Here is a 112809-nt window from a genome sequence, read left to right as displayed (position 1 = left end):
CTGCTGTTGCGCGGCTTCACGGCTCAAGCTGCCGGCAGCTTCCAGGCCCTGGTAATAGTTGAGTACCCCGCTGGCCGCTTGTACCACGTGCCGGGTTTTCTGGGCTTTACCTTCATACAAATCGTCATGTATCTGTTTTAGCATCAGCAATCCCAACGCCAGCAGCATGGCCATGGCCACAATCAAGATAAGCCATAAACGTCGGCTGATGGATAACCCGCGCAGGGTATTCATAAAGGCTCACTCCTGGTTTTTCTTCTTGTGGTGATTCACAGAACAACTTTTTTCAGACTTGCCTGTCAGACTTGCCTGTCAGACGAGACCGAGCTCATGTCATAGCAGCGAAAGTGGAACGTGTCTGATAGGATCTCGGCCGAAATTGGCAAAGCTTCATCTTTATTGATTTCTGACAGTTTTTTCACAGCGCGTCGGGGCGCATGTCGCACTTTTGTCCTGCTCCGGAGCCGTGGCTGCAACACCTTAATCAAGACTAATCAGCTCTGCATGAGGCAGGGCTTTATGGGGGAATAATGGATCTTTGGACTGCCGCTCAGGCGTTGATTTTGGGCGTCGTTGAAGGCTTGACGGAGTTTTTGCCGATCTCGAGTACGGGCCACCAGATTATTGTGGCCGACTTGCTCAACTTTGGCGGCGAGCGGGCGATGGCATTCAACATCATCATCCAGCTGGGTGCGATTTTGGCTGTGGTCTGGGAGTTTCGCCGCAAGATCATCGATGTTGTCGTTGGTTTGCCCACCAAGCCCGAGGCACGTCGTTTCACCACCAACCTGATTATCGCGGTGATGCCGGCGGTGGTGCTGGGGGTGATTTTTGCCGATGTGATCCACGAGTACCTGTTCAACCCGATTACCGTGGCCACGGCCCTGGTGATTGGCGGTGTGATCATGCTGTGGGCCGAGCGCCGCCAGCATGTGATTCGCGCCGAAACCGTGGACGACATGACCTGGAAAGACGCAGTTAAAATCGGCTTTGCCCAGTGTCTGGCGATGATTCCCGGCACTTCGCGCTCGGGTTCGACCATTATCGGCGGCCTGCTGTTTGGTCTGTCGCGCAAGGCGGCCACCGAGTTCTCATTCTTCCTGGCCATGCCGACCATGGTCGGTGCTGCGGTTTACTCCGGCTACAAGTACCGTCATCTGTTCCAGCCTGACGACCTGCCGGTCTTCGCGATCGGTTTTGTCACCTCGTTTATCTTCGCCATGATCGCAGTACGCGCCTTGCTGAAGTTTATTTCCAATCACAGCTATGCCGCTTTTGCCTGGTATCGTATTGGTTTTGGCCTGTTGATCCTGGCCACCTGGCAGTTCGGCTGGATTGACTGGACGGCAGCTGCAGCGTGAGGAATGGGCATAACGGCGCACCGGTGCGTGGCTTGAAGCTCAAGTTGCTGGTATTGCTAGTGCTGTGCGCCTTGCCGATGGGTGGCTCGGTGAGCGTGTTGCTCACCGGGGGCAGCCCGCTGCCGTTGCTGGCCTATGCAGTGGCCAGCCTGCTGGCGTTCGGCCTGTACCGCTACGACAAGCAACAGGCCGCGGCTGGCCAGTGGCGCACGCCGGAGAAAGTCTTGCACGGGGTTGAGCTGCTGGGCGGTTGGCCAGGGGCACTGGTGGCGCAACAAATGTTTCGCCACAAAACCCGCAAATTGTCTTATCAGCTGTTGTTCTGGTTGATTGTGGCTGTGCATCAGGTGGTATGGATCGACGTCCTGTTCCTGAACAGGTCGTTTCTCCAGTTGTTGCGGTTACAGCAGTAAACCGATCTGACGTTTTTTCGCCAGTTTTCCCACCACCAGTTGGTGGGAACGGCGCAACAGGTCCTGCAGTTCTTCAGCGCCCATCGGATAAGGTGCTTGCATATTGATCCAGTACGCTCGCGCCAGATAAGGCGACGGGCGTATACCCGGCCGATCGATGTAGCCCAGAAACAGTTCTTTCTCGACCTTGAACGAAAGCCCGTTGCTGTTGAGGTTGAACAGGGCAAACATCTTGCTGTCGTCGATAAAAAAAACCTCGACCCCACCCCATTTCACTGCTTCCTGAGCGCCCGGCAGGTTTCGGCAGAATTTGGCTACATCCTGTTTGGTCATTGCGGTCATAGCAGTTTGTCTCCACAGCTTTCGAATGACTCAACCAGGTGGTCGATCCAGGCCCGCACGGCCGGTATCACCCCGCGTCTGTGGGGATACACTGCGTGCAGCCAGCCACCCGGCAGGGTCCATTTGGGCAATAGTTGAACAAGCTGGCCGTCTTGCAGCTCCTGCTCGCAATACATCATGGGCAACACGGTGAAACCCAGGCCGGCCAAGGTGCAAGCTTTGCGCACGATAAAATCGTCAACCCCCAGGCGTGCTTCAAGCACCAGGTTGCAACCCTTGCCGTGCTCGTCGAGCATGCGCAAGTGAACCATGCGATCGGCCTCGAGCGCGCCCAGCAGCGGGATTTTTTTCAGGTCTTCAGGGCTATCAACCGGCCAATTACGGGCAAACTCGGGGGTGGCTACCATCACGGTGCGGGCCTGACGCAGGCGCCGCGTGACCAGCGACGGGTCTTCATCGCCTTCTTCGCGCACCCGCAAGGCCACATCGATGCCGTCGGTGACCAGATCGACGCGACGGTTGAGCAGGTTGACCTCCAGCTGCACCAGGGGATAGGCCTGCAGAAAGGAACTGATCACCCCGGGCATAAATTCATGGGCCAGCCCCACGGGGCACGACACACGCAAGGGGCCGCGTGGCTCACTGGACATGCTGGCAACGGCTTCGTCGGCCATTTCGGCTTCCAGCAACATGGCCTGGCAATGGCGCAGATAACGCTCGCCCACAGCGGTCAGCTTGAGCTGACGTGTGGTGCGCTGCAGCAAGCGGGCGCCCAGACGCTCTTCAAGTTCCGCCACGCGCCGTGACAGGCGTGACTTGGGGATGCCCAGCAATCGTCCGGCAGCAGCGAAGCCACCGGATTCGACCACCTTGGCGAAATAGTAAAGGTCGTTAAGGTCTTGCATGGCGTGCTCACTGTCCTGCAGGTGGGACGAACTATCGCATAATGGCCAACTTATCGTCGATTGCTTTCATTGGTAGTATCCCCTCCATCGAGATCGCCCAGAGGCGGTCATCATCTGGAGATCACCATGAAACTGTTGCATATCGATTCGAGCATTCTGGGCGACAACTCGGCATCCCGTCAGTTGAGCAGCGAAGTGGTCAAGGCATGGCAGGCTGCTGATCCACAAGTAGAGGTCAGCTACCGCGACCTGGCCGCTGAAGCCATTGAGCATTTCTCGGCCGCTACCCTGGTGGCTGCCGGTACTCCGGCCGAGCTGCGTGATGCGGCACAAAAACACGAAGCCCAGTTGAGTGCTGACACCCTGGCCCAGTTTCTCGCGGCTGACGCGGTGGTGATTGCAGCGCCGATGTACAATTTCACCATTCCAACCCAGCTCAAGGCCTGGATTGACCGCATCGCAGTTGCTGGCCAGACCTTTCGTTATACCGAAGCCGGCCCTGTAGGGCTGTGCGGCAACAAGAAAGTAGTAGTGGTATCGACCTCCGGTGGCCTGCATGCGGGTCAGGAAACCGGCGTAGCTCACGAAGATTACTTGAAAGTGATGCTGGGCTTCATGGGCATTACCGACGTCGAATTTGTCCGCGCCCACGGCCTGGCCTATGGCGACGAGGTACGCAGCAAAGCCATGAGCGATGCACATGCGCATATCAAGCAGGATCTGTTCAGCGCAGCGTAAGCAATCTCAGGCGCAGCACTGTCTAAACTCTGTATTCTGGTCTTTGTAAAAGGATCGGGGTACGGAGTTTTTTGCGTCTGGCCCGGGTTGTGCAGAGTGTGATGCTGTCGAGCAATGCACCGTTGAAGGTGAGCCTCCATGATGCGTCTGTGTGCGGTACTGGTGTTGTTGATCGCAGGTTGCCCTGTCATGGTGCAAGCTGAGCCCGGATACCACTGGAGCGTGGGTTTTCATCGCCTGAGCTTTCTCGATCCGCTGGACGATCAGCCCATGCGCGCCATTGCCTTTTATCCTTCCACGGATCCCGAAGGCGTCAGCAAGATGGGCAGCTACGAAGTGCAAGCCACCGAAGACGCGAAAATCGCCATGGGCCGTTATCCGCTGCTGATGCTGTCCCATGGAAACACCGGCACGCCACTGGCGTTGCATGACCTGGCCACTTCGCTGGCGCGCAAGGGCTTCGTGGTGGTAGCGGTGCTGCACCCCGGCGACAACTACAAGGATCACAGTCGCCTGGGCACCTTGAGCAACCTTTATGGACGGCCAATGCAGATATCGGCGGCCATCAGCGCAACCCTGGCCGACCCTGAGCTTTCACCCTATGTGCATGACGACCAGGTGGGGGTGATCGGCTATTCGGCCGGCGGCGAAACCGCGCTGATCCTGGCAGGCGCCCAGCCCGACCTGGATCGCCTGCGCCGCTACTGCCAGGAACGCCCTGAAGACCGTGATGCCTGCACCACAAAGGGGGAGCTGATCGCCGATCGCGATGACCTTGAGCCTGCTGCCGACCCTCGCGTACACGCACTGCTGCTGATGGCGCCATTAAGCCTGATGTTTGGTCGCCAGACCCTGGCTGATGTGCATGTGCCCGTACTGCTGTACAGCGGCGAAAACGACAGGCTGGTATTCCCCGACAAAAATGCTGACGCGCTGGCCCGCAAGCTGCCGGTGGAGCCTGAGTTCAAGGTGATACCGGGTGCCGGGCACTTTGTGTTTATGGCCCCATGCAATGATGAGCAAATGGCGGCCATGCCCGGTTTATGCACGGATGCACAAGGGGTCGATCGGGAGAATATCCATCGCGACCTGTTTGACGAGGCCGGGCGGTTTTTCGGCAAGACGCTGCAAGCCCACACCCGGGCCGGTTTGCGCACTGCCGAGCATTTTAACTAAATGCGCGGCCGTCGCGACAGGCTCAAGCTCAGTATCAACCCCATGCAGCACATCACCGCTGCACTGAAGAATATCCACGGGTACCCCATGTTCAGCGCAATAACCCCCATGATCGGCCCCGCGATGGCCAGTGCCAGGTCAAAAAACACGGCATAGGCACTTAACCCGGCGCCGCGGCTGGCAACAGGCACTTGCTTGACCGCTTCGACACCCAGGGCCGGGTACACCAGGGACAAGCCAAAGCCGGTCAACCCTGCCCCTGCCAGGGCAAATGCGGTGCTGGGTGCCAGCCACAGCATGACCAGCCCCAGCGTTTCGATGCTCATGCAGGCAATCGCCACGTTGTAGCCACCAAAGCGGCTGATGCTGTTGGTAAAGATCAGGCGGCCCAGGATAAAACACACACCAAATACTGACAGGCAATACGCAGCCCCGTCCCAGCCCTGGTCAATATAAAACAGGGTGATAAAGGTGGTCAGCGTGCCATAGCCAATAGAGGCCAGGGTCAGGCTGATGCCATAGGGAGCAATCAGGCCAAACACTGACCAAAAAGGCAGGCGCACGCCAGCGACCGCCGGGATTGCCGGTTTTTTGCGAATCAGCCCCAAGGCTGCCAGCGCCAGCAGCAACAGGGTTACACCCAGCATGGCAAAGCCCAGCCGGTCGACCATCACCACGCCCAGAGGCGCGCCAATGGCGATCGCGCCATAGGACGCAATGCCATTCCAGCCGATAGCCCTGGCGGTATGTTGAGATCCCACCTGGGCAATGCCCCAGGTGATGGTGCCGACACCGATCAGGCCCTGGGCAATGCCGAGAAATACCCGGCCGACAATCAAAACGCCCAGGCTCAGCAGTGGCCAGTCTTGCAGCGCTACGGCCAGGGACGTGAGCACGCCGCTGATGGCGATGCCGGTCAAGCCATACACGATGGCGGGCTTGGTGCCGATGCTGTCGACCAGTCGCCCGGCTGAGGGGCGGCTCAGCAGGGTGGCCAGATACTGCGACGCAATGGCCAGCCCTGCGACGATCGCACTGAAGCCCAGTTGGTCATGCACATAGCTCGGCAAAACGGCTATCGGCAAGCCAATACAGATAAAGGCAATAAAGGTGTAGAACACGATCGACAGGATCTGCAGGGTGATCGACAGGGAGCTTGCAGGGGAAGGGTGTTGCGCGGGCATTAGCGGGGAGTCCGGCTGGCGATCGGTAACCGACATGATGGCGCGGCCCCGGGATAAAAGAAAGCAGGCTAACGGTAATATTGGCCCACGCACACAGCCTGTGGGAGCGGGCTTGCTCGCGATAAAGGCGCTGCGCTGTATCAGGCCTCACGCGAGTGGCTAAAGGCCAGAAACGAAAAACCCCATCACCAGGACGGGGTTTTCGTTATAGCTGATCAGGCAGTGCCTGAATCAGAACGTAACGCCCTGGCTGCGCAGGTAGTCATCGTAGGTGCCGCTGAAGTCGATCACGCCGCTTGGGCTCAGCTCGATAATACGAGTGGCCAGGGAGGATACGAACTCACGGTCATGGCTGACGAACACCAGGGTGCCCGGATAGTTCTCGAGTGCCAGGTTCAGCGCCTCGATGGATTCCATGTCCAAGTGGTTGGTCGGTTCGTCCATGACCAGCACGTTGGCCTTTTGCAGGATCAACTTGCCGAACAGCATGCGACCTTGCTCACCACCGGAAATAACCTTGACCGACTTGAGGATGTCATCGTTGGAAAACAGCATGCGGCCCAAAGTACCGCGCACCATTTGTTCGCCCTGGGTCCATTGGCCCATCCAGTCGAACAGGGTCATGTCGTCTTCGAAATCGTGAGCGTGATCCTGGGCGTAGTAGCCCAGTTCGGCGGCTTCAGTCCACTTCACCGTACCGGCATCCGGGGTCAGTTCGTTGACCAGGGTGCGCAGCAGGGTGGTTTTGCCAATACCGTTCGGGCCAATGATCGCAACGCGCTCGCCGGCTTCAACGGTGAAGCTGAAGTCCTTGAACAGAGTCTTGCCATCAAAGCCTTTGGCCATTTGCTCGACAATCACAGCCTGACGGTGCAGCTTCTTGTTCTGCTCGAAGCGAATGAACGGGCTGACACGGCTCGAAGGCTTGACCTCGGCCAGGGTGATCTTGTCGATTGCCTTGGCGCGGGAGCTGGCCTGCTTGGATTTCGAGGCGTTGGCCGAGAAGCGGCTGACGAACGCTTGCAGTTCGTTGATCTGCGCTTTCTTCTTGGCGTTTTCCGACAGCAGTTGCTCGCGCGACTGGGTCGCGACGGTCATGTACTCGTCATAGTTGCCCGGGAACAGACGCAACTCGCCGTAGTCCAGGTCAGCCATGTGGGTGCACACGCTGTTCAGGAAGTGACGGTCGTGGGAGATGATGATCATCAGGCTGTTGCGCTGGGTCAGAATGTTTTCCAGCCAGCGGATGGTGTTGATATCCAGGTGGTTGGTGGGTTCGTCGAGCAGCAGTACTTCAGGATCGGAGAACAGCGCCTGAGCCAGCAATACGCGCAGTTTCCAGCCTGGCGACACTTCGCTCATCGGGCCGAAATGCTGCTCGATACCGATACCCAGGCCCAGCAACAGCTCGCCGGCACGGGATTCGGCGGTGTAACCGTCCATTTCAGCGAACTCGGTTTCGAGTTCGGCTACGGCCATGCCGTCTTCTTCAGTCATTTCCGGCAGCGAATAAATGCGATCGCGCTCGGCCTTGACCTTCCACAGCTCTTCGTGACCCATGATCACGGTATCGATCACGGTGAATTCTTCGTAGGCGAACTGGTCCTGGCGCAATTTACCCAGACGCACGTTCGGCTCCAGCATGACCTGGCCGCCGGACGGCTCAAGGTCATCACCGAGGATCTTCATGAAGGTGGACTTGCCGCAACCGTTGGCACCGATCAGGCCGTAGCGGTTACCGGCGCCAAATTTTACTGAAACGTTCTCGAATAGCGGCTTTGCGCCGAACTGCATCGTGATATTTGCTGTGGAGATCAATTACTTTACCTATCAATAGCTTAGAGTTCGCTGGTTTCAGCCGGTACCCATATGGGACCAATTTGGAGCTTTTCCAGCTCGCTCCAATCTGAGCTTGAGTCGAACCAATGCGCATACGTTGACAGCAACATTTGGACGCTATGGCCAAGCTGCTGGGAAATGAAGGCGGGATTCAAACCGGACATTGAGCGTATTGTCTCATAGGTATGGCTACAGTTGTATGGCACCGGGCATCTGATTCAGTGTGTTTGCTGGCTGACTGCACAAAACCCTGGTTTGGTATGACAGGTACCTCTCTTTGAAGCGCAAGCGGCCCAAGGATTTCGCCGTGCCCGTGAGAAGCCTGCTTTTAATGGAGGCTATGAGAAGCCGTCAGCGGCAAATACGAATTTGCATAGGGTTTTTTTGCAGGCCAATCTGCCGGTATTTCCGCGTATGGCCTACAGGGTTGCCCTGTAGAAAGCCGATGTGAATGAGCGGCGCATCTTGCGAAAGGCCCATTTTCAATCATGGTGGGCAGCGTCACTCATAGGGTGCTTTATGCACACCTTGGAACTGCAAGCCCCGGTAGTCGGGCGAAGTTCGTGCAGAGGTCAATCATTCAAAGAGACAATCAATGCCTTTGATTTGTAGGGATGAACAATTTAAAAGCCACGCCCTGAATTGCAGTGTTAGTAAGCAATGCTGCAAGTTTATAAAGTGGGCAGCATCAGCGGCTGATGCGGATTTTTTTACGGGTGAGTTCACACATAAAGGTCCCCGTATCGCCGCGCAGTACGTACAAGGTCGCTCGGTAGAAGGCCGAAGGCCGCGTGCAGTGCAGGTCGCGCATCTTGCGATAAGCCCATTTCCAGCCGCGCTTAGTTGCAGTACTCATCTTATTCATCCTTGAAAGATTTTATATTTTGAGTGTATCAGCACTTTTGGATAAATGGACTACTCCGTATGAGGGTGTTTTTCTGGCAAGGAATGTCGCCATGCTCAAGTTTTAGCTGCACTAAATTGTTTCGAATGTATTAAATTTAGATGGTCATCTAAACGAGTTTTGCACTTTTTTAGTGCGCAGCTGAAAGTGAGTGCAAGTTGGCGGTTGTTATTGGGGTGGTGGCACTAAGCCATCTCTTGTCCAGGTTCTCCGTCAAATAATCCATGAACGCTTTGACCTTGGCCGTCAGGGCAGAGCGATCCTGTACGCAGGCATAAATATCCAGTGGCTCGACGCAGGACTGGCTCGAGTCGTGACTGTGTTTGAGCAGTGCAATCAGCCGGCCTGAATCGACATGGGGGGCAGCCACGAACTCTGCCAGGCGGGCAATCCCGGCACCGTAAATGGCCATTTGGGTCAGTGCGTCGATATCGTCACTGATAGCCGTGAAGTTCAGCGCTACATAGTAATGCTCCCCCTCGCGGAAAAACCCCCAGCGCAACAAGCGCCCGTCAAGCGGGTAGCGAAAGGCCAGGCAGGCATGCCTCTGAAGATCTTCAGGGCTGCGCGGGATACCGGCCCGCTCCAGATAGGCAGGGGAGGCGCACACCACAAAAGGTACTGAAGCGATCTTTCGCGCAACAATGCCTTCTTCCAGCTGCGGCTTGATCCGCAGGCTCAGGTCAATGCCGTCCTGGATATGGTTTATTTTGCCGTCAGTGGTGCACAGTTCAAGGCGCAGGCGCGGGTGGCGTGCCGCAAAACCGGCAATCAAGGGAGCCAGTACATGGCGGCCGAACGCGGAGGTCGATGCAATGCACAAACGCCCTTGCAGTTCTGTCTCGCCAGCGCTGATGGCCATTTGTGCAGACTCAAGGTCTGCAGCGACGCGTCTGACTCTTGCGTAGTACAACGCACCGCTTTCTGTCAGCGCCATACTGCGCGTGGTGCGGTGCAGCAACCGAGCGCCAAGGTGCTCCTCCAGGCGGTTGATGGTCTGGCTGACGGCGGCGGCACTGAGCCCCAGATTTTTTGCCGCGCCCACGATGGACCCCGTTTCGACCACTTTAATAAAGCTGGCAATCGCCGCGAGCAGATTCATGAGGGGCTCTACAGGTTATTCGTAAGATTTTCTTTATAAAGTAAGTGCTCTAGAACGTCTAGTTGACCGTTTTTGATCTTGCTAAGGTGCGTCATCTCTTTATTACATGCTCAAAAAAGGCCTTTTATGACCTCCAAAACATCCAGCGCCGTACTTTCGTCGAAGCGCATGAAGCTCTCCGCGCGGGCTACGCCTTATGTCTTTGCTTTCTACATGTCGACGATCATGGCCTTTCTGATGTCGTTGGTAATCACCGCAGCCAACTCCGGCATTGAGGAAGATTACCTGAGCAATGCGCTGCATGCTTATCAGCTGGCAATGCCGGTTGCGTTCCTGTGCATCCTGGTGGTGCGGCCCATTGTAGTGAAGCTGGTGTCATTTACCGTGCACCCGCACCGTTAGTCCGAAAACCCTTTTTGTGACCTGTGGCAAGGGCGCAGCAGAAAAAGGCTGCTTAACTGCATCAGTGATTTTGGCGGCTGCCAGACAGGGGTACCTGAGTGGCAGCCACGGATGATTTTTGATCAGGTAAAGGAAGGCCATCATGAAAGCGCTCACCTACCAGGGGCCCGGCGAAAAAGCCTGGGCCGAGATCCCCGATCCGGTCATCGACAAGCCGACCGATGCCATTGTGCGCATCCTGCACACCACCATTTGCGGCACCGACCTGCACATTCTCAAAGGCGATGTTCCCGAAGTGACCCGCGGCACGGTTTTGGGGCATGAAGGTGTGGGGGTGGTTGAAGCGGTCGGCTCGGCCGTGCGCAATTTCAAGCCCGGCGATCATGTATTGATATCCTGCATCACCTCGTGTGGCAGCTGCGCCAATTGTCGACGTCAGATGTATTCCCACTGTGCGGATGGCGGCTGGATTCTGGGGCACTTGATTAACGGAACCCAGGCCGAAAAAGTACGCATTCCCCACGCAGATAACAGTCTGTACCCGGTTCCCGCCGGGGCGGATGAAGAAGCCCTGGTGATGCTCAGTGACATCTTGCCCACCGGTTTTGAAATTGGCGTGCTCGCGGGCAAGGTCAAGCCCGGCGACAGTGTAGTGATCGTGGGGGCAGGGCCGGTTGGTATGGCAGCGCTGTTGACCGCGCAATTTTACTCGCCGGCCCAATTGATCATGGTGGATGGTGATACAAACCGGCTTGAGGTCGCCAAGCGTTTTGGGGCCACGGATATCATCGATATCAATACGCAAAACGCGGTTGAACGTATTTTTGAGCTGACCCATGGCGTCGGGGTGGATGTTGCGATTGAAGCGGTGGGTATTCCTGCCTCGTTTGACACCTGCCAATCAGTGATAGCCCCGGGCGGCAGCATCGCCAACGTGGGCGTACATGGCAAAAGTGTCGAGTTGCACCTTGAAAAATTGTGGATCCAGAACGTCACCATTTCAACCGGGCTGGTCAATACCAATACCACCCCTCTGCTCCTGAAAACCGTGCAGTCCGGAAAAATCGATGCGGGCAAGCTGATTACGCACCGCTTTGCGCTCACAGACATCCTCCAGGCTTACGAGGTGTTCGGGAACGCAGCCAAGGAGAAGGCAATGAAGGTGATTCTGTCGCAACAATAGACAGATACACCATCCACTACTATGTTGTTTGCGGCAGAACTAATGTTACTTAATCGTTGATAATAGGGATATTGGCATATGAAAAAGCACATTTTGTTAGTTGGCGTTGTGGGTTTGGCGGCACTTTCCACACTTGCACAAGCTGAAACCAAACAACCCGTCGCAAAATGGACGTGCGCGGATTTCCTGGCCGTGGATGAGAGCTTCCAGCCGACCGCCGTTGGCCTGGGCGAAGCCATCAACAAACAGGGCAAAGTTGAAGATGCGGTGCTGGATGTAGACGGTATCGCCAAAATCACTCCTTTGGTGGTGACGGCCTGCAAGGAAACCCCTAAAGAATCCTTCGTCTCCAAGCTCAAGGCTGAGTGGGCAAAAGTCAAAAAAGACGTTTAACCCAAACCCGGCCTGTACTTCACGCGAGTACAGGCCTCTGCGGTGCAATCCTGGCCCGTATGCGGCCAATAACCTCCTCGCCGTTGTGAATTTCCTGCGCTGTAACCCCTCTACATAAAGACAGGCCTGCCTTACTGGTCAAAAGGGCGTAGTAGACTAGGCTTTTTTTATCTCTATCTGTCGGGGAACCCTATGTTAATCAAGTCATTAGCCGAGCTTGACCGTATTCGTGACGAGTGCCGTTCCATGGTCACCAAGCGTTCGGCCGTCTCGGCAGGTGCGGCTGCGATCCCCATCCCGGGGCTTGATATCGGTACGGATGTCGCGTTGCTGGTTGAAATGCTGCCGGCCATCAACAGCAAGTTCGGCCTTACCCCACATCAGATCGAACAGATGGACTCACGTTCCAAGCGTCTGATCGTGGTGGCTGTCAGTGGTATTGGCAGTGAAGTGATCGGCAAATTCATCAGCCGTACGCTGGTCATGTCCCTGGTCCGCAAGATGGGCACCAAAATTGCGACCAAATCCGTGGTTCGCTTTGTCCCTTTTGTGGGGCAGGCCGTGGCGGCAACCATCAGTTTTGGTGTGATGAAACTGGTGGGCAATGGCCATATCGAAGATTGTTATCAGGTTTGCCGCGAGGCATTGCTGGCGCAAGCCAGAGACTCGACGGTGATTGTGATCGGCCCTGAAACCGATAGCTGACACGTTTTGTACACCTTGCAATCGAACCTGTTACGCGCAGGGCCCTCAAAGGTTCAAGGTCGATCAAAAACGGAGGGCGTGATGAACACGTTCAGAACCAGTTTTGCATTCCTGCTGCTGGGGGGTGTACTCGCCACCCAGCTACAGGCGCAACCCCTTTCAGAACCTTTGCGGGCTCAGTATCAGCAGCTGGCGCAAAACATCCCGATCACCAACACCCCGCCGGTTAACAACCCCATCCGCCGTATCAACCCCAACAGCCGTCAGGGCACCGGTGCTTCCGTGCCGGGGGCAAGTGGCCAGGGTATTGCGCCTGCGGTGCAACCCCAGGGCATTGATAGCGGCAAAATAGGCAATGGTTACCCGCGTAACCCGCCAGTGCCACCGACAATCAAGCCGACCGCACCCTCATTGCAGCCGCGGGACAAACCTTAAACGAACAAGGAATAGTTGATGTTGAGAAAAACCCTGCTGGCCACAATGTGTGCCACTTCGCTGCTCGGTATGGCGTTCACGGCCCATGCCGATGGGCAGAATACGTTTGTTTCCGAGTCCGGGGCCGTTACCGTCACGCCGGTGGTCGAAGGGCTCGATCATCCCTGGGCACTGGCCTTTTTGCCCGACAGGCAAGGCATGCTGATTACCGAGCGGGCGGGCAATCTGCGAGTTGTGAGCCCTGACGGTAAATTGTCCGCACCGCTTTCAGGTGTGCCGCAAGTGTGGGCCAAGGGGCAGGGTGGCCTGCTCGATGTGGTGTTATCGCCCAGCTTCGGTGAAGACCGGTTGGTGTATCTGTCGTACGCCGAAGGTGGTGCAGACGGCAAGGCCGGTACCACGGTGGGCCGTGGGCGCTTGTCGGATGATTTGACCCGATTGAGCAATTTTGAAGTGATCTTTCGCCAGCAACCGAAGCTCTCTACCGGTAACCACTTCGGCTCACGGCTGGTGTTCGATCGCGATGGCTACTTGTTTATCGCCCTTGGGGAAAACAACCAGCGTCCGACCTCACAGGATCTGGACAAGCTGCAAGGCAAGATTGCGCGCATTTACCCTGATGGGCGTGTGCCCAAGGACAACCCTTTCACAGGGCAGCAGGGGGTAAGGCCGGAAATCTGGTCATACGGCCATCGCAATCAGCAAGGCGCGGCGCTGAATCCCTGGACCGGGACCCTGTGGACCCACGAACACGGGCCAAAGGGGGGCGATGAAATCAACCTGATCGAGCGCGGTAAAAACTACGGTTGGCCGCTGGCAACCCACGGGATTGACTACTCTTCCAAGCCGATTCCAGAAGCTCAGGGCAAAATCGTCGAAGGCACTGTGGTTCCGCACCACATATGGGAAAAATCCCCGGGTATTAGCGGCATGGCTTTTTATGATTCAGATCGCTTCAAACCCTGGCAGCACAGTCTGTTTATTGGCGCCCTGGCAGACAAGGACCTGATACGCCTGCAACTGAGCGGTGACAAGGTGGTGCATGAAGAGCGCATACTCGGCGATCTCAATGCCCGTATCCGCGATGTGCGCCAAGGCCCTGATGGCTATTTATATGTATTGACCGATGAGGATGACGGCGTGCTGTATCGCGTGGGGTTGCAATAACACTCATCAATGTGGGAGCGGGCTTGCCCGCGATGGCATCAACGCGGTCTGACCGTTCAGCCGCGTCGTCTGCATCGCAGGCAAGCCAGCTCTCACAATGAAAAATAAAAGCGCTTACTCGCTCACAGCCTGCTTGATCTGCTTGGAGGCCGACCAGATACGGTAGCGCACTTCAATATCCTTGGGCACATACACCACGATCGGCAGTTTGCTGTTGTAACGCAGCATAAAGCCTTCACCGACCACCGGCACGAATTCGGGATGCGCCTTGCCTTCAGGGCAGGCCATCATTGTGCTCATGGGCCCGCTGACCTTGTTCAGGCGATACATCGGGTAGCCCCAACCCTTGAGGGTTTTTTCTTCCAGCTTACCGCCAAGACGCTGCTGGTTGCAGTCAACCTGCAGGGTCTTGCCCGCGATGATCTGTACCTTGTAGTCGTCTTCGTTCTTTTGCTTTGGCAAATGAATGACCTGACGGCTAAAGCCTGCTTCGGCTTTTGGATAGGGAGCGACATCTTCCAGTTTGGCGGCGTTGGCCACGCTGCACAGCGTACTCAAAGACAGTAATACGGCTGCGCTGATCACCAGTGATTTCATGGTGCTTTCCTTATTTCAGAGCTAAAAATATACCTACAGTTGAATTAAACAACCTGCCCGGGATCAACTTCAGACAACTAACAGTCGATTAAAGTGCCCGTTCGGCCACCGGGTACGGATAGATTACTTCGCACCAGGGTCGAACAGCCAGTAAACTGCTTTTTTTCCTGCGAATCATTAATTTACCGAGGTTTTGCATGACACTCAGTCCTCTTGCGGGCAAGCCGGCCCCGGCTCAGTTGCTGGTCGATATTCCGCGACTGGTGACCGCTTATTACACCGGTCAACCCGATGCAGCCATTACGACCCAGCGTGTCGCCTTTGGTACTTCAGGGCACCGCGGCAGTTCATTTGAACTGAGCTTCAATGAGTGGCATGTACTTGCTATCAGCCAGGCCATTTGCCTGTATCGTCAAATGAAGGGAATCAACGGGCCGCTGTTTGTCGGTATCGACACCCATGCGCTGTCTACCCCTGCCGGCGCCAGTGCTCTGGAAGTATTTGCCGCCAATGGCGTCGAAACCATGATAGCCGCTGACGACGAATACACCCCGACGCCAGCGATTTCCCACGCAATCATTTGCTACAACCGTGGCCGCACCAGCGGGCTGGCTGATGGCGTGGTGATTACGCCTTCACACAACCCGCCAGAAAGCGGCGGTTTCAAGTACAACCCGCCCAATGGCGGCCCGGCTGATACCGATGTCACCAAGTGGATTGAAGCCAAGGCCAATGAACTGCTCGCGGCCCGGCTGGCCGGGGTCAAGCGCATCAGCTACGAGCAGGCCCTTAAAGCCAGCACTACCCATCGTCATGATTACTTGAATACCTATGTTGCCGATCTGAAAAACGTGATCGACATGGACACCCTGCGCGGCGCCAATCTGCGCCTGGGCGTAGATCCGCTGGGTGGCGCAGGTGTGCGCTACTGGTCGGCGATCGGCGAACACTACGGCCTTGATCTGGACGTGGTGAACACCTCGGTCGACCCGACGTTCCGCTTTATGTGCGTGGACTGGGATGGCCGGATCCGCATGGACCCGTCTTCCAGCTACGCCATGCAGGGCCTGATCGGCCTGAAAGAACGCTTTGACGTGGCGTTTGCCTGTGACCCGGATCACGACCGTCACGGCATTGTTACGCCATCGGGCGGTCTTTTGGCCCCGAACAACTACCTGGCTGTGTCCATCGACTACCTGTTCCGCAACCGGCCGCAATGGCGCGCCGATGCCGCCGTGGGCAAAACCGTGGTTAGCAGCGGCTTGATTGACCGGGTAGCCGCGCGTCTGGATCGTCGCCTGTATGAAGTGCCGGTAGGCTTCAAGTGGTTTGCCGATGGTCTGTTTGAAGGCTCGCTGGGGTTTGGCGGCGAAGAAAGTGCCGGCGCCTCGTTCTTGCGTCTGGACGGCAGCGTCTGGTCGACCGACAAGGACGGCCTGATTCCGTCGTTGCTGGCTGCTGAAATGACGGCGCGTACCGGTCGCGACCCTTCCCAGCTGTACCAGAAAATGACCGAAGAGCTGGGCCAGCCATTCTCCACCCGTGTCGATGCCAAGGCCACCCCGCAGCAAAAAGCGCTGTTGGGCAAGCTGTCGCCCGGGCAGGTCAAGTCGACCACGCTGGCAGGTGAGCCGATCACTCAAATCCTCAGCCATGCACCGGGCAACAATCAGGCCATCGGCGGGCTCAAGGTCATGACTGAAAACGGCTGGTTTGCTGCACGCCCTTCGGGCACTGAAGATATCTACAAGATCTACGCCGAGAGCTTTATCGGCGACGAGCACCTCAGCCGTCTGGTTGAGGAAGCGCAGGTACTGGTCGATACCGCCATCGCCTAAGCCAATAAAAAGCCCGACCCCGCAATGGGGTCGGGCTTTTTTGTGGCTCAGCGCAAAGCACTCAGCTGCGGGTGACCAGTTGCACCACTTGCTGCATGTTTTCGTTGCAGGCACGGGCTTGCTGGAGCATTGCTTCGAATGGCGCGCTCATGATTTCGTCATGGCTCAACCAGCTGTGCTTTTGCGTCATGGAGTACAGGTAACGGTACTCCTCCTTGCTGCGCTTGCTGCTCAGCTCCATATCAAACCACGGCGAGTTCACCTTGCAGGTCTTGATCTCCTTGCCAACCTCGGCCCCTGACAGGGTGATGTCGTAGGTGACTGTCTCCGGATCGGCCATGTACAAATCCGCCAGCTGACCGGTGCGGCGATAGTTCATCAGGCTGTCCCAGCGCTCGCTCGCAAAGGCGGGTTTGTATACCTGCTGCCCGGAGAGGTTTTCCAGTGGCCGAAGGTTGGTCAGCGTGGCCTGCACCTTGTAACGCTCGGGTACGACAAAGCCGGTTTTCTCGCGACTGATCTTGCAGTCGCCGATTTCCTTGCCGAAATGGTTGCACAGGTTCAGGTCGGTGGCACTAACCCCGGAGTCTGTGTCGGCGTAGCTGAGCTGCATCAGCGTCATTTGCCCCATCTGTACTTCAGCCGTGGTGCGGGCCTGGCCATCACGATTGAAGTGTTCGAACTTCTTCACGCCCATGCTCAGGCTCGGCTGTTCTTCCGGAATATGATCCTGGTACACCTTGCCTTCGGCATCGATGACCAGTGCCCAGCGATTCTGGATATCGGGCATGCTGCGCCCCGGCATAAACACCGGGTTGGTAGGGTCCAGCCACCAGACCTGGCCGTTGACTTGAGCCTTGACGATGGCGTGATTGGCTGCGCCTGTGCCAGGCAGCAACAGGCCAAGCGGGTTGCTGCCACGGCTGACCCAGGCGGTTTGCGCGTTTATGTCGCTGGCCTTCAACATCGCAGTCAGCAATACTGACAGGTCTTTGCAATCGCCGTAACCGCGCTCTTCGATCTCGCTCAAGGTAAAGGGTACATAGCCACGATCTGTGGCGCGCCAGTCACCCATATAACGGTATTGCTCGTGGATGTACTGCATCACGCCTGACACTCGCCCGGCGGCAGGCAAACCCTTGAGGCCCGAAACAACCTTGGCGGCGCCCGCAGGCAGGCTGGCGCCGAGGATTTGCTGATACCGCGCGGCGAGGTTGCCGAAGTGATCCTGCACCTGGCTGGAACTGGCGATTTCAACCCGTGGGATCTGGCGGATATAGGCGTTGCCGGCTTCGTTGATGTAATTCACGAAGCGCGGTTTTTGCTGCTCGATCACCAGGGTCTTGTTGTCGGAAGAGGGGTTGAAGGTAAAGTCCTCCATCAACTCACTGCGCCAGACCATCGGCTGCTCAGCGGTGAACGTGCTTTTGAAGGCATCCGAGCGCACGGGGGCAGGGCCGAACATCATCGGGTAGTGGAAGTGCTCCATCAGCGGTTTCGCCACCGTATGTTCACGCACGGTGTACATGATACGGGTGCCGATGCGCAGGTTGGGGAAAGCGATCGATGTTTGCCGCGCTCGCTGAAAACCCTGGTCGGGGTTGGGGGCCATGCGCGTATCGATTTGCGAGGGGGCCAGCGCGACCGGTTTGCCACCGGGTTGTGTCGACTGGGCGTCAATGATCTCCAGCCGATCCGTTTCGGGGAAGCTGAAGTCGATGCGCGACAGCATCTCGCGGCCATTGTTGGTCAGGATGGTATAGCGGTACGTGGTAGTGCAGTCGGTGCTGGTGTCTTTGTTGAAATGGCAGTTTTTTGCTGTTTCGCCAGCCAGAGCAGCCTCTGACGCCGGTTGCAATGCCGCGTAAGACGGCAGGCTGACGATCCCCAGTGTTGCGCAAATCAATGATTTGCTGAAAGTAAAGCGGTGCATGAGCGCCTCAGGTCGTTCCCTTGAAACAGCACCCTGCGACGTTTTAGTTATGTTGATAGACGGTTGCAGGATGCTGCGCGAACAGCGGATGATAATCGATCGCAACTGTATTTTCTACATTGTCAGACAATCAACCTCGCGCAGATGCCCGTTCCAGAGCCTTTTCCTGGAATTCAGGCGGCAGGTAGGGGCTGACACACATCGACCCATTGCGCGTTAACCAGATCCGCCATGCGTGTCGGGCAAATTTTCACCGCCGTATGCGTGGCCCCGGCTGCAGGCATGACTTCGCTAAAGCTTTGCAGGGAAATATCGCAGTACACGGCAAGATCGGTGGCCAAGCCGAATGGGCAAACACCCCCCACCGGATGGCTGGTCAAGGCAACGACGGTTTCGGCATCGAGCATTTTGGCTTTGCTGCCCAGGGCATCCTTGATTTTTTTGTTATCGATACGTGCATCGCCGCGGGCCACCAGCAGAACGTTGCGTTCGCCGACGCGAAAGGCCAGGGTTTTGGCGATTTGACCAGGTTCCACCCCATGGGCCTCGGCCGCCAGAGCGACCGTCGCGGTGCTGGTGGCCAATTCGATAATGTGCAGGTCAGGGGCGTTGGCGTGAAAAAATGCGCGTACGGATTCAAGGCTCATCAGACTCGGCTCTCTGGGCAAAAGCCTGAATCTAGAGAAGCCGATGACGCACTGTCAATGCGCCATCGGCGATGTCGCGGTTAGATGTCCAGAATGATCTTGCCGAAATGCTGGTTGGTTTCCTGGTACTTGAAAGCCTCGACAATGTCCGTCAGGGGGAAGTGGCGATCTATTACAGGGCGCATGCCGTTGGCATTGATGGCGCGAATCATGTCTTGCTGCTGGCTGCGGCTACCGACCAGCACGCCTTGCAGGCGGGCTTGCTTGACCAGCATCGGGACAAAGTTCATTGCGCCGCTAACGCCGCTGAGGATGCCGATGATCGAGATATGCCCGGCCACACGGATGGCAATCATCGACTGTTCAAGTGTCGCAGGGCCGCCGACTTCAATAATGTGGTCAACACCGCGCCCGCCGGTGAGGGCCAGGGCGGTTTCACCCCAGTGGGTGTCCTTGCGGTAGTTGATCACGTGGTCTGCGCCCAGCGCTTTGAGGCGCTCCAGTTTTTCATCGCTGGAGGAGGTGGCAATGACCGTTGCACCGGCCATCTTGGCGAACTGCAGGGCGAAAATCGAAACACCGCCGGTGCCTTGCACCAATACCGTGTCGCCCGGCTTGAGCGAATCGTCGGCCATCAATGCGCGCCATGCGGTCAGGCCGGCTGTAGTCAGGGTTGACGCTTCGGCATGGCTCCAGCGGGTGGGTGCCAGGGTGAAGGACGTGGCTTTGGCGGTTACCTGCTCGCGGGCATAACCGTCGATGCCATCACCGGGTACGGTAACAAAACCTTCAACCAGAGGGGTGCCGTCGATCCAGTCCGGGAAGAAGGTGCTGACCACCGAATCTCCCACCTTGAATTCGCTGACATCGGCGCCAACGGCAATTACTTCGCCTGCGCCATCGGCCATGGGGATGCGATTTTCGCTCGGACCCCACATGCCGCTTACGACAGCAAAATCATGGTAGTTCAGTGAGTTGGCGTGCAAACGTACAGTGATTTCGCCGTTTCCGGGGGCGCGCGCTTCACTGCTGCCAACCACTACATTGTCATAACCGCCGCCAGGTTGGACGAAAATTGCTTTGGTGCTCATGGGGCTTCCTCATATTTTTACATTGCGCGAAATAACGAAATGTATAATTAAAAATTACAACTCGATTTTCAGCCTAGCCGCAAAGTCATCGATCGCCTGTTCATTGCGTCGGTAGTAGGTCCACTTGCCGATGCGGGTGGTCAGGACGAAGCCGGCGCGCTGCAAGATAGCCAAATGCGCCGAAGCAGTAGAAGGCGACAACCCGGCCTTGTGCTGCAGATGGGTCACGCACACGCCGATGGCAGGATCACCGTGATCCTGAGGCGGGAAATTGCTGAGCGGGTCTTTGAGCCACTCCATCATTTGCATGCGAGTGTCATTGCCCAGGGCTTTGAGCTGTTCGAGTATCATGGTCGGCAATGTTACGCTTTTTAACGAAATGTTCAAGCATATGACCGATTGCCCTGGCCTGTGCGCGGGCTTGCTCGCGATACAGGTAATGAGGTGTAGCTGTCAGCCCCGGCATTTCCCTCAAGAAACACCCCGCGACCACCGGCCGCAGGCCGGGCGGATGTTTTGCAATTGCAGGATCAATCCTGTATTTGTTGCGCCATTGAGCCAAGGCTCGTCTGTTTTTTGAATCTGCCCATCAGGAACCATGATGCCTAACCAGTTCCCCGCTGTACGTCCGCGCCGCCTGCGCCGCTCCCAGACCCTTCGCGACATGTTTCAGGAAACCGAATTCAGCCTGAATGATCTGGTGCTGCCGATTTTTGTCGAAGAAGAAATCGACGATTTTGTGCCGATCACCAGCATGCCCGGTGTAATGCGTATTCCCGAGTCAAAACTGGCCGGTGAAATCGAGCGTTACGCCCGTGCGGGTATCAAGTCGGTGATGCTGTTCGGTGTTTCCCATCATCTGGACGCAACCGGCAGCGATGCCATGCGTGAAGATGGCCTGGTGTCGCGCATGGTGCGTATCAGCAAGGATGCCGCGCCGGACATGGTGGTGATGAGCGACACCTGCTTTTGTGAATACACCTCCCACGGCCATTGCGGCGTGATGCATGACCACGGCGTCGACAATGACGCGACCCTGATCAACCTGGGCAAGCAGGCAGTTGCCGCCGCAGCGGCCGGTGCCGACTTTATCTCGCCATCAGCGGCCATGGACGGCCAGGTGCAGGCCATCCGCAGCGCCCTGGACGGTGCAGGGTTTACCGACACCTCGATCATGGCGTACTCCACCAAGTTTGCCTCGGCCCTCTATGGCCCGTTCCGTGAAGCTGGGGGCAGCGCGCTCAAGGGCGACCGCAAGTCTTATCAGATGAACCCGATGAACCGCCGTGAAGCAATCCGTGAGTCATTGCTGGACGAGCAGGAAGGCGCAGATGTGCTGATGGTCAAGCCTGCCGGTGCCTATCTGGACATTATTCGCGATATCCGCCAGGCCTCGCATCTGCCATTGGCGGCTTACCAGGTGAGCGGCGAATACGCGATGATCAAGTTTGGCGCCCAGGCCGGGGCCATCGACGAGGCCCGCGTCGTTCGCGAGAGCCTTGGGTCGATCAAGCGTGCCGGTGCCGACATGATCCTGACTTATTTCGCGATGGATCTGGCCCTGCAGGGAATTTAAGGGATAGTTGCAAGCTGCAAGCATCAAGCTAGTTTTATCTGATAGCTTGCAGCTGCTTCATCCCACACAAGGAGCCCCCTCATGCCAGACGCTCGACTCGAACGAATCTTGATCACCAACGACGACGGGATCGACGCTCCAGGCCTTGCAGTGCTGGAAGCGGTGGCCCGTGAGTTGGCGGACGAAGTGTGGGTCGTGGCGCCTGACCATGACCAGAGCGGTATATCCACGGCAATCAGTATTCACCACCCCTTGCGCGTCACAAAACGTGGCGAGCGGCGTTTTTCGGTTTCAGGAACACCGGCAGACTGTGTCGCGATGGCCTTGCAGCAGTTGTTGGATAAACCCCCGCAGCTGTTGCTCTCCGGCATCAACAAAGGTGCCAACCTTGGGGTTGAAACCCTGTTTTCAGGAACCGTGGGTGCTGCCATGACGGGCTTGTTGATGGGCGTTCCATCCATCGCCTTGAGCCAGTACTTTACCCGCCGCAGCTCGGTACGCTGGGAAACGGCCCGTGCACTGGCCCCTGGTGTTATCCGGCAACTATTGGGCAAGGGCTGGGAGCAGTCGGCGTGCCTGAACATCAACTTCCCTGACGTGCCTGCCGATGAGGCCGGCCCGATCCAGATCACCCGCCAGGGCGCCGGTCGCATGGACGGGGTGGAAGCCATCGAGCGTACCGACTTTCGCGAAGCCAAGTATTACTGGCTCAGCATCACTCGCCACCAGCACCCGGAAGCGCTGGATACCGAAACCCGCGTGGTCACCCAGGGTGGTATTTCAGTGACACCACTGGAGTTTGATCGCACCGCCATCGCCTTGCGCGAGCATCTGCGTACGGCGGTTCAAGTCGTCTAAGCCCAGTGCGCCGGGTCATCGACGATGGCCTGGTGTCTTTCAAGCACTTTGGGTATCTCCTCTTTCAAAAACTCGACCCAGGTCTTGACCTTGGCATCCAGAAATCGCCGGGAAGGGTAGAGTGCATAGATGTTTTTTTCATGCAGCCGATAATGCGGCAGCAGGCGCACCAGTGAGCCGCGCTGGTAAGAACCCACCGCCACATAATCAGGCAGCAGGCAGATTCCAAGCCCGGCCTCGGCGGCCTTCGCCATGGCCTCGGCCACGTTGACCTGAAATACGTTACCGGGGCGGATGACTTGCTCGCCCTCATCATCACGAAAGGTCCAGCTGTCGGTAAACAATGGGTCAACCAGATGCAGGCAGCGGTGTTGGTGCAGATCCTCAGGAACCTTCGGGATGTTCCGACCCTCGAGGTAGGAAGGCGCAGCACTGATGACACTGAAAATGCTGCCCAGCGGTTGGCCGATCAATTCCGAGTCCGGCAGGTGGGCCGACAGGGTAATCACCAGATCATGGCCCTCCTCAAGCAGATCGGGCTGGCGTTGTGACAGTGTGAGATCGACATGGACTTGCGGATACAGCTCCGTGTAACGGGCTACCAGCGGTGCCAGTAGCTGGATCCCCAGGCCTGTAGTTGATTGCACACGCAAATGGCCACGGGGGATCAAGTGCGCCCCCGCTGCTTCAGCATTTGCATCTTCAATCTCGCTCAGTATCAACCGGCAGCGTTCCAGGTAACGCGCACCCACCTCGGTCAAGGCCAGGCGCCGTGTGCTGCGCTGCAGCAACCGTGCTTGCAGCGAGGACTCAAGCTCTGACAGCAACCGTGAGGTTTGCGCCGTTGAATAACCCAGAGCCTGCGCCGCAGCGGTAAAGCTGCCGGTTTCGACTACGCGGACAAACACCCGCATCGCCTGAAAAATATCCATTCTGATTATTACCCCACACGTAAGCGTGCTTTCTTGTGGCGGCAATAATTACACAGTCCAGGAAGCTGTGCCGTCCTGGCGTGGAGATTCGATGAAAACGGCACAGACACATTGTTATTTTGCCTTTATTTTTTGTGAGGCAATTCTCATTAGAAACTAGGGTGCATCCTATTTTTAATAAAGATGTTGGATATCATTTTCTAATTACTTGCTTTTGTTGTTCTATGTGCTTGATTTATAAAGATGCGAATTTTTCTAGGAATTGCCTGTCAAACACATTGCGTCATCATGTGATCGATACGCCCTCAGTAGCCAGCTTGACTAAGCTTTATTTACAAGGTGCATTCATTTGACTATTCATCAGTACCCACAAGGACGTAAAGTCGACGCTGAGATCGATTTTTTTGACTTGATCCATTCTTTTTGGCGACAAAAAAAACTGATTGGCGGCACCGTAGTCATTGCCGGATTGATGGCACTTGGCTATGTGTCGTTTGCGCAACAGGTCTATCAAACCAGCAGCCTGCTGCGCCCTGCAGCTATCAATGAGCTTGATGCCCTTAACCGCTCCCAGGTTTATACCCTGCCTGCTGCTGATGCCTTGCTTAAAGTTGGCCTGGCACTTGAGTCTTATGAAAACCGGTTGAGTTTTTTTCGCGACCACCAGGACTTGTTCAAACCTTTGGTACAACCTGGCAGAAGTCTGGAGCAAAGCTTCGAAGTGTTTAACCGGGATGCATTCAATCTGGTTCAGCCTGCGCCCAATAAGGCCAGTTCAGATAATCCTTATCTCAAGCTGGAGCTAACATACCCGGCCTCCCTTGATGGGGTTGCGATTCTCAATGGTTTTGTTGACTACGCGATCACCAAGCAGCGCGAGCAAATCAGTGCCGACCTCAAGGTTATTATTGGTAACCGTCTCAGAGAGCTGGACGCCCAGATAAATGCCGCACGCTCAAGCTATACATCTGATAAAGAAGAAAAAATTGCCACATTCCTTGAAACTGACAGCCTCCAAAAGGCGCAGTTGGAGGATGAGCTGAAGGCCTTGCGCCTGCAGCTGAAAATCGAGCGGGAAGCGCGCATACAGCAGCTTGACGAAGCTATCGCCATTGCCAAATCCCTGGGTATTACCCGTCCGACCACACCGTCGGCGATGGCTGATGCGGCGCAGGGCTCATCGGCCAGGCTGGTGCGCACCGAAATCACTTCGCAAAGTATCCCCTTGTACTTTATGGGGTCCCAGGCCTTGGAGGCCGAGCGTGCAGCCTTGCTCAAGCGAACCACGGACGATTTTACCGATAACCGTATCTCGCAGATCCGCAAAAAGATTCAATTGCTTGAGGTCAATCGCCAGGTCGAAATGCTTGGTAAACGCTCAAATGAGGATGTATTCCTCAATGACATCGAGCCCTTGCGTGCCGAAGCCGTGCGCCTTGGCCGCCTGAATACGGATATGAGCCAGCTTGGGTTGGTCAGTATTGATCGCAAGGCACAGATGCCGACTGATCCGATCAAGCCGAAAAAGGCCCTGATAGTCGCTCTGGCACTGGTTCTGGGCCTGTTGGCGGGGCTGACGATTGCGACCGTGCGCTTCCTGCTCCAGCGGCGCAAGCAAGGCATCAGGCCAGAACAGCCACCGATTTGATCTGCGCCCATAGTAATTGCCCGGGGTGCAGGCCCAATTGGTCCCGGGAGTAACGGGTTATCCGGGCGAGCAGGGGAGTGCCGTCGGCATCCAGGCGTATCAGCACATGAGCCTGGTTGTCGGCGGCCGTTTCGCTGACCACCCTTGCATGCAAGCTATTAAGGATGCTGCTGTGCTCCGACGGGGCCAGGGTCAGGCTGATATCCCGGGCTTGCACTTTGACGCGCAACGGCTGGCCGATGGCCATTGAGGCATGGGCAACCCTCAGCTGCTGGGCGCTGCCGGGCAGGTGCAGAGTCAACAGCTGGTAGTTTAGGTTGTAATCGCTGACCCGGCCCTCAATCACCACTGCGGCATCATTCCCGCGCGCCAGTGGCAGGTCGAGCCTGGCAAGGGTTTCACTGACAGGGCCGCTGGCCAGTACCTTACCCTCGCTGAGCAACACAATATGATCGGCCAGGCGCGCAACTTCGTCCAGAGAATGACTGACGTAGAGCACGGGGATATCCAGTTCGGCGTGCAGGCGCTCAAGGTAGGGCAGTATTTCGCCTTTGCGCTGGTTGTCCAGTGCGGCCAGGGGCTCGTCCATCAACAGCAGTTGCGGGCTGGTGAGCAAGGCCCGGGCGATACCGACCCGCTGGCGTTCGCCGCCGGACAAGTTGTGCGGCGCCCGTGTCAACAGGTGGGTGATGCCCAGTAGTTCGGTGGCATGGGCAAGATCCACTCGACGTTCCTGATGGGCAATGCGCTTGAGGCCGAATTCAAGATTGGCCCGCACCGACAGGTGGGGGAACAGGCTCGCTTCTTGAAAGATATAGCCCAGCGCCCGCTGGTGCACCGGTACGAAGTGATTGCGCTGGCTGTCTTGCCAGATGTGATCATTGACCTGTACATAGGCCTGGCTGGCCCGTTCGAGACCGGCGATACAGCGCAGACAGGTGGTCTTGCCCGAGCCGGAGTGACCGTAGAGGGCGGTGACCCCCTTGCCCGGCAGTTGCAGGTCCAGGTCGAGAGCAAAACCGGGGTAGCGGTGCTGCAACCGAAGGTTGATCTGCGACGTCATCTTCAGCTCCAGCTGGTTTGGGATTTGCGGCTTGAATACAACGCCAGCAGCACCAGAAAGGAAAACACCACCATTGCTCCCGCCAACCAGTGTGCCTGAGCATATTCCAGCGCTTCGACATGGTCGTAGATCTGCACCGACACCACACGGGTTTTTTCCGGGATATTGCCGCCGATCATCAGTACCACGCCAAACTCACCGACCGTATGGGCAAACCCTAAAATAGAGGCCGTTATAAAGCCGGGTCGGGCCAGAGGTACAATGACGCTGAAGAAGGTATCCCACGGGTTGGCCCGCAGAGTCGCGGCGACTTCAAGCGGTCTGGGGCCAATGGCCGTAAATGCATTCTGCAAAGGCTGCACGACAAAGGGCATGGAGTAGATCACCGAACCGATCACCAGCCCGGCGAAACTGAAAGTCAGTGTGCCCAGACCCAGGTACTGGGTGAGCTGGCCAACATAACCATTGGGCCCCATCGCCAGCAGCAGATAGAAACCTATGACAGTGGGCGGTAAAACCAGTGGCAGGGCCACAATCGCCCCGATGGGGCCGCGCAACCGCGAGCGGGTGTGCGCTAACCACAGGGCGATGGGAGTGCCGACCAGCAACAAAATGAGGGTGGTCAGCGACGCCAGTTGCAGAGTCAGCCAGATGGCTGCGAAGTCAGCACTCGTGAGCGGCATTTACAGGTGGTAACCATAGGATTTGATAATGGCGGTGGCCTTAGGACCTTTAAGGTAGTCGGCAAGGGCCTTGGCAGCAGGGTTGTTTTCGCCTTTTTTGAGGATAACGGCATCTTGCCGGATCGGGTCGTGCATCGCCTCGGGCACAATCCAGGCCGAGCCGTCGCTGACTTTGCCGTTTTTGTAGATCTGCGACAGGGCGACAAAGCCCAGCTCGGCATTGCCCGTGGAAACGAACTGGTAGGCCTGGGTAATGTTCTGGCCTTCAACGATCTTGTTCTTGACCTTGTCAGTCAGGTCCAGTTTGGCCAGCACTTGCGTTGCTGCCAGGCCGTAGGGCGCGGCTTTGGGGTTGGCGATCGACAGATGCGTGTACTGATTGGCCAGCAGCGCTTTGTCGGTGCCGTCGATATAACCCTCTTTGGCTGACCACAGCGCCAGGGTGCCAATGGCGTAGGTGAAGCGTGAACCGGGAACGGTATCGCCTTCTTTTTCAAGTCTCTCGGGGGTGGTGTCATCTGCGGCCAGAAACACTTCGAATGGTGCACCGTTCTTGATCTGGGTATAGAACTGGCCTGTTGCGCCATAGGCCGCTATCAACTTGTGCCCGGTGTCTTTTTCAAAGTCGCTGGCAATGGCCTGGATTGGCGCCGTGAAGTTGGCTGCCACGGCAACCTGCACTTCATCGGCCTGGACCGAAGTGAATGCGGTACATCCGATCAGAACAGCCAGCGCGGCAGGGATAAAGGGGCGGGCACGAACATTCATGGCAAAACTCCGTTTTTATTAGGCCGTGTCAGGCGTTGGCAAGATATCCGCTATATAGAAATATTTACAGCGCTTTGTCAGCGTGCGTGCGAGGAAAGGGGGAAGTGAAGCAGGTAACTGCGGTTCAGCCTGCCTGACGCAGGGTGATATTGATCCGCTGTTCGCCCAACAGTGAGTGATGCCCGGGCTTGATGGGCATTACTCCGTGATACCGCAGGCGGTCAACGCCGCCCCAGACCATGATGTCGCCGTGAAACAATGCTATTCGTTGAGTCGGGTCACTTCGTTCGAAACCGCCAAACTGAAAAATCGCCGGCAGCCCCAGAGAAATGGAAACAATCGGTGCGGTATGGCAGCGCTCGTTTTTATCCTGATGCAGCGACATTTTTGCGCCTGGCGCATAGGCATTGATCAAGCAGGAATCAGGGACAAAACCGCTAAAGCCTGCGCTGCTGGCCGCCGCTGCAGCCAGCGCCAGGAAGACGCCGGGCATGGCTGGCCAGGGTCGGGCACTTAGCGGATCGAGCGGACTGTAATGGTAACCATCGCGGTCAGTGGTCCAGCCCAGAGCACCGCAACTGCTCAGTCGGGCGGACATGGTGTAGCCACCGGGCGTCTGCATCTGGCGCAAGGGTGCCTGCAGCAGAACGCTATCAAGGGCTGCCAGCAGCTCCTTGGCCTTGGGCAAGGCAAACCCGCGAAGCGCAAACGCCTGGTCGCTGATACGCTCGACACGGGCGGGCTGCTGCAGGTCCTGCTCGGCAAACAAGTCCACGGCTTAAAGTGCCTTGCTTGCCTTGATGTCGGTAATTACTTCGTCAGCATCGCCATGGATCTTTTCAAGTGCTGCGCGAGCTTCTTGTTCCGATCCCGACTGGAGCTGGGCAAACTCGAAACGACGCTCGCCGTTGAGCTTGTACTTGATCACGTACTTGGTGGTTTGCACGGTAATTCCTGCTTTGGGTTTAGCGAAGTTTGGAGCTTGAGCGACGCACGATTTTAATGGTCGGCTTGAAGCTTGGCTTGCGGGTTACGCTGATGGCACGGCTGGTCACGGTATCGATGGTGATGTTCCAGAAACCGGTGCTCGGCGCGGTGATGCGGGCCGGGAAGTCCTTGAAGGCGCCGCCATGGTAGGAGTGGCGGCCACCATTTTTAAAACTGCGGAAGTGCGCATCGCTCATCAGGCGGATGTTGCAAGGCTGGGAGCACTCAATGACGACGATGTCGTCTTCGTTGAGGTGCTCGCGCTGGTGAATAAATTTCATGGTGTCTCCAAAAACGTGAATCTGCTGAATAATCAGCACGATAGCATGTGCTTCAGCCCTATCAGGGGGGCTAAAGCCGAGTATTATGCCGTGATGCGGGTGAGTTTGACGTAAAACGTGGATAATCCGCCACTATTGAGTATTTATTCACTATGGCCCGGGAGAAATTCCGCATATCCATTGTCGTAGTGTCTTTAACGGAGAATGTCTATGAAGTGGGGCGTATTAGCGGCGTTGCTGGCCTTGGGTGGCTGTGCATCCGTTACCGATATTGAGCAGACGCTGCCCACCATGAGTGTGATTTCGGGCAAGAAGCCCGACGCCTATGCTCAATGTGTGGTGCAACAACTGTCCAGCACACGCAGGGCACCTCAGATTGAACCGCATAAAGACGGTTTTCGGATTATCGTCCCGCAAAAGCTGACCTCCAATCCAACGGCGGTCATTGATATTGAAGAGCGCTCCGGCGGCAGCAGTATCAAGGTGTACGAAAGCATGTCCAATGTACCGGTGCGCCCGGGCGATATTCGCAAAGCCGCCACTCACTGTATTTCTGGTGACTGACGCCTTATCTCAGTCAACCGGCGGCAAGACCCCAACCTGACGTTTGCCTTGCGAACGTCAGGTTTTTTTTGTCCTGCTTTACCATTGGATCCGAAGCAGTGTTGTGACCAGGTAAGAATTCTCCTAGGATCTGTAGGCTTATATTTTATAGGCCTAAGCATATAACAATAATGGAGCTGGTCATGATTCCACTCAAGCGAACGCTATTGAGCAGCCTCATGCTGCTCGCCGTGAGCAATACCCAGGCACAACCGACCCCCAACATCTACCTGCAGGGCGGTGCCCAACCGGGTGCCACGGCCTGCGTGGCGTGCCACGGTGCGGATGGCATGGGGCTGGCACCTGCCGGGTTTCCGCGATTAGCCGGTCTTTCTGCCGATTACCTGAGCAAGCAACTGCACGACTTTCAAAGTGGCAAACGGGTCAGCCCGGTGATGCAACCTCTGGCCAAGGCCCTGAGCGACCAGGAAATTGCCGCAGTCACCGCCAGCATTGCAGCAATGCCGGCCCCTGCGGTGCCTGCCATCAACCGCAGCACCATGCCTTCAGGCCCTGGAGAAAAGTTGGCCTTGCGCGGCGCCTGGGAGCGTCAGATACCCGAGTGCGTCAGCTGTCATGGCCCGGGTGGGGTGGGGGTGGGAAGTGCCTTCCCGCCCCTGGCCAATCAACCGGCGCTGTACCTGACGGCGCAGCTCAATGCCTGGCGCGATGGCACCCGGCGCAACGATCCCAATGACCTGATGGGTCATATCGCCAAGGCCATGAGCGAAGACGAAATCAAGGCGGTTGCCGACTATTTCAGCACTGTAGGGCACAAGGAGGTCAAACCATGAAGCGTCTGATATCAACCTGTGCGGCATCCTTCCTCCTTGGCAGCGCGATCCATGCAGCGCCCATTGCGATGGAAGACCAGTCGCAGATCAAGGTGCCTGCACCTGCCGATAACATCACCTACTTTCAGCCGCCGCAACAAAGCGATTTGCCCGACAACGCCTACGGCAAAATGGTGATGGACGGCTATGCCCTGTTTGTTGACACCAAACGCCAGGCCCCGAAGTTTGTCGGCAATGGCCTTAACTGTACGAACTGCCATCTTGATCAGGGTCGTCTGGCCAACTCAGCCCCGCTGTGGGGGGCGTACCCCATGTACCCGGCGTACCGCAAGAAAAACGACAAGGTCAATACCTTTGCCGAACGCCTGCAGGGCTGCTTTCAGTTCAGCATGAATGGCGGTACGCCACCGGCTGCCGATAGCCGCGAGATCACGGCGCTCTCAACCTATGCCTATTGGTTGTCGACCAAGGCTCCTACGGGGGTTGAGTTGCCGGGACGAGGGTATCCCGATGTGCCCGAGCCCAAGGCTGGGTACAACCTGAGCCGTGGTGCTGCGCTGTACAAGGACCAATGTGCCGTCTGTCATGGTGACAACGGGCAGGGGCAAAAGGTGGGGGAGGACTATGTGATGCCGCCATTGTGGGGCAAGGATTCCTACAACTGGGGAGCCGGCATGCACCGGATCAATACCGCGGCATCGTTTATCAAGCACAACATGCCACTGGGCAAGGCCAACAGCTTGAGTGACGAGCAGGCCTGGGATGTGGCGGCGTACATCAACACCCACGAACGGCCACAGGACCCTCGACTGGTCGAAGGTTCAGTGGAAAAAACCCGGTTGAAGTTCCATGCCAATGACGGCGTCAACGTTTATGGGCAAACCGTGAATGGCGTTTTGGTCGGCCAGGGCACCCGGTAATTGCAGTTACCGCTAAAGTCATGCGCTTTAGCGGTATCCCTTACTTGCAGGCCACTACGACAGTGCGACTTTTAAAATTACCTACATCTGCGCCCAGGGTTTTCTCGCTTTGCGCAAGCGCAGGCGAACCATCCGTGGCAATGATGGTATAGCCAGTACCGGCACATGAGGCCTCGGCTTTCTCATAGCACTTGGCCCAGGACATGGCCTCGCCAGAACAGTCTATGCTCAACCCTTGTTTGCCATCGGCCAGGTAAGTGCTGGATGCCGTCGCGCACCCACCCAGAGTCACCAATGCGAGCAGTGTCAGAACTTTCTTCATCCGGGTAACCATCACATAAGTGGAGTTGCTGTTATTTTTTGCTGCGGCGGGCTGCTGGCTCAGGTTGGTCCTGAAATACCGAGGCGACTTCTGCTGCGGCCTGTTGCGAGCTGAATGGTCCGGCAACGTTTTCACCCGAGGCAGCAAACACGCACCATTGGCCCGATTCATCGGGTTTGATCTCATAACCGTTAACGCTGATTGTTGCTGACATCGAAAAGCTTCCTGATTGGCTGGATTAATGGCGTGATAATAGCGCAAGGGCATCACGGGTAGTGGTAAACACGATGGGCGCCAATCAAATTCAATCGCAAAGGAACTAACGGGCTAAATATTTATCTAGGTTGGCATCAGTTTGCTATCGAGAAGCATTGTAACGTCGATGCTGCCTGATTAGACTGCGCCAAATTTGGAACGTACAGCCCTTTAAAGGACTCATATGATCAAGAAATGCTTGTTCCCAGCAGCCGGTTACGGCACTCGCTTTTTGCCAGCGACCAAGGCCATGCCAAAAGAAATGCTGCCGGTGGTGAACAAGCCACTGATCCAGTACGGGGTTGAAGAAGCACTGGACGCTGGCTTGACTGAAATTTCCATCGTGACGGGCCGCGGCAAGCGCGCCCTGGAAGACCACTTTGACATCAGCTACGAGCTGGAAAACCAGATCAAGGGTACTGATAAAGAGAAGTACCTGGTCGGTATCCGCCGCCTGCTGAGCGAATGCTCGTTCTCGTACACCCGTCAAACCGAAATGAAGGGCCTGGGCCACGCAATTCTGACTGGCCGCCCGCTGATCGGCGACGAACCCTTTGCCGTGGTTCTGGCAGACGACCTGTGCGTCAACCTGGAAGGCGACGGCGTCCTGACACAAATGGTCAAGCTGTACAATCAGTACCGCTGCACCATTATCGCGATCCAGGAAGTTGATCCGGCAGAAACCAACAAGTACGGCGTGATCGCTGGCGACCTGATTGGTGACGACCTCTACCGCGTGCGCAACATGGTTGAAAAACCAGCTCCGGAAGATGCACCTTCCAACCTGGCCATCATCGGCCGTTACATCCTGACTCCGGATATCTTCGATCTGATCAAACAGACCGAACCGGGCAAAGGCGGTGAAATCCAGATCACCGACGCGCTGATGAAGCAGGCGCAAAACGGTTGCGTGATTGCTTACAAGTTCAAGGGCAAGCGCTTTGACTGCGGTGGCGCCGAAGGCTACATCGAAGCAACCAACTTCTGCTTTGAAAACTTCTACAAAACCGGCAAAGCTTACTGATAGCGGCCCGTTGTAGATCGCTTCAAGAGAAAGCCACCCTCGGGTGGCTTTTTCGTTTTTTTGCTGTCGGCAACTTCCAGCGCTGGTCAATCGCGCAGGAGCGATTATGCTGATGGCCTGCCTAGGAGAGAGAAATGGCCTACGAATTTGATCTATTTGTCATTGGTGCGGGTTCTGGTGGCGTGCGTGCTGCACGTTTTGCCGCAGGTTTTGGCGCAAAAGTGGCTGTAGCAGAAAGCCGCTATCTGGGCGGTACCTGCGTGAACGTTGGCTGCGTGCCGAAAAAGCTGCTGGTGTACGGCGCGCACTTTGCTGAAGATTTCGAGCAAGCCTCGGGGTTTGGCTGGAGCCTGGGTGAGGCCGACTTTGACTGGGCGACCCTGATCGCCAACAAAGACCGCGAGATCAATCGTCTCAACGGTATTTATCGCAACTTGCTGGTCAACAGCGGTGTGACCCTGATCGAAGGTCACGCGAAAATAACCGGCCCCAATGAAGTTGAAATCAACGGTCAGCGTCATACCGCCAAACATATCCTGATCGCCACCGGCGGCTGGCCGCAGATTCCCGACATCCCGGGCCATGAACATGCAATCAGTTCCAACGAGGCATTCTTCCTCAAAGAGCTGCCCAAGCGTGTGCTGGTGGTGGGCGGTGGCTATATCGCCGTCGAGTTTGCTGGGATTTTCCACGGTTTGGGTGCGAAAACGTCCTTACTCTATCGTGGCGAGATGTTCCTGCGCGGTTTTGATGGTGCAGTGCGCAAGCACTTGCACGAAGAACTGATCAAGCGCGGCATGGACGTACAGTTCAATGCCGATATCGAGCGGATCGACAAGCAGGCCGATGGCAGCCTCAAAGCCACACTCAAGGACGGTCGCGAGCTGATCGCCGATTGTGTGTTCTACGCCACGGGCCGTCGGCCGATGCTCGATAACCTGGGCCTGGAGAACACCGGGGTCAAACTCGACAAGCGCGGTTTTGTCGAAGTGGATGATCTGTACCAGAGTGCCGAGCCATCGATCCTGGCCATTGGCGATGTGATCGGTCGCGTGCAGTTGACGCCCGTGGCGCTGGCCGAAGGCATGGCCGTGGCGCGCCGCCTGTTCAAGCCCGAGCAATATCGGCCGGTGGATTACCAAATGATCCCGACGGCTGTGTTCAGCCTGCCTAACATCGGCACGGTGGGTTTGAGCGAAGAACAGGCCATTGAGGCGGGACACAAGGTGCAGATTTTCGAAAGCAGCTTTCGCCCGATGAAACTGACACTCACCGAGTGCCAGGAGCGTACGTTGATGAAGCTGGTGGTGGATGCTGACACCGACAAGGTGCTCGGTTGCCATATGGTCGGGCCGGAGGCGGGGGAGATCGTGCAGGGACTGGCGATTGCCTTGAAGGCCGGGGCGACCAAACAGCACTTTGACGAAACCATCGGCGTACACCCGACGGCTGCTGAAGAGTTTGTGACCATGCGCACGCCGGTAAAACGCTGATTTTCACTGTGGGAGCGGTCTTGCTCGCGATGCAGACGGCGCGGTCTATCTGTTAAACCGCGTCGCTCCGATCGCGAGCAAGCCCGCTCCCACACTGATTTGCCAATTACCTGAAATCGGCATACGGAATCAACGGTTGCACCGGCATCGGCAAGTTGCCCTGCCACACGTCGAAGGTATAACGCAGGTAGAGCATCGCCCGGCTCGGGGCATAGTCATCGCTGTGCTGATAGAGCACTCCGCCGCCCAGTACCAGATGATCCGACAGCCTGCGCTCTACCAGCCCCTGTACGCGGTAACCAATGCCAGTGCTGCTGCCGCCCGAGGTCTGCCCCAGACCGTCGGCAAGCTGGTAGCCAGCATCATCGAGCCGCTGCAGCAGTTTGCTGTTCAGTCCGTCCAGCGGGTAAAGGTCATTGGCATCGGTTTTCGCATACGACCAGCTCACCGAGCTTTCCAATGCCACCGACCAGTTGGCGGTACGGAAGGCGTAGTTCAGCGGCACACCAATCGAATAGTACTTCTGCGGGCTGTAGTAACCGCCCTGGCCGAGAGTGTATTCACTCGAGTCCTTGTCATACCCCCAATACATCAGTGTCAGACCGGTGCGCAAACGTTCGTCGGCGCGCTCCACCAGACGGTAGTAATAACCGGCCATGGCCGTGCTCTTGTGGTTGTCTTCGACGTTTTTGCCGCGCAACCAGTGCTGGCCGAAACTGGCCCATACACCGTCTACGCCCCCTTCGTCGTGGCTCAGGCTCAAGGTCACACCGTTGGACGTGACGCCGCCCCAGGTGACACCGGTGTTGGGATCGGTAGCCCCGGCATAGGACAGGATCGAGTTGCTCAGCGGGCGACGTGAACCGGTCAGGGTCCAGCCCAGTGAGCCGATCTTGCTGCTGTAGGCCACGCCGCCCAGCCAGTTGGGTACCTTGAAGTTATCCGGTGTACGACCGATATCGATGTTCCACACCTCGTTTTTCCAGCCCGCCGCCATCATCGTGCCGTTGACCGATTGCGAGCGGTCATCGCAGCCAGAGAAGTCAGGGCCATTGGTACCCTTGCGATTGACCTCCACAGCACAGGTGCCGTAGTTCTCGCGCACGAGTCCGTCCGGGTCGGCATCGAATTTTCCTGCATCCATATTCAACTGTTCTGCGCGCAGAAAACCGCTGCCATCGGCCACCGGCAGGTCCAGTTGCAGGATGGTGGTTCGGGTGTCGGTGTCCGAAGTGCCGGCGGAAGCATCGTCCGAACGCCAGCCGTAGTCGGTATACAGATGAACTGTCGGATTTTGCCGCTGGTAGAGTTCGTCCACATCACTGCGCAAGCTACGGGCCAGCCACTCGTCATCGTCCTTTTCACGACTGGCCATGGTCATGGCGCGATTGTCCCGGGGGTTGCCTTGCTCAGGGGTAATCAGCCCTGCGGCGGCCATGCTTTTGGCATAGTAGTCCAGTGCCTTTTGCGGCTCCCTGGCCGACATCAGCCGCGCCGCGTCGCGATACATCAGCGGGTCAGCCTGCGGTGATTGCAACAATTGGGCATAGATGGCCTGGGCCTTTTCAGGCTCACCCACGGCGGCCCAGGCATTGGCTACCCGACGTTGCTGTGAAGGGGTCAATGGCGTGCCGGGGGCAGGGGTAAACTGTGTCAGTTGCTGACGAGCCGAAGGCAGCTGTTTGCTGGCAATCAGGGTTTCGATCTGGCCCAGGCGCGCATCAATGTTGCCCGGTTCTTTTTTCAGCACCTGGCTGTAGAGGTTTTGCGCCTGTTCATAGTCACCACGCTCCTGGGCCCAGCCAGCGATGGTCATCAGATCGTCGTTGTCCGAGTTCTGCATCAACAGGGCAATCGCTTGCGGCTCTTGCCCGGCGGCGCGCAGACTTTCAGCCCGGGCCACCAGTACATTGCGTTGCAGCCGCGTATCAAGATCACGCATGGAGTCGCTCCATTGCGCCTTGGGCAGTTGTTCCAGAACGCTCAAGGCACTGGCATCGCGCTCGGTACTTGATAGGTACAACGCGTAGGCATAAAGCGCTTCAGGGTTGCGACCCTGACGAGTCATCAGCTGTTTGAAGCTGTCATCAGCGGCGCCCGGCTGGTTGATTTCGCGCTGGGCGTTGGCCAGACGATAAGTGACCCAAGGCTCATCGGGGCTGAGGTTACGGATTTTGCTGAGCAAGGCGACCACTTGCGGCCAGTCCTTGCGCTCGGTAGCGGCATCGGCCTGACGGTTCAGTTCGTCAAGTTCGATGCTCTGGCGCAGGCTGGCAAATTCCTTCTGGCTGGCAGGCGGCAGGCGATCAAGGAAAGCCTTGGCCTTTTGCGGGTCTTGCGCGCTGTACAGACGCATCAGCCCACGCACCGCACTGCCATTGCCGGGCTCAAGACGACGGGCCTGCAACAGCAAGGCTTCGGCCTGGATATCGTCGTGCTCGGCCTGGGCCACGCTGGCCAGGCCTATGAGTGGGTCGGCATCGCCGGGCTTGGCCTTGCGTGCCTGGGTAAAGGCCGTGCGCGCCGCTGCCGGGTTATGTTGTTCAAGGGCCTTGTCGCCCTGACTGAGCAGCATGCGGTAGCGGCTGGCGTCCATCAGGTCTTGCCACTTGCTGATATTGGATGTGTCCTGTTCTTTGCTGCGAGCGGTGGCAAAGTTGCTGTTGGCTTCGGCATAGCGGCCCTGGCGAAACTGCGCCATGCCCAGGGCACCGTAAAGGGTCGGGTCGTCGGGGTATTGTTTTAGAGCGCGGCGCAGCAGGCCTTCGGCGGCTGCCGGGCTGCGCGACTGGTCGATCATTTGCTTGCCCTGGGCGCCGGCGGTCCATGCCGGGTCATTCAGCAGGCTTTGCTGCTTTTGCAGGTTTTTATTGGCCTCGCCAATCAGCGGCGAATTTGGATAGCGCGCAATAAAGCCCTGCCAGGCCTGTGCCGATGTGCGATCCACCGGCAATGTGCTGAGGTAGGTGTATTCACGCTCAGCCGCAGCATTACTGGCGACCGGGTCTTTGGCCAGTTGCTGCAGGACGATCAGGGCTTCTGGCGCACGGTCTTCGCGGAACAACAGGTCGGCCAGGGTTTGACGCAGGCCGGGGTTACCCGGGTACTGTTTGTCCAGGCTGCGCAGTTGCTCGATGACCTGTGCACGCTGGCCCTGGATATTGCTGCGGATGCGCAGGTATTCCAGTGCCGTGGCAAAATCCGGCGGGGCATTGCCAAACAGTCGCTCGAAAATCGCCACGGCTTCTTCAGGACGACCGGCCGCAGCAAACAGGCGCGCCTGTTGCAGGTCTTTCTGGCTTTGTGGGTCTTGCAGCTTCATCAGGCTCTGGGCCTGACGCAGTGCCGCCGAATCAGGGGCAACATTTTGCAACTGGGCCAGACGCTGCCTGGCCAGCTCCGGGTTTTTCTCCAGCAATGCCTGGCGTATCGACGCCACCAACGCTTGCGGGTTGTTGGGTGAGATCAATTGCAGCCGTGCCAGCGAGTCACGCACCAGGTCTTCGCGGTACATGGCTTCGCCGATCCGAACCTGCTCCAGCAGCCATTGTTGCTGCTCCTGCACCGTGCTCGGCTGTGCAATGGCTGCAGTGGACAACCCACCGAGCAGGAACGCCCACGTTGTTATTTTTGGCATGTTTTGATCCACGAAGGTAAAAGCTGCCCATCCTTGTCAAAGCGATAGCGTTGTTCATCCCAGCCCTGGCCGAACAGCAGCAGTGACTGGTTGTAATAGGCATCGGCCGCAGGCGGCTGTTGCTTGATCCGTTCCTGTTGAACCGCCAGCGCGGGGGAGTCCAGGCTGGACAGTAACGGCAGCATGGCGGCGGAAAACCCTACCGGCCCCGTGCCGGTGTATTTGCCGGTAACGGCATTGACGCTTTCTGGCACATAGCTCAGGGTTTGGGTGAGGTTGGCCATGGGCGCAAAATGTTGTTGCAGTGGCTGGCGACCGGCCGCGTCCTGGGCCAGCATGCCAACCCACAGGTAGACGCGAATGGCATCGTAGTCCCCCAGCGAACCCTCCTTGCTGTCCGGTGCCCAACCGCCACCGGCTTTCCACTGCAGCCAGTCCGGGGCAAAGCCTTTGGGCGAAGTCTCTATCAGCATGCGTTGCTGGTTGCTCGCCAGTTCGGCCCAGATCGGTGATATACGCGCAAAACGGGCCAACAGTTGCGGTGGCAAATAGCTGGGGTTCAGGCGCCAACCCTTGGGGCTGTCAAAACCCACATCCCCGGGCAACAGCATCAGGCCCAGCCCGGGCAGCTTGCGCAGGCTTTGCGCAGCGCTGCGCCAGAGCATGTTCTGCCCAAGCGCGACATACTCGGGCCACTGCCACAGCCGGCCGGCTTCGAGCAGGCTGTAGGCGATCCACAGGTCGGCATCGCTGGCATTGTTGCTGTCCAGGATCTGCCACTTGCCGTTTTTTGCCAGACCCCATTGCCAGGCTGGCAGATGAGCCTCAAGGCTGCCACCGGCGAGGTTATTGCGGGTCCACTCGAGAATCCTCGCAAAACTCTTTTTGTCGTTGCCCAGCAAGGCAAAAAACAACCCGTAGCTTTGACCTTCCGAGGTGGTGATCATTTGCGCCGACGAGCCATCGATAATCCGCCCGTCGCTGCTCATCATGGCCTTCTTGTAACTGTCCCAGGCGGGCCAGTCACAGGATTGCGCACTCGCCACCTGAGGCAATAGCCCCAGGGTCGAGCTCAGGGTAAGTGCCGCCAGTCGCTTCATGGCGTTAGTCATGCTTGTTCAGGCGACGGTTGGCCGCCCAGCTCAAGGCACGCCACAGCAGGAAGGCGCTGAGCAGAACGCTGATCACGGCCAGCACGGTCAGTAGCACCGGGTGCTCGGAGAGCTGGTACCACAGCAACAGGTACCATGGCAGGTTGCCAACAAAGTACTGGTCACCCACCAGTTGGCTGTAAACACCGCTGCTGCGGATCAGTGCCGCGGAGCCCGCTACTGCGTCCAGCTTGCCGCTGTCACCGAGGATTTCGCGCAACAAGTTGTAGTCTGCATCGTCATTGGCCAACATTGCCACGACACTGCGCTGGTTATGGGTCGGGGACTGCATGCCCAGGATAGCTGCAATCGGGGCCTGCGCTGTGACTTCCACCTTGTTGGCTGGCACGTTGCGTGCGTCGGTCGACGGCGTGCGACGAATGTTGGCATCAATACCGGTGGTGCCATGTGGCTGTACCAGCATGTCACGCTGGCGTTGCAGCAATACGCTCAAGTCCGGGTTATCGCGCAGGTCTGGTGCCATTTGTCCCAGTACCAGCAGGTCGGCATCTTCCTTGGAGGCGGATTGCCAGTCATCGGTCAGGCGCAAGCCGAACGCCGGGTAGCCGGAACGCGCAGAAATGCTGGCCACGGTTTCAAGCAGGGTGCTGATTTGTGTCGGTGTGGTGTCTTTGGGTACGACAACGATGGATTCGGACATGTCGGCCATGCGGCTGAACGGGAAACCACTGCGGGCAAAGGCTTTGAGGTCCGGCATGCTGATGTAGTGGTAGTAGCCGGACATATCGATGGTGGAGTCCTCATCGATAATTGCCTGGGTGTTGGCCGGCAGGATGGTCTGGCAGCGATCTTTCTGTGAACTGCCCATGGTGCTGGCAAAGTTGAAGTCGAAACGCAGACGGTTACGGTCGCCAATTTTCAGCGAAGGCACGATCAGTTTGTCATTGACGTTGGCTGAGTCGTTGGACAGCACCGACAGGCGCAGTTCTTCGAGGTTGCTGGTGTCTTTGCGCAGCAATGGCAGGCTGGTGAGGAACTGGTCATTGAGGCTGATATTCAAGCGCGAATCATCATTGGCCGACGGCGCGGTGTAGCGGTACTGGGTGCGCAGCGGGATACCCTGGTTGCGCCAGACAAACAGGTCAGGCGGCAGGTTGACGTCCAGGGTGATGGCGCGTGGCACCAGCCCGCTGACTTGCAGTTGTTGCGGGTAACTGACCAGTTCGGCAAAACGCACAGGGCGGTCGGTACGCATCCACGCCGGAGCATCGTAGGGTTTGCGCGGTTGCAGTTCCTGGACCTTGTCGATGGTCACACGGGAACCGCGCATCAGGTTGCCGCCCAGGGCCAGGGCCTTGGCGGCTGTAGCCAGGTCTTCTTCGTTGCGACCCATGACCAGCAGGATTTTGCTGTAAGGCGCATCAGGGTGGTTGATCATTTCGACCACAGGCGCGGTCACGGCCGGGAATTTCTCCAGATCGCTCATAAATGCAGGGCGGTGATCGTTGGTGGCAAACACCACGGTGGGCTGGACGGCATCCTTGTCTTGCACGCCTGGCAGGGTATCGAACACGACCGGGAAATTGGCCCCGCGCCAGTTGGACTGGCTACCGAAGTAGGAAGCCAGAATCGCGGCGGCTTTCTGTTCGCCCAGGGTCGGGTTGGCCGCGAAGACAAACGGCAGTTCGAGTTTGCCGCTGTTGCGCGGGTCGAAAAACGGCAGCGGGAAAAACGCCAGATCGTTTTGCAGGCTCAGCGCCTGTTCCTGCAGGGTAATGCTGCTGCCACGGCTGATATTGACCCACAGGGTGCTGTTGGCCGGGTCTTCGCAGAATTCGGTGTAATGGCCGACAAACTCCAGGCGTACGCGGTTGAAGTCCGAAATCAGTCGCGGATCAAGGGCCATCTTTTGCGTGGTTTTACGCCCCAACTGGTCCTTCTCGATCGGCAGCACGCCCATCAGCACATCGTTGAGGTAAACCCGGATATGGGAAACCGTCGGGATCAGCGAAGGCGAGGGCGTGTATTCCAGCTGCAGGCTGGCGTCGCTGGCAATGCGGTCCCGGCGCATGCCGAATTCCACCTGGTCGGCGCTGTTGATACCCAGCAGCAGGGAGTCACCGGGGCGCCCCAGTTGCTCAAAGGTATAGGTCACCGGCCAGCTTGGCAGTACCTGATCGGTTTGTGCAAATGCAGGTTTTGGCAGCGTTTCGGCCACTGGTGAGCTCCCCGGCAAAGGCAGGGGGGCCGACATCAGCTGTGAGGCGAAGGTCATCAGCGCTAGGCTGGCGAAAATGGTTTTTTTGGTTATACGACTCATGATCTGCTCACTGGCCGGGAAATAAGAGGGGTGGAGGTGGGCATGCGCGGCAAAAAGCTGCCCAGCCACTGAAAGATGTGCAGGAAAGGTTTTGCCAACACGCGGACCCACGCCGGCAGGTATTCATACAGGCGGTAATAACCCTTGATGCCCAGGGCCAGGATCTCCTTGAGACTCTGGATCGGCTTGTCGGCTTCAAAACCGCTGTTGTGATCAAGCCAGGCATCGGCGCGGCCAAAGGTGCATTGCACGAAGGCAATTTTTTCTTCGGCCGGTAACCGGGCAAAGCTGAGACCAATAAAACGTTCGCTGGAACGGGTCAGGGTGCCGGTGAATACAAACTCGCGGTTGCCGCGTTGCAGAATCAGTGAAACCGGCGTGCCGACGGGCAATTGCAGAGCCTGGCTCAGTTGCAGGCCGACGCCACCGTCGGAGTAGTCCACCAGCTCACAAGGGTAGCTGTGCCCGTCAGCCAGTTTCACCGCCCCCGGCAAGCGCGCGAGTACCCGGTGGGTGTTGCGCACCTGGCGTACTTCCGCGGCAACTGCAACCGCAGCCCCGATGATCAGCAGGTTGTAGATCACCCACAGGACGCTGACGATCACGGTGAAGATTTCATCCCTGGGGCCATAGAACAGGCGCCAGACGGCAAAGCCCAGGCCGAGGATGTTCAACACCGACAAAATCAGATAGGGCTTGGCGGTCTGCCAGTCGAACTGGTTTTCCTCCATCATGCCGCCCTTGGCCGTGACGTTGAATTTGCCCCGTGACGGGCTGAACAAGGCCACCGTGGTCGGCCGTGCGATGTACCAGGCCAGCACGGTTTCATACACCTCGCCCCAGAATGTCTGGCGGTAGGCGCCTTGCATCCGCGAGTTGGTCAGGCTGGCGTGGATCATGTGCGGCAGCACATACAACAGGATCATCGCCGCCGGGGCGTAGATGATGTAAGCGTGGAAGAACAGGAATGCCAGGGGCGCAGTGAGGAACACCAGCCGCGGCAGTCCCACCAGAAAGTGCATCATGGCGTTGGTGTAGCAGATGCGCTGGAAGATCGTCAGGCCCTTGCCCAACAGCGGGTTGTCAGTGCGGAAAATCTGCACCATGCCCCGCGCCCAACGGATGCGCTGGCCGATATGCGCCGACAGGCTCTCGGTCGCCAGCCCCGCCGCCTGCGGAATACGCAGATAGGCCGAGGTCCAGCCATTGCGGTGCAGACGCAAGGCGGTATGGGCATCTTCGGTCACGGTTTCGACAGCAAAACCGCCGATGGAGTCAATTGCGGTACGCCGCAGTATGGCGCAGGAGCCGCAGAAGAACGCGGCGTTCCACATGTCGTTGCCGTCCTGGATCAGTCCGTAGAACAGCTCGCCTTCGTTGGGGCGGTTACGGAAAGTACCCAGGTTTCGCTCGAACGGATCCGGCGAGAGGAAGTGGTGCGGGGTTTGCACCAGCGCCAGTTTCGGATCGCGCAGAAACCAGCCAACCGTCAATTGCAGGAAGGAGCGGGCAGGCATGTGGTCGCAGTCGAAAATCGCCACCAGATCGCCGTCGAGCAATTTCAGGGCATGGTTGAGGTTACCCGCCTTGGCGTGACGGTTGTCGGTGCGGGCGATGTAGTTGATACCCACTTCCTCGGCGAAGGTCTTGAAACTTGGGCGGTTACCGTCATCGAGCAAATGGATGCGCAGCTTGTCTTTCGGCCAGTCGATACCCAGCGCCGCATACACCGTGCCACGGGTAACCGACAATTCTTCGTTGTAGGTGGGAATCAGCAGATCCACTACCGGCCACTGATCGGTGTCTGCCGGCAGCTGTGCCGGTTTGCGATTGAGCGGCCATGAGGTTTGCACATAACCCAGCAACAGGATCAGCCAGGTATAGGTTTCGGCCACCAGCAAGGTCAGGCCGCAGACCAGATCGAAGGTGTCGTTCCAGTTCAGGGTCGAGGTATAGCGCCACCACAGATAACGGCACGACACGATGACCGAGAGCACGATCAGCAATAATGTAGGGAAGCGCCCCGGCATGCGCCGGACCAGCATGGCCAGCATCCACAGCAAGACGACAAACACCAGTTGCGCAAGGAAACCGAACGGTTCGGTAATGCACAGCACAATCAACGCCAGGGCCAGTACGCCCATGGCGATATACAGGCCCTTGCGCAGCGGCCATTGAATGTTGTCCCACCAGTGCGAGCCTTTGGTGACTTGCGGGCTGAGGGTGGTGGGCAAGCGGGCAAAGGCATTGGACAGCAGGTTCCATGGCCGTTGCACGATCATCAGCAAGGCCGAGAAAAAGCTGGCCGTGCGCTGGCGGAAGCGTTGCCGGCCGATCTGGTCCTGGTTGGGCGTTCGCACCAGCAGTAGCCACAGGGTTTGCACCGTGTAGCGTAGCGGGTCACCGATGGTCGAGGGCTTGTCCGCCAGGTGCGGATACAGGCGCCGGTGCTGTTCGCGCAAGGCTTGCCAGCGGGGTGATTCAAGGCGCAGGAAGATCCAGCCCAGCGCTTGAATCAGCGCCAGGGTGAAGGCGGTAAAACGGGTGCAGTTCTGCTCCCGCCGCAATCGTGTATAGGGGAACCAACGCCTGATCATTCAAGCCTCCTGCCGCGCAGCAGGCACCAACTGGCCAGGCTGATAATGTCCAGGGCAATCAGGCTGGAGGGCGCATAGCGCCCGGCAGGCTCGCTTCTGGCCAGGGCCTCGGCCATGGCTTCATCGGCATGCAGGTTGACTGGCACCAGTGCATGGGCATAACGCTGTTGCCAGATCAGCAGCAGATCGCGCTGCAACTGGCTGGCGGCATCGAAGCGATTGACCAGAAACAGCGGGGTCTGCGTCAGCTGCGGTTGCAACAGCACATGGCAGGCAGCATCGGCGTTGGTAACCATCATCGAGAGTGCGCAGTGCGGGTTGGTCATATGCCCAGGCAAGCGTTGCGGCAGGTCGAAGAGTATCCAGTCAAACGCGTTCGCCAGCGCAGCCTGGCGCTGGCTCCAGAGCTTTGGCTGTTCAATCAGCAGGGCATCGAGGGCAAAAAGCTCGCTCGGCTTCAATTGGCCATAGGGCAGCACGCACAGGCCTGGCTCTACCACCCAGGCGTGTTCGTGCCAGGGTTGCCGGTCAAGGGTCGCCCGCGCCCAGCCTTCACGGGGGGCAAGGTCCATATTGAAGTGCAGGCCCAGGGAGTTCTCCGGGCACATGTCCACCAGCAGCACTTTCTGCCCCAGCTCATGCAGCGCATGGCCAAGGGCCGCCAGGGTTGAGCTGGTGCCCACGCCACCCCGCACGCCACGCAAACTCATGCTGATCATGGGGTTTGCTCCGTGTCCTTGGCCAGCAACGGGGGCTGCTTGTACTGCGCCTCTAGATAGGCCAGCAACGGCCAGCGCTCAAAGGCCTGCAACAGCTCCATGTGTGCCGACACATCGACATATTCCAGGGCATGCAGCTCCATCATGGATTTAAGCCGGGCAATATCATCGGCCCGTTCTTTGCGCGAAAGGATATCGGCGCTTATTTGAACCGCTGTGGGTAAGGCAGCCATCCGCCGTTCTCCTTGATTCGCACATAAGGTTTGCCGTTGTAGTCGAGTACTACGGTCCCTGAGTTTTCCGATACTTTCGCGGTTTTCGGCAGATCGGTGAGCAGCCTGGACCAGTCCACGGTCTGGCCATTGCTCAGCGCCGGATCGGCGTACAGGCGAGCTATGATTTCTGCCACGGCCAGGTAGCTGCTGGGTTCACTGACGTGGATAGGCTGGGTTTGCGCGTTGTCGCCCATATTGATCAGCCTGATACCCACCGGTACATGGGTGATGGAGTCACTGGGGATTTCGCGCATGCCGGCTATCTGCATGCGGTCACCGTGCAGCGCTGCGCCATGCTCAGGGACGATGGCTACCACGACGCGACGGCCACTTTTTTCCAGCTCTTTAAGGAAGGCATTAAGATCGTCGAGAAGGATCTGCGCCCGGCTGCGGTAGTCAGCGGCCTGGGTGCCGCCATCGGACTGCACCTGGCGGTTACCGTCGTGCAGGCTAGTGGTGTTGTAGAACAGCGCCATATTGGGTGAGTCTTCAGTCATGCGGTGCTGCCACCACTTGCTCAGCACATCACGGTCGCGCCAGATCGGCGAGCCATCAAAACCGACATAGGTACGCGGCAGGCCTGCGGGTACAACACCCAGAGCCGGAGGAGGCAACTGGCCCTGTTCACGCACTTCCTGCAGGAAACCGTCGAATTCACCGGTGTGGTTAAGCATCAGCTCATTGGAAAAGCCCAGCTTGCGCAAGTCATCGAACAACAGGCACTGATCCGCTGGTTGTTTGTACAACTGCGCATGGGAGGTCTGGCCGCAACTGGCGCGCAGCAAGCACGGTCGCGGCGCTGGCTGACTGGGCTGCTTCGAGCAATGCATCACGGTTTTCGAACAGGTACCAGTGCTTGGACATTGACGGCGCACCCTCCAGCACGGAGCGCTCGGCAAGATAAACGTGCTGATCGTCCGCTACCCGGGGCTGGGTATCGACCTCGGTTTGCGGGATCAGGCGCAAGGTCGCGTCCTGGTCCGACAACTTGAACTCCTGCCCGGCGCTAACGCCCAGATCGCTGTGCCAAAAGTGCAACTGATAGCGCAGGTCGCCGTTGTAGCGGTACAAGCGACTTAAACCGGACAGGGTTTGATTGAGTTGCAGCAACTGCGCATGCAGCAGCGCTGCCTCGCCATGGGTAATCACCAGCAATGTGGCGTTGCGCTCCAGCAGCCAGGAACGCATGCGCTCGAACCAACGTTGCAATTGGACCGCTGTGGTGGTCTCAGCCCAACTGTTGGCAGGCAGCACCAGCAGGATCTGGCTTGAAGGGGCGGTACCGGCACGCGCAAGGTCGCGGTTCAACGTGGCCAGCCCAGGCACGATGACTCTTGGTGCGATCTCGAACAGCTTGAGTTTTTCCGGCCCGCGATCGGGCGCCATGTCGTTGACCAGGCCTTGTGCGTAGCCGGTGCTGGCAATCAAGGTTGCCGGCACGCTTTCGGGTATGTTTTCAAGAAATTGCCGAGCAAGCAGTTTTGCGTCAGCGGAGTGATCGACCGTGACCCAATACAAGCCGCCTGCGCGCAACACAATGTGTTGATCCGGCAATCCGCCTATGGCCAAACTGATATGAACCAAGCGTAACGTCCCCCAAGGATGAACAGGTGTTAAGGCGTTCGGGTACTGCCAGCCATCACCTGTCTATTTCTTTAGGTGTCAATAGAATGACTGTCAACATTTAGCCCGTTACGTCTCAGTTGTTTCTTCTTGTACTGTGTGCTGTGCATCATTTATGACAAGCGTAGTACTACACTCGAATGAGTGTAAGAAAGCGCGTACTTTATCATCTGAAACATCTGGTTGAGTGGCTTGAGACTGAGGATCGTCAAAAAAATAACGGCAATATGATTGTAGTCATTAAATTGGCTACTCGCCTGGAAAGGCTGATATTCGAGGGCTCCGCACCTCAGGCCAAGGTATTTGTAGGTAACGCTCGCGAGAAAACCGGCTAAAGGGAGAGGAAAGTACGCGCCCGGCTTTCTGAGAGTCCCATTGCGTGCTATTGCTTACGCGGGTTCATTGTGAACAGAGCCATTGTGATCAGGTTCGCCCTCAGAACCTGAACCTGCCACTGAAATAGCCATGAGGTGCAGATATGCCAGTCAAGCACGACTTGTTACAGGACTTGGGGTTCACTAAAGAGGCCGTCAGCAAGTTTCGCAGCGAAAACCCGCATCTGAATCAGCTGTTTGTACAGTACGGCGAAAAAGATGCCGAGGTCGTTGAAGCTGAAGCCAATGACGCCATAGGCGTCCCTGATGATGTACTGCGCACGCTCAAGGAGCAGCGCTTGCAGATCAAGGATAAAATCGCGCAGATCCTCAGCGCTTAAGTCACCGCAAGCTGCAGGAAGTAGATATGTCCCGAATCATCAAAATTGTTGCCACATTGCGTGCCAAACCTGGTCATGGCAAAACTGTCGAGCAGGCACTGCGCGCCTGTGTCGAAGGCTCACGGGCCGAACCGGGCTGCCGTTTCTATGACTTGCACGTGGATCGTACCGACCCCGAGCGTTTTGTCTTTATTGAAGGTTGGGCGGACATGGAGGCGATCGAGCATCATAAAACCACCCCGCACTACCAGGCGATGGCCCAGGCCGTGGGCGATCTATTGGCGCATCGCGAAGTGTTGTTGCTGGACGAACTGAGCGTTTAGGCCCGGTTCAAGTGCGCAACAGCCTGCGGCGGCCCTGAACAGGCCGCCGTTTTTATTGGCGGGCGTTTAAAAATGTGCGGCATCGATCTCGAACAGTGATTCGCTGCCAGCCCGTATTCCGTGCTCCAGGCTCAGTGTGCGAGGCAACAAGCGGGAGAAATAGAACTGTGCGGTCGCCAGCTTGGTGTCATAAAACCCGGGGTCGGTACTCCGCGAGCGCTGCGCCACATCGGCCATGCGTGCCCATAGCCAGGCATACGCCACATAACCGAACAGGTGCAGATATTCGACACAGGCGGCGCCTGTTTCATTGGGGTTGGCCCTGGCCCGTGCCTGCAGCCAGTCACTGACGTCCTCAAGACGCTGCACTGCGTCCAGCAGTTCGCTGGCATAAGGCTTGCCGGGCCGGGTCGCGAAGTCACGGATGTGTGCGGTAAACAGGCGCAGGCTTGCACCGCCATTGGCGATCACTTTTCGGCCCAGCAAATCCAGCGCCTGGATGCCGTTGGTGCCTTCATAAATCTGCGCAATGCGCACATCGCGAACCAGCTGTTCCTGGCCCCATTCGCGGATATAGCCATGACCACCAAAGACTTGCTGGCCCAGCACGCAACTGTCGAAACCGGTATCGGTAAAGAAGGCCTTGGCCACTGGGGTCAGCAAGGCTACCAGCGCAGTGGCTTGCTGCTGCTCCTGCGGCTCGGTAGAGAACTTGGCCAGATCCAGTTGTTGGCCCACATAGCTGGCAAATGCCCGTCCACCTTCGGTCATGGCCTTCATGCTCAGCAACATGCGTCGCACATCGGGGTGGACGATAATCGGGTCGGCAATCTTCTCCGGTGCCACGGCTCCGGTCGGGGCACGACTTTGCAGGCGCTCGCGGGCATAGGTGCGGGCATTCTGGTAGGAGGCCTCGGCGCAGCCAATGCCCTGGATGCCGATCGACAGACGCTCGTAGTTCATCATGGTAAACATCGCGGCCAGGCCCTTGTTGGCTTCACCGATCAACCATCCCTGTGCGCCGTCAAAGTTGATCACGCAGGTTGCCGAAGCCTTGATCCCCATCTTGTGCTCGATGGAGCCGCAGCTCACCGCATTGCCTTGTCCGAGTGAACCATCGTCATTTACCAGCACCTTGGGAACCAGAAACAACGAAATGCCCCTGGGCCCTGCTGGCGCATCCGGCAGCTTGGCCAGCACCAGATGGATGATGTTTGCGGTCAGGTCCTGATCGCCGCCGGTGATGAATATCTTGCTGCCGCTGAGGCTGAAACTGCCGTCAGACTGCGGTTCGGCGCGGGTGCGGATAATCCCCAGATCGGTGCCGGAATGGGCCTCGGTCAGGCACATGGAACCGGCCCAGCGGCCTTCGTACATCGGTGGCAGGTAACGGCTTTTGAGGGGTTCGCTGGCGTGGGCATCGATGGCAAGGCAAGCACCGCTGGTTAGCGCCGAATAAAGGGCAAAACTGGAGTTTGCGCCGTAGAGCATTTCTTCAAATTGCACGGCGAGCATTTTCGGCATGCCCAGGCCGCCAAATTCAGGATTGCCCGACAGGCCTACCCAGCCGCCTTCGATGTAGGTGTTGTAGGCTGACTTGAAGCCTTCAGGTGTGGTGACCTGGCCCGCCAGCCAGTGTGCGCCTTCTTCGTCGCCACTGCGGTTGAGCGGGGCGATCAGTTGGCCGGTGACCTTGGCGGCTTCCTCAAGTATGGCGTCGGCGGTATCGGCGTCGACGTGGTCGGCCAGGGCTGGCAGCCTGGCCCAGAGTGCGGGGGCTTCGAAGACTTCGTGCAGGACAAAGCGCATATCGCGCAGGGGGGCGTTGAATTCAGGCATGAAAAACCTCGTTTTTTGCAGCTGAAGGCATTCTGTGGGAGCGGGCTTGCTCGCGATTTGGGCGCCGCGGCCTGTCTGGGTAACCGAGGCGACACCTTCGCGAGCAAGCTCGCTCCCACAGTGGGTCTATAGGGGGCAGTTACAGTGCTTTGGCCATATCACGCAGCACGAACTTCTGGATCTTGCCCGTGGAGGTCTTGGGCAGCAGGGTGAACACCACCGTACGCGGCACTTTGAACCCGGCCAGGTGATCGCGGCAAAAGGCAATGATCTCGGCCTCGCGCACCTGCTGATGATCGGCCTTGAGAGTGATAAAGGCGCAAGGCGTTTCACCCCACTTTTCACAGGGCCGCGCCACCACGGCCGCCTCCATGACGCCCGGGTGTCGGTAGAGCACACCCTCGACCTCGATGGTGGAAATGTTCTCGCCACCGGAAATGATAATGTCCTTGAGCCGGTCGCGAATTTCGACGTAGCCGTCCGGGTGGCACACGGCAAGGTCACCGGTGTGGAACCAGCCGCCTTCGAAGGCTTCGGCCGTGGCGCTGGGATTCTTCAGATAGCCCTTCATTACCGTATTGCCGCGCATGAAAATCTCGCCCATGGTCTCGCCGTCACGGGGCGTCGGTACCAGGGTTTTCGGGTCGGCCACCATCACGCCTTCCAGCGTCGGGTAGCGCACGCCCTGGCGGGACTTGATCTGCGCGCGTTCGGCCAGAGGCTGCGCATCCCACTTTTCATGCCAGGCACAAATCGTCACCGGACCATACACCTCGGTCAGGCCATAGACGTGGGTGACCTTGATGCCCATTTCTTCCACGGCACCAATCACCTTGGCCGGTGGCGCAGCACCTGCGACCATCGCATGCACCGGGTGGTCGATGGCAGCCTTGGCGGACTCGGGCATATTGACCAGGGCGTTGAGCACAATCGGTGCACCACACAGATGGGTGACCTGATGCTCGCGAATCAACGTGAGGATCTTTTGCGGGTCAACCCGGCGCAGGAACACATGCACGCCAGCCAGCGCGGTGATGATCCATGGGTAGCACCAGCCGTTACAGTGGAACATCGGCAAGGTCCACAAATACACCGGGTGATTGCCGATGGCCCAGACCATCTGGTTGCCCAGGGAATTGAGGTAAGCACCGCGATGGTGATACACCACGCCCTTGGGGTTGCCGGTGGTGCCGGAGGTGTAATTGAGGGCAATGGCCTGCCATTCATCTGCGGGCCATTGCCAATCAAACTCGGGATCGCCTTCGGCCAGCAGCGCTTCATAGTCCAACTGGCTGACCGGCTGGCCTTCACCGTATTCGGGGTCATCCACATCAATGATCAGCGGCGGGTGATCGAGCATGGCCACGGCCGCATGCACTACGTCATGGAACTCGCGATCGGCAATCAGCACCTTGGCTTCGCCGTGGGCGAGCATAAAGGCGATGGCTTCAGCATCGAGGCGAACATTGAGGGCATTGAGCACCGCGCCGATCATGGGCACGGCAAAGTGCGCTTCAAGCATCGCCGGGATATTGGGCAGCATCACCGCTACCGTATCGCCCTGGCCAATCCCGCGCCCGGCCAGGGCACAAGCCAGGCGGCGGCAACGACTGTAGGTCTGCGCCCAGGTGCGGCGGATGGCGCCGTGAATCACGGCAGGGTAATCGGGGTAGACGCTGGCTGTACGTTCGATAAAACTCAGCGGAGACAGGGCAATATGGTTTACGGCAGTCGGCTCAAGGCCGTGCTCAAAAATCGACATGAAGGTCATTCCGGTGGCTGATTGTTAGCTCTATGGCTGCCTGCTCTGCCGATGGCGAGCGGGTCAGTTTTATGTCCGGTCTGACTTATAGCTCACTCCGGGTTTGATATGGAAGTAATACCTAAGCAATATAGTAGTTGTACTATATAAAGAAAAATTCGCTCAAGTCCTGGATGCCCAATGCCGATCGCGCTGCTTCCCCATGACCCTCAACCCTCTGTAGTGCTTGATAGAGACGGCTTGGCGCTGGCAGCCAACGACGCACTGATCCGCCTGCTGGCGGGCAAGGCGTTGAGCCAGGCGCGCGCTCTGTTGCCGGGCAATCTGCCGGAGCTGGTACGCGCCTGCCTCAAGCAGGGCAGAGCCATCGAGCAGGTAGAGGCGCAAAGTGCTCAGCAGGTCTGGCTCTGGACGCTTATTCCCGACCCCGACAGCCAGTGTGTGCTGGCCCGCGGGCGTGAAGCGAGTACAGAACTGCTGGCCGGGCGAGAGGCGGCCAAAGCCCGACGCCTGTACCGGCTGATTACCGAAAACACCACGGACCTTATCTCGCGCCATACGCCTGACGGGCGTTTTCTGGATGCCTCGCCGGCGTCCTGGACCCTGCTTGGCTACTGGCCCGAAACGCTGCGCGGGACCCTGGCCCAGCGCCTGTTTCATGCTCACGACCTGAAGCTGGCGCTGCGTCAGGCCCGTGATGCCCTGCAACTCGACGGCTATCACACCATGACCTACCGCATTCGCCATCAGGCAGGGCATTACCTGTGGTTTGAAACAGCCAGCCGGGCAATTCGTGAAACCTACACCGGGGCGGTCGTCGAAGTGGTCAGTGTGTCGCGGGATATCACGGCCCGCGTCCAGGCTGAAGAGAACAAGCGGCGTCTGGCTGAAGTGGTGGAAGCCAACCCTGATCCGGTGCTGTTTATCGACCCGGCTGGCGGGGTGTCGTACCTCAACCCGGCGGCACGGCGTCTGCTGGGTCTGCTGCCTGCAGAAGGCATGCCCGCATTGGCTGATTTTTTGACCGCGCAAGTCTTGGCTACCCTGGAGAGCAACGGCTGGCACAGTGCAGAGGCGCAGGGTTTGTGGAGTCACGAGACCCGTTTGTTGCCCTTGAATGGCGAGCCTTCGGTGCCGGTGTCGTTACTGCTGCTGGCTCATCGCTCGACTGCCGGAGAGCGGTTTTTCTCGCTGGTGGCACGGGATATGCGCGAGCGTGAACTGCGCGAAGCCCAGCAGCGCCATCATCAGGATGAAATGGCCCATACCGCGCGCCTGGTCACACTGGGCGAACTGGCATCGGGGATTGCCCACGAAATCAATCAACCGCTGGCGGCAGTGGTCAATTACGCCAATGCCAGCCAACGTTACCTGCAAAGCCTGGACAGTAATCCTGCCGCAGTCGAGCGTGTGGCCCAGGGACTGGAGCGGATCAACCTGCATGCCAATCACGCCGCGCAAGTGATCAAGCGCCTGCGCGGTTTTTTGCGCAAGGGCCGGCGTAACCTGCAAGCGCTGGATATCAGTGAGGTGGCGCGCCAGGCCGTCAGCCTGTGTGCCTGGGAGGCCGGGGAACGAAATGTCACTATCGAGCTGCAGTTGCCGGAGTCCCTGCCATGGGTATACGCCGACCGGGTGTTGCTGGAGCAGGTGCTGCTCAACCTGTTGCGCAATGCCATAGATGCAAACAACGAGCAATTACCGGGTCAGCTTTCGCGGATCATCCTGCAGGCTCAAACCCTTGATGGCGCCACCCTGCAAATCAGCGTGCAGGATCAGGGGCCGGGGGTAAGCGCCGGGGAGCTTGAGCAGTTGTTCACACCGTTTTACACCAGCAAGGCAGAAGGTCTCGGGCTGGGTTTGTCGATGAGCCGCAGCATCGTCGAAGGCTTTGGCGGTGAACTCAATGCCCGACCACAAACCAGCGGCTTGCTGATGTGCTGCTGCCTGCCATTGATGGCTTCACTCAACACGACAAGAGAGTAACGATGACAACCCAAACCCGGCCTGTGGTGTATGTGGTGGATGACGATCAGGGCATGCTCGACTCGACGGTCTGGTTGCTCGAGTCCGTGGGCCTCAATGCGCTGGCGTTTACAAGCGGGCAGGCCTTTCTTGACGCTTGCGACCCGACCCTGTGTGCCTGTGTGGTACTGGATATCCGCATGCCGGCCATGGGCGGCCTGAATGTTCAGCAGGCATTGCGTGAACGAGGGATCAGGATGCCGGTGATCTTTGTCAGCGGGCATGCCGATGTGCCCATTGTGGTACGGGCTTTCAAGGCCGGTGCCCATGATTTTATCGAGAAGCCCTATAACCAGCAGTTGTTGCTCGACAGCGTACAGCAGGCCCTGAGTGGCGATACCGCGCAGCAAAGCGCCAGCCAGGAACAGACCGAACTTGAGGCCCGTCTGCAAAGCCTGACACCGCGTGAGCAAGATGTATTCATGCCTTTGGTCAAGGGCTGCACCACCCGTGAAATTGCCGCGCTGCTGGGGGTGAGTGCCAAGACTATCGACCTGTATCGCTCCCGGGTGATGAAGCGCATGCAGGCCCGGCATTTACCCGATCTGGTGGGCATGGCCATTGCTGCCGGGCTGGTTGATCCGCTCAGGTTGGGTTAGCCAGTAATGCCTCGACGCCAGCCATGACGGCAGGCGTGTCGGTGTGGGCGACGTTGAAGCGCATGCAGCGGCGCAGTTGCGGATCAAAACCGAACAGGATCCCGGGCGCGAGCACCAGGCCACGGGCAAGCGCCTGCTGGGCGAGGGTTTCGCCATCCAGCCCGGCAGGCAATGTGGCCCAGATAAACATGCCGCCGGCGTAGGGCGCGCTCAACCTGAAGCCCAGGCCCTGCAACCAGCCCGAAACCCTTGCACCACTGGCCTGCAGGCCTTGCACCACGCGCTTGCGGTGTTTGTGATAAGTGCCGTCATTGAGCATCGAGCACACCAGTTGCTCAAGCATTTCCGAAGTAATCCCGCCGCACATCAGTTTCATCTGGGTCAGCTCGGCGGCCATCTGCGCAGAGGCCACGACAAAGCTCACCCGCAGGTTGGCACTGAGGGTTTTCGAAAAACCGCTCAGGTAGGTCACTTGCTCCACGCCTGCCAGCGCCACCAGTCGAGGGGGCGGTTCTGGGTGCAGGTCGCCATAAAGATCATCTTCGATAATGGCGCACTCATAACGCTTGGCCAGCTCGAGCAGTCCGTAGGCCTGCCCGGGTGTGAAGGAGTGCCCGGTGGGGTTATGCAGCAGCCCGGTGGTGAGGTAAAGCGTTGGCCGGTGCTGGCTGAACAGGGTTTGCAGCGCTTGCAGGTCCAGCCCTTGGGCAGTGCGCTCCACAGTGATCACGCGCACGCCATGCAAGGCCAGGTTGGCGTGAAAATTGAAATAACAGGGCATGTCCAACAGCACGGTATCGCCGGGGCGCACGCGCAAGCGCAGCAGCATGTCGAGCCCCAGCACGGTATTGGCCGTGGTGATGATCTGCTCGACCCCCACATTCAGGCCCTGGCTCAACAGTTTCTGCTGCAAGGCCTGACGCAGCGGCAAATAGCCCGCCGGGTCACCATAACCGGTCAGTCGCAGGGCTGGCGAGCGACTGAGCTGGCGCATGTTGCCACGCAGGGCGCTGGCTTCCAGCCAGCTTTCCGGTAAATGCCCGCTGCCGGGGCGCAGGGCACCGCTGGCACCGGTCAGGGAGCGGCGCAAGACGCTGTGCAAGTCTTGCGGCAGCAGGTCAAGGGCAGTGGCGCGTCCGCTCTGCAGCGTTTTCGTCGCAACAAAGTAGCCCAGGCCCTGACTGGATGTGATTCTGTCCTGCCCGCGCAAGCGATCCAGGGCTTCGATCAGGGTGAATTTGCTGACGCCCCAGTGAGCAGTCATCTCGCGTGCCGAAGGCAGTTTGCTGCCGGGGTTGAGCAGACCCTGATCAATGGCCTGGCTCAAGGCATCAACAATCTGCTGGACCTTGGACAGGCCGGGTTGAAACGCAACGGTAGGTAAGTGCATGCAGGGCCTCGTACTTTACCGGTCATGCTACCAGTAAAGGTCGGTAAAGTTTGTCAGTGCTTGCTCTGCCAATAGCCAGCAGGGCCTGCCTAGACTGCGCGACCGTAATTTCTGGATTCAACCACCGTCATGGCCACGCAACTGACACTCGCTTCATTTCTGTATTTTCTGATGTTTTGCGCCACCATGACCTTCAGCCCCGGGCCCATGACCCTGCTCTTGATGGGGTTCGGCATGCAGCAGGGGCTCAAGCGTTCCATGCCGGTACAACTGGGAGCCAGCGCAGCGTATCTGGTGTCGATTCTTGTATTTGCCGTAGGCTTCGCCGAACTGATCAAGGGCAACCCGTTAATCAGTCGCGGGATCCAGTATGTGGGGGTTACGTACTTGCTGTACCTGGCGTACCGGCAGTGGACCAGCACCGGGTTGAAACTGGACAGTCCCGACACACTGCACAACGATTTTACAGGGCGCTTTGGCAAGGGCCTGCTCACCGGTTTCTCCAACCCGAAAACCATCGTCATGTTCAGCGCCGTATTCCCGCAGTTCGCCGGGCAGGGCAGTGATTCCCGAATGCTGGATCTGGCGGTACTGGGGCTGGCTTTTTTGCTGCTGCAGTTTGCCAGTGGTTGCCTGTATTGTTACTTCGGTCAACGTATTCGCCGGGTGCTGCAAAGCCCGTCGCGACAAGTGTTGTTGCAACGGGCTACAGCCTGCATGTTGCTGGGGGTTGCAGTGATGCTGGCGCGAGGCTTTACCCAGGGCTGAACCTGCCGGGCGCTGGTGCCATCACGCCGCCAGGGGCTTGCTGTTCAGGGACTTTTTGTATTCGGCTTTCATCGCTTCCATCTGTTTTCCCAGCTCATCGAGCACCGCTTTACCGAGCAACTTGCGGGCCTGGGGAAACATCTCGGTTTCTTCCTCTTCGATATGGTGCTCGAGGAGTTCCTTGACCACCTTTGCACGACCGGAGAATTCCAGAGAATCGGGGGCAGTTTTCTTAAGGTCAGGCAATACCAGGGAGTCCACAGTGCGGTGTTCTTCCTTCGCTTCGTGGTACATGACGGCTTGCTCTTTACCACCGGCTTTCTTGAAGACCGGGTAGAGGATTTCCTCTTCAAGGCGGGTGTGGATAGTAATTTCCATTTCCAGTTTGTTGAGCAGTTCAGTGCGTTTTTTCACGGCGCGCTCGGTGGAGTCGCTGAGCTGGCTCAAGATGGCCTTGACTCGTTTGTGGTCTTCCAACAGCAAATCGATGGCATTCATATTCACTCACCTGTCTCTTTCACGGATAGGGATGGGCCTTTATGCATGCGACCCTCAGGGGTGAATATTGCATTAGCTGTACCAACTTGAACGGACGATATAAAATTAATAAAAATCAATTAGTTAAGTTTTAAAGCTGACGTTTCTATTCGTGCAGAATGCATGTATGCCGCGCCCAGGTCATGCAATTCGCGAGTAGGTTGGCGTTAATGCGCTAAACGCGGAAATCCCCGCCGCATGGGGTATATTGCGAACTGTTTCTGCCTGTAATGAGATTGGTTTTGTCTACGATTGACTCCCCGCTACCGCCGCTTTCTTCCTTGGTGTTAAACCCGGTGCAAACGCCTGTGGCGCTTTATCTTCAGCGGCTGGCGCCGTCCAGCCGCCAGACCATGCGTTATGTCTTGCAGGAAGCGGCAGACCGCCTGGGCGCTGAAGACGTGGCGATTGATGAATTCCCCTGGCATCAACTGCAACCGGGGCATATCACCGCACTGGTGGCGGCGTTGCGTGAAGACGGTTACGCGCCAAATACCTCATCGCTCTATGTCAACGCCATTCGCGGCGTGATGAATCAGGCCTGGCAACAAAACCTGATCACTCAGGATCATTTGCTCAAGATACGCGCAGTCAAGGCGGGAGGCGGTTCGCGGCTGGTCAAGGGGCGTAACCTGCGGCGCAATCTGATTCGCGAACTGATGGACGTCTGTGCCGCAGACCCCCGTCCGCAAGGGCTCAGGGACGCGGCGATCATCGCAATTCTGTATGGCTCGGGGATGCGCAAGTCCGAGTCGGTGAATATGGACCTGTGGCAGGTCGATGTAGAACAGCGCAGCTTGCAGGTGCTGGGCAAGGGCAACAAGGAACTGATCAAGTTTGCACCGGCCTGGGCTTTCGAAAAACTGGAAGAGTGGCTGGCGTTCCGCCGGGCGAACCTGCCGGACGGGGTCAGTGATGACACCTTTTTGTTCAATCGCATCCGCCGCGGCAACCACATCACTCGTGATCGCCTGACCAAACATGCGATCTATTACATCGCCAAGCAGCGGGGCAGGCAGGTAGGGGTCGACATCATGCCCCATGATTTTCGTCGCTCGTTCATTACCCGGGTGATTGAAGAGTACGACGTGTCGATCGCACAGAAGCTGGCGCACCACGCCAACATTGCCACCACCGTCAGCTATGACGTGCGCGATGACAACGAGCGGCGCAATGTGACCGACCGCTTCCTGTTGTAAGCGCAAGGGCTGGCGGTTTTAAGAATTAATGAACCCTCGCGCCATCTCCCCGCCTAACGTTTAACAACCACAGGAGGTCGCGCATGCAAATCGAAACCATATGGGTGGTACTGGCAATTATTCTGGTGCTGCTGGAGCTCTGGGCAATCCGCGGGGTGATGAAAAGCGGGGCACGGTCAAGCAGCCGGCTGATGTGGATTGCCATTATCATCTTCGCGCCGTTGCTGGGCATGCTGGCGTGGCTGGTTGCCGGGCCAAGGCAGCCGAGCACACACCATTGAATATCACGTATTGGTCTTGAGCTTGGTCCACAAACGGGTGCTCAGACGGGCGATTTTGGCCGGCAGGTCTTCCACGGTGAACAGGGTGTCGATCACTTCACTGGACGGGTAGATCGCCGGGTCCTGTTTCACGTCCGGCGCCAGGTACGGGTCTGCCGCCTGGTTGGGGTTGGCGTAGTGGATATGGTTGCTGATAGTGGCAATCACTTGCGGGGTCAGCAGGTAGTTCATGTAGGTGTAGGCATTTTTTTCATGGGGCGCGCTCTTGGGCATGACCACCATGTCCAGCCATAACGTCGAACCTTCCTTTGGGATCGAATACGCAATGTCGATCCCGTTCCCGGCTTCCCGCGCACTTGCCGCAGCCTGTACCACATCACCGTTGAAGCCGATGACCGCACAGATATTGCCGTTGGCCAGATCACTGATGTATTTGGATGCATGAAAATACTGAACATAAGGTCGTATTTTCAGCAGCGCCGCTTCGGCTTTCTTGTAGTCCTCAGGCTCATGACTATGGTGCGGCAAGCCCAGATAGTTGAGAGTGATCGGCAACACTTGCGTCGGATTATCGATAATCGCCACACCGCACTGGCTCAGTTTTTTGATGTTGTTTTCATCGAAAAACAGGCTCCAGGAGCGGGTGACATCCGTGGTACCAAAAATCGCCTTGATCTTCTCGACGTTGTAGCCGATCCCCGCCGTGCCCCACATGTAGGGGTAGCCGTACTGATTGCCGGGATCGTTGGCTTCCAGTTTGTTCATTAACACCGGGTCCAGGTTCTTCCAGTTTGGCAACTGGCTCCTGTCCAGTTTCTGGATGGCACCGGCCTTGATCAGGCGGGACATAAAGTGGTTCGAAGGGCTGACCACGTCATAGCCGGTATTACCGGTCATCAACTTGGATTCCAGCACTTCGTTGCTGTCGTGAATATCGTAGGTCGCCTTGATCCCTGTTTCCTTGGTGAAGGTGGTCAGGGTGTCGTCGGCAATATAGCCGTTCCAGTTGGAAATATTCACGCTCTCGTCGGCGTGGCTGACGGCCGAAAACGCTGCGAGCATGACCGCAAGGGAAACCGGGCTGATGTTCATGTTCAATCACCTTTTCAAGGAGCTTTTATTCTTTTGTGGTGTGAGAGTGTTCAGATTTCTGTTTTGGCTCTGAGGGCTTCCATGCGCATGCGCAGCGCTGCACCGACGTCAAAAAATGGCCGTGGCGGCAACCAGCCCGGCTGCGCTCTGTCCATGACCGACTGCAGCAGGGGCGAGCTGGCGCCACAGGCCAGCTCTGCGAGCAGACGGCCCCACAGCGTGCCGCGAGCAACCCCGGAGCCATTGCAGCCCGCCACGGCATAGATGCCTTCCTCGACCTTGGCAAAGTACGGCTGGCCACTGCGGGTAGCGCTCAGATGGCCGGTCCAGGTGTAGCGGATGTCTTGCTCACCGAGCCCGGGGAAGCGACGTTGCAGGCCCAGTGCATGGTGTTTTCGACGCAGTGACAAGTCACTGCCGGACAAATCGCGCGTACGGTATTCCGCGGTATTGCGGATCATTACCCGCCGATCCGGAGTCAGTCGCACCGTCGCGCCCAGCGGCCTCGTCGACAGCACGCCCCAGGGCTCGACACTGCCGATGGCCTGATACTCCTTGTCGCTCAGGGGGCGGGTGAGGCTGGCGCTGAGCTCCATCGGGAAGGTTGCGCTGTTGTCGATCCCGGCGCGGGGGATAAAGGCATTCAGGCATACCAGTACCTGTGCGGCTTCAATGCTGCCCTGGATACCCTTGGCCCGAATGCGTCCGCCACTCAGGCGTTCAAGCCCGATGATGTCGGTGTTTTCAAAAAGGCTGACATTGGCCGGCAAGGCATCCAGCAGACCCTTGACGTATTTCGCCGGCTGCAACAACGCATTGCCATTGCCGCACCAGATGGCCGCCTGGTAATGGCGGGTGCCGAGTGTCTGCGCCAGTTGCGCGCCTTCCAGAAAGTGTGCAGATGCGCCGACTGCATGCAGGGTCTTGAGCTTGGCCTCAACCTGGGTCAATTTGCCCGGGTCGTTGACGGCGAAGTAGTAACCCGAATCCCGGTACTCGCAGTCGATGCCGTGGCGCGCAATGCGCATGCGTACTTCATCACCGGCCGCCTGGCCGATTGTCGAGTCCACGGCATAGCCGGCAAATCCACCCTTGCCGATCAGCTCGTCATCCGCCGGGTTTTCATGGGCCACCGCGTAACCGGAGTTGCGTGCCGATGCACCTTGGGCTGCACGTTGCCTGTCGACAATCAGAATGCGAGCTTGCGGGTGCAATTGCGCCAGGGAATGGGCCGCACTGAGGCCGGTAATGCCCGCACCGATAATCAACCAGTCGGCTTTCTCGATGCCTTTGAGGTGATCACGGAGGGGGGAGCTTCCTGCCAGGGCAATCCAGCCACATTCATTCTTCACGTTTCACCTCATTTGCCGGTCAGGGGGCTGCCCGGCCTTTGAATACATGCGCTAATTGCATGGCTGGCCGTTGCTGGCGCTGGTTATGAATGGAATTTAGGCGGTACCAAGTGATATAACCAACGCTATTAATTCATTGATTGATGCAAAAAACACATGGATAAGGTTCGTCACGTACCCTCGTTGCAGGGTTTGCAGGCACTGGTAGAGGTGGCTGAATCGGGCAGCTTCACACAGGCGGCGCAGACGCTGTGTCTGACCCAAAGCGCTATCAGCCGGAAAATCCAGCAACTGGAAGCTCACTTTGGTGTGACGTTGTTTGTCAGAACCAGTCGCAGCGTGCGCATGACCGTCGAAGGCGAACAGGTGCTGGCCAGTGCCCGCGGCATTCTTGAACAGTTAAAGCTGCTGGAAGATCGTTTGTCGCCGCAAAAGCGACCGTTCCGTATCCGCATGCATGTATCGCTGGCCGTGCGCTGGTTACTGCCCAAACTCAGTGACTTTTACTTGCAGCACCCGGACATAGCCTTGTCGATTGAAACGGTCGCCACCGAGGTTGTCGAACCGGCCAGCGACAGCGATGCCTACATCCTGTACTTGCCCCGACCCTCCACTGACCCGGCCTGCATGGCTTTATTCGATGAGGCTCTGGTGCCAGTGTGTGCACCCAGCCTGGGGCCGCTGGCGTCGATGGAAGATCTGCTGCGCTTTGCGCTGTTGCATCGCTCGGCCGACCAGCAAGCCTGGCACGACTGGCTAGCCGCCAATGACGGCAAGCCGCTGCACAGCTATCGGCATATCCCGTTCAATCTCGATGAGCTGGCCCTCGATGCTGCCGCGCGTGGCTTGGGGGTGGCGGTCACGGACATGACCCTGGCGGCGGAGTCCATTCAACGCGGGGCACTGGTGATTCCGTTTGGTGAACCGTTGAAAACCGGTGGTAACTATTCGTTGTGCCTGCAACCTGCTGCAGACTTGCATCCGGCGTGTCCGGCGGTGCTGCAATGGTTCGCCAGTCAGGTCGAGCAAGGCGGAGGAGGGAGAACTTGTTAAATTTTGTAATAAGTCCGCTAACAGGAAATGAGTTTAATCGCTGTAGGATTGCATCCCCAATTCACTAAAGGCTTGTATGAACACCCTTCAGGAACCACCCAGTCGCAGTTTTGAATCTGCGCTTGCTCCAGGCTTGATCCTCGCAATCGAGCACGTGTTACCCATTCCCCGCCCTCTATTTTGCGCCAGCACCTCTGCTGATGCGCTTGTCTGTGCGCGCTCGCCGTTAACCCAGCACCTTCGTGAGATTGACTGATACCTATGGAATGGATTGCAGATCCCACGGCCTGGCTCGGCCTGTTGACCCTGATTGTGCTGGAACTGGTACTGGGTATTGATAACCTGGTGTTTATCGCCATCCTCGCCGACAAACTGCCGCCGGAGCAGCGCGACCGTGCCCGGGTCATCGGCCTGACGCTGGCCCTGGTCATGCGCCTGGGCCTGCTGGCCAGCATCTCGTGGATGGTCACGCTGACGCAGCCTTTGTTCGAAGTCTTCGACAAAGCGTTCTCGGGGCGCGACCTGATCATGCTGTTCGGCGGCTTGTTCCTGTTGTTCAAGGCCACGATGGAGTTGCATGAGCGCCTGGAAGGGCATGTGGCCGAGCGCTCATCGGCGCTGGGCTATGCCATGTTCTGGCCGATTGTGGCGCAGATTGTCGTGCTAGACGCGGTGTTTTCCCTGGACGCAGTGATTACCGCGGTAGGCATGGTTGAACATCTGTCGGTGATGATGATCGCCGTGGTGTTCTCGATCGGCCTGATGATCATCGCCAGCAAACCGTTGACCCACTTCGTCAACAGTCACCCTACGGTGATCATGCTGTGCCTGGGCTTCTTGATGATGATCGGCTTCAGCCTGACTGCCGAGGGCCTGGGCTTTCATATCCCGAAAGGTTATCTGTACGCCGCCATCGGCTTCTCGATCCTGATCGAAGTACTCAACCAGATTGCCCGTGCGCGCCGCAAGAAAAGCGTGCAGGGCCTGCGGCCCATGCGCGAGCGCACCGCCCATGCGGTGATGCGCTTGCTTGGCGGACGCACCCTGAGTGCTGATGAAGTGGGCGAAGAGATTGCCGACATGCTTGACGGTGGCAGTCAGCAGAACGTCTTCCATCGACGCGAGCGCGTGATGATCAGTGGCGTATTGCAACTGGCGGAACGGTCGATTCGCACGGTGATGACGCCCCGTGCCGAGATCGATCATATCGATCTGGCTGATTCGGCAGAGACCATCCGTACAAAGCTGATGCATTCATCGTACTCCCGGCTGCCCCTGATCCGGGATGGCCGGGTAGATGAACCCTTGGGCTTTGTGCATAAAAAGGAGCTGCTCAAGGAGCTGCTGGCGGGGCATGAACCGGATCTGGAGGCGATGGCGCGCAAGGCCATCAATCTGCTGGACAGCTTCACGATTCTCAACGCTCTGGAACAGATGCGTAAAGAGTCGATGCACATTGCGTTTGTCATCAACGAGTTCGGTGACTTCATCGGCCTGCTGACCATGACTGACATTCTTGAGTCGATCGCTGGTGAACTGCCGGATGCCAGCGAGATAGAGGGGCCCAATATCGTTGCCCAGGAGGAGGGTTATCTGGTCAGCGGCGCCTTGAACCTGAGCCAGATTCGCCAGCACATCGGTTTTGCAGCCAAGGCCACGGATGACTATCAGACACTTGCAGGTATGGTCATGAGTTTACTGGATCGTCTGCCGATGATTGGCGACAAGCTGACGTGGGAAGGCTGGACCTTGACCGTAGTCGAGGTAGAAGAGCGGAGGGTGACGCGGGTGTTGCTGAGCAAATCCGCTCCCACAGTAAAAAGTTAGCGCGGTCAGTGTGGGAACCGGGCTTGCCCGCGATGCAGGCAACCCGGTCTGTCTGAAGGACCGAGGCGCTACTATCGCGAGCAAGCCCGCTCCCACAGTAAAAGGTTAGCGCGGTCAGTGTGGGAACCGGGCTTGCCCGCGATGCAGGCAGCCCGGTCTGTCTGAAGGATCGTGGCGCTGCTATCGCGAGCAAGCCCGCTCCCATAGTAAAAAGTTAGCGCGGTCAGTGTGGGAGCCGGGCTTGCCCGCGATGCAGGCAACCCGGTCTGTCTGAAGGATCGAGGCGCTGCTATCGCGAGCAAGCCCGATCCCACAGGGGAGGGCAGTGCTTAGTTGCTGTCAGGCAGTGCGTAAGCGATCACGTAGTCACCGCGATCCGGCGACTGACGGGCACCACCAGCGGTGATCACGATGTATTGCTTGCCGGTTTTAGGCGAAACAAAGGTCATCGGACCGCCCTGGCTGCCAACAGGCAAACGGGCTTTCCAGGCTTCTTCACCGTTGGCCGAGTTAAAAGCGCGCAGGTAGAAGTCTTGAGTGCCAGCGATGAACACCAGGCCACCTTGTGTCGACAGGGTACCGCCCAATGTCGGCATGCCGATCGGCAGTTGCAGACCCATCTTGATCCCCATCGGGCCGGTGTCCTGCACGGTACCGACCGGTACTTGCCAGGCGACCTTCTGAGTCTTCATGTCAATGGCGGTCAGCGTACCGAAAGGCGGGGCCTGGCACGGAATACCGGCTACCGACAGGAAGCGGTTTTTGTTCACCGCATAAGGCGTGCCCTTGAGCGGTACGGCACCCATGCCGGTGTTCAGCGCTTCACCGCCAGAAGAGGCCTTGGCGTCTTTTTGCTGCGGAACCATCTGCACCCACAAGCCCAGGCGCATGTCGTTGACGAAAATAAAGCCGTGTACAGGGTCAGTCGACAGGCTGCCCCAGTTCATGCCACCCAGCGAACCCGGGAAGCTCAACGACACATCAGTGCCCGGCGCGGTGTACAGACCTTCGTAACGCATCTTCTTGAAGGAAATACGGCACAGCATCTGATCAAACGGGGTTGCACCCCACATGTCCGATTCAGTCAGGGTCTGCGCACCAATCTGTGGCATGCCCACGGATTTTGGCTGGGTCAGCGAGTAGGGCTCGTCCGGAATGTTCGAGGCCTTGACCGGTACTTCTTCAACCTTGGTCAGCGGCTGGCCGGTGTGGCGATCGAGGACAAAAATCTGCCCGGCCTTGGTGCCGATCACTACCGCTGGGACCTTGCTGCCGTCCGCTTTGGCGAAGTCGATCAGGCTTGGCTGCATCGGCAGATCGAAGTCCCACAAGTCATTGTGGACGGTCTGATACACCCATTTTTCTTCACCAGTGGTGGCGTTCAGTGCCAGTACCGATGCACCGTACTTGTGGTTCAGCTCGGTACGTTCGACACCATAGATGTCGGTGGACGAGCTGCCCATCGGCAAGAATACGGTGTTCATCAGCGGGTCATAGGACATCGGTGCCCAGCTGTTCGGCGTGCTGCGAACGTAGGTCTTGCCTTCTGCCGGTGCTTGCTTGTCCTGCGGGTTGCCCGGGTCGAAGGCCCAGCGCATGGCGCCGGTCACTACGTCGAAACCACGGATCACGCCACCTGGCATATCGGTCTGGACGTTGTCAGCCACGCGACCGCCAACCACCACCGTGGTACCTGCCATCAACGGTGCCGACGACAACTGGTAGTAGGAGTCGGGCACATTGCCCAGGCCGGCCTTGAGATCAACCTGGCCATTGCTGCCGAAATCCGGGCAGAACTGGCCGGTGTCGGCATCTACCGCGATCAGGCGTGCATCGATGGTATTGGTCAGCAGGCGACGCTGGCACGCCGCGCCCGGGGCAACGGTGACGGCTGCGGCCGGGGTGCTGCCATCGGTGGGTGCTGCGACTGGGGCGCTGGCATCAAAGTACGCCAGGCCACGGCAACGCTGCCAGACGGCGGCCTTGGCATTGATGTTGTTCTTCCACAACTCTTTACCGGTATCGGCGTCCAGCGCGATCAGGTTGTTGTGTGGCGTACAGATAAACACTTTGTCGCCCACTTGCAGCGGGGTCATCTGGTCTTCTGCGCCATTGCCATCACTGATGGCCACATCGCCGGTCTGGTAGGTCCAGGCCGGTACCAGCTTGGACACGTTGCTACGGTTGATCTGATCCAGAGCAGCAAAGCGGCTGCCACCTTCGTCATTGCCGTAGTGTGCCCAGTCTTTCTGGGCTTTGGCCGGGTCAACCTTGGTCAGCCCCGGGCCGTCACCGGTCGGTGCGATCGAGGCGTGAGGCTGGAACATCCCCCAGAAGCCGGCGGCGATGGCCACGGCCAGCACTGCACCCAGCGCATAACCGGCGTTGCCGCTCAGGCCATTGGCCTTGCGCAGCGAAGGGTAAGCCAGCGCCACGACCAGGCTGAGCACAGCCAGGGCAAACAGACGTGAAACCAGCGGCCAGAACACCAGCCCGGCATCCGCCAGGGCCCAGATAACACTGGCGAGCATGATGGCAGCAAACAGCCAGGCACCAGCCAGGCGTCGCTTGAACAGCAACACGGACGAAGCGACCATGCCCAGGCCTGCAAGCAGGAAGTACAGGCTACCACCGAGCGTGGCCAGGTAGCCGCCACCGGCGACATAGAGCAAACCGAAAACCAGCACGCCTAAAGCGGCGACCCAGATGGGCCAACGGCTTGCGGCTGCCGAAGGTTGAGCGTTATTCATTGTGCATGACCCTATTGATGCATGAACGGTTGGGAGGAGGGCATAGCGTTTAACTGTAGCGGCTTGCAAGGCAGGCGCAGACGTGTCGGCGTTTCTGCACGTCGTCGAGGCCTTGAACAGGCCAGGTCGACAGACCGGGAAACGTCCGAAACAGTTATGTACTAAACGGTTAGTTTTATAACTTTAACAAAAACCCGGGCCTGCGACAAATTGTCAGTGTCGAGAGTCCGATAAGAGGGGATGTCAGGGGGAGGGCAAAGGGCGCGCAGATGCCCTTCAGCCATAGGGGCTGCCATCTTTATGGACGAAGTGCCATGTGCCGTCGACTGCCGTCACCGCCTGTATATCGTCTGACGGGTAAGTCACGCTATCTCCGACACTACGGTCGCCTACTTCAAGAACCACGCAGAGGGTGTCAGTTTTATTCTCCAGATGGTGGGCAAGCCCTTTGGCGGGGAAGCCCGCAATCATCCCCGGAGCCAGTTGCACGCTTTCATCACCTCTGAACAAGGTCGGATGACCCTCCAGGACATAGATAAATTCGTCCTGTAATGAGTGCGAGTGATGAAGGGCGGAGAGACTGCCTGGCGGCAGGTGTACAAGGTTGACGCCAAAATTCTTCAAGTTGAACAGATCACCCAGAGGCCGTTTGGTGCGGCCCTGCATCAGGGACGCGAAGGGCTCGGGGTAGTTGCTGGGGCGGGTTCTCTGCGCTGCATCGCAAGCATTGATCGGGCCTTGCTCAGTGGGGCGGATCATGGTGCGTCCCTCAAGATCAACAGCCAAACACAGAGGGGCAGTGCAACCGCCTTGGCAATCTGCACTGCCTGAAAGTGCCATCAGACATCCAGCATAGCCGGCACGTGGCTGTGCTGCTCTGAAACATGGCTGTCATTGGCAGGGGCTTAAATAGTGACTCCTTCCACTCGAGAAGATCATCCATGTCACAGTTTCCAGTCCGCCGTCGCAGCCTGATCCAAACGCTTTCTGCGGGACTTGTGTTGCCCAGCCTCGCGCCGGCTATTCTGGCGAATGTCCAGGACAGGCCCCAGATGACAGATGGCGTGCAATCCGGGGATCTACTGGGTGACCGCGCGATGGTCTGGAGCCGTAGTGACCGGCCAGCCAAACTGGTGGTTGAGTGGGACACCACCAGCACTTTTGCTCAGCCCCGGCGCGCCGCTTCGGCGCAGGCACATGCAGGCACTGACTACACCGCCCGGGTGGAACTCAGAGGGCTGCCCGCCGATCAATCCATCTTTTATCGCGCCTGGTTCGAGGACGCCCGCACCGGAACAGCGGGCGAACCGTGGTTCGGGCACCTGCGCAGTGTGCCAGGGCAGCCGCGGGACATTCGTTTTGTATGGAGTGGTGATACGGTCGGTCAAGGGTTCGGCATCAACCCTGACATAGGCGGCATGCGCATCTACGACGCCATGCGTCGACGCTTGCCGGATTTTTTCTTGCACAGTGGCGACACTATCTACGCAGACGGCCCGGTTCCGGCCCAACAGGTCGTGGAAAATGGTCGCGTCTGGCGCAACCTGACCACTGAAGCCAAAAGCCATGTCGCGGTGACTGTCGACGACTTCCGGGGTAACTACCGATACAACCTGATGGACGAGAACGTGCGGCGGTTTAATGCCGAGGTGCCGCAGATATGGCAGTGGGACGACCATGAAACGACCAACAACTGGTCGTCAGGCAAACAGCTTGACTCACGCTATGGCAGTGCCGCCATCAGGGATCTGCTCGGTCCGGCACGGCAAGCCTGGCTCGAGTACTCCCCGATGCGTCCTCAGCCTGGCGATAAGGGCGGTCGCATCTACCGGAGCCTCCCTTATGGACCTTTACTGGAGCTCTTTGTGCTGGACATGCGCAGTTACCGAGGGAGCAATGACGCCAACTTGTCCGCTGTCCCGGGCCCACAGACGGCGTTTCTCGGGCGTACGCAACTCGACTGGCTCAAGCAGGCGCTGGCACATTCAACGGCCCAGTGGAAAGTGATCGCTGCCGATATGCCGCTTAGCCTGGCCGTGGCGGATGGCGAAATGTCGCCCGGAGTACCGCGCTGGGAGGCAATAGCCAACGGCGACAATGGCAAACCGTTGGGACGAGAAATGGAGATTGGCGAGTTACTGGATTTCCTGCGCCAACGACAGGTCCGTGATGTTGTGTGGCTAACTGCCGATGTGCACTACTGTGCAGCTCACCACTATCATCCTGATCGAGCAGCGTTCCAGCAATTTGAGCCGTTCTGGGAATTTGTCGCCGGACCTTTAAATGCGGGCAGTTTTCCGTCTTGTGCTCTGGACATGACCTTTGGCCCGCAGGTGGTCTTCGAGAAGGCACCGACTGAACCGAACATCTCGCCCCTGGCAGGGCTGCAGTTCTTCGGCGAGGTCAACATTGATGCTCGTGACAAGAGTCTCACGGTAACCCTTCGCGACCTGGACGGTGTAGCGGTGTTTGAGCAGCAGTTGAAGCCTTTCGGGCATGAGGTCTAGGCAGGCTTAAGAGTGGAGCCAGTCGTAAATCCGGGCGAGTGGAGGGTAGTCCTGATCCGCTGAGCCTGTCGGAGCGGGCATTTCACCATGCGGCAGTAGCAGTCCGGAGGGGTAAGCAGGGGGAGGATAAATGCTCGAACCGGCTTGATTCGCCGTTGTTCGGTCTGGGCATCAGGTCGATTTGCCAGCCAGGTTTCAGAGGGATACTTACCGGGCGGGACGGGCGTTTTGTTCGGATATTCAAAAACTCCTATTATAACTAAACTAAACAACCATTTAGTATAGTTATAATTATTGGGTATATATGAGCACCCAGAGAGTCAACGCTGTACAAGTCTATGCCTATTCAGTAGAAATTATGAGCTAGATTCCCGCTGTCAAATCGCTACTATTGAGTTCATTTTGCCGGATCTGTATGGCCAGCAAGGTGCAAATCAAGCCCTGACGCAAGGATAGTGCGATGTACGTGTATAAAATGGTCCAAGTTCCGCCGAACATTGAGGTTCAGGCGAACAAACACCGTGGTAATGAGGCCGCTGTCTACTTGGAAACGGTCGTCAATGAGTACGCTTCCGAGGGTTGGGAATTTTACCGAATTGACTCGATTGGTGTGTCAGTTAAGGCCGGTTGCTTTGATGCACTTAAAGGCAAAAAAGATTCTATGGCCAGCTATTACGTCATTTCTTTCCGAAAACCACGGTGATTTCCTGGCTTTCCGTTCGCTCCATTAAGCTCTATCAGCATATCGGGCCTAGCCGACTTAGAGACGCCTGCAGGTTTGAGCCAAGCTGTTCAAATTACGCATTGTTAGCAATCGAAAAGCACGGTGCATTGCGCGGATGGAAGATGGCACTGAACCGTATTCACCGATGCCGTTTCCCAAACGGTGGCAATGATTATCCTTGATGATTGTCTAGTATTCGCTGAGTGCTGGCTTTCCAGGTCATAGCAATAGCTTTGACCTGGTTCAAATTGGCGTTAGCGTTATTGTTCCGTCAGGCTGTTTTTTAACGGTCAGCGTGTCACCCATAACAATGTCGAGTTCGCTGAGCAAACCATCGGGCAACGGCACGATCTTGTCGCCAGTGCCAGTGCCAGTGCCAGTGCCATCGGCAGCGTCTTGGCAGATCACAGTTCAGCGTTGGTTTTCAGTACCTGGTACACGGTTCATGGTTTTGATCCCAAGATGTTCAGAGGTCGATAATGCCAGTCTGCCTGTTGAAAAGCAGCCTCCACTGGCCCTGACATTCCAATACGCTGTTTCGCATAATGTATATTATGTTAAATCATGTTCATGAAGTTCATAAGGTACTGAATCGACGAATCCGCTTTTGACGTCCACTCTCCCAACGGACCATAGACTTCGATGAGGTGGCTGCCGATGAAGCTGATTCACTGCCGCTTTTCTTCAGGTCAGCGTGTTCCGACACGTTCTGTTCATCTACATCCAACTCAAACTCAGGCACCTCGCTTACCATCGGCGGCGGCACATCTGCCTGCGATCCAGGCTTTCTATACCTATGCCCAAAGTCGAGACGCTCATTTGGATGGCGTCATCTTGGTCTGCCACTTCGAGTCGATTCTGGCGTTGAATAGCCGCAGATTCTCTAGAGCCCCCCGAGCCTCACAATTGAGACTGTTGGGAGCTGAATACCTAAAGCAGCCGCATTAACCGGGCTTTCAAGGTGAGGCTATGGTCGGGCCGCTCTGCTGCGGGTCATATGGATGAGTGCTGATCTACGACTATCCAGAGAACTTCTCTCTTCGACAGCAAAGGGCAAGAAGCCTAGTTTTGGATATAGCAGCAAGCCTGCTGTATTTTCATTGAAGCACGAGATCTGCACCTCTGTGGCGTCATAGCGGTCGAACGCCAGAGCAGTCATCGTCTCCACGATGAAGGTCGCCACACCTTTACCTCGTGCCTCTTGGGCAACGATGACATTGCCGATACAGCAAACTCCACTCGTTTCAGCCCGATAAAATATCGGGGCACCCTTTGATGCGGCAGCAGCTCCGCAATCTCACTTGCCCGCTGAGTCGACAGGCGCATGAGGACGTCCTTCAAAATAGGTACGCCGCCGTCATCGAGATAGCGCGACAGCGCCATTAAACCTGCCAATTCTTGCTAGAATCACTAAACCCATAAGCACGCTAGTCAAGTCGATCACTAAGGATTGAGATTGCATGATCAAAACCCTGCCTAAAATTATAATTTCAGTTGCTGCACTTTTCGGTATGCTTATTAATTTGCACTTGATCCACACACTTAGCGATCACTCTGCTGTCTCTGGCGTCGAGGAGTTGCTCAGTCTAAGGATGTATGACTGGAGCCAGTCAGTGTCCAAGAAATCAGACTTGGGTGGCTTTGTTACCTTTTCGATTCTTGGCGCTGTGATTGCCGCATATGTAGCGTCTAAATTAGAGTTTAATTTGGAAAAGACCCTGTGTTCAATCATCGCTACCGCCATAATATCTGGATTTGTTTTGGGGAACGTCCAGAATGCTGTGGTATTTCATATTGGCACTTCTTTGGTTGAGAAGTACCCCGCCGCCACCAAGCGCGCTATTTCCACCTATTATGTGCAGCGTCTTGCGTGGCGCGATAACGGCTATAAAAACGTACTCATCCCTGAATATTCCGGCGATAACATTCGAACAATTGAGTCGAAGCTATTCAGTGTCAATATGTTTTATTTGGTTGAGGATCCCCTTTTCGTGACAGGGGACAAGACCAGAGGCAAAGACCTTATGGCACTGTACTTCAATGATGCAGTTGACGCGCAAGTCAAGCAGCAACCATGGGGGCTGCCCAAAGATAACTGGATGTATGAAGGCTTTGTAAGGAAATTTGATACTGCCCACTACGATTTGCGAAGAGTAAATAATACTGTCGTTGTACCTGTTGTGTTGGCCACGACCATTTTTAGTCTGATCTTAAGCATCTTGGTTTTCATAGGTGAAGTATTTGGATTGGCTGGTGGTAGCTGGCTAAAGACAAGGGTTTATGCAGTGGCGGGTGTTGCTATTGCTTTGCTGGTCACTCCCTTATTCGTACAAACTCACTATCACTTGACGCCAGCAATACAGCAATTTAACTGCAGCTACAGCTATTGTAATTTGGCACAACCCGTTATTGATTGGCTTTTCAGATTCGAACTGGGAGTCGTCAAATTAATCTCATTCGTCACCTGAGAATCTAGAGAAGGTCTCATCAGCTGTCTGCTGGCAGGAGACGTTGACCGTCACTTGAATGCCCTCCTCACCTGCCCGCTGCCAATCGGCGATTTGCTGGCACACTCGGGAGATCACCCAATTGCCGACCTGAGTAAACAGAAGAGCTTTTGTTCCCGTGCAGGCAAGTTTTTCAACTGCCTGCACGGGCATGACCCTATTTGCTTTTGTGGTGCTTCAACACAAACCAGACCAACAGACTCAATGCGCCGACCAGTGCAGCCGCCGTCAGTAAAACCATGCTGTGGGAGGCACTAAAAGTTTTTTGCCCGGCTGCAGCAAGCTGCTGGCCTTGAATGCCTCCAAGTGTTTTGGCCGCAATCATCGTTTCACCAATAGACCGGACGGCTGTCTCGGCCATGGCAGATGGAATGCCGTCAGGCAGCTGTATGGATTTTTCATAGGTGGATACGAGAAGAATACCGAAAACGGTTATGCCCAATCCGGTGCCAAGGTCGTAACTCGTGGCCTCAAGGGCTCCGGCAGAGCCCGCTTTCTCCATTGGAATACTGTTCATGATCGCCACTGACGAGGCGGTCAAACCAATGCTCAGGGAAAGCCCCAGTGCCACCAGCATCACAATAACGGCTACCCCGCCGCTGCCCAGGTGTATCTGGGCCAACCCGACCAGACTTGCCGCTGACACCAGCAACGAGCAACTCGCAACCCACCGCAGGCCAATCGCCTTCAGGATGACCCCGGCAAGAGGCCCACCGATTGCAGCCGCAATCATCAGCGGCATCATGAAAATACCGGCCTCCAGGGGGGTACGCCCCATGACGAACTGCAGTTCTTGAGCCAGCAGCAATTCGAACCCGGCAAGCGCACCCATGGTTACCAGGGCCATGACGATACCGGTGCTGACCGCCGGAATGGAAAAAAGGCTCAGATCCAGCATCGGGGTCGTGGTGTGAAGCTGCTTGCGTACAAACCAGACAAGCATCAGTGCTCCGAAGACAAAACAGGCACCGGTTACGAAAACAGAGTTGTTGGTTTTGAAGCCCGATTTGAGGGCGTAAACACTTGCCATGACACCCAGGATCAGAATCAAGGACTGTCCGATGGTCCAGTTTCCATCGCCGACCACACTTCGTCGCGGGATGTAGGCGATCACCAAGGGTATGACCAGCAGCATCACGGGCACATTGATCAGGAACACCGACCCCCACCAGAAATGCTCAAGCAATGCACCACCGACCAAGGGCCCGATGGCGGCTCCGGTGGAGGCAACAGCGCCCCAGATACCCAGCGCTACTGCTTGATCGCTCTGATCTTCAAAGGTTTGTCGAATAATCGCGAGGACGCTGGGCATGACCATGGCGCCGCCGAAGGCCATGAACGCCCGTGCCCCGATCAACGATCCGACATTGGGAGAAAAGGCGGCCAATACCGAACCTGCGCAGAAGATACCCAGCCCGGCCAGCAGCATTCGGCGATGGCCGACCCTGTCCGCAAGCGTGCCCATGGGAATCAGCAGGCTGGCCATCAACAACGGGTAGATGTCGATGATCGGGGTTATGCCGAGATAAGGCAAAAATTAGGACATTCGTTCTGCAAGATATTGAACTAAAAGGAAATTTATTGAGTTCTTGATTGCTGGTCATCCCCCGCCTGACTAGCCGTCTATGCTGATGTTTTGCCTTACTTGGGGGATGAACTCAATGGCTTCGGTGGAAAGGACAGCCTACCCGCTCTTGCCCAGTCAGTTGCCAGCTAAGGAGCTGCATCGATGCTATTCCCTGTCTGATTCAGAGATCGAATGGGTCAATAACACCGCTAAGAGTCCAGCGCTATCGATTGGGCTGGCAATCCAACTAAAGGTGTTTCAGCAGCTACACTATTTTGTTCCGTTCGAGGAGCTTCCTCAGGAGCTCATCAGTCATGTCCGACAATGCCTTCGCTACGGCGCACGAATAGCTCCGCGCTACAGCAACCCCCGCACCCTTTACCGACACCAAGCGGCGGTTCGGCAGTACCTGCAGGTTACACCCTTCTATAGCAGCGACGGGCTAGCGATCACTGAGGAAATCGCACGTGACTGCGCTGTAGTGCTTGAGCAGCGAGTCGATCTCATTAATGCCATGCTTGATGAGCTGATTCAGCGTGGCTATGAGCTTCCGGCTTATTCGACGCTCAACAACATCGCAGAAACCGCTTTGGCGAGTGCTCAGGAAGTTACCTTCAACCTGATCGTGCTCCGAGCGCCAATCGAGGTGATCTACAAGCTAAAGGAGCTGCTCGACACGGATTTCGGGCGTCGGCAGAGTGACTTCAACGCACTCAAGCAGGCACCCAAGAAGCCTTCCCGCAAGCACCTGGAGGTGTTGATCGACCACCTGGCGTGGTTAGAGAGCTTCGGAGATCTGGATGCCATTCTTGAGGGGGTCATCGATGCTAAGATCCGCCACTTCGCCACCCAAGCCGCCGCGTCGGACGTCGCCGAGCTGAAGGACTGCTCGCTGCCGAAACGCTACACACTGATGCTGGCCTTGATCTATCGGATGCGGGTGCGAACTCGGGATCACCTGGCCGAGATGTTCATCCGACGGATTTCGACGATCCACAAACGCGCCAAGGAGGAGTTGGAGCAAATCCAGGCGCGGCAACGCCAGAAGCTGGAGCAACTGGCGGCCACCCTGGATGGCGTGGTGCAGATTCTTGTTCAGGAACCGGATGACCAGGAGGCTGGCAGTCTGATCCGGGAATTCCTCTCTCCCGATGGCAACCTGGATCGGTTGCGCGAGACTTGCGCCGAAGTCCAGGCTACGGGCGGTAACAACTACCTGCCGCTGATCTGGAAGCACTTCAAGTCCCATCGCTCGCTGTTGTTCCGTCTGAGCCACCTTCTTCAACTGGAACCCACGACTCAGGATCGCTCACTTATCCAGGCGCTTCAGCTCATCCAGGACAGCGAAAATCTACACCGCGAGTGGATCGACGAGCATGTCGACTTGTCGTTTGCGTCGGAGCGCTGGGTTAAGGTCGTGCGTCGTCCTGCCAGTGAAGGGCCACCTACCAACCGGCGCTATCTGGAAGTCTGCGTGTTCTCTTACCTGGCCAGTGAGCTGCGCTCGGGTGATATGTGCGTGCTGGGGTCGGAATCTTTCGCCGACTACCGTAAGCAGTTGCTGCCCTGGGAAGAATGTTTCCATCGTCTACCGGCCTACTGCGAAAAGGTGGGGCTGCCTGGCACGGCGAAGGAGTTTGTCGCCTCCCTCAAGATTCAGCTGGAGGAAACCGCGCAGCATCTGGATGAAAAATTCCCTTCTTGCCGAGGTGACGTATCGATCAATGAAGCCGGCGAACCGGTGCTACGCCGAGTGATAGCGCGGGACATCCCGCCTTCGGCCATCTCGCTACAGACGGCGCTTATGCAGCGCATGCCGGCCAGGCACGTGCTCGACATCATGGCCAACATTGAGCATTGGATTCAGTTCACTCGGCATTTCGGGCCGATGTCCGGCAACGAGCCAAAGCTCAAAGAACCGGCCGAGCGCTACCTGATGACGATCTTCGCCATGGGCTGCAACCTTGGCCCCAACCAGGCCGCACGGCATCTGGCCGGTAATGTCACGCCGCACATGCTGTCCTATACGAATCGCCGCCATCTCTCGCTTGAGAAGTTAGACAAGGCTAACCGCGAGCTGGTGGAACTCTATCTGCAACTTGACCTGCCCAAGCTCTGGGGCGATGGCAAGGCGGTGGCCGCGGACGGTACGCAGTTCGACTTCTATGACGACAATCTGCTGGCCGGCTACCACTTCCGCTATCGCAAGATGGGGGCCGTGGCGTACCGACACGTGGCCAATAACTACATCGCGGTGTTCCAGCACTTCATCCCGCCTGGTATCTGGGAGGCAATCTATGTGATTGAGGGGTTGCTCAAGGTCGACCTCAGCGTCGAACCCGATACGGTGTACTCTGACACCCAGGGCCAGTCGGCCACGGTGTTCGCCTTCACTCATCTGCTGGGCATCAATCTGATGCCGCGTATCCGCAACTGGCGCGACCTGGTGATGTGCCGGCCAGATCGCGGCGTTTCGTATAAACACATCAACCGTCTGTTCACCGACACCGCCGACTGGCACCTGATCGAAACCCACTGGCAGGATCTGATGCAGGTCGCGTTGTCAATCCAGGCCGGCAAGATTTCCTCACCTATGCTGCTGCGCAAACTTGGCTCCTACAGTCGGCGCAACAAGCTCTATCATGCCGCGCAAGCGCTGGGCAGCGTGATCCGGACGATCTTCCTACTCAACTGGATCGGCAGCCGCGAGTTGCGCCAGGAAGTCACCGCCAACACCAATAAGATCGAGTCCTACAACGGCTTCTCTAAGTGGCTGTCCTTTGGCGGTGACGTGATCGCCGAAAACGATCCGGACGAGCAACAGAAACGCCTGCGCTACAACGACATGGTGGCCTCGTCGGTGATCCTGCAGAACACCGTGGACATGATGCGCATCCTGCAGAAGCTCGCCCGTGATGGCTGGCAGTTCACTGACGACGACGTATCGTTTCTCAGCCCCTACCTAACCAGCAATGTCAAACGTTTTGGGGAGTTCAACCTGAAACTCAAACGCCCACCGGAACCCTGGATCAAGGATTCCATTTTCCAGCAGGCTGCGGGATCAATGCGTGCGAAACAGATGTCTGACAGCAACGTTGAGGTGACGAACTGATGCATATCCCGCCAGCTTCGTTCCGCGTGACACCTTATGGGGACGTCGATACCAAGGTACTCGACTCTCTGCGTGCAAGCTACGACACCGCTCAGTTGCTCAACTTGGTCGACCGGCTGGATGCCTGCCTTGCTGAAATCGGAGGGGTCGGCAGCATTCGAGAAGACTTCCTACGCCTGCATGGCATGGCCATGACGGTACTGGAAGGTTTCCCCCTCACTGTGGCTACCAGTGATGTCGACAGTATTTGGGCGCAGGCGATGGCCCTTCAAGAGGATATTTCTGCTTTATGTTCATGCTTGCAGGCGGGTTCTAAACACGTTGCTCCTTTGGCAGCGCTTGCTCCTGACTATCAGGACTAGACTATTCGTGCAAATGGGCTGCCGGCAGACTGAATACAATGGAGGTGCAGAGTAAAACTGATGCTGCAGGACTGACGAGTAACTCTATAGCATCGCTGTACTGTGGGGTGAATTTGACTCTGGGTAGCCGGTTTTGACGCCCTGTAGGCACGCTGCCATCCTCCCGGGCATCGGCCTAGATAAAACTACTGACGAAGCCTTCGGGCTTACATTAGCCACGAGCGGACTTGCATTAAATCTCAATGGACTCACGCTTTCTAAAAAAAACCAGAGCCACTTTCCAGAGGCAAAGATTAGTCGTCGTGACGGGTACTGACCTCTGGTGTGCAGGGGTGATCAGGCTCGGATGCCGCTCTCTTATCCGCGCGCGATATGAAGCGCTGATAGCATTCAAGGCCACAGAAGTGCACGACGTACTCGGTACCTTCCGGCGTCAGTGCGGCGTCAAGGGAAATTTCCTTGCAACATTCGCAGCAACTGATAGTGGGGGTGTCGTTTGCGTTCATGATGGGGTTTCTCCATCGTCCAAGAAAACCTAGTAACTCTTCCACACCTGCGATCGAACCTGCGCGCAGATCGACCTGCGGCTGGCAGTGCAGCAACAATTCCCAACGCTCCCAAGCCTGCCGCAACTCGGCAGCGGAGACCGCGCCGTGCTCCGAGCGGGTCACGCCCGCTTCCGAAAGGCCCGTAGAGCCGCTCTCAGGAAGAGGACGAAGAGAACCGTCAGCACGAGCGTCGCGAGGCTCCAATGCTCGCTGACGAAGGCCCCGGCCGCAGTCCCCGAGAGCAGTAATGCCAGCACCGGCAGATGGCAGGGGCAAGTGAGCGCGGCGAGCACACCCCACGTGTAGGCGTGCCAGCGGGGCATCTTGATTGATTCGGATTGGTTGGTATTACGCATGGGTGTGACCTTCGATGGCACGATGAGTCAGCCCGGCCAACTCCGTTTTCACTGCGTCTAAAGCTGCCAGCCGGGTCGCGATTTGCCCTAGCAAGCGGTCGATACACCCGATCACATCGGTACTATCGTCTGCATCGAGCGCTCGACAGAGCCGCGCCAATTCGTCGAGCCCGATACCGGACTCAAAGGCGGCACGTACGAAGCACAGCCGCGCCAGGGACCGCTCATCGAAAATGCCGTAACCGCTTTCCGTGCGCCGCGCGGGGTGCAGCAAGCCGCGCAGCATATAATCTCGGACTATATGGACACTGACGCCCGCGTCCTCGGCCAATCTGGATATGGAGTAGGCATTCATCGCCGACACTCCCGACCTTCACCGCAAACTGGGGCGCTCAGATATTTCCTTCCGGCTAGGCGCTCAGGTAGCCAGATGAGCAACGGTGCAGCTCCCAGAGCCAGTAGCAGCCACAACCTGGAGAGATGCTCGCCGTTTTGGTCAAACACATAAGCCAATAGCGCACCAACTGCGAGCAACAGGAAGTGAGGCCCCGTTATGTAGCAGTGAAGGCGGCGACAACGCGTGGCGTTGACCAGGCAGGCGCCGCCCATCACGGCCAGCGCGGCGCCTGCTGCCAGGAACAACGCGGGGCGTCGATTAGACAGAACAATCGCTATCGTCGCCACGACGGCAGGCAGGCCCCAGAAGCTGACCAACTGCCATGTCTTGCGTAGGCTGTCGCACCTACCGAGATCGTCTGCCGTGTTGCTCATGTTTCAACCTCCCTCTCTCATTACCCTGCGCAGCAGGACAATTGTTTGACGTCTTTGTTAAAGGTCTGTGCGGCGAGTTTCAGTCCCTCGACCATCGTCAGGTAGGGGAACAACTGGTCAGCCAATTCCTGCACGGTCATACGGTTGCGGATGGCGAGTACCGCCGTCTGGATCAGTTCTCCTGCTTCCGGGGCCACAGCCTGCACTCCCAGCAGTCGGCCGGAGCCCGCTTCGGCAACCAACTTGATGAAACCCCGCGTGTCGAAGTTGGCCAACGCGCGCGGCACGTTGTCCAGGGTCAAGGTGCGGCTGTCGGTTTCGATCCCGGCGTGCTGCGCTTCGGCTTCGCTGTAGCCGACGGTGGCCACTTGCGGATCGGTGAACACCACGGCCGGCATGACGTCGAGATTGAGCTTGGCCTCGCCGCCGGTCATGTTGATTGCCGCGCGGGTGCCAGCCGCTGCCGCGACGTAGACGAACTGCGGTTGGTCGGTGCAGTCGCCGGCCGCATAGATATCCGCTGCGCTGGTGCGCATGCGCTCGTCGATCTGGATGCCGCCGCGCTCGTCCAGCTGCACGTCGGCCGCTTCCAGGTTCAGGCCCTGGGTATTGGGCGTGCGGCCGGTGGCGACGAGCAGTTGGTCGGCACGTAACTCACCATGGTTGGTGGCCAGTACGAACTCGCCGTTGGCGTGGGACACCTGGCTGGCTTGCGTTTGCTCCAGCACTTCGATGCCCTCCATACGGAAGGCCTCCGTCACCGCCGCGCCGATGGCCGGGTCTTCGTGGAAGAACATCGCACTGCGTGCCAGGATCGTGACCTCGCTACCCAGCCGGGCGAAGGCCTGCGCCAGTTCCACTGCCACTACGGAGGCGCCGATCACGGCGAGCCGCTTAGGGATTGTATCGCTCGCCAGTGCCTGGTCTGAGGTCCAGTACGGCGTGTCTTTCAGTCCTGGAATCGGTGGAACGGCCGCGCTTGCGCCGGTGGCGACCAGGCAGCGGTCGAAGGCTACGATGTGCTCGCCACCCTCGGCCAGTTTCACGCTGAGCGTGTGGCCGTCCTGGAAACGGGCGGTGCCGCGCAGCACGCTGATCGCCGGCGTGCTCTCCAGGATGCTTTCGTACTTGGCGTGGCGCAGTTCGGCGACACGGTCTTGTTGCTGCGCGAGCAGACGTTCGCGTAGGACGGTCGGCGTCATGGCGGAAAGCCCGGCGTCGAACGGGCTCTCGCGGCGCAGATGGGCCACATGCGCGGCACGAATCATGATCTTGGAGGGCACGCAGCCCACGTTGACGCAGGTGCCGCCGATGATGCCGCGCTCGATCAGGGTGACGCGGGCACCGCCTTCCACCGCCTTGAGCGCGGCCGCCATGGCGGCGCCACCACTGCCGATGACCGCGACGTGGAGCTTGTCGCCCTCTTTCCCGGCGTCAGTGCTGCTCAACCAACCCCGTGCCTTATCGAGCAGGCCAGGACGGGCTTGTACCATGGCGTCTTCGAACGCCGCTCGATACCCCAGGGCCTCGACAGCGGCCTGCATCTGCTCACGGCTTGCGCCCTCGTCGACCTTCAGTTCGGCCTTCCCGCTGGCGTAGGAAACATCCGCCCGATGCACGCCCGGAATCTTCTCCAAGGCCTCTTTCACATGCACGACACAGGAGGCGCAGGTCATACCAATGATTTTCAGTTCGGTCATTTCGTTACTCATTAGATCGTCTCTTGTCAGGTTCACTGGTTTGGCGGCGTCGGACAGGCATCCGGCCCACAACGGCGATGAGCGGGCGACACGAGATCCCATATCGACACCCCAAACATGAGGGCCAGGCCGATATAGAGCAGCCAACCGCTCCGCCAGCCATAAGCCCGCATAAAAAATACCGCTGCCAGTACCAGGGTAGGACCGATCAGGCCGAGCGCAGTCCGTCGCCACTGCCGATGATTGAGCCAGCCGAGGGCATTGACGAGCAGAGCCAGTCCAGCAAACAGAGGCAGCAGCGTGGTGATGAACAGGCCTTCCCACTGGCTCAAAAAGCCCAGACCGAACGCGGCCCCCAGACTAGCAAGGGCGGGAAAGCACATGGCGCAGCCTATGGCAGAAATCAGCACGCCGACGGAGCCGGCTTTGTCACCGATCCGCGTGAACAGATTGAGAGGATTTGCCATCGGAAGTCCCTCCTATTGCTTGACGCTGGACGGATAGCCAGCGTCCTCGGTCGCCTTAGTCAGCGCCAGGGCATTGGTCTTGGTATCGTCGAAGGTGACGATGGCCTCGCGGTTCTCGAAACTCACCTCAGCCTTGGTCACGCCATCGACCTTGGTCAACGCCGTCTTCACCGTAATCGGGCAGGCGGCGCAGGTCATGCCCGGCACCGCCAGGGTGACGGTCTGCGTGGCCGCCCAGACGGGTGTGGCGACCAGGCTGGCGAGGGCTAAGGATGCGAGCAGTTTTCTCATGGTGAACTCCTGATCAGTAGAACAAGGGAAGGATGTAGGGGAAGCCGAGCGCGACCAGCACCAAGGCCGCCACCAGCCAGTACAGCAGCTTGTAGGAGGTACGTACCTGAGGGATGGCGCAGACCTCGCCCGGTGCGCAGGCTTGAGCGGGGCGGAAAATGCGCCGGTAGGCGAAGAACAGCGCCACCAGTGCCGCGCCGATGAAGAGCGGGCGGTACGGTTCCAGCACGGTCAGGTTACCGATCCAGGCCCCGCTGAATCCCAGGGCGATCAGAACCAGCGGCCCCAGGCAGCAAGCCGAGGCGAGGATGGCGGCTAGCCCGCCAGTGAAGAGCGCCCCGCGCCCGTTTTGAGGTTCAGACATACGCTTGCCCTTTCAAATTTTTTTTGGGGACCCCGATAGCTTGTAATGGAGTTCCACTGCATTCCACAAATTCCTTAAATAACAATTACTTGAGGGAAATATCAATCCACTGCCGCCTGTCTAAATCCAGTGGATTCCAGAGCTCATGGGGGCATAATTGGGGGCAAATTTCGGTTCCTTAAAAAGGATGCCCCCACCGATGCCGCCAGATATTGATACTGCTTTCAAACGAAAACTCAGCGATGCCTTCATCCGCTCGCTGACTGAGCCCGGCAAGCACGCCGACGGCGAAGTGCCTGGCCTCTACTTGGAGGTGAGAACGTCGAGCAGGGCCGGTAAATCCCCGTCCAAATTCTGGCGCTTGAAGTATCGGCTGCATGGTAAGGAAAACCGCTTCTCCATTGGCGCTTACCCTGAAATCGGTCTGAAGGAGGCACGCGACATTGCCCGCGGCGCACGCCGCGACGTAGCCAACCACATTGCTCCGCTCAAAGCCAAGACCGCGAAGATAGGGGCACAGCTGCTCAACGAAGAGCGCACCTTCGGGTATGTGGCCAAACAATGGTTAGCATTTAAGTCTGCGGAACTGGTGCCCAAATCCATCTCGGGGTTTAGTGGCGCACTTAATAACCACATCTTGCCCGCTATCGGCAATAAACCGGTCAGCGAGATCAAGCTGGAGCACATCACCACAATCATCACGGAGCTGCGCCGTCAGCGCATCATGGCCATGGCCCGGCGCGTACGCACCATCATCCGTTCCATTCTGGGCTTTGCCGAAGGTCGAGGCTGGGTGGAGCGCAACGTGGCGCTCAGTAACACTGAGGAGCTAAAGATTCGCCATGTCGTGACCAGCAACCCGGCGATCGAAAGGCCCGCCGACCTGGGCAGGTTTCTTCTACGTCTGGATGACTGCAACGATGGCAGCGTTGCGACCGCGATGCGCCTGCTGGTCATGTTGCCGGTCCGTCCTGGCGAGCTAGTAAAGATGCGCTGGGAAGACGTTGACCTGGTCGGCGCCGATTGGCGTTACGTGGTCAGTAAAACCAAGCACTTGGACAAGAGCAAGCACATCGTGCCGTTACCAGAGCAAGCTCTGGTCCTGTTACGCGAGCTAAGTAAAACCCGCGTGGTGGACGAAGAAGGCAAAGGATGGGTGTTCTCCTCGCCGATTTATCCAGGTCGTCCCATTAATCCGACCTCCATGCTCAAGTCCTTTCAGCGTATCTGGCCAGATTACGACATCACTGCCCACGGCTTTCGCGCTACCTATCGGACTATTGCTCACGAGCACTTGGGTATTGACCCCATCGTGCTCGAACTGTCGTTATCCCATCGCATGCCAGGTGCGCTTGGAGCTGTGTATGCGCGCGCGCAACTGCTGGTACAGCGCCGGGAGGCGGCTCAACAATGGGCTGACTATTTAGACCTTCTGCGGCACAGCGCAGCTCAAGAGAGGAAAGACTGACGACACAGAGAAAACAATCAGAAGATTTGAGCTGGAAACGACTCTCGCATCTTACGTCAGCCCCATTGAAATCTGAGGGGTTTCCCTTCTTGCTGAAGCAGGGAACGACTCAGCTCTGGATTTGTTTTTGGCGCGTACCAAAGACCAAGAAGGAAAGATTCCATCGCTACGCCAATGAGTGTTGCATACAGACCTTGGCAAAGTACGCGGCGGCCCTTTTTAATATGTCTGGCTGTTCAGTGACGCGCTTGAGTTCCGCGCATGCAGATCATTATCCTGCTGCCGTTCTTCTTCAGGTTTGCTGTAGCGCTTTATCCAGGCATAGAGGCTATGCGTCGACACGCCAAGACGGGCCGCTACCTCAGCGAGAGGCAGTTTCTTTTCGGTCACTTGATTGACTGCTTAGATTTTGAATTCTTCGGGGTGACGTGCGTGGCTCATGGCACCTCCTAATTGGCCTAAGTTTAAGGCAAAGAGGTGTCTACGAAACCCGGGGCGATTCAAGATGACAGTCACACGGCGTTATTGCAAGTCTTGCTTGGCGTTAGAAAATAGCCACTAATCTGATATCGCCAATCTGTCTCATTTCTGTCACACAAGCCCCGTAGCGTTCGCTGGCCAAGATGCTGGAGGGTGATCTTATGAATGCAGAGAGCCGTGTAAAAATTCGACGTTTAGCTGCAAACGCAGACGTCCGAAAGAGGGTGATCGGTGCTTTCTGGAGAAGTCAAATGCTGGTGCGGCAGACGGCGGAATACAGGATTGCGCTTTTGCACCGATATCCTGCTGGATTGGTAAACGATGCTGAAATGGATGCCTTGCTGGAAAGCTGGCCCCGTCATCGTACCCACCTCCTCGCACATACCAATTCTGCTGCGGCGACTTAATTACCTCTCTGCGATTTCCCGGGGCTCTTAACGTTGAGCAAGCGCGTTCGCTTGGAGAGACTTACACCAGAACCGTTTTATACGTTTGTTTGCGGTGCTCAACTCATTCATCAGCAAAATGATGAGTATGCGCCAGCAACGAATCGGGTATACCGTCGCGAATCAAACCACCCTGCTCTATCCAGTCCTGGGTCGATTGATAAGCACGTTGGAGAAGCTGATCGGTCTGGTTGAAGTCGAACACTGAAGCGTCCAGTGGGCACAACGGCGGGACGACATGGATGGCGGCGCGAGCGCGGTACAACTCGATGTCACGCACCAGTTGACGCATGCTCATCAAGTTGAGCGTGTGCAAGGCCAGCGCAACGAGTCCACTGGGCGGACAGGGGCAGGCACAACCGAACCCGGTGGGCAGCACCAGAACCCGATTTGCACCCAATGCCACCGCGCTGGCAATTGGCGTGTTGCTGCTGACACCGCCGTCAACCAGGAACTTTTCGCCGACTCGCACGCTGGGAAACACCAGCGGAATTGCAGCACTGGCGAGCAACGCCAGTTCGGCACTGCCACTGGATAAAAGCTCTTCGGCACCGCTTAGCAGATTGGTGGTGACGATATAAAGCGGCAACTCGGTATCTTCAATCCGCTTGACCGGCAGTGATCTGCTCACCAAACGATGCAAGGCGGATGCACTCAGCAAGTGCCCACGACGATTCAGAATGCCCTTGATTGTGTCGAACGCCGAGAACGGGAACACATCCGACTTGCGCAGACTGCGCCAGAAGTCTGCAAGTTCGCTTACGCCTTGGGCATTCGGTCTCGCGGCGAAGTAGGCACCGTTGATGGCGCCGACCGACGCGCCCACCACTAGGTCGAACACGATGTCAGCCTCAACCAGAGCCTGCAGCATCCCGACCTGAACCGCCCCCAAGCTGCCACCACCGGCCAGGACAAGTGCTGTTTTTGCAATTGGCATGACCGTGCCCTCACCTCATCGCCCTCTTCAGGCTACAAGCCTAGCTGGCTGGCAGCCGATATCACGAGAATGATTACAGTACGCTCCGCCCATACTCAAGTGAGGCGTCGTGCTCCAGGTTAGCGTCTACACTCGATCTAGGTTATGACGTTATTCAGATTTGGAGCTTCCTCCAATGCCCGGCGCGCCTGAAACGACCAATACCAAAAAGCTGAATCCGAAAAACAGCCATCCTCGCTGGTTGAGGCTGACCCATTGGCTGAACGCCTTGGCAGTGTTGGTCATGGTCATGAGCGGATGGCGTATCTACAACGCCTCTCCCCTCTATGGTTTTGATTTTCCCAAGTCGATCACCTTGGGCGGATGGCTGGGTGGCGCGCTGCAATGGCATTTCGCAGCCATGTGGTTGCTGGTGGGCGTCGGTCTTTTTTACTTACTTCTCAATCTTTTTAGCGGCAGGCTGTCGCGACGTTTTTTCCCTGTATCACCCAAAGGCTTTTTTCATGACCTGTGGTCTGCTCTCCATGGTCGGCTGGGGCATGACGATATAAGCCATTACAACCATGTGCAGCGCGTGGCGTATCTGTTCGTGATTCTCGACATTACCGTTCTGGTGATTTCCGGGTTGGTGTTGTGGAAGTCAGTACAGTTTCCGCTACTACGCGAACTGCTGGGCGGCTACGACATAGCACGGCACGTGCACTTCATTGCGATGTCTTTACTGTTGGCGTTCATCGCCGTGCATTTGGTGATGGTCGTACTGGTGCCGAAGACTTTATGGGCCATGATTGTCGGCCATAAGGAGCGCGCATGAGCAAGCGCCCAGAGTTGGATGAATCGGCCATTTTGAAGGACGCACGAAAGATTATTTCGCTCAAAGTCGAAGATCGTTCAAGACGTGCCTTCCTGCTGCGTAGCTTGACCCTCGGCGGGGTGGCGATGTTGTCCGGCTGCAACATCTCCGATAACGATCAAGTTGAAACGGCGCTGTCGTCCATATCGCGCTTAAATGACAGAGTGCAGAGCTGGCTGTTCAATCCGAACGCCATGGCTCCCACCTACCCTGAGTCGATGATCACACGGCCATTTCCCTTCAATGCCTTCTATGGCATCGACGAAGCGCCAGCCGTCGATGAAGACAGCTACCGTCTGGAAGTCTCCGGCATGGTTGCCGACAAGCACAGCTGGAGCCTTGAGGAGCTGCGCGCCATGGCGCAGACCGAGCAGATCACCCGACACATTTGTGTCGAGGGCTGGAGTGCCATTGGCCGCTGGGGCGGTGTGCGCTTCAGCGATTTCCTCAAGCACGTGGGTGCTGACACCGATGCCCGGTACGTCGGCTTCAAATGCGCCGACGACTACTACACCAGTATCGACATGCCCACGGCACTGCATGCTCAGACGCTACTAACGCTGACTTACGACGGTGCTGTACTACCGCGTCAATATGGCTTCCCGATGAAACTGCGCATGCCGACCAAACTTGGTTACAAGAACCCGAAGCACATTCAAGCGATTTTCGTCACCAACACCTACCCCGGTGGTTACTGGGAAGACCAAGGCTATAACTGGTTCGGTGGTAGCTGACACCCGAGGCAACCTCATTGCGCGGCATGGGCTGCGCTTTTTCGCAACCTGAGTCTCAAGGAGCTTCACTATGAAAAGGTTAACTACTGCAATCCTAGGTGTTTGCCTGGCAGTGGGCGTCGCCGGTGTACACGCCGAAGATACGATGAGCAATGACACGATGAAGAAGGACACGATGTCCCAAGACACGATGAAAAAGGACACTATGAAGAAGGATGCGATGCACAAGGACACGATGAAGAAAGACAACATGTCCAAAGATTCAATGGGCAAAGACACGATGAAAAAAGGCAACATGTCTAAAGATGAAATGAAAAAAAATGACATGTCCCAATAACGACATTGTCAGAGACGGCTGTTGGAAGGCCTACCTTGGTGGGCCTTCTAATTTCCAATCGATAATGTGTTTCGCTGCCATGAAAATTGTCGAGTTTTAAAGATTCGAAATCTGTCAGGGCCAAAGTCGTGCAGCCCTGCTAACTCGAAAAGCTCCTTACTGAATGGATCAAGGCTCTCAACGCCCTTACGAGCAATGCTGGTCTCGAGAAAGATATCGAGTTCAAAGCCATGCAAAACGACTGTCTGTATCCTGCTCCAAATGCCCCGTTCATTTACTGCCAAAAATCACTTTGAGATCAGTAACCGCAGAAGAACCCTATAGTTCCAAAAGTCAAAAACAATCTACGCTTGGCTGGGAGCTTTTTGCCAGCTCTATAGCAGCGTTAATGGCCGCCCGAGCTTGGGGCTGTTTTTCCAACAGGTAGACCCTACTGCCGCCGATGCCAAGGTCAAGATATCGCAAGCATCCGCTTCGCTGAGGATATCAAGGGAGTCAAATCCAATTTGCTCAAGACGAGCGATAACAGCTGGCCCTACACCCTTTAAGGCCAACAAAGCTTCCTTTTCCTTCGTTGTAAATGGCATCCGTAAACTCCTGTTCTCGGGAAATTAAAATCCTAAAGTTTGCACGACTGTGGAACTCATCTCAATCGTTCACCTCCCTGTCTAATCGTACTCATCAGCCCATCGGCTATATCGGGAAAGGCATACTAATTCGATATAGCGTAGAGATAAGTAAGAAAACCTGATCTAAAAACGATAAACTATAAACAAGTGTATCCGCCACCGATATGGAGATGGCGGATACCGAGTCCGTTAGCTATCAGCTCTTAGGAGCACCTTGGTCAACCAAAGCGCGCCAAGTCTTGTAGCTCGGACGCTCTTGCATTCTTGCATACCAAGCACGCAACGCTTCACATTCTTCAGGAACTGGCAGTTTCACCAACGACGCGAAGATCATCCCGCCGATGACAGCGATGTCCGCCATCGAAAACTTGTCGCCGGCAACATAGGACTGTTGCTGAAAGAGCTTGTCGAAGTAACGCATACCTCGGGTCGCTTTTTCTCCCATCTTTGCCCCCCATTCGGCGTTCTGGTAAAGCTCGACCTTTGGCCCAAGTCCCGGCGTTGCGTGATGGAAGTAAACACTGACCGCGTCGAGGAATTCGATTTCCGCACGCTTGGTCATCATGTGGATCAGACCTTTCTCAACGGGCGTTTCCCCGGTCAGGGTCGGGTTGCCATCCAAGCTATCCAAATATTGGGTGATGGCGGTGCACTCAGCGATCCGTGTTCCATCCTTCAGCTCAAGCACCGGGAGGGTGCCGGAGTAGTTGATCGCCAAAAATTCAGCCTCTTTGTGCTCCCCAGTCCAGAGATTCACCGAAACAAACTCAATCTTCGGCAACATGCCTTTTTCGGCAAGTGCGATACGCACTCGTGCTGGGTAAGGGCCATCAAACCAGTCATAGATCTTCATTGGAGAGATGGTAGAGACGTCATCGAGTGGTTGTGAGGTAGTCATGAGATATTGCCTGCCTGTCAGTTGGTAGGTTGAGATTGCGCCGGAATTTTCTTGCCGTCAACCCCCTACCTGTCAATTGGCAGGTTGGGACGAAAGGAGTACGATCAGCGGTACATCCAGTGGGATTCAGTTGAGGAAGGTGTGACGTGAGCGAGAATGCTCGAGAGCGAATCCTGGCAGCGGCTAAATCTGCAGCCCAGTTACACGGTTACGGCGGGATTAACTTCCGTAGCATTGCTGAGGAGGTAGGTATCAAGAATGCGAGCATTTACTACCATTTCCAAAGCAAAGCTGACCTCGGTGCAGCCGTTGCGCAACGGTATTGGCAGGAAACGATGGAGGCGCTCACTAACCTCCGGCTTTCCCACACTGACCCGAAGCGGTGTCTGCAGCTCTACCCATCGATTTTCCGCAAGTCCCTAGAGAACAGGAATCGGTTGTGTCTCTCGAGCTTTATGGCCGCCGAGTTCGAAGACCTCCCTGATCAAGTGTCCAAGGAAGTTAGGGCATTCGCAGACGTGAACGTAAAGTGGCTTGCAGACGTTCTCTCTGACAGCAAATGGGGTGATGCTAAAAGTTGTGAACGACGCGCCCTTGCGATCTACACCGCAGTGGCGGGCGCGCAGCTCATAGCTCGAACCAGGGAGGATATCTATCTGTTCGACGATTTGATTTCAAGCTATCAGGAAGCAGGGTTAATTCCCGCTTGAACGTCTAACCCAAGGTCACTTAAACGCCAGCCCCCAACCTGGCAACGAACTTTCCGCAAAGCCTTGGCGATGGCCGATCATTCGCACGCGAGCTGCCTCTGGGCGATCATCCAGGCATGAAGTGTGTCGATACACGGCGCGTATTTTTGCCTGACGATTTTGGCAGCAACTTCGCCAATTCAGCTAATTGGGCCTCAGCTTTCTCTAACGCCGTTGCGGCGCAGCGCTGCCAGACCTCCGCCAGTGGTTGCAGATCTGATTCGACCGATGCTTTTTGACACCACTGATAATGGTCGTGCCAGGCACCCAGAGCCGATTGAAGGGCCTTGAGAGAACTCGCGGCCTTACTCGAAAGCGGTGACAGTTTGGGAAACGCCTCTGTCAGGTAGCGGGTTCGCTTGACCAGGATTCTCAACTCGTGCCGATCTGATTCAGAGTCATCTACCGCCGCATGCAATCGATCAATCTGCTTTGTCAGCGCCTTTGCGATTTGACGCTGGACATGCTGCAAACCGCCGTTGATTTCAGCCAAGCGAAAGGCTGAAGGCCACTCATCCAATTGAATGAACAGGTTCTTGAGAGCTGGGCTTTTTAGAAATTTGAGGTAGTCCGAATCCAGCTGCGCCTTCCTGAACTGCGCCTGGTCAGGAAAGCCCCTCTCCTCTAGTTCTTCGATCAATACCTCAAGATCGCGAGCCGGCGTGGTCAGCCTTCCCACTTCCGCCGCAGCATTATTCAACGCAGTGGCTTCGCTCATCGAACGCATCGGTCGGAGTAGGCTCCGGATGCGCCTCACAGAGATTCTGAGGTCATGCAAGGCTTCGCCATCAGTCCTGGCCTCCAATCGTGCACGGGAGTGATACAGGGCGACCTGAAGGGTCAGTATCTCAGCAACGAACTTGTCAACGAAGGACATGCAGTCATCTCTTTGAAGCGCTATGGATACGAGCTTAGCAGACGCGCTATTCGCCAAATATTGGCCCTGCTCGCGATTTGATAAGGTCGTCAATGACCGAGCCTCAGCGCATTGACCTCTACCGTGCTCGGCTTCGCGCAGTGCTACAGCGATTACTCATTATAGGCTACTATTTTGTTTCAGTTTTAAGTCTGGCGCGTTCAACCGTACAACCCCGCGTCGACCGATCTAACTACCGCCTGATTCAAATAGAACGTGACGAAATCGCCCTACAAGGATGTTGCTATGAATTCAACGCTAGACGTAGTTCGTGCTCAAATGCAGGAGGCAGAGCCGGTATTGAAGCAGCTCGATGTGGAGCTCGAAGCTATCAACTTTGATCCCTTTACCCCGTCCAGCGTGGACGCAGCCATCGATAGGGTCGCGGCAGTCATAGATACCCTCCTGGTGAATTTCAGAGGCAATCCGATACTCAGTCCGCTAGCCGACCAGTTGAAGTCTCAATATCGCGACGCGATTCAACACCAGGTTGATTCAGCTCAAGGAGGGTGAGTTGACAGTGCCCTGGCGTTGCTGGAAGGCTTGCTTTGCCTTAGAGAATTGCCACTAATCTAATATCGCCTCCCTGCCTCATTTCTGTCACACAACCCCGGTAGCGTTCCCTCGCCAACACGCGGGAGGGGTGATCTTACGAACGCAGAGTGCCGAAAGAAAATTCGATTCCTCAACGCGAAAGCAGGCTCACGGAAGAGAGTTATCGGCGCGCTCTGGAGGAACCAGATGCAGGTGTTGAAAACAGCGGAATACAAAATCTCGCTTTTGCAACGGTATCCTGCTGGGCTGATATACGACGCTGAAATTGAAGCATTGCTGAAAAGCTCGCGCTCTCATTGTACTAATGCGCTCAGAAGACGTCGACCTAGTCGGCAACGATTGGCGTTCCGTCCTGAGTAAGACGAGGTACCTAGAAAAAAGCAAGCACATCGTGCCGTTGCCCGAGCAAGCCCTAGTCCTGTTACGCCATCTAAGTAAAACCCGCGTGGTGGATGAAGAAGAAAAAGGGTGGATGTTCGTCTCACCGATCTATCCAGGTCGCCCGGCTAACTTGGCCTCCATGCTAAAGTCCTTTCAGCATATCTGGCCCGAGATAGCCTGGGTCTTATACCCTCATCCCGGGCCTGAGGCTGACTACGAACACAAGTTCACCTGGCTGTTAGTGACGGCAAAGGCTAAGTTCGAATCTCTCGGCGGGGATGCTGAAAAAGTCCCGGCATTCTTTTACATCGCACTGTCAAAGTGCTGTGCCTGATTTCCATGGACGCGCCAACCTTGAATGAGGCCGATATTCAAGTTATCGAGGGCTTCTTCTGCAAGAAACCGAATCAGGTGAAAGCGCTGAAAAGGCGGTTCGCGAAACACCGCGCGGCCTGATCAGCCCGGCAAGCACCGAACCTCGTCGAAGAAATGCGGCGCTTCCAGATTTCCCACCCAACGTACCTCTGTTCAACCGCCGTGCTTCCTACCTAGTGGGAGAGGCGGACGGTGTAATGAGATCAGAAACCCTCAAGTACGATCTTGCCTATGGTCTTCTGACTTTCGATGAGAGCGTGAGCTCGACGCAGGTTGGCAGCCGTGATCTTTCCGAGATTTTCCCCGACTGTCGTCGTCAATACGCGCTGGTCAATCAGATCGGACACACGATTGAGCAGCTCATGCTGCTTGATCATATCCGGCGTCTCGAACAAAGCACGGGCGAACATCATTTCCCAATGCAACGATATCGCCTTCATCTTTAGCGGCATGACGTCGAGGATTTCGGGATCGTCAATTGCCGCCAGCTTGCCTTGCGGACGCAGAATTTCCGCCAGCTGCGGCAGGTAGACATCGGTATGGGCCAGGCTCGCTACATAGCTAACTTGGCTGATCCCGAGCTGTTCCAACTGCGAAAGCAAAGGCTGGCTGTGATTGATCACGTGGTGAGCGCCAAGCTGATTTATCCAGTCACTCGTTTCAGACCGTGAAGCTGTTCCAATAACTGTCATTTTGGTTAGCTTGCGAGCCAATTGGACGAGGATTGAGCCCACTCCGCCCCCAGCCCCCATGATGAGTAAACTGTTCCCCTCTCCACCCCCTTCAGCAACGCCAAGGCGGTCAAAGAGCAACTCCCAAGCGGTAATAGACGTGAGAGGTAATGCCGCTGCTTGAGCTGCATTGATGGTTTTAGGCTTATGACCAACGATACGCTCATCCACGCAGTGAAATTCGCTGTAGCTACCAGGACGCACAATAGAGCCTGCGTAGAAGACCTCGTCGCCGACTTTGAACAGCGTTACATCAGCGCCGATCTCACGGACTACTCCCACTGCGTCCCAACCCAGCACCTTGGGTTCAGTGGTCGCGGAGCCTGCCCTGATCTTGGTGTCGACAGGATTGACTGAGATGGCCTGCACCTCCACCAATAGATCACGCGAGCCTGGAGTTGGCCTTGGCAGATCCATGTCCATCAGCGAATTGGGGTCTTCGATTGGCAGACCATGTTGAGTGAATGCAATGGCTTTCATGTTATTCCTTCAAGTCGGTAAGGAGCCGCTTCAACAAAGAAAACGACCTGGATAAATTCGGATGGAGAAAACCCCTGAACGCTGCGTGGCGCATCAGGGGTAAATTGGATCAAGCCTGTTGTACTTGTGGGCAGATCAGCTTTCGGTCATTGGTGCTGATGGCACCGGCGGTTGGCTGCGCTGCCATACCGATCCATAACGGGTGTATTGCGGAGGAACCGGGATAGCCGTTCGCAATTCGTCTGCGGCGGTGCGGGCCCAGAAGGGGTCTCGCAGCATGTCCCGGCCAACCAGAACAATGTCTGCCCGACCGTTCTGTACGATTTCTTCAGCCTGGCGGCCGCTTTCGATCAGACCGACGGCGCCTGTCATGATCCCAAGCTCACGACGCAGCAATTCAGCCGCTGGAACTTGGTAGGCAGGGAAAGCCTTTACCTTCACCATAGCGATACCGCCTGACGAACAGTCGATGAGGTCTACGCCCTGCTCCTTCATCCATTTGCCGTAGATGAGGAAGTCTTCAGGTGTGTTACCGCCTTCGGTGTAGTCGGTGGACGAGATCCGGACGAACAATGGGCCTTTCCACTCGGAGCGAACGGCATCGATCACTTCACGGACGATGCGATAGCGGTTCTCATGGCTGCCACCGTATTCGTCGGTGCGATGGTTCGCGAGTGGCGAGAGAAACTCATTGAGCAGATATCCGTGGGCAGTGTGCACTTCCACTACGTCGAAGCCCGCCTCATGAGCACGGCGTGCGCCTTGTCGGAAAGCCTCTACCACCTGCTTGATTCCTGCCAGATCGAGTGCCTGCGGCACAGGTGAATCGGCAGTGAACGGGATGGCCGAAGGTGCGATGGATGGGCCTGGGATACCCAACTGACGGCCTGCATGCCCCAACTGGCAGCCTGCTTTCGCCCCAAACCGCTGAATAGTTTTGACTAGCTCGGCTAACCCTGGAACTTGGACGTCGTCCCAGATCCCAATATCGCCAGGGCCAATCATTCCATTACTCATAATGGCAGTGGTTTCCAGAAATACGAGACCTGCGCCACCAAGGGCTCGAGCACCGTAGTGCACGGTATGGAAATCCGTAACGCATCCATCATCATCGGCTGAGTGCATGCACATTGGTGACATCGCAATCCGGTTGCGAAGTGTCAAGCCACCGATGGTTACTGGTTCAAAAAGTTTTGCGGACAAAATCAATACTCCGAGGGTTGTTCAGGGCTAGGCTGGAGTTCTCGATCCAGTCAAATGCCCGTTTGCAAACAAGCCTATCGGAGTGGGCAGAAACGTAAATACTGCGAAAATTTGCATATAGTACGCTTAAGCGTACTGCCCTACCCTTGCTCTTCAGCTAAGAACGGTGCATCTGATTTCAGCCCTGCAGCTTCCTCGTCCGCTCTCATCTGCGCCGCTGTGGTCATACCCCGACGTTTCAACCAGGCATCTCCCCAACCGCATAATCCCAAGATGAAAGGCTCAAGGCTCCGACCTTCGTCGCTTAGCGAGTATTCAACTTTAGGTGGTACCACTGGGTAGACCTTGCGTACCACAAGTCCATCCTCCTCCATATCCCGAAGCTGCTTGATCAACAATCTCGGCGGTACGCCGGTAAGGCGCCGTTGTAGCTCATTGAATCGATGCGTGCCATCCAGCAGCAGGTGGTAAAGGATGACCCCCTTCCACTTGCCGCCCATTATGTGAAGCGCGGCTTCGATGGAACACCCCGGTGCGCCGTCATAGTTCCTAAGCTTGGTCATACATCATCCTCAGTTGGGTAGTACGCTTTTTGGCACTACGTGCAAATAAATGCCATATACGCGGTGATGATCATAACTTTAACATGCGCATGTCGAGTGAGCGCAATGGCCCGCCTCGCTTCTCAAACGACCGAAAATGATGGGCGAATACACGCTGCAGGTCGGCGGCCGTGAGCGGCCGACCAAGGTTTTTCTCGTTGAGATTCATGTTGGTATTCATAATTGGGGGTGCAAATGTTTGCAGTTATGGGTGTAACTGGCCAAGTTGGCAGAGCTGTTGCCAACGCATTGCTGGATGCCGGGGAGCAGGTCAGAGTGATCGTCCGGGATGCTGCCAAAGGTGCGGTATGGGCTGATCGCGGGTGTGAAGTCGCCGTCACGGATAATCGCAATATACCGGCCATGACACGGGCGCTGACTGGTGTGGACGGTGCATTCATCCTGATGCCACCCAACTATGACCCCTCACCTGGTTTCCCGGATACCGTCGAGGCAAACCGCTCGGTGCGTGAAGCCCTGGATAAGGCGAAACCAGCGAAAGTCATCGTGTTGTCTACGGTAGGCGCCCACGTCGAGCGCGAGAACCTGCTCAACAATTTGAAGATGTCCGAAGAGAGCTTTCGGACACTGAACCTGCCAATCACCTTTCTGCGTGCGGCATGGTTTATGGAGAACTCATCCTGGGACTTGAGCGACGCTCGCGTCGGCAACATCAACAGTTTTCTCCAGCCTGCCGACCATCCCATTCCCATGATTGCTATCCGCGACATTGGCACCACGGTTTCGCAACTGCTGCATGAGGACTGGGACGGGGCAAGGGTTGTGGAACTGGAGGGCCCATCACGTTATTCCGCCAAGGACATCGAAGATGCCCTCTCACTCGCATTCGGTCATCGAGTAACTACCAACGTTATACCTCACTCCGAATGGGAGCCACTTTTCCGATCCCAAGGGGCTACCAATCCCCTTCCCCGCATTCAAATGATCAATGGTTTCAATGAAGGGTGGATTGATTTCGAAGGCGGCGGTATCGAGATGCGCAAAGGTTCGACAACGTTGAACGAAGCCATCTCCCAATTGGTTGCAGAGCGGGCGTAATAGCCGGCGCAACCCTTCAGGTCGGCGCATACGTCCAGAGCGAGTATGTGTCCGCCCTTTATCTTGAGGAATTCATTATGTCCAAAGTCGTCCGCTTCCACCGCATCGGCGGCCCAGAAGTGCTTCAGATTGATGACGTTGATGTGCGTAGCCCAAAAGCGGGAGAGGTTCGTATCAAGGTTAAGGCTCTTGGCCTCAATCGAGCAGAAGCGATGTATCGGCTCGGCCAGTACACCTTTACCCCTGAGATGCCCGCCACTCTCGGTTACGAAGCAGCCGGTACAATCGAGAGCGTTGGGCCTGGTGTCACCGAGTATGCTGTGGGCGATGAGGTGAATGTAATCCCCGCTTTCTCGTTCGCAGACTACGGCATGTACGGCGAACTCGCTGTTGCCCCGGTGCACGCCTTAGTTCGTCAGCCAGCAGGAATGACATCCGTAGAAGCTGCCGGCACTTGGATGCAGTTCGTTACCGCATACGGTGCTCTGGTTGATATCGGGAATCTGCAGAAGGGTGACACCGTTCTGATTCGCGCAGCGTCGAGCAGCGTAGGGTTGGCGGCCATCCAGATTGCAAACATTCTGGGGGCAGTTCCGATCGCGCTAACCCGCACCAGTGAAAAGCGCCAAGCCTTGTTGGACGCGGGAGCCGCCCACGTTATTGCGACACAGGAACAGGATCTCGTCTCCGAAGTGAACCGGATCACCGCAGGCGCAGGTGCCCGCATGGCGTTTGACCCAGTGGGCGGACCAGAGGTAGCCAATGTCCTGCGAGCACTCTCCTACCTCGGAATTTTCTTTCAGTACGGAGCGCTCGATACAGCAGACATGAGCATCCCTGTGATGGAAGTGCTTGGCAAAGATCTGACCATTCGTGGATACCAGTTGTTTGAAATCACTCAAGACCCCGAACGTCTGGACGGCGCTAAAGCATTCATCACCAAGGGCCTGCAATCCGGCGCGCTGCGTCCATTGATAGCAAAGGTCTTCCCGCTTGCTCAAATCGTCGACGCCCACCGGTTCATGGAGTCGAACGCACAAATTGGCAAGATAGCTATCGAGATCTAAGATCTATTCTTCCCCGTCTGGTGGCTTCGTCGCCAAATAGCACCATATCGATGTTACTAAAGCCGGACGGGGACTTTAAGCCGGCATTAATTGCCCATAAATGCTTTAGCCCTCACACGTGTTTAACCCGACTTTCTAAGCAAGATCCCACCCTATCCCAAAGCCGTAAAACTACCCTGAGACCCGAATGCGCGCTGGGAGCCGCCTGTGCGTTATGCCGCGACGCGTTTTGTTTTGCTAAACGCCCTCTTACCAAATTGCAAATTCCTTAAACGGCCTCCCCAGCGCATCCTCGGCGCATAGCTTCATAAAAACAACAAAAGCCGATCGAGATACCTCCTATGTCCCCATCCAGACTCAAGTTGATGTGCGTGCGGATCATGACCAGTGCGGTTGTGGGTCTTTCTACGTTAACTGCATACGCCGAAGGCGATAAGCCTGACTCCGTCAAAATCGGCATCACGACATTTATGTCCGGCTCCGCCTCAGTCTTTGGCATGCCGGCTAAGGCTGCCGCCGAGCTCTATATAGAAGAGCTCAACTCAGCCGGCGGTATTGATGGCGTCAAGGTAGATCCTGTTTACGTTGACGAGGGCGTAGGGGGTGATCGGCTTTTATCTGAATACCGCCGGGTCGTGCAGGAGCAGGGTGCGAAGGTGATGATCGCCTCAATCTCCAGCGGTAACTGCAACACACTCGCCCCCGTCGCTGAAGACCTGAAGGTTGTGAACATTCTCTGGGACTGTGGGACAGAAAAAGCACTCGAAGGCCATTCATACAAATATGTCTTTCGCACCCAGGCAAACGCAGTGACCGAAATGGTTGCCAGCGTCCTTTACTTGCTAAAGGTCAATCCTGATTTCAAAACCATCGCAGTCGTAAACCAGGATTACGCATGGGGCCGAGACTCATGGGAAATCTTCAGCGCTGTGCTGAAGCAACTCAAACCAGACGTGAAAGTCGTTGCTGAGCTGTTCCCCAAATTCGGAGCTTCTGATTTTTCTGCCGAGGTCAGCCGACTGCAGGTCTTGCGACCAGACATCGTGCTCACCACCTCGTGGGGAGGCGACCTGGATACCTTCGTACGCCAAGCCAGCCAGAGAGGCCTGCTGAAGACTTCTAAGTTTTTCCTGGCCCTGGGCGAAACCTCACTTGAGCGCCTTGGCAATACGCTGCCTGATGGCGTCCTGATTGGTGCGCGCGGCGATCATTACTTCTTGAATCCTCAATACGCCAAGGATGCCCGGCATCAGGCGTTCGTCACCAAATACCACGAGCGTACGGGCACCTACCCGATCTACTCTGTGTACCACATGGTGCAGGCGCTCGACGGCATGAAGGCGGCCTACCTGAGGGCGATCCAGGCCAACGGCGGCAAATGGCCCAATGAGGAACAGCTGGCCGACGCCTTCAAGGGGCTCGAATTTCGGGGGCTGACCAGTCAGATCCGCATACGCCCAGAAGACGGGCAGGGACTGGAATCTCAGCTCTTTGGCATCACCACCTCAAGTCCCGACTACAAATTCAAAGTTTTGAAGGACATCGTGATTGTCCCTGCCGACAAGATCACGACCCCGCCAGGTGAAAAATCTCCTGAGTGGGTCAAGACCGTGACGCCTGAGTTGCTTGACCAGGTTCAACCTGTGAGCGCCTTGCAATGAGCCGGGATATTTTCATCCTGGCCATGCTAGACGGCATGTCCTACGCCGGGTTGCTGTTTCTGGTTGCACTGGGGCTGACCTTCATCTTTGGCGTAGTGCGCATCCTGAATGTGGCACACGGAAGCCTCTACGCGTTCGGTGGCTACGGTTCAGCTTCCCTGGGGCTATGGCTTGGGCAGGGACCGGAATCTGCAGTGACATCCGTACTACTGCTGGTCACAGGCGCTATCGCGGTAGGGATCGTACTGGGAACGGTGCTGATGCTGTTGCTCAGGCAGTTCCAGGATCGCGACCCGATTCTCCAGCTCTTGGTGACCTTCGGCGCCTTCATGATGTTTGAGGACCTGCAAAGGATGATCTGGGGGACGCAGCCTTATTTTGTGGCGGATGTCGTCAACCAGATGGGGACATCTGAACTGATGGGCGTGGTGTACATGAACTACCAGTTGCTCTTCGTCCCAGGCGCGGCGCTGGCGGTCTACTTCCTCCTCAAGTGGTTCCTGAACAGCACTCTGATGGGACGGCAGATCATCGCAGTCACCCATGACCGAGAAGTGGCGACAGCCCTTGGCATCAACGCACGGCGCATAGCCTATCTAACTTTTGTTGTCGGCGAAGTCCTGGGGGCCTTGGGCGGAGCACTGGCTTCACCCACCACGTCACTGGTGCCAGGCATCGGCGCGGACATGATCGTACTGTCGTTCGCGGTCGTCGCAAGTGCCGGTCTGGGTCAAATAACGGGGGCCCTGATTACCGCCCTGCTGATTGGGTTGTCGCGTTCTTTCTGCGTGTACCTTGCACCCGAATTTGATGTCGTCATGCCCTACCTGATCATGGTTCTGGTGTTGCTGGCGAGGCCTCAAGGCCTGTTCACTGTTGTTCAGGCGAGGAAAATCTGATGCGCTCTCTCCTACTTAATACTGCTGCGGTCATCGTCATCCTTGGCCTGGCAATAGCATTCCCTTGGCTCAAGCTCCCCCTGATTTTGTCGCTGTGCTACGGCTTGGCTGCGCTTGGCATTGTAGTTCTGCTCAAAGCGGGACAGATATCGTTCGGTCACGCCATGTACGCCTGTATCTCTGGATACGTGGTGGCCTTTGTTGGGCATCGCTATCCAGGCCGGGCAAGACGCCAACACGCTGGTGCAACTGCCCAGTGAGCCCAACGTACTGGCCGACAGTCACCTGCTGGAACGCGGCGTGCAGGTCACCGGGCAGAACTTCAACGGCTCGCTGGACAACGACAAGGACGCCTACCTCGGCAAGTTCTCCAAATTCATGCCAGTGGGCTTCTATTACCGCTCGTTCTACAAGCCCAAGGGCGCGTGGAAACTCTGGGAGCCGATCATTCGCAAGAAGGCCGGCCTGGGCGTGCTCGACCTGAAGTTCCAGCCCGAGTATTACGACAAAGCCTATCTGTTCGCGGACCTGGCCGTCATCGGCGCAGGCCCGGCCGGTCTTCAGGCCGCCCTGACGGCCGCCAACGCGGGCGCCAAGGTGCTGCTGATCGAGCAACAGCCGGTCCTCGGCGGCTCGCTGACGTACGCCCGCTTCGACCTCGAAGGCACCCGCGCCGAGACCTTGCGTCGTGAACTGGTCAACGCTGTCGAAGGCCACGCCAACATTCGCGTGCTGAAAAAAGCCACCTGCAACGCCTGGTTCACTGACAACTACCTGCCGGTGATTCAGGGCAAGCGCATGTACAAAGTGCGGGCTACGCAATGCCTGATTGCCAGCGGCTCGTTCGATCAGCCGGTGATTTTTCGTAACAACGATTTGCCCGGCGTGATGCTGACCAGTGCCGCGCAACGCCTGATGAAGCTCTACGCAGTCAAGCCGGGCAAGCGCGCGGTGGTGCTGACGGGCAACGATGATGGTTATCTGGCTGCGCTGGATCTGCACGATCAGGGCGTTGAAGTGGCTGCGCTGGTGGACATGCGCAGCAACCCCGCCGACCGTAGCCTGCTACTGGCGCTGGAAAAGCGCGGCGTCGTCTGTCACTTGGGCAGCACCGTGTTTGAGGCGCTGCACGAGAAAGGCATGCGCCACGTCAGCGGCGCCGACATCCGCAAGATCACCGGGCAAGGTCAGGTGGCCAGCAGCGGTCTGGTTCTGGAGTGCGATCTGCTGTGCATGTCCGGCGGCTACATGCCGGTCTATCAGTTGTTGTGTCAGGCGGGTGGCAAGCTGGCCTACGACGATCAACTGGCAGAATTCACCCTCAGCGGGCTGCCGAAAAACCTCACCGTCGCAGGCTCGGCCCACGGCTATCACGCGCTGGACAACGTGTTGGCGGACGCCATTCATACCGCCGCCGACATCGTCGTCGCGCTGGAGCTGGAGCTTGCGGCCAAGCCCCTGGCGATGCGTCCCGAAGCGCAGGTCAACTTCCCCTGGCCGATCTTCCCGCACCCCAAGGGCAAGGACTTCGTCGACTTCGATGAAGACCTGCAAGTGCGTGACATCGTCAACGCCACCAAAATCGGCTACCGCGACATCCAGCTGGTCAAGCGCTACTCCACGGTCGGCATGGGCCCGTCCCAAGGGCGTCATTCGGCGCTGCCAACCGCACGGCTGGTTGCCGCCTCGACGCAACGCAGCGTCAGCGAAACCGGCGTCACCACGGCACGTCCGCCTTTTGAAGCCGAGAAACTCGCCCACGTCGCAGGACGTGCGTTCGATCCGTACCGGCAGACGCCGATGCACAAACGGCATGTGGAGGCCGGGGCGAAGATGATGCCTGCCGGCATCTGGCAGCGTCCCGCGTATTACGGCAAGGCCAGCGAGCGCGACGCGTGCATGCAGGCTGAAGCGCTGCACGTGCGCAACAAGGTCGGCATCATCGATGTCTCGACGTTGGGCGGTCTGGACGTGCGCGGCCCGGATGCCGCCGAACTGCTCAACCGGATGTACACCTTCGCCTTCCTCAAGCAACCGATTGGTCGCTCCCGTTATGCGCTGATGACCAACGAACAGGGCGTGGTGATCGACGACGGTGTGTGCGCACGCTTCGGCGAGAACCATTTTTACGTCACCGCCACCACCAGCGGTGTCGATCGTATCTACCAGCAGATGCTCAAGTGGAACGCACAGTGGCGGCTGGATGTGGACATCGCCAACGTCACGGCGGCGATTTCGGCGGTCAACGTGGCCGGGCCGGATTCACGCAAAGTGCTGGAAAAGGTTTGCCAGGACCTGGACCTGTCGGCTGAAGGTTTTCCTTATCTGGGCGTGCGTCAGGGCACCGTGGCCGGGATCAAGGCGCGCTTGCTGCGGGTCGGGTTCGTCGGCGAGCTGGGGTATGAGATTCACGTCCCCGCTCGTCACGCACTGACGCTGTGGGACGCCTTGATGGAAGCCGGCAAAGCCTTCGATATCCGCCCGTTCGGCGTCGAAACCCAGCGGCTGCTGCGCCTGGAAAAGGGCCACGTGATCATCAGTCAGGACACTGACGGCATGACCCATCCGGGTGAGATCGACATGGGTTGGGCGGTGAGCCGGACCAAGCCGTTCTTCGTCGGCCGTCGCTCGGTGGACATCCTCGAAGCCCAACCGCAGAAACGCAAGCTGGTGGGTTTCACGCTGCCCAAGGCCAGCCCGCAACCGCTGGAGGGCCATCTGGTGCTCAGCGGTCCGGACATCAGCGGCAACGTGACCTCCTGCGAGTACTCGCAATCCCTGGACCAGATCATCGGCCTGGCCTACGCCGCCTTTGATCAAAGCCAGCCGGGGCAGCACATCCCGATCCGCGTCGAGGACGGCGTGATCGTCCAGGCCACGGTGGTGAAACTGCCTTTCTTCGATCCTGAAAACCAGCGCCAGGAGCTCTGACATGTCGAGCCTCAACACAGAAACCTACATCGAACCCGCTCCGCTTCAGCTCGGAGCTTTACACCAATGCGTGCTGGTCGATCTGACCGACTTACCGAGGGTCGGCTTTCGCGGTCAACAGAGCGCCGCGTACTTGCAGGCGCGAGGGTTTACTCTGCCGGATGCGCCGAACCAGGCCGTTACCCAGGCAGACGGCAGCCATGTGGCGCGCCTGTCGCAAACCGAGTACTTCATCCTTGGCAGCCTTGCGGACCGTGGCGAACGCATCGCCGACGAGGAGGCGCGTTGGGAGCTGGATCACAGCGCCAACTACCTGTTGCCCCGAGAGGACAGCCACGCCTGGCTGCACTTGAGCGGCGTGTGCATTGCCGAGGTCATGGCCAAGCTCTGCGGCGTCGACCTGCGCCCCGCCGCATTTCCGCCAGGCGCCGTCGCGCAGACGTCAGCGGCGCGCATCAACGTCATCGTGATCAACCTGGGCTCGAAGGGGCAACCGGCGTTCCAGATCCTGTTCGACCGCGCCTCGCTTGCGTACTTCAAAGGCGCGGTGCTGGATGCCATGGCCGAGTTCGATGGGCAGGTGCTGGGGATTGAAGCGCTGGATTGATCGGAAGCCGCGCCAACCCTGCAGGGGCTGGCCACTTCAAATCTGTCAACGCCGGAACGCCGTGGTGCTAAGTGCGATGAGGGCTGTAATCAAGGAGCCACCCGATGAACATGGCTGAAACGCCCGACAAAGACACCGACTACAGCGTCCCTGCCCTCGCCCGCGGGCTCAGTGTGCTGGGCATGTTCAACGCCCGCACGCGCAGCCTGAGCATTCAGGAAATCGCCGAGCGCTTGGGGGTCAGCACCTCGGCGGTGTATCGCATTCTGTTCACGCTGACCCACATGGGTTACCTGAACAAGCACAACACCCAGTATGAACTCGGCGCACGGGTCATCAGCGATGGTTTCAGTTATCTGGCCAGCCGCGACATCGTTGAAGTGGCGATGCCGCACCTCAACGAGCTCCGTGATCGGACGTCGTTGTCCTGCCACCTGAGCATCCGCGAGCAGACCGACAGCCTGTACCTGTATCGCGCTTTTGCGGCGCAACGACTGTCCGTGAACATTCCGGTGGGCACGCGCATCGCCTGTCACTGCACCGCCATGGGCCGCATGCTGTTGACCGCGCTGGACGAAATAGAGCTAGGACAACTTTATCAACACATCCGTCTGGACGACTATCCGAACCCAGCACCCCGTACACTAGTGGAATTACAAAGCTTAATTGCCGATGACAGAGCACGAGGCTGGGTACTGCATCGGTCCGATTATTCGACAGCTATTGCAGCATCAATAAAAGATTATAGCGGGAAAGTAGTGGCCGCTATCAATCTGTCAGGGCCCGATGCAGTAATGGATCCCGTCGGAATTGAAACGCAGTATCGAGAATTATTATTGCATTGCAGCTTTAGCATTAGCAGCGAGCTAGGTTACCAAAAGCAACAAGGGTCACCGTAAAAAAGCCACTCTCTAATGAGAGTGGCCGTTCTCTTATGCAGTGACGTTAACCATATTCCCAGAATTTTCACTCCCAGCGCCTTTTACAGCTTGCAACAATGCAGCCATTACAGTCTGTAACGCTGCTGACGTGCTTGATATCTGAGTCTGAACAGCGCCAACGGCGGCCGCTTTCAACTCGGCAGCCTGTTGGCTAGATTGAATTTTTTGTAGCTGTTGTTGTTCTTGCTGGAGCTGCTTTTGAAGCTCAGCTATCTGACGTTTCAATTGCGACATTAGATCAGATGATGAAGCGCCAGAGTTGCCCTCTCCCCTATTCGTTTCTTTATCGGCTTCTGAACTGTTCGCACCTCTGGCAGGTGCTACACCAGAGAGCTGTAACTTTGCTACATCTTTGTTGTTAGTATCACTAGCAGCCATCCTGCTAGTAATACGTGTGAGGCCGCCAGTATTTACATCATCATTGAAAATTTTTATCACACGCCACCTTTTCCAATTATTAATTCACCGCCTAATCGGCTCATCGTCAGCGTTTACTCAACGGAGAGATAAACGAGGTAGCATCAACGGCAAAGCGTCCAGCGAGCGTACGAGCGTGGGAGGTACGGCTATAGTTCCCAAAAAACTCCTTAAGTCCTCCCGAGTCCGCCCACAACAACATTGCCTTTTGCTCGCCAGTATTGCCATCCAACGCCTCCAATTCGACAGCCAAAGCGCCGTTCAGTAGCGGTCCTATGGCCAGGGAAGTTACGGTATTGATCACAGGAGATGCCTCTGTAATTCGTGTAATACGAATTTTTATACGAAGAACAGGCTCAGTAGTAGGGTCACCCTTCAAATCAAACTTCTTTCGCATCTGCGCATTAATATCATCACGCAGCACGTCTGAAATTTCTGTGCAGACCTCAGGAGATATTTCCTTGGCAACGGCAGGAGCAACCTGCACCGACTCTATCACGGCCACTCTATACCGACCAAAATCGGCTGGCTGGGGAGGAATCGACATCTCGTTTTCACCGCTTGCTGCCAAGCCCTGATAAGACGTGGCCTGGTCAGATTTTAGTGGAGTATGCGAGGCACACGCACTAATACCGAAAACCGCCGCGATCAAAAAACAGCCTTTCCCAAAATAACGGATTTTATCTGAGACTTTATGCGAAGCCCCACATACCAAACTTGCACGCCGCGCACTCTTTGAAGTATTCATATATTAGCCCTTAATGATTGATACACCTGGTCTCGCGCAAAAATAGCGCGAACACACAAAACCAACGCTCGTAAAAAACAAGATGCAGCGCGATCGCACGCCTCGCATTGAACAATGCCGAAACAACAATCACTGTGTAAGAAACTACATCTAGAAACTTCAGATATCAGACGTTATAAATTTAGCCAGCAGGCTGATCAGCACAACTTAAAAACATTTGCATAGGTGGACTAAAAATCGTGACTATAGAATAAAGAAAAAGACTCAATTCCATCATTCGGTTCTTTTATCCCAGCATTTGAGTAATGTATTGCCCGAACACCAACTTTTTGAGTCTCACCGATTTTCAAGCCAGCACCTAGACGATCCTCAAAGTTAAAAGCGGACCCCAGAGCCCTATCACCTGCATCTCCTCCGGAGAAAACGGCTAAACCCACCCCCAACTCTATGAAAGGTTTGATGTGAGAGGTGCCGAACTCGTAGACGAAAACGGGAGCAAAAGATAAGGAATGTCTAGCACCAGCTTTTCTACCAGCCTCCCAAAAGGTGTAACCGAAATCCCAATATCCTGTAAGTTTCCCCATTCGACTCTGCAACCATGAACTGCCCCAATTCACGTTCACACCAGCGCGAGCAGTCAGGCCGCCCTGACTTGTCGAACCAACAGACGAGTACAACTCAACGGCCTGCGAGGCAGAGGAAAAAAATAAAAACAGAAGTGTTGCCATGATGACTCTTTTCATACCTACACCCCTTAATCTCAGATATCTAACTCTTCCATAACTTTAGATTTTTCTATAAAAATACCGCCAGGGGAGATTCCGAGAGGCGTAGTACTAGTGAAAAATTATCCTACTGCACCCCCCATGACCAGCATTAACTGCGAGCATGACACAATCAACCAGTCTGCTGAGCGCCTAGTTTAATTAGCAAAACCCCACCAACAATTAAGATAATACCCAACCCCATTAATTTAGTAAGTGGATCTTTAAAAAGATAGTTCGCAACAATTGCAGTCAGGGCCACACCACATGCAGACCATATCCCATAAGCTACTCCGACACTCAACCCTTCAGCAAGAGTCAAACTGAGCAATGAAAACGCAATTAAATAGGAAGCCAGAACTGGTAAAATCCATACTTTACGGCGAAAACCATCTGAAGCACGCATTGAGAGCGTGCCTGCGACTTCGAACAAAATGGCGCCAATCAAGTAGATCCAACTCATTGTCATTCCTCCACTTTGCGATGAGATGCGACAGATCCCGCTTCAACTAGCCAGACGCCAGCGATGATGCAAACGATGCCTAGTCCCATAATCCAGGTAAGGGGATCTCTGAACAAAATATGCGCCACCACGGCGGTAAACGCCACTCCGCAAGCGGCCCAGATACCATAGGCGACGCCAATAGCCATTCCTTCTCGCAGCACCATGGAAAGCGCTACGAACGCCCCCATATAGCCGCAGATAACGATAACGATCCACTGAGGATTATCCACCGCAGCGCGAAGTGAGAGCGTCGCCACAACCTCAAGTACTATCGCCATAACAAGCCATATCCACTGTTTCATTCGGTTTCCTCGTTAGCTAATTTGCTGTAGCCGCCGCACAGCCAGAGTTTGTAGAAATCCAAGATTTAATTTGAGCAAGCGTAGTCCGAGCTTGCCATCCAAGGTATCACCGTCTGAACAATGCGGACGCTGAGCTCCCTTATCAATTGTTGATGCGCCAAAACCAACGCGCCCATTTCAGCGGTCGCCTCCTGACGAATCACTGATGTGCAGCTCAAGCTTCTGCGTGGACCAGCTCCCCCAGTATTTCTCAGGCTCCAAACTGCCTCAATTAAAGCATAGCGCCCTGGAACCATCTCGAGACGACGCATGTCGACCTGTATGGACACATTTTGCAAACCTGAGTCGCGGGCGACACCTGCCCTGTCCGCCCGCCCCATCTGCAGTCTTAGGTGATGACGTAGCGCAGATCTCACTTCATCTGCCAAGGGCGAGGCCCAGCGCTCTGTCTCTAGTATCTGGACGCCACTTTCTCCTTGACGAACAACTATCTGAGGCTGATCAACTTGAGCCGGTACGTTAACGGTCGTCAGTTCATACTGAAACGGCGCCACTGTTTGGGTGGTCGGTGAATCCGTTGCAGGCATCAGCGTGTAATAATGCGTGGGCGCAGAGCTGCAAGCAGTCAGTGTTAAGCACGCTACGAGGACATAAAAACCTATTTTCACTCAGATGACTCCGAAGATAGGGCGGGTGACGAGGAATTGCTGGAGCGAATACCATCAGGTTGCCCATCCTTCACTCTGCCGCGAATCAACGCTTCTGGGTGTCGACTCAGCAAATCGCTAAGTACACGCACTGATCGTGCAGAACGCTGTACTTCATCCATCACCTGACCAAATTGCTGGCGCTGTGGGGAGTCCTCAGCAAAACTCTCATTGACTATGGTCAGCGTTCTTTGCGTCTGGCCTAACGCATCACGCATTTGCGGCAGTACCTGTCCATTGACCTGCTGCAATGTCTTACGCATTTCTACTAAGTTTTTATTGAGGTTACCTGCAATCTGCTCGAACGGAACTTTACTAATCGTTTCCACGATACGCTGAACCTGGTCTTGCAGTTTGTCTAAGCTCCCGGGAACCGTTGGCATTTCCATAGGACGAGCGGCTAAATTGAAACGTACAGGCTGAGCATTTGGAACGAAATCAAGTGCAATATAAAGTTGCCCCGTTAATAAGTTTGCAGTGCGAACTTGAGCACGCAGCCCCTCTTTGACGAATGCTGATATTAACTGTGCTGACTTTTTACCATCTTCATCTTCGCCTGTACCATACGCCGTTAGTATTTGGTCATAAGCCTGGCCTAAGCGCTGGGGGTAAATAACCGCGCCAACCATAACCGCGAAACTATTGGTTGAAGGATTGAAGTCCAGATCGGTAGACACAACCTTTCCAATGTTCACGCCTAAGAATTCGACAGGCGCATTTACCGCTAAACCACGCATTGACTGATCGAAATGCATTCGAATGAAGAAGGGCTCACCATCTGGTGGAGCCAAAGCAGTTGCTTGGTCTTTAAATAACGGGAAGGCGCTACGCTCTTCAGTATTTTTAGCATCGGCACCATAGGGCGGTTCCATAAAAGCAATGCCGCCCGATACGATGGATGCGACTGACTGGGTATTAACCTTCAGCCCTTCTGCGCCAAAACTTACGTCTACCCCACTGGCATTCCAGAATCGAGTTCCAGAGGTGATAAATTTATCATTTGGTGCATTAATGAAAATTTCAATTTCGACACCTTTGCCATCAACAGACAGCTGGTAAGAGACAACCTGCCCGACTTCGATGCGTCTGTAGTAAACGGGAGAACCAATGTCAAGCGAGCCAAGATCATCCGCGCTCAATGTAAAACGCGTCCCTTTCTGCCCATAGGTAATTGGCGGCGGACTTTCCAATCCCTTGAAAGCCACCTTAGTTTCACTTGATTCACCGGGATCTGCGCCAATAAAAGCGCCCGACAAAAGCGTATCGATGCCCGAAATACCCTGTGCACCGACGCGAGGTCGAACAACCCAAAAACGCGAATTTTGAGCTGTAAACGCTTTAGCTGAACGCTCTAATTGAACAGTCGCCACAGCGTGATCACGATCATCGCTCAAAGAAATATTAGCGACTTGGCCGATGACTACATTTTTGTATTTCACCTGAGTTTTGCCCGCCACCAGACCTTCGGCACTCGAAAAACTGACTTGGATTTCTGGTCCCTCTGACAGAAGGTTATGCGCGGCCATCGATACCCCGATCAACGCCGCAACTATAGGAAGCAACCAAACCAGTGAGAAGCCCTTGCTTCGATCTTTTACATGAGGCCTTTCAGGCGCTCGGTTAGCACTGACACTCACTTGATCAGACATTTTCTACCTCAGAATCCCAAATAAGTCGGGGATCAAAACTCATAGAAGCCAGCATGGTGAAGACCACCACGAGGCCAAAAAAAACGATCCCGATTCTGGGTTCGATATTGCTCAATAACTGAAATTGTACAAGTGCAGCCAGCACCGCGACGACCAACACATCGAGCATGGACCAATAGCCAATGCGTTCAACAATGCGGTAGAGATTAGATCGCTCTAATGTGCGCCATCGGCTGCGGCGCTGGGTGCTTGTGAGTAGCAGGAACATAATAAGAAACTTCATACACGGCACTACCACACTGGCTACAAATATCAATAACGCTATGTCCCAAGCACCACTTTTCCACAGTTCGATCACACCACTCATGATGGTGCTGTCACGACCATGACCTAAAATATCAGTACGCATGACCGGCATTAAATTAGCCGGCACATAAAAAATCATTCCAGTGAGGAGCAGCGCCCACGTTCGAATAAGACTATTGGGCTTACGGTGGTGAAGTTGTGCGCCACAACGATCGCAAATAATCGCGACAATGGAGCACGCCTTTTTACAGGTGTGACAAAGAACCAATTGTAGTTCCGAGGCGCTTGGAGGACTTCGAGTCATCATAAGTAGCGCGCCTCGCCCCATAACCGTTGAATGCTTTTATTGGTTACAACAATACTGATAACGCAAAGCAACACTAACGCCAATAGCCCCACTCCTGGCTGAACATCTAACAACCCATTCAGTTTAATGAGCGCGACTAAAACACCCAGCAAGCATACCTCGAGCATGCTCCAAGGTTTTAAATCCACTAACAGTCGCATGCAGCGTTCAAAACCAGGCGCACGTCGATGTCGGTTAGCAAATCCAAGCAACCAGCACAGTAAAGCGATTTGCAGACCCGGAGCCAAAATAATGCATAACCCAGCCACAAAAGCGATCGGGGTAACTTCGCCTTGCGCTAATGCCCAAACCGAAGACCACAGTGTCGCCTGATTACCCACCCCCTCAAAACTCACATCTATGACAGGAAACACGTTGGCAAAGACGAACAAAAGCGCACTGGCGATAGAGACGGCAAACAATTGCTCAATCGTAAATGATGAACCCTGTTGAAGCACTCCCTCGCACCGTGTGCAAAACGCGGTCTGACCAGGTTCCAGCATTACAGATTCGAAAACTAAATCGCAATGCTCACAGATAATCCAGTCAGAATTTTGCTGCATGTAAGTTTTCCTAAACGTGGGTTCGACACACCATTCACTCTTACTGAATAACTACGTAAACGTATAGAACACTCAAAGATTCTTAACCAGGAACCCACAAGCTGTCAGTAAACGAGGAGCAATGGTCTAATTTGAAAAGCACAGGGCAAGGCTACACTGCGCTTTTCAATAAACGATTCAGAAAATATCAAGATTTTATCAAGATGTAGCAATACTCGCTGAGGCAGTGCGCGGCGAACGCCACGATCACCGTGTGGAGGTTCTCAATTAAGCGCCGGGATTGATATTTGAATAGCCAAGCCCCCACCCTCGCGGTTGGACGCACTGATATTACCGCCGTGTGCCTCACAAATCGCCGAGGCAATTGACAACCCCAACCCCGTACCGCCCCAAGGCCGGGCGCGAGAACTTTCAGCTCGCCAGAAACGGTCAAACATGCGTGATAGCTGATCCTCCTCAACTCCTGGGCCTCTATCGGCGACAACCAAAAAAAAAGCACCGTCAAACTGACTTGCTGTCACTTCGCAATGTCTACCTTGAGCGGCATAGCGCAGCAAGTTGTCAATCAGAATCGACAACGCCTGGCCAATCCTATCTCGATCAGCCATCAGCGTGAATTCACGTACAGCATTAACCTGCACCACAACACCCGCAGCGACAATCTGAGGCGCAGCCCATTCAAGGCGCTCAGAAATCAGCTCATTCACGGAAAACCGGCATTTCTCCATGGCCAACTGGCCAGCCCGGGCCAGAGACAACAAATGCAAATCACCCACCAGTCGATTCAGCTGGTCAAGCTGACCTTTAACCAGCATTAACTGTTGAGGATCACTGGGGAACACCTCGTCCAGCATGCCTTGCACGCGCCCCATCGCTGCATTGAGCGGAGTTCTAAGCTCATGGGCGAGCACCGCACTGGACACACGAACCTCGCGCTCATACTGCTCAAGCTTCGCAGTCATCCTGTTGAAGTCTTTCGCCAGTTTTCTAAGCTCGGCGGGAGCACCAGGGACACTTGGCGCCCGTACCGAAAAGTCCCCCTGTGCAACTTTGCGGGCAGCGCGGGCAACATCTGAAAATTGTTGAGACAATGGCCGAGAAGCCAATAAGCCACCTAAAATCACGACCGGAATTGAGACCATGACAAATAGTGCAAGCCACCACCAATCACGGTTTGCCATACCTGGGAGAAAGTCTCCTACGTCATAATAACGTTGAAATAGCTCCCACAATCGAGCTTGATTGTAATTTGGATCTGCGCGAAGTTCTTCGAGTTCGGGCCGTACCGACGCGGGGATCTGCTGAGTCGTCGTGTAGTCCCAAATCGCGAATCGCAGCCACATGCCAAATGCAATACTGAAAACTACACCTAGTGCAAGCAAGCTCATGCGCAGGCAAACCCAATACCAAAGTGTCGAGCGAGTTTTACGCGAAAAGGGGAATTTCATTGTGCCCTCCGAAACCGATAACCGACGGCTCGGACGGTGACCAACACATCAGTTATACCATTCACTTCCAACTTCTTGCGAAGATTGTGAATATGAGTGTCTATGACGCGATCTAAAGCTCCACTTTCAGGCAAGCACGCCTCTAACAACTCATTGCGCGTAAATGCTTTGAATGGGGCACGGAGCAAGGTTGCTAATAAATTAAATTCAGTCGGAGTTAGATCCAACAATGCGCTCCCCATTTTTCCTCCCTCTACATGCGCGGTAAATGTTTGGAGATCAACCAATAGGGAACCGTCTCGAAGTTGATTTTTTGGCGCAAGGACGCCGGCATCTGTTCTACGAAGAACTGCCACTACCCTGGCAACCACCTCCTTAGGATTATAAGGCTTAACTACATAATCATCTGCCCCGTAACGAAGTGCACCTAATTTTTCTGGCTCATCACCAATCGCAGTCACCATAATTACGGGTGTATTTCCCAAACGGCGAATGATTGAAAGAACTTCTGTACCACTAAGTTTAGGCAGCATCACATCCAGCAGGACCAAATCCGGTCTCCAACGGGCATGCATTTCTACACCGCGCTCGCCATCCTCGGCGATAGCCACCTCAAACCCATCACGACGAAGATATGCCTCGAGCGTGTTTGCACTTAAGGCGTCGTCCTCAACCACCAGCACCTTTTTGCCTACCATAATAGCCTCTTGATGAAACCTTGATAATTTCCGCAACGTTTCTTGAAAGTCATATGCAACCATCTATTTCCAAGATAACAGCGAATGGTTGAGTTGATGGCTACTTTCTTACCAACAGAGAATCAGACCGGTTTCTTCCGACGCGGTGGGACACTCGTATTCGGGGTGCTGCTCCCTGTAGTCATCAGTCTATCTGCATGTTCACTGGCTCCAACGTACCAGCGACCTGAAACATCGATTCCTGCAAGATTTGATACTTCGACGGTTCCCACCTCGAAGGCTCCGGAAGGAAGATCGGAACCGCTCTCTACCCAGGAGCGCCTTTTCCTTACGGCGTTTTCGACAAGCGATGATCTTGTCCCGCTCGTCGAACGTGCCTTGGCTAACAATCGTGACTTTAAAGTCGCGACGCTCCAGGTCGAACAAGCACGCGCGCTAAATCGCATTGATCGCGCACAACAGCTGCCCAGCGTGAATGCCTCAGTCCAACGCTTCCGTCAGAAATTCAATGATCCCAGCCTCGACGCTCGCTACGGACAGAAATTGAGTGCTGCGACCATTGGTACATCGGATTTCGAGCTGGATTTCTTCGGTCGGGTCCGCAGCCTTTCCGACGCATCCAGGCATCGGTATTTGGCAAGTGCTCAAGGACAGCGCGCGTTTCGCGGTGCTCTTATTTCAGAAGTCCTACGTGCCTACGTCATTGATCGCGCAGCTGCGGCTCAAGCACAGCAACTGCAAAACGCATATCTCGATACGCTGACCCTGCTCAATCTTGCCGAAC

General features: G+C 56.6%; 111 protein-coding genes and 7 pseudogenes (2 of these 118 only partly in view). 50 read left to right on the top strand and 68 right to left on the bottom strand.

The genetic code is table 11. The features are described 5' to 3' along the window. Positions 1–234: the beginning of a methyl-accepting chemotaxis protein gene (locus GHO42_RS06580; RefSeq protein WP_095000154.1), read on the bottom strand. Its footprint begins 1401 nt before the window's first position; 234 of the gene's 1635 nt are visible here — the first part of the coding sequence; its start codon is at positions 232–234; the stop codon falls past the left edge of the window. A 296-nt stretch (positions 235–530) separates the two neighbouring features. On the opposite strand from GHO42_RS06580, the gene GHO42_RS06575 reads away from it, so the two are divergent. Further along, entirely contained in the window at positions 531–1361 is an 831-nt protein-coding gene (locus GHO42_RS06575) for an undecaprenyl-diphosphate phosphatase (RefSeq protein ID WP_095000155.1), read from the top strand. Continuing rightward, positions 1358–1774: a DUF1294 domain-containing protein gene (locus GHO42_RS06570; protein WP_095000156.1), complete on the top strand. Its 417-nt coding sequence runs from the start codon at positions 1358–1360 to the stop codon at positions 1772–1774. Before GHO42_RS06575 ends, GHO42_RS06570 begins: the two co-directional genes overlap by 4 nt. On the opposite strand, the gene GHO42_RS06565 is transcribed toward GHO42_RS06570, so the two are convergent. Next, a complete protein-coding gene (locus GHO42_RS06565) occupies positions 1763–2107 on the bottom strand; it encodes an MmcQ/YjbR family DNA-binding protein (protein ID WP_153326073.1) in 345 nt (114 codons plus the stop codon). The two genes, GHO42_RS06570 and GHO42_RS06565, sit on opposite strands and share 12 nt — an antisense overlap. Positions 2108–2112: 5 nt before the next feature. Continuing rightward, complete coding sequence (locus GHO42_RS06560) at positions 2113–3021, bottom strand: LysR substrate-binding domain-containing protein (protein ID WP_095000157.1); 909 nt, start codon at positions 3019–3021, stop codon at positions 2113–2115. Positions 3022–3147: 126 nt separating this feature from the next. On the opposite strand from GHO42_RS06560, the gene GHO42_RS06555 reads away from it, so the two are divergent. Both GHO42_RS06555 and GHO42_RS06550 read left to right on the top strand, forming a co-directional pair. Continuing rightward, positions 3148–3759 carry an FMN-dependent NADH-azoreductase gene (locus GHO42_RS06555; RefSeq protein WP_095000158.1) on the top strand — a complete coding sequence of 204 codons (612 nt, stop codon included), beginning with the start codon at positions 3148–3150 and terminating at the stop codon, positions 3757–3759. A gap of 138 nt (positions 3760–3897) precedes the next feature. After that, on the top strand, positions 3898–4935 hold the full coding sequence (locus GHO42_RS06550) for a dienelactone hydrolase family protein (protein ID WP_153325956.1): 1038 nt from the start codon (positions 3898–3900) through the stop codon (positions 4933–4935). Here GHO42_RS06550 and GHO42_RS06545 read toward each other — a convergent pair. From GHO42_RS06545 to GHO42_RS06535, 5 genes and pseudogenes are all read right to left on the bottom strand, one after another. Continuing rightward, entirely contained in the window at positions 4932–6119 is a 1188-nt protein-coding gene (locus GHO42_RS06545; RefSeq protein ID WP_153326075.1) for an MFS transporter, read from the bottom strand. The two genes, GHO42_RS06550 and GHO42_RS06545, sit on opposite strands and share 4 nt — an antisense overlap. 231 nt (positions 6120–6350) lie before the next feature. Continuing rightward, a complete protein-coding gene (locus GHO42_RS06540) occupies positions 6351–7937 on the bottom strand; it encodes an ABC-F family ATPase (RefSeq protein WP_029611422.1) in 1587 nt (528 codons plus the stop codon). 20 nt (positions 7938–7957) lie between these two features. Continuing rightward, positions 7958–8176: pseudogene (locus GHO42_RS26015) on the bottom strand (hypothetical protein); the annotation flags it as partial. Positions 8177–8646: 470 nt separating this feature from the next. Continuing rightward, positions 8647–8814: a hypothetical protein gene (locus GHO42_RS25680; protein ID WP_170943691.1), complete on the bottom strand. Its 168-nt coding sequence runs from the start codon at positions 8812–8814 to the stop codon at positions 8647–8649. Positions 8815–8992: 178 nt separating this feature from the next. Then, the gene (locus tag GHO42_RS06535) at positions 8993–9964 is read right to left on the bottom strand and encodes a LysR family transcriptional regulator (RefSeq protein ID WP_095000162.1); all 972 of its coding nucleotides are present in this window, start codon (positions 9962–9964) and stop codon (positions 8993–8995) included. A gap of 126 nt (positions 9965–10090) precedes the next feature. Here GHO42_RS06535 and GHO42_RS06530 point away from each other — a divergent pair, with 126 nt between their 5' ends. From GHO42_RS06530 to GHO42_RS06505, 6 genes are all read left to right on the top strand, one after another. Further along, positions 10091–10366: a DUF2798 domain-containing protein gene (locus tag GHO42_RS06530; protein WP_095000163.1), complete on the top strand. Its 276-nt coding sequence runs from the start codon at positions 10091–10093 to the stop codon at positions 10364–10366. Positions 10367–10508: 142 nt separating this feature from the next. Next, the gene (locus tag GHO42_RS06525; protein ID WP_095000164.1) at positions 10509–11549 is read left to right on the top strand and encodes a zinc-dependent alcohol dehydrogenase family protein; all 1041 of its coding nucleotides are present in this window, start codon (positions 10509–10511) and stop codon (positions 11547–11549) included. A gap of 78 nt (positions 11550–11627) precedes the next feature. After that, the gene (hdeA, locus tag GHO42_RS06520; protein ID WP_095000165.1) at positions 11628–11942 is read left to right on the top strand and encodes an acid-activated periplasmic chaperone HdeA; all 315 of its coding nucleotides are present in this window, start codon (positions 11628–11630) and stop codon (positions 11940–11942) included. Positions 11943–12134: 192 nt separating this feature from the next. Continuing rightward, positions 12135–12647 (top strand): hypothetical protein, encoded by a 513-nt coding sequence (locus tag GHO42_RS06515; protein ID WP_153325957.1) that lies wholly within the window; start codon positions 12135–12137, stop codon positions 12645–12647. A gap of 81 nt (positions 12648–12728) precedes the next feature. After that, positions 12729–13082, top strand: coding sequence for a hypothetical protein (locus GHO42_RS06510; protein WP_153325958.1), 354 nt, complete (start codon positions 12729–12731; stop codon positions 13080–13082). A gap of 69 nt (positions 13083–13151) precedes the next feature. After that, positions 13152–14249: a PQQ-dependent sugar dehydrogenase gene (locus GHO42_RS06505; RefSeq protein WP_371926125.1), complete on the top strand. Its 1098-nt coding sequence runs from the start codon at positions 13152–13154 to the stop codon at positions 14247–14249. A 114-nt stretch (positions 14250–14363) separates the two neighbouring features. Here the strand turns inward: GHO42_RS06505 and eco are convergent, their stop codons facing one another. Further along, the gene (gene eco, locus GHO42_RS06500; protein ID WP_095000169.1) at positions 14364–14846 is read right to left on the bottom strand and encodes a serine protease inhibitor ecotin; all 483 of its coding nucleotides are present in this window, start codon (positions 14844–14846) and stop codon (positions 14364–14366) included. 197 nt (positions 14847–15043) lie between these two features. On the opposite strand from eco, the gene pgm reads away from it, so the two are divergent. After that, positions 15044–16684: a phosphoglucomutase (alpha-D-glucose-1,6-bisphosphate-dependent) gene (gene pgm / locus GHO42_RS06495; RefSeq protein ID WP_095000170.1), complete on the top strand. Its 1641-nt coding sequence runs from the start codon at positions 15044–15046 to the stop codon at positions 16682–16684. Between the two features lie 61 nt (positions 16685–16745). Here the strand turns inward: pgm and GHO42_RS06490 are convergent, their stop codons facing one another. The 4 genes from GHO42_RS06490 to GHO42_RS06475 form a co-directional block, all read right to left on the bottom strand. After that, on the bottom strand, positions 16746–18617 hold the full coding sequence (locus tag GHO42_RS06490) for a DUF3857 domain-containing transglutaminase family protein (protein WP_095018543.1): 1872 nt from the start codon (positions 18615–18617) through the stop codon (positions 16746–16748). A gap of 173 nt (positions 18618–18790) precedes the next feature. Further along, positions 18791–19264, bottom strand: a complete 474-nt coding sequence (locus tag GHO42_RS06485) for a YbaK/EbsC family protein (RefSeq protein ID WP_095000172.1) — start codon at positions 19262–19264, stop codon at positions 18791–18793. A gap of 80 nt (positions 19265–19344) precedes the next feature. Continuing rightward, positions 19345–20355, bottom strand: a complete 1011-nt coding sequence (locus GHO42_RS06480) for an NAD(P)-dependent alcohol dehydrogenase (protein ID WP_095018544.1) — start codon at positions 20353–20355, stop codon at positions 19345–19347. 54 nt (positions 20356–20409) lie between these two features. Beyond that, positions 20410–20706, bottom strand: a complete 297-nt coding sequence (locus GHO42_RS06475; RefSeq protein WP_019822791.1) for a helix-turn-helix transcriptional regulator — start codon at positions 20704–20706, stop codon at positions 20410–20412. Positions 20707–20956: 250 nt separating this feature from the next. Here GHO42_RS06475 and hemB point away from each other — a divergent pair, with 250 nt between their 5' ends. Together hemB and surE are read left to right on the top strand one after the other, a co-directional pair. Further along, entirely contained in the window at positions 20957–21931 is a 975-nt protein-coding gene (gene hemB / locus GHO42_RS06470; RefSeq protein WP_095000174.1) for a porphobilinogen synthase, read from the top strand. An 81-nt stretch (positions 21932–22012) separates the two neighbouring features. After that, positions 22013–22789, top strand: a complete 777-nt coding sequence (gene surE, locus GHO42_RS06465; RefSeq protein WP_095000175.1) for a 5'/3'-nucleotidase SurE — start codon at positions 22013–22015, stop codon at positions 22787–22789. Here the strand turns inward: surE and GHO42_RS06460 are convergent. Continuing rightward, a complete protein-coding gene (locus tag GHO42_RS06460) occupies positions 22786–23721 on the bottom strand; it encodes a LysR family transcriptional regulator (protein WP_095024650.1) in 936 nt (311 codons plus the stop codon). The two genes, surE and GHO42_RS06460, sit on opposite strands and share 4 nt — an antisense overlap. A gap of 349 nt (positions 23722–24070) precedes the next feature. Here GHO42_RS06460 and GHO42_RS06455 point away from each other — a divergent pair, with 349 nt between their 5' ends. After that, positions 24071–25369, top strand: coding sequence for a Wzz/FepE/Etk N-terminal domain-containing protein (locus GHO42_RS06455; protein ID WP_095000177.1), 1299 nt, complete (start codon positions 24071–24073; stop codon positions 25367–25369). Here the strand turns inward: GHO42_RS06455 and modC are convergent. The 6 genes from modC to GHO42_RS06430 all read right to left on the bottom strand — a co-directional run bounded on the left by modC (position 25344) and on the right by GHO42_RS06430 (position 29151). Then, the gene (modC, locus tag GHO42_RS06450; RefSeq protein ID WP_095000178.1) at positions 25344–26432 is read right to left on the bottom strand and encodes a molybdenum ABC transporter ATP-binding protein; all 1089 of its coding nucleotides are present in this window, start codon (positions 26430–26432) and stop codon (positions 25344–25346) included. The two genes, GHO42_RS06455 and modC, sit on opposite strands and share 26 nt — an antisense overlap. Before the next feature lie 2 nt (positions 26433–26434). Continuing rightward, positions 26435–27115 carry a molybdate ABC transporter permease subunit gene (modB, locus tag GHO42_RS06445; protein WP_130871419.1) on the bottom strand — a complete coding sequence of 227 codons (681 nt, stop codon included), beginning with the start codon at positions 27113–27115 and terminating at the stop codon, positions 26435–26437. Beyond that, positions 27116–27883: a molybdate ABC transporter substrate-binding protein gene (gene modA, locus GHO42_RS06440; RefSeq protein ID WP_095019906.1), complete on the bottom strand. Its 768-nt coding sequence runs from the start codon at positions 27881–27883 to the stop codon at positions 27116–27118. A gap of 124 nt (positions 27884–28007) precedes the next feature. Further along, positions 28008–28658 (bottom strand): DNA oxidative demethylase AlkB, encoded by a 651-nt coding sequence (gene alkB, locus GHO42_RS06435; RefSeq protein ID WP_095018547.1) that lies wholly within the window; start codon positions 28656–28658, stop codon positions 28008–28010. Between the two features lie 3 nt (positions 28659–28661). After that, positions 28662–28829: a hypothetical protein gene (locus tag GHO42_RS25675; protein WP_095000182.1), complete on the bottom strand. Its 168-nt coding sequence runs from the start codon at positions 28827–28829 to the stop codon at positions 28662–28664. A 19-nt stretch (positions 28830–28848) separates the two neighbouring features. After that, positions 28849–29151: a DUF1883 domain-containing protein gene (locus tag GHO42_RS06430; protein ID WP_048379727.1), complete on the bottom strand. Its 303-nt coding sequence runs from the start codon at positions 29149–29151 to the stop codon at positions 28849–28851. A gap of 210 nt (positions 29152–29361) precedes the next feature. On the opposite strand from GHO42_RS06430, the gene GHO42_RS06425 reads away from it, so the two are divergent. The 3 genes from GHO42_RS06425 to GHO42_RS06415 all read left to right on the top strand — a co-directional run bounded on the left by GHO42_RS06425 (position 29362) and on the right by GHO42_RS06415 (position 31468). Further along, positions 29362–29715, top strand: a complete 354-nt coding sequence (locus tag GHO42_RS06425; RefSeq protein ID WP_095000183.1) for a hypothetical protein — start codon at positions 29362–29364, stop codon at positions 29713–29715. A gap of 182 nt (positions 29716–29897) precedes the next feature. Beyond that, the gene (locus GHO42_RS06420) at positions 29898–30548 is read left to right on the top strand and encodes a cytochrome c (protein ID WP_095019908.1); all 651 of its coding nucleotides are present in this window, start codon (positions 29898–29900) and stop codon (positions 30546–30548) included. Continuing rightward, the gene (locus tag GHO42_RS06415) at positions 30545–31468 is read left to right on the top strand and encodes a c-type cytochrome (RefSeq protein ID WP_153325960.1); all 924 of its coding nucleotides are present in this window, start codon (positions 30545–30547) and stop codon (positions 31466–31468) included. The genes GHO42_RS06420 and GHO42_RS06415 overlap by 4 nt, the downstream gene beginning before the upstream one ends. 40 nt (positions 31469–31508) lie before the next feature. Here GHO42_RS06415 and GHO42_RS06410 read toward each other — a convergent pair whose 3' ends face one another. Beyond that, positions 31509–31790, bottom strand: coding sequence for a hypothetical protein (locus GHO42_RS06410; RefSeq protein ID WP_095000186.1), 282 nt, complete (start codon positions 31788–31790; stop codon positions 31509–31511). Between the two features lie 31 nt (positions 31791–31821). Further along, complete coding sequence (locus GHO42_RS06405; RefSeq protein ID WP_095000187.1) at positions 31822–32004, bottom strand: hypothetical protein; 183 nt, start codon at positions 32002–32004, stop codon at positions 31822–31824. A 225-nt stretch (positions 32005–32229) separates the two neighbouring features. Between GHO42_RS06405 and galU the strand changes: the two genes are divergently transcribed. Further along, the gene (gene galU, locus GHO42_RS06400) at positions 32230–33069 is read left to right on the top strand and encodes a UTP--glucose-1-phosphate uridylyltransferase GalU (RefSeq protein ID WP_016780941.1); all 840 of its coding nucleotides are present in this window, start codon (positions 32230–32232) and stop codon (positions 33067–33069) included. Positions 33070–33203: 134 nt separating this feature from the next. Next, positions 33204–34562: a glutathione-disulfide reductase gene (gene gorA / locus GHO42_RS06395; protein WP_095000188.1), complete on the top strand. Its 1359-nt coding sequence runs from the start codon at positions 33204–33206 to the stop codon at positions 34560–34562. A 106-nt stretch (positions 34563–34668) separates the two neighbouring features. Here gorA and bcsC read toward each other — a convergent pair whose 3' ends face one another. The 8 genes and pseudogenes from bcsC to GHO42_RS06355 all read right to left on the bottom strand — a co-directional run bounded on the left by bcsC (position 34669) and on the right by GHO42_RS06355 (position 46758). Continuing rightward, on the bottom strand, positions 34669–38199 hold the full coding sequence (bcsC, locus tag GHO42_RS06390; RefSeq protein WP_153325961.1) for a cellulose synthase complex outer membrane protein BcsC: 3531 nt from the start codon (positions 38197–38199) through the stop codon (positions 34669–34671). Then, positions 38187–39299 (bottom strand): cellulose synthase complex periplasmic endoglucanase BcsZ, encoded by a 1113-nt coding sequence (gene bcsZ / locus GHO42_RS06385; RefSeq protein ID WP_095000190.1) that lies wholly within the window; start codon positions 39297–39299, stop codon positions 38187–38189. Before bcsZ ends, bcsC begins: the two co-directional genes overlap by 13 nt. A 4-nt stretch (positions 39300–39303) precedes the next feature. Next, positions 39304–41631, bottom strand: coding sequence for a cellulose biosynthesis cyclic di-GMP-binding regulatory protein BcsB (bcsB, locus tag GHO42_RS06380; protein ID WP_153325962.1), 2328 nt, complete (start codon positions 41629–41631; stop codon positions 39304–39306). Further along, complete coding sequence (bcsA, locus tag GHO42_RS06375) at positions 41628–44228, bottom strand: UDP-forming cellulose synthase catalytic subunit (protein WP_095000192.1); 2601 nt, start codon at positions 44226–44228, stop codon at positions 41628–41630. Before bcsA ends, bcsB begins: the two co-directional genes overlap by 4 nt. Continuing rightward, positions 44225–44947 carry a cellulose biosynthesis protein BcsQ gene (gene bcsQ, locus GHO42_RS06370; RefSeq protein ID WP_095000193.1) on the bottom strand — a complete coding sequence of 241 codons (723 nt, stop codon included), beginning with the start codon at positions 44945–44947 and terminating at the stop codon, positions 44225–44227. The genes bcsA and bcsQ overlap by 4 nt, the downstream gene beginning before the upstream one ends. Further along, a complete protein-coding gene (gene bcsR, locus GHO42_RS06365; protein ID WP_095000194.1) occupies positions 44944–45180 on the bottom strand; it encodes a cellulose biosynthesis protein BcsR in 237 nt (78 codons plus the stop codon). The genes bcsQ and bcsR overlap by 4 nt, the downstream gene beginning before the upstream one ends. Further along, a pseudogene (bcsG, locus tag GHO42_RS06360) lies at positions 45150–46007 on the bottom strand (cellulose biosynthesis protein BcsG); the annotation flags it as partial. The pseudogene bcsG and the gene bcsR, both read right to left, overlap by 31 nt. Continuing rightward, positions 45928–46758 carry a BcsE family c-di-GMP-binding protein gene (locus tag GHO42_RS06355; protein WP_368668038.1) on the bottom strand — a complete coding sequence of 277 codons (831 nt, stop codon included), beginning with the start codon at positions 46756–46758 and terminating at the stop codon, positions 45928–45930. The pseudogene bcsG and the gene GHO42_RS06355, both read right to left, overlap by 80 nt. A gap of 565 nt (positions 46759–47323) precedes the next feature. Between GHO42_RS06355 and GHO42_RS06350 the strand changes: the two genes are divergently transcribed. Both GHO42_RS06350 and GHO42_RS06345 read left to right on the top strand, forming a co-directional pair. Continuing rightward, positions 47324–47560 carry a YdcH family protein gene (locus GHO42_RS06350; RefSeq protein ID WP_153325963.1) on the top strand — a complete coding sequence of 79 codons (237 nt, stop codon included), beginning with the start codon at positions 47324–47326 and terminating at the stop codon, positions 47558–47560. Positions 47561–47586: 26 nt separating this feature from the next. Next, positions 47587–47883, top strand: coding sequence for a putative quinol monooxygenase (locus tag GHO42_RS06345; protein ID WP_095000198.1), 297 nt, complete (start codon positions 47587–47589; stop codon positions 47881–47883). 66 nt (positions 47884–47949) lie between these two features. On the opposite strand, the gene GHO42_RS06340 is transcribed toward GHO42_RS06345, so the two are convergent. Together GHO42_RS06340 and GHO42_RS06335 are read right to left on the bottom strand one after the other, a co-directional pair. After that, the gene (locus tag GHO42_RS06340; protein ID WP_095024656.1) at positions 47950–49722 is read right to left on the bottom strand and encodes an acyl-CoA dehydrogenase C-terminal domain-containing protein; all 1773 of its coding nucleotides are present in this window, start codon (positions 49720–49722) and stop codon (positions 47950–47952) included. A 139-nt stretch (positions 49723–49861) separates the two neighbouring features. Next, positions 49862–51484 carry an acyl-CoA synthetase gene (locus GHO42_RS06335; protein WP_095000200.1) on the bottom strand — a complete coding sequence of 541 codons (1623 nt, stop codon included), beginning with the start codon at positions 51482–51484 and terminating at the stop codon, positions 49862–49864. A gap of 180 nt (positions 51485–51664) precedes the next feature. On the opposite strand from GHO42_RS06335, the gene GHO42_RS06330 reads away from it, so the two are divergent. Together GHO42_RS06330 and GHO42_RS06325 are read left to right on the top strand one after the other, a co-directional pair. Beyond that, positions 51665–53470, top strand: a complete 1806-nt coding sequence (locus tag GHO42_RS06330) for a PAS domain S-box protein (RefSeq protein ID WP_095026232.1) — start codon at positions 51665–51667, stop codon at positions 53468–53470. A gap of 2 nt (positions 53471–53472) precedes the next feature. After that, positions 53473–54108 carry a response regulator transcription factor gene (locus GHO42_RS06325; protein WP_095000202.1) on the top strand — a complete coding sequence of 212 codons (636 nt, stop codon included), beginning with the start codon at positions 53473–53475 and terminating at the stop codon, positions 54106–54108. On the opposite strand, the gene GHO42_RS06320 is transcribed toward GHO42_RS06325, so the two are convergent. Further along, on the bottom strand, positions 54095–55498 hold the full coding sequence (locus GHO42_RS06320) for a PLP-dependent aminotransferase family protein (RefSeq protein ID WP_095019911.1): 1404 nt from the start codon (positions 55496–55498) through the stop codon (positions 54095–54097). The two genes, GHO42_RS06325 and GHO42_RS06320, sit on opposite strands and share 14 nt — an antisense overlap. A 129-nt stretch (positions 55499–55627) precedes the next feature. Here GHO42_RS06320 and GHO42_RS06315 point away from each other — a divergent pair, with 129 nt between their 5' ends. After that, entirely contained in the window at positions 55628–56266 is a 639-nt protein-coding gene (locus tag GHO42_RS06315; RefSeq protein WP_095000204.1) for a LysE family translocator, read from the top strand. A gap of 21 nt (positions 56267–56287) precedes the next feature. On the opposite strand, the gene GHO42_RS06310 is transcribed toward GHO42_RS06315, so the two are convergent. Continuing rightward, on the bottom strand, positions 56288–56764 hold the full coding sequence (locus tag GHO42_RS06310) for a hemerythrin domain-containing protein (RefSeq protein WP_095019143.1): 477 nt from the start codon (positions 56762–56764) through the stop codon (positions 56288–56290). Positions 56765–57033: 269 nt separating this feature from the next. On the opposite strand from GHO42_RS06310, the gene xerC reads away from it, so the two are divergent. Both xerC and GHO42_RS06300 read left to right on the top strand, forming a co-directional pair. Further along, a complete protein-coding gene (gene xerC / locus GHO42_RS06305; protein WP_178110299.1) occupies positions 57034–58002 on the top strand; it encodes a tyrosine recombinase XerC in 969 nt (322 codons plus the stop codon). An 83-nt stretch (positions 58003–58085) separates the two neighbouring features. Continuing rightward, complete coding sequence (locus tag GHO42_RS06300) at positions 58086–58283, top strand: PLDc N-terminal domain-containing protein (protein WP_095000205.1); 198 nt, start codon at positions 58086–58088, stop codon at positions 58281–58283. Positions 58284–58286: 3 nt separating this feature from the next. Here GHO42_RS06300 and GHO42_RS06295 read toward each other — a convergent pair whose 3' ends face one another. After that, positions 58287–59375 carry a polyamine ABC transporter substrate-binding protein gene (locus tag GHO42_RS06295; RefSeq protein WP_095023382.1) on the bottom strand — a complete coding sequence of 363 codons (1089 nt, stop codon included), beginning with the start codon at positions 59373–59375 and terminating at the stop codon, positions 58287–58289. 50 nt (positions 59376–59425) lie between these two features. Next, positions 59426–60727, bottom strand: coding sequence for an FAD-binding oxidoreductase (locus GHO42_RS06290; protein WP_095023383.1), 1302 nt, complete (start codon positions 60725–60727; stop codon positions 59426–59428). 156 nt (positions 60728–60883) lie between these two features. On the opposite strand from GHO42_RS06290, the gene GHO42_RS06285 reads away from it, so the two are divergent. Together GHO42_RS06285 and GHO42_RS06280 are read left to right on the top strand one after the other, a co-directional pair. Beyond that, complete coding sequence (locus GHO42_RS06285) at positions 60884–61780, top strand: LysR substrate-binding domain-containing protein (protein WP_095019146.1); 897 nt, start codon at positions 60884–60886, stop codon at positions 61778–61780. Positions 61781–62041: 261 nt separating this feature from the next. Next, positions 62042–63607, top strand: a complete 1566-nt coding sequence (locus GHO42_RS06280) for a TerC family protein (RefSeq protein WP_153325964.1) — start codon at positions 62042–62044, stop codon at positions 63605–63607. Between the two features lie 329 nt (positions 63608–63936). Here GHO42_RS06280 and GHO42_RS06275 read toward each other — a convergent pair whose 3' ends face one another. Together GHO42_RS06275 and GHO42_RS06270 are read right to left on the bottom strand one after the other, a co-directional pair. After that, positions 63937–66357 (bottom strand): glucose/quinate/shikimate family membrane-bound PQQ-dependent dehydrogenase, encoded by a 2421-nt coding sequence (locus tag GHO42_RS06275; RefSeq protein ID WP_138737977.1) that lies wholly within the window; start codon positions 66355–66357, stop codon positions 63937–63939. Positions 66358–66633: 276 nt separating this feature from the next. Continuing rightward, positions 66634–67116, bottom strand: coding sequence for a cupin domain-containing protein (locus tag GHO42_RS06270; RefSeq protein WP_095019149.1), 483 nt, complete (start codon positions 67114–67116; stop codon positions 66634–66636). 182 nt (positions 67117–67298) lie between these two features. Between GHO42_RS06270 and GHO42_RS06265 the strand changes: the two genes are divergently transcribed. The 3 genes from GHO42_RS06265 to yidD all read left to right on the top strand — a co-directional run bounded on the left by GHO42_RS06265 (position 67299) and on the right by yidD (position 69770). Beyond that, the gene (locus GHO42_RS06265; protein WP_138737978.1) at positions 67299–68864 is read left to right on the top strand and encodes an alkaline phosphatase; all 1566 of its coding nucleotides are present in this window, start codon (positions 67299–67301) and stop codon (positions 68862–68864) included. A 460-nt stretch (positions 68865–69324) separates the two neighbouring features. After that, complete coding sequence (locus tag GHO42_RS06260) at positions 69325–69567, top strand: DUF4177 domain-containing protein (protein WP_095023389.1); 243 nt, start codon at positions 69325–69327, stop codon at positions 69565–69567. Continuing rightward, positions 69564–69770, top strand: coding sequence for a membrane protein insertion efficiency factor YidD (gene yidD / locus GHO42_RS06255; protein ID WP_198417386.1), 207 nt, complete (start codon positions 69564–69566; stop codon positions 69768–69770). Before GHO42_RS06260 ends, yidD begins: the two co-directional genes overlap by 4 nt. Before the next feature lie 785 nt (positions 69771–70555). On the opposite strand, the pseudogene GHO42_RS06250 reads toward yidD, so the two are convergent. Then, a pseudogene (locus GHO42_RS06250) lies at positions 70556–70846 on the bottom strand (GNAT family N-acetyltransferase); the annotation flags it as partial. 202 nt (positions 70847–71048) lie between these two features. Between GHO42_RS06250 and GHO42_RS06240 the strand changes: the two are divergent. Next, positions 71049–72056 carry a hypothetical protein gene (locus GHO42_RS06240; protein ID WP_095032298.1) on the top strand — a complete coding sequence of 336 codons (1008 nt, stop codon included), beginning with the start codon at positions 71049–71051 and terminating at the stop codon, positions 72054–72056. Here the strand turns inward: GHO42_RS06240 and GHO42_RS06235 are convergent. Together GHO42_RS06235 and GHO42_RS06230 are read right to left on the bottom strand one after the other, a co-directional pair. After that, the gene (locus tag GHO42_RS06235; protein WP_095024668.1) at positions 72042–72248 is read right to left on the bottom strand and encodes an EAL domain-containing protein; all 207 of its coding nucleotides are present in this window, start codon (positions 72246–72248) and stop codon (positions 72042–72044) included. The two genes, GHO42_RS06240 and GHO42_RS06235, sit on opposite strands and share 15 nt — an antisense overlap. 4 nt (positions 72249–72252) lie before the next feature. After that, positions 72253–73584, bottom strand: a complete 1332-nt coding sequence (locus GHO42_RS06230; protein ID WP_256670485.1) for an MFS transporter — start codon at positions 73582–73584, stop codon at positions 72253–72255. Positions 73585–73756: 172 nt separating this feature from the next. Here GHO42_RS06230 and GHO42_RS06225 point away from each other — a divergent pair, with 172 nt between their 5' ends. Then, positions 73757–76774 carry a Tn3 family transposase gene (locus GHO42_RS06225; protein WP_033992796.1) on the top strand — a complete coding sequence of 1006 codons (3018 nt, stop codon included), beginning with the start codon at positions 73757–73759 and terminating at the stop codon, positions 76772–76774. Further along, positions 76774–77136: a Tn3 family transposase post-transcriptional regulator TnpC gene (gene tnpC, locus GHO42_RS06220; protein ID WP_017849612.1), complete on the top strand. Its 363-nt coding sequence runs from the start codon at positions 76774–76776 to the stop codon at positions 77134–77136. The genes GHO42_RS06225 and tnpC overlap by 1 nt, the downstream gene beginning before the upstream one ends. Before the next feature lie 293 nt (positions 77137–77429). Here tnpC and GHO42_RS06215 read toward each other — a convergent pair whose 3' ends face one another. The 8 genes from GHO42_RS06215 to merT all read right to left on the bottom strand — a co-directional run bounded on the left by GHO42_RS06215 (position 77430) and on the right by merT (position 81633). After that, positions 77430–77642: a DUF3330 domain-containing protein gene (locus GHO42_RS06215; protein ID WP_032805095.1), complete on the bottom strand. Its 213-nt coding sequence runs from the start codon at positions 77640–77642 to the stop codon at positions 77430–77432. Between the two features lie 161 nt (positions 77643–77803). Beyond that, positions 77804–78040, bottom strand: coding sequence for a broad-spectrum mercury transporter MerE (gene merE, locus GHO42_RS06210; RefSeq protein ID WP_017849613.1), 237 nt, complete (start codon positions 78038–78040; stop codon positions 77804–77806). Continuing rightward, positions 78033–78395 (bottom strand): mercuric resistance transcriptional repressor MerD, encoded by a 363-nt coding sequence (gene merD, locus GHO42_RS06205; protein WP_017849614.1) that lies wholly within the window; start codon positions 78393–78395, stop codon positions 78033–78035. The genes merE and merD overlap by 8 nt, the downstream gene beginning before the upstream one ends. Next, on the bottom strand, positions 78392–78811 hold the full coding sequence (locus GHO42_RS06200) for a hypothetical protein (protein ID WP_017849615.1): 420 nt from the start codon (positions 78809–78811) through the stop codon (positions 78392–78394). The genes merD and GHO42_RS06200 overlap by 4 nt, the downstream gene beginning before the upstream one ends. A 20-nt stretch (positions 78812–78831) precedes the next feature. Next, complete coding sequence (gene merA, locus GHO42_RS06195) at positions 78832–80511, bottom strand: mercury(II) reductase (protein ID WP_031633059.1); 1680 nt, start codon at positions 80509–80511, stop codon at positions 78832–78834. A 32-nt stretch (positions 80512–80543) separates the two neighbouring features. Continuing rightward, complete coding sequence (gene merC / locus GHO42_RS06190; protein WP_003131881.1) at positions 80544–80978, bottom strand: organomercurial transporter MerC; 435 nt, start codon at positions 80976–80978, stop codon at positions 80544–80546. 12 nt (positions 80979–80990) lie between these two features. Beyond that, complete coding sequence (gene merP, locus GHO42_RS06185; RefSeq protein ID WP_003131880.1) at positions 80991–81269, bottom strand: mercury resistance system periplasmic binding protein MerP; 279 nt, start codon at positions 81267–81269, stop codon at positions 80991–80993. Positions 81270–81282: 13 nt separating this feature from the next. Further along, a complete protein-coding gene (gene merT, locus GHO42_RS06180) occupies positions 81283–81633 on the bottom strand; it encodes a mercuric ion transporter MerT (protein ID WP_023102385.1) in 351 nt (116 codons plus the stop codon). A gap of 199 nt (positions 81634–81832) precedes the next feature. On the opposite strand from merT, the gene GHO42_RS06175 reads away from it, so the two are divergent. Then, a complete protein-coding gene (locus GHO42_RS06175) occupies positions 81833–83101 on the top strand; it encodes a site-specific integrase (protein WP_153325966.1) in 1269 nt (422 codons plus the stop codon). Positions 83102–83289: 188 nt separating this feature from the next. Here the strand turns inward: GHO42_RS06175 and GHO42_RS06170 are convergent. Continuing rightward, positions 83290–83491, bottom strand: a pseudogene (locus GHO42_RS06170) (transposase); the annotation flags it as partial. Between the two features lie 251 nt (positions 83492–83742). Here GHO42_RS06170 and GHO42_RS06165 point away from each other — a divergent pair. Further along, positions 83743–83988: a hypothetical protein gene (locus GHO42_RS06165; RefSeq protein ID WP_153325967.1), complete on the top strand. Its 246-nt coding sequence runs from the start codon at positions 83743–83745 to the stop codon at positions 83986–83988. A gap of 103 nt (positions 83989–84091) precedes the next feature. On the opposite strand, the gene GHO42_RS06160 is transcribed toward GHO42_RS06165, so the two are convergent. Beyond that, a complete protein-coding gene (locus tag GHO42_RS06160) occupies positions 84092–84964 on the bottom strand; it encodes a patatin-like phospholipase family protein (protein ID WP_153325968.1) in 873 nt (290 codons plus the stop codon). Positions 84965–85139: 175 nt separating this feature from the next. Between GHO42_RS06160 and GHO42_RS06155 the strand changes: the two genes are divergently transcribed. The 3 genes from GHO42_RS06155 to GHO42_RS06145 all read left to right on the top strand — a co-directional run bounded on the left by GHO42_RS06155 (position 85140) and on the right by GHO42_RS06145 (position 86888). After that, entirely contained in the window at positions 85140–85778 is a 639-nt protein-coding gene (locus GHO42_RS06155; protein WP_153325969.1) for a cytochrome b/b6 domain-containing protein, read from the top strand. Beyond that, on the top strand, positions 85775–86551 hold the full coding sequence (locus GHO42_RS06150) for a molybdopterin-dependent oxidoreductase (RefSeq protein ID WP_153325970.1): 777 nt from the start codon (positions 85775–85777) through the stop codon (positions 86549–86551). The genes GHO42_RS06155 and GHO42_RS06150 overlap by 4 nt, the downstream gene beginning before the upstream one ends. A 70-nt stretch (positions 86552–86621) precedes the next feature. Further along, complete coding sequence (locus GHO42_RS06145) at positions 86622–86888, top strand: pentapeptide MXKDX repeat protein (protein ID WP_153325971.1); 267 nt, start codon at positions 86622–86624, stop codon at positions 86886–86888. Between the two features lie 333 nt (positions 86889–87221). Here the strand turns inward: GHO42_RS06145 and GHO42_RS06140 are convergent. Continuing rightward, positions 87222–87475 (bottom strand): annotated as a pseudogene (locus GHO42_RS06140) (helix-hairpin-helix domain-containing protein). A gap of 238 nt (positions 87476–87713) precedes the next feature. Further along, a complete protein-coding gene (locus tag GHO42_RS06135) occupies positions 87714–88370 on the bottom strand; it encodes a glutathione S-transferase (protein WP_178114905.1) in 657 nt (218 codons plus the stop codon). Positions 88371–88561: 191 nt separating this feature from the next. Here GHO42_RS06135 and GHO42_RS06130 point away from each other — a divergent pair, with 191 nt between their 5' ends. After that, a complete protein-coding gene (locus GHO42_RS06130) occupies positions 88562–89125 on the top strand; it encodes a TetR/AcrR family transcriptional regulator (RefSeq protein ID WP_178126927.1) in 564 nt (187 codons plus the stop codon). Positions 89126–89231: 106 nt separating this feature from the next. Here the strand turns inward: GHO42_RS06130 and GHO42_RS06125 are convergent, their stop codons facing one another. Further along, the gene (locus tag GHO42_RS06125; protein ID WP_153325973.1) at positions 89232–90041 is read right to left on the bottom strand and encodes a CHAD domain-containing protein; all 810 of its coding nucleotides are present in this window, start codon (positions 90039–90041) and stop codon (positions 89232–89234) included. A gap of 285 nt (positions 90042–90326) precedes the next feature. Between GHO42_RS06125 and GHO42_RS06120 the strand changes: the two genes are divergently transcribed. Beyond that, positions 90327–90593, top strand: a complete 267-nt coding sequence (locus GHO42_RS06120) for a hypothetical protein (protein WP_153325974.1) — start codon at positions 90327–90329, stop codon at positions 90591–90593. 337 nt (positions 90594–90930) lie between these two features. Beyond that, positions 90931–91188, top strand: a pseudogene (locus GHO42_RS26010) (integrase); the annotation flags it as partial. A 406-nt stretch (positions 91189–91594) separates the two neighbouring features. On the opposite strand, the gene GHO42_RS06115 reads toward GHO42_RS26010, so the two are convergent. From GHO42_RS06115 to GHO42_RS06105, 3 genes are all read right to left on the bottom strand, one after another. Continuing rightward, a complete protein-coding gene (locus GHO42_RS06115; protein WP_153325975.1) occupies positions 91595–92602 on the bottom strand; it encodes a zinc-binding alcohol dehydrogenase family protein in 1008 nt (335 codons plus the stop codon). A 135-nt stretch (positions 92603–92737) separates the two neighbouring features. Continuing rightward, complete coding sequence (gene namA / locus GHO42_RS06110) at positions 92738–93805, bottom strand: NADPH dehydrogenase NamA (RefSeq protein WP_153325977.1); 1068 nt, start codon at positions 93803–93805, stop codon at positions 92738–92740. Positions 93806–93945: 140 nt separating this feature from the next. Next, positions 93946–94368 (bottom strand): helix-turn-helix domain-containing protein, encoded by a 423-nt coding sequence (locus GHO42_RS06105; protein ID WP_153325979.1) that lies wholly within the window; start codon positions 94366–94368, stop codon positions 93946–93948. Positions 94369–94602: 234 nt separating this feature from the next. On the opposite strand from GHO42_RS06105, the gene GHO42_RS06100 reads away from it, so the two are divergent. From GHO42_RS06100 to GHO42_RS06070, 7 genes and pseudogenes are all read left to right on the top strand, one after another. Then, positions 94603–95466 (top strand): NmrA family NAD(P)-binding protein, encoded by an 864-nt coding sequence (locus GHO42_RS06100; RefSeq protein WP_153325981.1) that lies wholly within the window; start codon positions 94603–94605, stop codon positions 95464–95466. Between the two features lie 77 nt (positions 95467–95543). After that, a complete protein-coding gene (locus GHO42_RS06095; RefSeq protein ID WP_153325983.1) occupies positions 95544–96533 on the top strand; it encodes a zinc-dependent alcohol dehydrogenase family protein in 990 nt (329 codons plus the stop codon). Between the two features lie 380 nt (positions 96534–96913). Further along, positions 96914–98194 (top strand): ABC transporter substrate-binding protein, encoded by a 1281-nt coding sequence (locus GHO42_RS06090; RefSeq protein ID WP_218575996.1) that lies wholly within the window; start codon positions 96914–96916, stop codon positions 98192–98194. Beyond that, on the top strand, positions 98191–99093 hold the full coding sequence (locus GHO42_RS06085) for a branched-chain amino acid ABC transporter permease (RefSeq protein WP_153325985.1): 903 nt from the start codon (positions 98191–98193) through the stop codon (positions 99091–99093). Before GHO42_RS06090 ends, GHO42_RS06085 begins: the two co-directional genes overlap by 4 nt. A gap of 204 nt (positions 99094–99297) precedes the next feature. Beyond that, positions 99298–102024: pseudogene (locus GHO42_RS06080) on the top strand (FAD-dependent oxidoreductase); the annotation flags it as partial. Between the two features lies 1 nt (position 102025). Then, positions 102026–102631: a sarcosine oxidase subunit gamma gene (locus tag GHO42_RS06075; RefSeq protein WP_153325987.1), complete on the top strand. Its 606-nt coding sequence runs from the start codon at positions 102026–102028 to the stop codon at positions 102629–102631. 110 nt (positions 102632–102741) lie between these two features. Next, a complete protein-coding gene (locus GHO42_RS06070) occupies positions 102742–103530 on the top strand; it encodes an IclR family transcriptional regulator (RefSeq protein ID WP_178114904.1) in 789 nt (262 codons plus the stop codon). A 33-nt stretch (positions 103531–103563) separates the two neighbouring features. Here GHO42_RS06070 and GHO42_RS06065 read toward each other — a convergent pair whose 3' ends face one another. The 11 genes from GHO42_RS06065 to GHO42_RS06015 all read right to left on the bottom strand — a co-directional run bounded on the left by GHO42_RS06065 (position 103564) and on the right by GHO42_RS06015 (position 112025). Beyond that, complete coding sequence (locus GHO42_RS06065; protein WP_153325991.1) at positions 103564–104010, bottom strand: hypothetical protein; 447 nt, start codon at positions 104008–104010, stop codon at positions 103564–103566. A gap of 46 nt (positions 104011–104056) precedes the next feature. Then, positions 104057–104737: a DUF3313 family protein gene (locus tag GHO42_RS06060; RefSeq protein ID WP_153325993.1), complete on the bottom strand. Its 681-nt coding sequence runs from the start codon at positions 104735–104737 to the stop codon at positions 104057–104059. A gap of 230 nt (positions 104738–104967) precedes the next feature. Continuing rightward, on the bottom strand, positions 104968–105480 hold the full coding sequence (locus GHO42_RS06055) for an acyloxyacyl hydrolase (RefSeq protein ID WP_153325995.1): 513 nt from the start codon (positions 105478–105480) through the stop codon (positions 104968–104970). Positions 105481–105634: 154 nt separating this feature from the next. Beyond that, on the bottom strand, positions 105635–105964 hold the full coding sequence (locus tag GHO42_RS06050) for a multidrug efflux SMR transporter (protein WP_153325997.1): 330 nt from the start codon (positions 105962–105964) through the stop codon (positions 105635–105637). A 2-nt stretch (positions 105965–105966) separates the two neighbouring features. Then, complete coding sequence (locus GHO42_RS06045) at positions 105967–106308, bottom strand: multidrug efflux SMR transporter (RefSeq protein ID WP_153325999.1); 342 nt, start codon at positions 106306–106308, stop codon at positions 105967–105969. 65 nt (positions 106309–106373) lie between these two features. After that, positions 106374–106895 (bottom strand): membrane integrity-associated transporter subunit PqiC, encoded by a 522-nt coding sequence (locus GHO42_RS06040; RefSeq protein ID WP_153326085.1) that lies wholly within the window; start codon positions 106893–106895, stop codon positions 106374–106376. A gap of 77 nt (positions 106896–106972) precedes the next feature. Then, positions 106973–108664 carry an intermembrane transport protein PqiB gene (locus tag GHO42_RS06035; protein WP_153326001.1) on the bottom strand — a complete coding sequence of 564 codons (1692 nt, stop codon included), beginning with the start codon at positions 108662–108664 and terminating at the stop codon, positions 106973–106975. Next, the gene (locus GHO42_RS06030; RefSeq protein WP_371926121.1) at positions 108657–109277 is read right to left on the bottom strand and encodes a paraquat-inducible protein A; all 621 of its coding nucleotides are present in this window, start codon (positions 109275–109277) and stop codon (positions 108657–108659) included. Before GHO42_RS06030 ends, GHO42_RS06035 begins: the two co-directional genes overlap by 8 nt. Further along, positions 109274–109879 (bottom strand): paraquat-inducible protein A, encoded by a 606-nt coding sequence (locus tag GHO42_RS06025; RefSeq protein WP_153326003.1) that lies wholly within the window; start codon positions 109877–109879, stop codon positions 109274–109276. The genes GHO42_RS06030 and GHO42_RS06025 overlap by 4 nt, the downstream gene beginning before the upstream one ends. Positions 109880–110142: 263 nt before the next feature. Beyond that, entirely contained in the window at positions 110143–111327 is a 1185-nt protein-coding gene (locus GHO42_RS06020) for a cell wall metabolism sensor histidine kinase WalK (RefSeq protein WP_153326005.1), read from the bottom strand. After that, positions 111324–112025, bottom strand: coding sequence for a response regulator (locus tag GHO42_RS06015; protein WP_153326090.1), 702 nt, complete (start codon positions 112023–112025; stop codon positions 111324–111326). The genes GHO42_RS06020 and GHO42_RS06015 overlap by 4 nt, the downstream gene beginning before the upstream one ends. An 84-nt stretch (positions 112026–112109) precedes the next feature. Here GHO42_RS06015 and GHO42_RS06010 point away from each other — a divergent pair, with 84 nt between their 5' ends. Further along, positions 112110–112809 carry the beginning of an efflux transporter outer membrane subunit gene (locus GHO42_RS06010; RefSeq protein ID WP_218575995.1) on the top strand. 809 nt of this gene lie beyond the right edge of the window, so the window shows 700 of its 1509 coding nt (coding positions 1–700); the start codon lies at positions 112110–112112; its stop codon lies beyond the right edge, outside the window.

The organism is Pseudomonas sp. FSL R10-0056 (assembly GCF_009600105.1).
Taxonomy (GTDB): domain Bacteria; phylum Pseudomonadota; class Gammaproteobacteria; order Pseudomonadales; family Pseudomonadaceae; genus Aquipseudomonas; species Aquipseudomonas bubulae.
This window is presented reverse-complemented; position numbering and strand designations above follow the sequence as displayed.

Coding starts and splice junctions, on each gene's coding strand:
- GHO42_RS06575 (WP_095000155.1), top strand. CDS start 531: ATGGATCTTTGGACTGCCGCTCAGGCGTTGATTTTGGGCGTCGTTGAA.
- GHO42_RS06565 (WP_153326073.1), bottom strand. CDS start 2,107: ATGACCAAACAGGATGTAGCCAAATTCTGCCGAAACCTGCCGGGCGCT.
- GHO42_RS06560 (WP_095000157.1), bottom strand. CDS start 3,021: ATGCAAGACCTTAACGACCTTTACTATTTCGCCAAGGTGGTCGAATCC.
- GHO42_RS06555 (WP_095000158.1), top strand. CDS start 3,148: ATGAAACTGTTGCATATCGATTCGAGCATTCTGGGCGACAACTCGGCA.
- GHO42_RS06550 (WP_153325956.1), top strand. CDS start 3,898: ATGATGCGTCTGTGTGCGGTACTGGTGTTGTTGATCGCAGGTTGCCCT.
- GHO42_RS06545 (WP_153326075.1), bottom strand. CDS start 6,119: ATGCCCGCGCAACACCCTTCCCCTGCAAGCTCCCTGTCGATCACCCTG.
- GHO42_RS25680 (WP_170943691.1), bottom strand. CDS start 8,814: ATGAGTACTGCAACTAAGCGCGGCTGGAAATGGGCTTATCGCAAGATG.
- GHO42_RS06535 (WP_095000162.1), bottom strand. CDS start 9,964: ATGAATCTGCTCGCGGCGATTGCCAGCTTTATTAAAGTGGTCGAAACG.
- GHO42_RS06530 (WP_095000163.1), top strand. CDS start 10,091: ATGACCTCCAAAACATCCAGCGCCGTACTTTCGTCGAAGCGCATGAAG.
- GHO42_RS06525 (WP_095000164.1), top strand. CDS start 10,509: ATGAAAGCGCTCACCTACCAGGGGCCCGGCGAAAAAGCCTGGGCCGAG.
- hdeA (WP_095000165.1), top strand. CDS start 11,628: ATGAAAAAGCACATTTTGTTAGTTGGCGTTGTGGGTTTGGCGGCACTT.
- GHO42_RS06515 (WP_153325957.1), top strand. CDS start 12,135: ATGTTAATCAAGTCATTAGCCGAGCTTGACCGTATTCGTGACGAGTGC.
- GHO42_RS06510 (WP_153325958.1), top strand. CDS start 12,729: ATGAACACGTTCAGAACCAGTTTTGCATTCCTGCTGCTGGGGGGTGTA.
- GHO42_RS06505 (WP_371926125.1), top strand. CDS start 13,152: ATGGCGTTCACGGCCCATGCCGATGGGCAGAATACGTTTGTTTCCGAG.
- eco (WP_095000169.1), bottom strand. CDS start 14,846: ATGAAATCACTGGTGATCAGCGCAGCCGTATTACTGTCTTTGAGTACG.
- pgm (WP_095000170.1), top strand. CDS start 15,044: ATGACACTCAGTCCTCTTGCGGGCAAGCCGGCCCCGGCTCAGTTGCTG.
- GHO42_RS06490 (WP_095018543.1), bottom strand. CDS start 18,617: ATGCACCGCTTTACTTTCAGCAAATCATTGATTTGCGCAACACTGGGG.
- GHO42_RS06485 (WP_095000172.1), bottom strand. CDS start 19,264: ATGAGCCTTGAATCCGTACGCGCATTTTTTCACGCCAACGCCCCTGAC.
- GHO42_RS06480 (WP_095018544.1), bottom strand. CDS start 20,355: ATGAGCACCAAAGCAATTTTCGTCCAACCTGGCGGCGGTTATGACAAT.
- GHO42_RS06475 (WP_019822791.1), bottom strand. CDS start 20,706: ATGATACTCGAACAGCTCAAAGCCCTGGGCAATGACACTCGCATGCAA.
- hemB (WP_095000174.1), top strand. CDS start 20,957: ATGCCTAACCAGTTCCCCGCTGTACGTCCGCGCCGCCTGCGCCGCTCC.
- surE (WP_095000175.1), top strand. CDS start 22,013: ATGCCAGACGCTCGACTCGAACGAATCTTGATCACCAACGACGACGGG.
- GHO42_RS06460 (WP_095024650.1), bottom strand. CDS start 23,721: ATGGATATTTTTCAGGCGATGCGGGTGTTTGTCCGCGTAGTCGAAACC.
- modC (WP_095000178.1), bottom strand. CDS start 26,432: ATGACGTCGCAGATCAACCTTCGGTTGCAGCACCGCTACCCCGGTTTT.
- modB (WP_130871419.1), bottom strand. CDS start 27,115: ATGCCGCTCACGAGTGCTGACTTCGCAGCCATCTGGCTGACTCTGCAA.
- modA (WP_095019906.1), bottom strand. CDS start 27,883: ATGAATGTTCGTGCCCGCCCCTTTATCCCTGCCGCGCTGGCTGTTCTG.
- GHO42_RS06430 (WP_048379727.1), bottom strand. CDS start 29,151: ATGAAATTTATTCACCAGCGCGAGCACCTCAACGAAGACGACATCGTC.
- GHO42_RS06425 (WP_095000183.1), top strand. CDS start 29,362: ATGAAGTGGGGCGTATTAGCGGCGTTGCTGGCCTTGGGTGGCTGTGCA.
- GHO42_RS06420 (WP_095019908.1), top strand. CDS start 29,898: ATGATTCCACTCAAGCGAACGCTATTGAGCAGCCTCATGCTGCTCGCC.
- GHO42_RS06415 (WP_153325960.1), top strand. CDS start 30,545: ATGAAGCGTCTGATATCAACCTGTGCGGCATCCTTCCTCCTTGGCAGC.
- GHO42_RS06410 (WP_095000186.1), bottom strand. CDS start 31,790: ATGAAGAAAGTTCTGACACTGCTCGCATTGGTGACTCTGGGTGGGTGC.
- GHO42_RS06405 (WP_095000187.1), bottom strand. CDS start 32,004: ATGTCAGCAACAATCAGCGTTAACGGTTATGAGATCAAACCCGATGAA.
- galU (WP_016780941.1), top strand. CDS start 32,230: ATGATCAAGAAATGCTTGTTCCCAGCAGCCGGTTACGGCACTCGCTTT.
- gorA (WP_095000188.1), top strand. CDS start 33,204: ATGGCCTACGAATTTGATCTATTTGTCATTGGTGCGGGTTCTGGTGGC.
- bcsC (WP_153325961.1), bottom strand. CDS start 38,199: ATGCCAAAAATAACAACGTGGGCGTTCCTGCTCGGTGGGTTGTCCACT.
- bcsZ (WP_095000190.1), bottom strand. CDS start 39,299: ATGAAGCGACTGGCGGCACTTACCCTGAGCTCGACCCTGGGGCTATTG.
- bcsB (WP_153325962.1), bottom strand. CDS start 41,631: ATGAGTCGTATAACCAAAAAAACCATTTTCGCCAGCCTAGCGCTGATG.
- bcsA (WP_095000192.1), bottom strand. CDS start 44,228: ATGATCAGGCGTTGGTTCCCCTATACACGATTGCGGCGGGAGCAGAAC.
- bcsQ (WP_095000193.1), bottom strand. CDS start 44,947: ATGATCAGCATGAGTTTGCGTGGCGTGCGGGGTGGCGTGGGCACCAGC.
- bcsR (WP_095000194.1), bottom strand. CDS start 45,180: ATGGCTGCCTTACCCACAGCGGTTCAAATAAGCGCCGATATCCTTTCG.
- GHO42_RS06350 (WP_153325963.1), top strand. CDS start 47,324: ATGCCAGTCAAGCACGACTTGTTACAGGACTTGGGGTTCACTAAAGAG.
- GHO42_RS06345 (WP_095000198.1), top strand. CDS start 47,587: ATGTCCCGAATCATCAAAATTGTTGCCACATTGCGTGCCAAACCTGGT.
- GHO42_RS06340 (WP_095024656.1), bottom strand. CDS start 49,722: ATGCCTGAATTCAACGCCCCCCTGCGCGATATGCGCTTTGTCCTGCAC.
- GHO42_RS06335 (WP_095000200.1), bottom strand. CDS start 51,484: ATGTCGATTTTTGAGCACGGCCTTGAGCCGACTGCCGTAAACCATATT.
- GHO42_RS06330 (WP_095026232.1), top strand. CDS start 51,665: ATGCCGATCGCGCTGCTTCCCCATGACCCTCAACCCTCTGTAGTGCTT.
- GHO42_RS06325 (WP_095000202.1), top strand. CDS start 53,473: ATGACAACCCAAACCCGGCCTGTGGTGTATGTGGTGGATGACGATCAG.
- GHO42_RS06320 (WP_095019911.1), bottom strand. CDS start 55,498: ATGCACTTACCTACCGTTGCGTTTCAACCCGGCCTGTCCAAGGTCCAG.
- GHO42_RS06315 (WP_095000204.1), top strand. CDS start 55,628: ATGGCCACGCAACTGACACTCGCTTCATTTCTGTATTTTCTGATGTTT.
- GHO42_RS06310 (WP_095019143.1), bottom strand. CDS start 56,764: ATGAATGCCATCGATTTGCTGTTGGAAGACCACAAACGAGTCAAGGCC.
- xerC (WP_178110299.1), top strand. CDS start 57,034: ATGAGATTGGTTTTGTCTACGATTGACTCCCCGCTACCGCCGCTTTCT.
- GHO42_RS06300 (WP_095000205.1), top strand. CDS start 58,086: ATGCAAATCGAAACCATATGGGTGGTACTGGCAATTATTCTGGTGCTG.
- GHO42_RS06295 (WP_095023382.1), bottom strand. CDS start 59,375: ATGAACATCAGCCCGGTTTCCCTTGCGGTCATGCTCGCAGCGTTTTCG.
- GHO42_RS06285 (WP_095019146.1), top strand. CDS start 60,884: ATGGATAAGGTTCGTCACGTACCCTCGTTGCAGGGTTTGCAGGCACTG.
- GHO42_RS06280 (WP_153325964.1), top strand. CDS start 62,042: ATGGAATGGATTGCAGATCCCACGGCCTGGCTCGGCCTGTTGACCCTG.
- GHO42_RS06275 (WP_138737977.1), bottom strand. CDS start 66,357: ATGAATAACGCTCAACCTTCGGCAGCCGCAAGCCGTTGGCCCATCTGG.
- GHO42_RS06270 (WP_095019149.1), bottom strand. CDS start 67,116: ATGATCCGCCCCACTGAGCAAGGCCCGATCAATGCTTGCGATGCAGCG.
- GHO42_RS06265 (WP_138737978.1), top strand. CDS start 67,299: ATGTCACAGTTTCCAGTCCGCCGTCGCAGCCTGATCCAAACGCTTTCT.
- GHO42_RS06260 (WP_095023389.1), top strand. CDS start 69,325: ATGTACGTGTATAAAATGGTCCAAGTTCCGCCGAACATTGAGGTTCAG.
- GHO42_RS06240 (WP_095032298.1), top strand. CDS start 71,049: ATGATCAAAACCCTGCCTAAAATTATAATTTCAGTTGCTGCACTTTTC.
- GHO42_RS06235 (WP_095024668.1), bottom strand. CDS start 72,248: ATGCCCGTGCAGGCAGTTGAAAAACTTGCCTGCACGGGAACAAAAGCT.
- GHO42_RS06225 (WP_033992796.1), top strand. CDS start 73,757: ATGGCTTCGGTGGAAAGGACAGCCTACCCGCTCTTGCCCAGTCAGTTG.
- tnpC (WP_017849612.1), top strand. CDS start 76,774: ATGCATATCCCGCCAGCTTCGTTCCGCGTGACACCTTATGGGGACGTC.
- GHO42_RS06215 (WP_032805095.1), bottom strand. CDS start 77,642: ATGAACGCAAACGACACCCCCACTATCAGTTGCTGCGAATGTTGCAAG.
- merE (WP_017849613.1), bottom strand. CDS start 78,040: ATGCGTAATACCAACCAATCCGAATCAATCAAGATGCCCCGCTGGCAC.
- merD (WP_017849614.1), bottom strand. CDS start 78,395: ATGAATGCCTACTCCATATCCAGATTGGCCGAGGACGCGGGCGTCAGT.
- GHO42_RS06200 (WP_017849615.1), bottom strand. CDS start 78,811: ATGAGCAACACGGCAGACGATCTCGGTAGGTGCGACAGCCTACGCAAG.
- merA (WP_031633059.1), bottom strand. CDS start 80,511: ATGACCGAACTGAAAATCATTGGTATGACCTGCGCCTCCTGTGTCGTG.
- merC (WP_003131881.1), bottom strand. CDS start 80,978: ATGGCAAATCCTCTCAATCTGTTCACGCGGATCGGTGACAAAGCCGGC.
- merP (WP_003131880.1), bottom strand. CDS start 81,269: ATGAGAAAACTGCTCGCATCCTTAGCCCTCGCCAGCCTGGTCGCCACA.
- merT (WP_023102385.1), bottom strand. CDS start 81,633: ATGTCTGAACCTCAAAACGGGCGCGGGGCGCTCTTCACTGGCGGGCTA.
- GHO42_RS06175 (WP_153325966.1), top strand. CDS start 81,833: ATGCCGCCAGATATTGATACTGCTTTCAAACGAAAACTCAGCGATGCC.
- GHO42_RS06165 (WP_153325967.1), top strand. CDS start 83,743: ATGAATGCAGAGAGCCGTGTAAAAATTCGACGTTTAGCTGCAAACGCA.
- GHO42_RS06160 (WP_153325968.1), bottom strand. CDS start 84,964: ATGCCAATTGCAAAAACAGCACTTGTCCTGGCCGGTGGTGGCAGCTTG.
- GHO42_RS06155 (WP_153325969.1), top strand. CDS start 85,140: ATGCCCGGCGCGCCTGAAACGACCAATACCAAAAAGCTGAATCCGAAA.
- GHO42_RS06150 (WP_153325970.1), top strand. CDS start 85,775: ATGAGCAAGCGCCCAGAGTTGGATGAATCGGCCATTTTGAAGGACGCA.
- GHO42_RS06145 (WP_153325971.1), top strand. CDS start 86,622: ATGAAAAGGTTAACTACTGCAATCCTAGGTGTTTGCCTGGCAGTGGGC.
- GHO42_RS06135 (WP_178114905.1), bottom strand. CDS start 88,370: ATGAAGATCTATGACTGGTTTGATGGCCCTTACCCAGCACGAGTGCGT.
- GHO42_RS06125 (WP_153325973.1), bottom strand. CDS start 90,041: ATGTCCTTCGTTGACAAGTTCGTTGCTGAGATACTGACCCTTCAGGTC.
- GHO42_RS06120 (WP_153325974.1), top strand. CDS start 90,327: ATGAATTCAACGCTAGACGTAGTTCGTGCTCAAATGCAGGAGGCAGAG.
- GHO42_RS06115 (WP_153325975.1), bottom strand. CDS start 92,602: ATGAAAGCCATTGCATTCACTCAACATGGTCTGCCAATCGAAGACCCC.
- GHO42_RS06105 (WP_153325979.1), bottom strand. CDS start 94,368: ATGACCAAGCTTAGGAACTATGACGGCGCACCGGGGTGTTCCATCGAA.
- GHO42_RS06100 (WP_153325981.1), top strand. CDS start 94,603: ATGTTTGCAGTTATGGGTGTAACTGGCCAAGTTGGCAGAGCTGTTGCC.
- GHO42_RS06095 (WP_153325983.1), top strand. CDS start 95,544: ATGTCCAAAGTCGTCCGCTTCCACCGCATCGGCGGCCCAGAAGTGCTT.
- GHO42_RS06090 (WP_218575996.1), top strand. CDS start 96,914: ATGACCAGTGCGGTTGTGGGTCTTTCTACGTTAACTGCATACGCCGAA.
- GHO42_RS06085 (WP_153325985.1), top strand. CDS start 98,191: ATGAGCCGGGATATTTTCATCCTGGCCATGCTAGACGGCATGTCCTAC.
- GHO42_RS06075 (WP_153325987.1), top strand. CDS start 102,026: ATGTCGAGCCTCAACACAGAAACCTACATCGAACCCGCTCCGCTTCAG.
- GHO42_RS06070 (WP_178114904.1), top strand. CDS start 102,742: ATGGCTGAAACGCCCGACAAAGACACCGACTACAGCGTCCCTGCCCTC.
- GHO42_RS06060 (WP_153325993.1), bottom strand. CDS start 104,737: ATGAATACTTCAAAGAGTGCGCGGCGTGCAAGTTTGGTATGTGGGGCT.
- GHO42_RS06055 (WP_153325995.1), bottom strand. CDS start 105,480: ATGAAAAGAGTCATCATGGCAACACTTCTGTTTTTATTTTTTTCCTCT.
- GHO42_RS06050 (WP_153325997.1), bottom strand. CDS start 105,964: ATGAGTTGGATCTACTTGATTGGCGCCATTTTGTTCGAAGTCGCAGGC.
- GHO42_RS06045 (WP_153325999.1), bottom strand. CDS start 106,308: ATGAAACAGTGGATATGGCTTGTTATGGCGATAGTACTTGAGGTTGTG.
- GHO42_RS06040 (WP_153326085.1), bottom strand. CDS start 106,895: ATGCCTGCAACGGATTCACCGACCACCCAAACAGTGGCGCCGTTTCAG.
- GHO42_RS06035 (WP_153326001.1), bottom strand. CDS start 108,664: ATGTCTGATCAAGTGAGTGTCAGTGCTAACCGAGCGCCTGAAAGGCCT.
- GHO42_RS06030 (WP_371926121.1), bottom strand. CDS start 109,277: ATGATGACTCGAAGTCCTCCAAGCGCCTCGGAACTACAATTGGTTCTT.
- GHO42_RS06025 (WP_153326003.1), bottom strand. CDS start 109,879: ATGCAGCAAAATTCTGACTGGATTATCTGTGAGCATTGCGATTTAGTT.
- GHO42_RS06020 (WP_153326005.1), bottom strand. CDS start 111,327: ATGAAATTCCCCTTTTCGCGTAAAACTCGCTCGACACTTTGGTATTGG.
- GHO42_RS06015 (WP_153326090.1), bottom strand. CDS start 112,025: ATGGTAGGCAAAAAGGTGCTGGTGGTTGAGGACGACGCCTTAAGTGCA.